Origin of the sequence: Inquilinus ginsengisoli, assembly GCF_031453975.1 — a bacterium.
GTDB lineage: Bacteria > Pseudomonadota > Alphaproteobacteria > DSM-16000 > Inquilinaceae > Inquilinus > Inquilinus ginsengisoli_A.
The window spans coordinates 563,898-676,929 of sequence record NZ_JAVDPW010000002.1; the positions used below are offsets into that span (position 1 = coordinate 563,898).

Annotated in this window: 104 protein-coding genes (2 of these 104 only partly in view); 38 read left to right on the forward strand and 66 right to left on the reverse strand. The window is 69.6% G+C overall.

What is annotated here, in order from left to right; translation table 11 throughout:
- On the forward strand, nt 1-374 hold the 3' portion of the coding sequence (locus tag E9232_RS06475; RefSeq protein WP_309792815.1) for a hypothetical protein. The gene continues 184 nt to the left of window position 1, outside the view; only the last 374 of its 558 coding nucleotides appear in the window; its start codon lies beyond the left edge, outside the window; the stop codon is at nt 372-374.
- A gap of 6 nt (nt 375-380) precedes the next feature.
- On the opposite strand, the gene E9232_RS06480 is transcribed toward E9232_RS06475, so the two are convergent.
- Both E9232_RS06480 and E9232_RS06485 read right to left on the reverse strand, forming a co-directional pair.
- Complete coding sequence (locus E9232_RS06480) at nt 381-1,079, reverse strand: alpha/beta fold hydrolase (RefSeq protein ID WP_309792816.1); 699 nt, start codon at nt 1,077-1,079, stop codon at nt 381-383.
- Nucleotides 1,076-1,618 carry an isochorismatase family protein gene (locus tag E9232_RS06485; RefSeq protein ID WP_309792817.1) on the reverse strand — a complete coding sequence of 181 codons (543 nt, stop codon included), beginning with the start codon at nt 1,616-1,618 and terminating at the stop codon, nt 1,076-1,078. Before E9232_RS06485 ends, E9232_RS06480 begins: the two co-directional genes overlap by 4 nt.
- A 170-nt stretch (nt 1,619-1,788) precedes the next feature.
- On the opposite strand from E9232_RS06485, the gene E9232_RS06490 reads away from it, so the two are divergent.
- Both E9232_RS06490 and E9232_RS06495 read left to right on the forward strand, forming a co-directional pair.
- Nucleotides 1,789-3,498: a DEAD/DEAH box helicase gene (locus E9232_RS06490; RefSeq protein WP_309792818.1), complete on the forward strand. Its 1,710-nt coding sequence runs from the start codon at nt 1,789-1,791 to the stop codon at nt 3,496-3,498.
- Between the two features lie 86 nt (nt 3,499-3,584).
- Nucleotides 3,585-5,948 carry an LPS-assembly protein LptD gene (locus tag E9232_RS06495; RefSeq protein WP_309792819.1) on the forward strand — a complete coding sequence of 788 codons (2,364 nt, stop codon included), beginning with the start codon at nt 3,585-3,587 and terminating at the stop codon, nt 5,946-5,948.
- 19 nt (nt 5,949-5,967) lie between these two features.
- On the opposite strand, the gene E9232_RS06500 is transcribed toward E9232_RS06495, so the two are convergent.
- The 5 genes from E9232_RS06500 to E9232_RS06520 all read right to left on the reverse strand — a co-directional run bounded on the left by E9232_RS06500 (nt 5,968) and on the right by E9232_RS06520 (nt 10,918).
- Nucleotides 5,968-6,912 (reverse strand): DUF6925 family protein, encoded by a 945-nt coding sequence (locus E9232_RS06500; protein WP_309792820.1) that lies wholly within the window; start codon nt 6,910-6,912, stop codon nt 5,968-5,970.
- The gene (locus E9232_RS06505; protein ID WP_309792821.1) at nt 6,912-7,700 is read right to left on the reverse strand and encodes an ABC transporter ATP-binding protein; all 789 of its coding nucleotides are present in this window, start codon (nt 7,698-7,700) and stop codon (nt 6,912-6,914) included. The genes E9232_RS06500 and E9232_RS06505 overlap by 1 nt, the downstream gene beginning before the upstream one ends.
- Complete coding sequence (locus E9232_RS06510) at nt 7,700-8,713, reverse strand: FecCD family ABC transporter permease (protein WP_309792822.1); 1,014 nt, start codon at nt 8,711-8,713, stop codon at nt 7,700-7,702. The genes E9232_RS06505 and E9232_RS06510 overlap by 1 nt, the downstream gene beginning before the upstream one ends.
- A gap of 253 nt (nt 8,714-8,966) precedes the next feature.
- The gene (locus tag E9232_RS06515; RefSeq protein WP_309792824.1) at nt 8,967-9,806 is read right to left on the reverse strand and encodes an ABC transporter substrate-binding protein; all 840 of its coding nucleotides are present in this window, start codon (nt 9,804-9,806) and stop codon (nt 8,967-8,969) included.
- Nucleotides 9,807-9,853: 47 nt separating this feature from the next.
- Entirely contained in the window at nt 9,854-10,918 is a 1,065-nt protein-coding gene (locus E9232_RS06520; protein ID WP_309792825.1) for a LysR family transcriptional regulator, read from the reverse strand.
- 82 nt (nt 10,919-11,000) lie between these two features.
- On the opposite strand from E9232_RS06520, the gene E9232_RS06525 reads away from it, so the two are divergent.
- Nucleotides 11,001-11,624 (forward strand): FMN-dependent NADH-azoreductase, encoded by a 624-nt coding sequence (locus tag E9232_RS06525; RefSeq protein WP_309792827.1) that lies wholly within the window; start codon nt 11,001-11,003, stop codon nt 11,622-11,624.
- 152 nt (nt 11,625-11,776) lie between these two features.
- Here the strand turns inward: E9232_RS06525 and E9232_RS06530 are convergent, their stop codons facing one another.
- Nucleotides 11,777-13,270, reverse strand: a complete 1,494-nt coding sequence (locus E9232_RS06530; RefSeq protein WP_374710598.1) for a CoA-acylating methylmalonate-semialdehyde dehydrogenase — start codon at nt 13,268-13,270, stop codon at nt 11,777-11,779.
- Between the two features lie 199 nt (nt 13,271-13,469).
- Between E9232_RS06530 and E9232_RS06535 the strand changes: the two genes are divergently transcribed.
- Nucleotides 13,470-14,195, forward strand: a complete 726-nt coding sequence (locus E9232_RS06535; protein ID WP_309792828.1) for a hypothetical protein — start codon at nt 13,470-13,472, stop codon at nt 14,193-14,195.
- A gap of 11 nt (nt 14,196-14,206) precedes the next feature.
- On the opposite strand, the gene E9232_RS06540 is transcribed toward E9232_RS06535, so the two are convergent.
- On the reverse strand, nt 14,207-15,454 hold the full coding sequence (locus tag E9232_RS06540) for an acyl-CoA dehydrogenase family protein (RefSeq protein ID WP_309792829.1): 1,248 nt from the start codon (nt 15,452-15,454) through the stop codon (nt 14,207-14,209).
- 127 nt (nt 15,455-15,581) lie between these two features.
- On the opposite strand from E9232_RS06540, the gene E9232_RS06545 reads away from it, so the two are divergent.
- A complete protein-coding gene (locus E9232_RS06545) occupies nt 15,582-16,718 on the forward strand; it encodes a D-alanine--D-alanine ligase family protein (RefSeq protein ID WP_309792830.1) in 1,137 nt (378 codons plus the stop codon).
- A gap of 323 nt (nt 16,719-17,041) precedes the next feature.
- Here E9232_RS06545 and E9232_RS06550 read toward each other — a convergent pair whose 3' ends face one another.
- The 8 genes from E9232_RS06550 to E9232_RS06585 all read right to left on the reverse strand — a co-directional run bounded on the left by E9232_RS06550 (nt 17,042) and on the right by E9232_RS06585 (nt 28,793).
- The gene (locus E9232_RS06550) at nt 17,042-18,070 is read right to left on the reverse strand and encodes a hypothetical protein (protein ID WP_309792831.1); all 1,029 of its coding nucleotides are present in this window, start codon (nt 18,068-18,070) and stop codon (nt 17,042-17,044) included.
- Nucleotides 18,071-18,079: 9 nt separating this feature from the next.
- Entirely contained in the window at nt 18,080-19,084 is a 1,005-nt protein-coding gene (locus E9232_RS06555) for a COG1470 family protein (RefSeq protein WP_309792832.1), read from the reverse strand.
- Nucleotides 19,085-19,179: 95 nt separating this feature from the next.
- Nucleotides 19,180-19,344 carry a hypothetical protein gene (locus tag E9232_RS06560; protein ID WP_309792834.1) on the reverse strand — a complete coding sequence of 55 codons (165 nt, stop codon included), beginning with the start codon at nt 19,342-19,344 and terminating at the stop codon, nt 19,180-19,182.
- A gap of 776 nt (nt 19,345-20,120) precedes the next feature.
- Nucleotides 20,121-20,327: a YnbE family lipoprotein gene (locus E9232_RS06565; protein WP_309792836.1), complete on the reverse strand. Its 207-nt coding sequence runs from the start codon at nt 20,325-20,327 to the stop codon at nt 20,121-20,123.
- 37 nt (nt 20,328-20,364) lie between these two features.
- Entirely contained in the window at nt 20,365-23,472 is a 3,108-nt protein-coding gene (locus E9232_RS06570; protein WP_309792838.1) for an intermembrane phospholipid transport protein YdbH family protein, read from the reverse strand.
- Nucleotides 23,473-23,739: 267 nt separating this feature from the next.
- Nucleotides 23,740-26,262, reverse strand: a complete 2,523-nt coding sequence (locus tag E9232_RS06575; protein WP_309792839.1) for a cation:proton antiporter — start codon at nt 26,260-26,262, stop codon at nt 23,740-23,742.
- 117 nt (nt 26,263-26,379) lie between these two features.
- Complete coding sequence (gene pdxY, locus E9232_RS06580; protein WP_309792842.1) at nt 26,380-27,237, reverse strand: pyridoxal kinase PdxY; 858 nt, start codon at nt 27,235-27,237, stop codon at nt 26,380-26,382.
- A gap of 173 nt (nt 27,238-27,410) precedes the next feature.
- Entirely contained in the window at nt 27,411-28,793 is a 1,383-nt protein-coding gene (locus tag E9232_RS06585; protein ID WP_309792844.1) for an aminotransferase-like domain-containing protein, read from the reverse strand.
- Nucleotides 28,794-29,225: 432 nt separating this feature from the next.
- Between E9232_RS06585 and E9232_RS06590 the strand changes: the two genes are divergently transcribed.
- Nucleotides 29,226-30,242 carry a nucleotide kinase domain-containing protein gene (locus E9232_RS06590; protein ID WP_309792846.1) on the forward strand — a complete coding sequence of 339 codons (1,017 nt, stop codon included), beginning with the start codon at nt 29,226-29,228 and terminating at the stop codon, nt 30,240-30,242.
- Nucleotides 30,243-30,261: 19 nt separating this feature from the next.
- On the opposite strand, the gene E9232_RS06595 is transcribed toward E9232_RS06590, so the two are convergent.
- The 4 genes from E9232_RS06595 to E9232_RS06605 form a co-directional block, all read right to left on the reverse strand.
- A complete protein-coding gene (locus E9232_RS06595; RefSeq protein WP_309792848.1) occupies nt 30,262-31,932 on the reverse strand; it encodes a MazG C-terminal domain-containing protein in 1,671 nt (556 codons plus the stop codon).
- A 106-nt stretch (nt 31,933-32,038) separates the two neighbouring features.
- Nucleotides 32,039-32,638, reverse strand: a complete 600-nt coding sequence (locus E9232_RS35790) for an Nmad2 family putative nucleotide modification protein (protein ID WP_374710599.1) — start codon at nt 32,636-32,638, stop codon at nt 32,039-32,041.
- A gap of 6 nt (nt 32,639-32,644) precedes the next feature.
- On the reverse strand, nt 32,645-33,109 hold the full coding sequence (locus E9232_RS06600; protein WP_309792850.1) for a hypothetical protein: 465 nt from the start codon (nt 33,107-33,109) through the stop codon (nt 32,645-32,647).
- A gap of 367 nt (nt 33,110-33,476) precedes the next feature.
- Complete coding sequence (locus E9232_RS06605) at nt 33,477-34,271, reverse strand: SDR family NAD(P)-dependent oxidoreductase (RefSeq protein ID WP_309792851.1); 795 nt, start codon at nt 34,269-34,271, stop codon at nt 33,477-33,479.
- Between the two features lie 268 nt (nt 34,272-34,539).
- Between E9232_RS06605 and E9232_RS06610 the strand changes: the two genes are divergently transcribed.
- Nucleotides 34,540-35,376, forward strand: coding sequence for a hypothetical protein (locus E9232_RS06610; protein WP_309792853.1), 837 nt, complete (start codon nt 34,540-34,542; stop codon nt 35,374-35,376).
- A gap of 268 nt (nt 35,377-35,644) precedes the next feature.
- Here the strand turns inward: E9232_RS06610 and E9232_RS06615 are convergent, their stop codons facing one another.
- Nucleotides 35,645-36,676, reverse strand: a complete 1,032-nt coding sequence (locus E9232_RS06615; RefSeq protein WP_309792855.1) for an MBL fold metallo-hydrolase — start codon at nt 36,674-36,676, stop codon at nt 35,645-35,647.
- 97 nt (nt 36,677-36,773) lie between these two features.
- Nucleotides 36,774-37,247, reverse strand: a complete 474-nt coding sequence (locus E9232_RS06620) for a VOC family protein (protein WP_309792858.1) — start codon at nt 37,245-37,247, stop codon at nt 36,774-36,776.
- A 244-nt stretch (nt 37,248-37,491) separates the two neighbouring features.
- Here E9232_RS06620 and E9232_RS06625 point away from each other — a divergent pair, with 244 nt between their 5' ends.
- A complete protein-coding gene (locus E9232_RS06625; RefSeq protein WP_309792860.1) occupies nt 37,492-39,009 on the forward strand; it encodes an aromatic amino acid lyase in 1,518 nt (505 codons plus the stop codon).
- Here E9232_RS06625 and hutC read toward each other — a convergent pair.
- Nucleotides 38,978-39,718 carry a histidine utilization transcriptional repressor HutC gene (gene hutC, locus E9232_RS06630; RefSeq protein ID WP_309792862.1) on the reverse strand — a complete coding sequence of 247 codons (741 nt, stop codon included), beginning with the start codon at nt 39,716-39,718 and terminating at the stop codon, nt 38,978-38,980. The genes E9232_RS06625 and hutC overlap by 32 nt on opposite strands.
- Before the next feature lie 161 nt (nt 39,719-39,879).
- On the opposite strand from hutC, the gene hutU reads away from it, so the two are divergent.
- The 8 genes from hutU to sdhA all read left to right on the forward strand — a co-directional run bounded on the left by hutU (nt 39,880) and on the right by sdhA (nt 49,432).
- Nucleotides 39,880-41,520, forward strand: a complete 1,641-nt coding sequence (gene hutU / locus E9232_RS06635; RefSeq protein ID WP_309793160.1) for a urocanate hydratase — start codon at nt 39,880-39,882, stop codon at nt 41,518-41,520.
- A complete protein-coding gene (locus E9232_RS06640) occupies nt 41,513-42,148 on the forward strand; it encodes a pyridoxamine 5'-phosphate oxidase family protein (RefSeq protein ID WP_309792864.1) in 636 nt (211 codons plus the stop codon). The genes hutU and E9232_RS06640 overlap by 8 nt, the downstream gene beginning before the upstream one ends.
- Nucleotide 42,149: 1 nt before the next feature.
- Entirely contained in the window at nt 42,150-43,694 is a 1,545-nt protein-coding gene (gene hutH, locus E9232_RS06645; protein ID WP_309792866.1) for a histidine ammonia-lyase, read from the forward strand.
- On the forward strand, nt 43,694-44,482 hold the full coding sequence (hutG, locus tag E9232_RS06650; protein WP_309792868.1) for an N-formylglutamate deformylase: 789 nt from the start codon (nt 43,694-43,696) through the stop codon (nt 44,480-44,482). Before hutH ends, hutG begins: the two co-directional genes overlap by 1 nt.
- The gene (locus E9232_RS06655) at nt 44,479-45,324 is read left to right on the forward strand and encodes an aminoglycoside phosphotransferase family protein (protein ID WP_309792870.1); all 846 of its coding nucleotides are present in this window, start codon (nt 44,479-44,481) and stop codon (nt 45,322-45,324) included. The genes hutG and E9232_RS06655 overlap by 4 nt, the downstream gene beginning before the upstream one ends.
- An 87-nt stretch (nt 45,325-45,411) precedes the next feature.
- On the forward strand, nt 45,412-46,323 hold the full coding sequence (locus E9232_RS06660) for a LysR family transcriptional regulator (protein WP_309792871.1): 912 nt from the start codon (nt 45,412-45,414) through the stop codon (nt 46,321-46,323).
- Between the two features lie 65 nt (nt 46,324-46,388).
- The gene (locus E9232_RS06665; protein WP_309792873.1) at nt 46,389-47,639 is read left to right on the forward strand and encodes a YbfB/YjiJ family MFS transporter; all 1,251 of its coding nucleotides are present in this window, start codon (nt 46,389-46,391) and stop codon (nt 47,637-47,639) included.
- Nucleotides 47,636-49,432, forward strand: a complete 1,797-nt coding sequence (gene sdhA / locus E9232_RS06670; RefSeq protein WP_309792875.1) for a succinate dehydrogenase flavoprotein subunit — start codon at nt 47,636-47,638, stop codon at nt 49,430-49,432. The genes E9232_RS06665 and sdhA overlap by 4 nt, the downstream gene beginning before the upstream one ends.
- Here sdhA and E9232_RS06675 read toward each other — a convergent pair.
- Both E9232_RS06675 and fahA read right to left on the reverse strand, forming a co-directional pair.
- Nucleotides 49,429-50,202 (reverse strand): cyclase family protein, encoded by a 774-nt coding sequence (locus E9232_RS06675; RefSeq protein ID WP_309792878.1) that lies wholly within the window; start codon nt 50,200-50,202, stop codon nt 49,429-49,431. The genes sdhA and E9232_RS06675 overlap by 4 nt on opposite strands.
- Nucleotides 50,203-50,223: 21 nt before the next feature.
- Nucleotides 50,224-51,525 (reverse strand): fumarylacetoacetase, encoded by a 1,302-nt coding sequence (gene fahA / locus E9232_RS06680; protein ID WP_309792881.1) that lies wholly within the window; start codon nt 51,523-51,525, stop codon nt 50,224-50,226.
- A gap of 241 nt (nt 51,526-51,766) precedes the next feature.
- Here fahA and E9232_RS06685 point away from each other — a divergent pair, with 241 nt between their 5' ends.
- Nucleotides 51,767-51,940 carry a DUF2218 domain-containing protein gene (locus E9232_RS06685; protein WP_309793163.1) on the forward strand — a complete coding sequence of 58 codons (174 nt, stop codon included), beginning with the start codon at nt 51,767-51,769 and terminating at the stop codon, nt 51,938-51,940.
- A 174-nt stretch (nt 51,941-52,114) separates the two neighbouring features.
- On the opposite strand, the gene E9232_RS06690 is transcribed toward E9232_RS06685, so the two are convergent.
- Nucleotides 52,115-53,422 carry a hypothetical protein gene (locus tag E9232_RS06690; RefSeq protein ID WP_309792883.1) on the reverse strand — a complete coding sequence of 436 codons (1,308 nt, stop codon included), beginning with the start codon at nt 53,420-53,422 and terminating at the stop codon, nt 52,115-52,117.
- 174 nt (nt 53,423-53,596) lie between these two features.
- Between E9232_RS06690 and trmFO the strand changes: the two genes are divergently transcribed.
- Entirely contained in the window at nt 53,597-54,976 is a 1,380-nt protein-coding gene (gene trmFO, locus E9232_RS06695; protein WP_309792885.1) for a methylenetetrahydrofolate--tRNA-(uracil(54)-C(5))-methyltransferase (FADH(2)-oxidizing) TrmFO, read from the forward strand.
- Nucleotides 54,977-55,016: 40 nt separating this feature from the next.
- Here trmFO and E9232_RS06700 read toward each other — a convergent pair whose 3' ends face one another.
- A complete protein-coding gene (locus tag E9232_RS06700; RefSeq protein ID WP_309792887.1) occupies nt 55,017-55,865 on the reverse strand; it encodes a phytoene/squalene synthase family protein in 849 nt (282 codons plus the stop codon).
- A gap of 162 nt (nt 55,866-56,027) precedes the next feature.
- Between E9232_RS06700 and E9232_RS06705 the strand changes: the two genes are divergently transcribed.
- Nucleotides 56,028-57,269 (forward strand): flavin-dependent oxidoreductase, encoded by a 1,242-nt coding sequence (locus tag E9232_RS06705; RefSeq protein ID WP_309792889.1) that lies wholly within the window; start codon nt 56,028-56,030, stop codon nt 57,267-57,269.
- Here E9232_RS06705 and E9232_RS06710 read toward each other — a convergent pair.
- The 3 genes from E9232_RS06710 to yajC all read right to left on the reverse strand — a co-directional run bounded on the left by E9232_RS06710 (nt 57,244) and on the right by yajC (nt 58,610).
- Complete coding sequence (locus tag E9232_RS06710) at nt 57,244-57,693, reverse strand: cupin domain-containing protein (RefSeq protein WP_309792890.1); 450 nt, start codon at nt 57,691-57,693, stop codon at nt 57,244-57,246. The genes E9232_RS06705 and E9232_RS06710 overlap by 26 nt on opposite strands.
- Before the next feature lie 78 nt (nt 57,694-57,771).
- The gene (locus tag E9232_RS06715; RefSeq protein ID WP_309792892.1) at nt 57,772-58,149 is read right to left on the reverse strand and encodes an Mth938-like domain-containing protein; all 378 of its coding nucleotides are present in this window, start codon (nt 58,147-58,149) and stop codon (nt 57,772-57,774) included.
- Between the two features lie 20 nt (nt 58,150-58,169).
- On the reverse strand, nt 58,170-58,610 hold the full coding sequence (gene yajC / locus E9232_RS06720; RefSeq protein ID WP_309792894.1) for a preprotein translocase subunit YajC: 441 nt from the start codon (nt 58,608-58,610) through the stop codon (nt 58,170-58,172).
- 159 nt (nt 58,611-58,769) lie between these two features.
- Here yajC and E9232_RS06725 point away from each other — a divergent pair, with 159 nt between their 5' ends.
- On the forward strand, nt 58,770-59,642 hold the full coding sequence (locus E9232_RS06725; protein ID WP_309792896.1) for an ATP-binding protein: 873 nt from the start codon (nt 58,770-58,772) through the stop codon (nt 59,640-59,642).
- A 23-nt stretch (nt 59,643-59,665) separates the two neighbouring features.
- On the opposite strand, the gene E9232_RS06730 is transcribed toward E9232_RS06725, so the two are convergent.
- The 5 genes from E9232_RS06730 to E9232_RS06750 form a co-directional block, all read right to left on the reverse strand.
- Nucleotides 59,666-60,529, reverse strand: a complete 864-nt coding sequence (locus E9232_RS06730) for a peptidoglycan DD-metalloendopeptidase family protein (protein ID WP_445351981.1) — start codon at nt 60,527-60,529, stop codon at nt 59,666-59,668.
- A 101-nt stretch (nt 60,530-60,630) separates the two neighbouring features.
- Nucleotides 60,631-61,302 (reverse strand): protein-L-isoaspartate(D-aspartate) O-methyltransferase, encoded by a 672-nt coding sequence (locus tag E9232_RS06735; protein WP_309792900.1) that lies wholly within the window; start codon nt 61,300-61,302, stop codon nt 60,631-60,633.
- A gap of 237 nt (nt 61,303-61,539) precedes the next feature.
- Nucleotides 61,540-62,298, reverse strand: a complete 759-nt coding sequence (surE, locus tag E9232_RS06740; protein WP_309792902.1) for a 5'/3'-nucleotidase SurE — start codon at nt 62,296-62,298, stop codon at nt 61,540-61,542.
- Nucleotides 62,299-62,300: 2 nt separating this feature from the next.
- A complete protein-coding gene (serS, locus tag E9232_RS06745; RefSeq protein WP_309792903.1) occupies nt 62,301-63,575 on the reverse strand; it encodes a serine--tRNA ligase in 1,275 nt (424 codons plus the stop codon).
- A gap of 370 nt (nt 63,576-63,945) precedes the next feature.
- Nucleotides 63,946-64,626 carry a hypothetical protein gene (locus tag E9232_RS06750; protein WP_309792905.1) on the reverse strand — a complete coding sequence of 227 codons (681 nt, stop codon included), beginning with the start codon at nt 64,624-64,626 and terminating at the stop codon, nt 63,946-63,948.
- Nucleotides 64,627-65,028: 402 nt separating this feature from the next.
- On the opposite strand from E9232_RS06750, the gene E9232_RS06755 reads away from it, so the two are divergent.
- Nucleotides 65,029-66,705, forward strand: coding sequence for an ABC1 kinase family protein (locus E9232_RS06755; RefSeq protein ID WP_309792907.1), 1,677 nt, complete (start codon nt 65,029-65,031; stop codon nt 66,703-66,705).
- Nucleotides 66,706-67,221: 516 nt separating this feature from the next.
- On the opposite strand, the gene E9232_RS06760 is transcribed toward E9232_RS06755, so the two are convergent.
- Nucleotides 67,222-67,875, reverse strand: coding sequence for a sugar O-acetyltransferase (locus E9232_RS06760; RefSeq protein ID WP_309792910.1), 654 nt, complete (start codon nt 67,873-67,875; stop codon nt 67,222-67,224).
- 46 nt (nt 67,876-67,921) lie between these two features.
- Here E9232_RS06760 and E9232_RS06765 point away from each other — a divergent pair, with 46 nt between their 5' ends.
- A complete protein-coding gene (locus tag E9232_RS06765) occupies nt 67,922-68,278 on the forward strand; it encodes a GFA family protein (RefSeq protein WP_309792912.1) in 357 nt (118 codons plus the stop codon).
- Between the two features lie 141 nt (nt 68,279-68,419).
- On the opposite strand, the gene tatC is transcribed toward E9232_RS06765, so the two are convergent.
- The 8 genes from tatC to E9232_RS06805 form a co-directional block, all read right to left on the reverse strand.
- Entirely contained in the window at nt 68,420-69,253 is an 834-nt protein-coding gene (gene tatC / locus E9232_RS06770) for a twin-arginine translocase subunit TatC (protein WP_309792914.1), read from the reverse strand.
- A gap of 4 nt (nt 69,254-69,257) precedes the next feature.
- Nucleotides 69,258-69,785, reverse strand: coding sequence for a Sec-independent protein translocase protein TatB (gene tatB, locus E9232_RS06775; protein ID WP_309792917.1), 528 nt, complete (start codon nt 69,783-69,785; stop codon nt 69,258-69,260).
- Between the two features lie 182 nt (nt 69,786-69,967).
- Nucleotides 69,968-70,165, reverse strand: a complete 198-nt coding sequence (locus E9232_RS06780) for a twin-arginine translocase TatA/TatE family subunit (RefSeq protein ID WP_374710600.1) — start codon at nt 70,163-70,165, stop codon at nt 69,968-69,970.
- A gap of 188 nt (nt 70,166-70,353) precedes the next feature.
- Entirely contained in the window at nt 70,354-70,959 is a 606-nt protein-coding gene (gene scpB / locus E9232_RS06785) for an SMC-Scp complex subunit ScpB (protein ID WP_309792920.1), read from the reverse strand.
- Entirely contained in the window at nt 70,956-71,762 is an 807-nt protein-coding gene (locus tag E9232_RS06790; RefSeq protein WP_309792922.1) for a segregation and condensation protein A, read from the reverse strand. The genes scpB and E9232_RS06790 overlap by 4 nt, the downstream gene beginning before the upstream one ends.
- A 43-nt stretch (nt 71,763-71,805) precedes the next feature.
- On the reverse strand, nt 71,806-72,825 hold the full coding sequence (gene nagZ / locus E9232_RS06795; protein ID WP_309792924.1) for a beta-N-acetylhexosaminidase: 1,020 nt from the start codon (nt 72,823-72,825) through the stop codon (nt 71,806-71,808).
- Nucleotides 72,826-72,841: 16 nt separating this feature from the next.
- Nucleotides 72,842-73,888: an SPOR domain-containing protein gene (locus tag E9232_RS06800; RefSeq protein WP_309792925.1), complete on the reverse strand. Its 1,047-nt coding sequence runs from the start codon at nt 73,886-73,888 to the stop codon at nt 72,842-72,844.
- Between the two features lie 305 nt (nt 73,889-74,193).
- Nucleotides 74,194-75,381, reverse strand: coding sequence for a deoxyguanosinetriphosphate triphosphohydrolase (locus tag E9232_RS06805; RefSeq protein WP_309792927.1), 1,188 nt, complete (start codon nt 75,379-75,381; stop codon nt 74,194-74,196).
- A gap of 100 nt (nt 75,382-75,481) precedes the next feature.
- Here E9232_RS06805 and erpA point away from each other — a divergent pair, with 100 nt between their 5' ends.
- The 4 genes from erpA to E9232_RS06825 all read left to right on the forward strand — a co-directional run bounded on the left by erpA (nt 75,482) and on the right by E9232_RS06825 (nt 81,592).
- Nucleotides 75,482-75,823 carry an iron-sulfur cluster insertion protein ErpA gene (erpA, locus tag E9232_RS06810; RefSeq protein ID WP_309792930.1) on the forward strand — a complete coding sequence of 114 codons (342 nt, stop codon included), beginning with the start codon at nt 75,482-75,484 and terminating at the stop codon, nt 75,821-75,823.
- Nucleotides 75,824-75,935: 112 nt separating this feature from the next.
- Nucleotides 75,936-76,706, forward strand: a complete 771-nt coding sequence (gene xth / locus E9232_RS06815; protein WP_309792931.1) for an exodeoxyribonuclease III — start codon at nt 75,936-75,938, stop codon at nt 76,704-76,706.
- A gap of 142 nt (nt 76,707-76,848) precedes the next feature.
- The gene (locus tag E9232_RS06820) at nt 76,849-78,984 is read left to right on the forward strand and encodes a putative bifunctional diguanylate cyclase/phosphodiesterase (RefSeq protein WP_309792933.1); all 2,136 of its coding nucleotides are present in this window, start codon (nt 76,849-76,851) and stop codon (nt 78,982-78,984) included.
- An 82-nt stretch (nt 78,985-79,066) separates the two neighbouring features.
- Nucleotides 79,067-81,592: a hybrid sensor histidine kinase/response regulator gene (locus tag E9232_RS06825; protein WP_309792935.1), complete on the forward strand. Its 2,526-nt coding sequence runs from the start codon at nt 79,067-79,069 to the stop codon at nt 81,590-81,592.
- A 95-nt stretch (nt 81,593-81,687) separates the two neighbouring features.
- Here E9232_RS06825 and E9232_RS06830 read toward each other — a convergent pair whose 3' ends face one another.
- Nucleotides 81,688-82,656 carry a crotonase/enoyl-CoA hydratase family protein gene (locus E9232_RS06830; RefSeq protein ID WP_309792937.1) on the reverse strand — a complete coding sequence of 323 codons (969 nt, stop codon included), beginning with the start codon at nt 82,654-82,656 and terminating at the stop codon, nt 81,688-81,690.
- 520 nt (nt 82,657-83,176) lie between these two features.
- On the opposite strand from E9232_RS06830, the gene E9232_RS06835 reads away from it, so the two are divergent.
- Nucleotides 83,177-83,794: a LysE family translocator gene (locus E9232_RS06835; protein ID WP_309792938.1), complete on the forward strand. Its 618-nt coding sequence runs from the start codon at nt 83,177-83,179 to the stop codon at nt 83,792-83,794.
- 18 nt (nt 83,795-83,812) lie between these two features.
- Here E9232_RS06835 and E9232_RS06840 read toward each other — a convergent pair whose 3' ends face one another.
- Nucleotides 83,813-84,694, reverse strand: a complete 882-nt coding sequence (locus tag E9232_RS06840; RefSeq protein ID WP_309792940.1) for a LysR substrate-binding domain-containing protein — start codon at nt 84,692-84,694, stop codon at nt 83,813-83,815.
- 103 nt (nt 84,695-84,797) lie between these two features.
- Between E9232_RS06840 and E9232_RS06845 the strand changes: the two genes are divergently transcribed.
- Nucleotides 84,798-85,811, forward strand: a complete 1,014-nt coding sequence (locus E9232_RS06845) for a zinc-binding alcohol dehydrogenase family protein (protein ID WP_309792942.1) — start codon at nt 84,798-84,800, stop codon at nt 85,809-85,811.
- Between the two features lie 4 nt (nt 85,812-85,815).
- Here the strand turns inward: E9232_RS06845 and E9232_RS06850 are convergent, their stop codons facing one another.
- Nucleotides 85,816-87,078 (reverse strand): transglycosylase SLT domain-containing protein, encoded by a 1,263-nt coding sequence (locus tag E9232_RS06850; protein WP_309792943.1) that lies wholly within the window; start codon nt 87,076-87,078, stop codon nt 85,816-85,818.
- Nucleotides 87,079-87,307: 229 nt separating this feature from the next.
- On the opposite strand from E9232_RS06850, the gene E9232_RS06855 reads away from it, so the two are divergent.
- Complete coding sequence (locus tag E9232_RS06855; protein ID WP_309792946.1) at nt 87,308-87,880, forward strand: TIGR00645 family protein; 573 nt, start codon at nt 87,308-87,310, stop codon at nt 87,878-87,880.
- Nucleotides 87,877-88,440 (forward strand): GNAT family N-acetyltransferase, encoded by a 564-nt coding sequence (locus E9232_RS06860; protein WP_309792949.1) that lies wholly within the window; start codon nt 87,877-87,879, stop codon nt 88,438-88,440. Before E9232_RS06855 ends, E9232_RS06860 begins: the two co-directional genes overlap by 4 nt.
- Nucleotides 88,441-88,599: 159 nt before the next feature.
- Here the strand turns inward: E9232_RS06860 and E9232_RS06865 are convergent, their stop codons facing one another.
- Together E9232_RS06865 and E9232_RS06870 are read right to left on the reverse strand one after the other, a co-directional pair.
- The gene (locus tag E9232_RS06865) at nt 88,600-89,127 is read right to left on the reverse strand and encodes a DUF5943 domain-containing protein (protein ID WP_309792951.1); all 528 of its coding nucleotides are present in this window, start codon (nt 89,125-89,127) and stop codon (nt 88,600-88,602) included.
- Between the two features lie 2 nt (nt 89,128-89,129).
- Complete coding sequence (locus tag E9232_RS06870) at nt 89,130-90,410, reverse strand: metal-dependent hydrolase family protein (protein ID WP_309792953.1); 1,281 nt, start codon at nt 90,408-90,410, stop codon at nt 89,130-89,132.
- A 255-nt stretch (nt 90,411-90,665) separates the two neighbouring features.
- On the opposite strand from E9232_RS06870, the gene E9232_RS06875 reads away from it, so the two are divergent.
- A complete protein-coding gene (locus E9232_RS06875) occupies nt 90,666-91,367 on the forward strand; it encodes a GntR family transcriptional regulator (RefSeq protein ID WP_309792954.1) in 702 nt (233 codons plus the stop codon).
- A gap of 159 nt (nt 91,368-91,526) precedes the next feature.
- Here E9232_RS06875 and E9232_RS06880 read toward each other — a convergent pair whose 3' ends face one another.
- The 8 genes from E9232_RS06880 to E9232_RS06915 form a co-directional block, all read right to left on the reverse strand.
- Nucleotides 91,527-92,648: a M20 family metallopeptidase gene (locus E9232_RS06880; RefSeq protein ID WP_309792955.1), complete on the reverse strand. Its 1,122-nt coding sequence runs from the start codon at nt 92,646-92,648 to the stop codon at nt 91,527-91,529.
- Between the two features lie 183 nt (nt 92,649-92,831).
- A complete protein-coding gene (locus E9232_RS06885) occupies nt 92,832-93,863 on the reverse strand; it encodes an extracellular solute-binding protein (RefSeq protein WP_309792956.1) in 1,032 nt (343 codons plus the stop codon).
- A 31-nt stretch (nt 93,864-93,894) separates the two neighbouring features.
- Nucleotides 93,895-94,764, reverse strand: a complete 870-nt coding sequence (locus E9232_RS06890) for an ABC transporter permease (RefSeq protein ID WP_309792957.1) — start codon at nt 94,762-94,764, stop codon at nt 93,895-93,897.
- Entirely contained in the window at nt 94,761-95,636 is an 876-nt protein-coding gene (locus E9232_RS06895) for an ABC transporter permease (RefSeq protein ID WP_309792958.1), read from the reverse strand. The genes E9232_RS06890 and E9232_RS06895 overlap by 4 nt, the downstream gene beginning before the upstream one ends.
- 12 nt (nt 95,637-95,648) lie before the next feature.
- The gene (locus tag E9232_RS06900; RefSeq protein ID WP_309792959.1) at nt 95,649-96,650 is read right to left on the reverse strand and encodes an ABC transporter ATP-binding protein; all 1,002 of its coding nucleotides are present in this window, start codon (nt 96,648-96,650) and stop codon (nt 95,649-95,651) included.
- 41 nt (nt 96,651-96,691) lie between these two features.
- Nucleotides 96,692-97,579, reverse strand: a complete 888-nt coding sequence (locus E9232_RS06905) for a fumarylacetoacetate hydrolase family protein (RefSeq protein WP_309792960.1) — start codon at nt 97,577-97,579, stop codon at nt 96,692-96,694.
- Nucleotides 97,580-97,700: 121 nt separating this feature from the next.
- Nucleotides 97,701-98,255: a TetR/AcrR family transcriptional regulator gene (locus tag E9232_RS06910; RefSeq protein ID WP_309792962.1), complete on the reverse strand. Its 555-nt coding sequence runs from the start codon at nt 98,253-98,255 to the stop codon at nt 97,701-97,703.
- Between the two features lie 4 nt (nt 98,256-98,259).
- Nucleotides 98,260-98,733: a nuclear transport factor 2 family protein gene (locus E9232_RS06915; protein WP_309792963.1), complete on the reverse strand. Its 474-nt coding sequence runs from the start codon at nt 98,731-98,733 to the stop codon at nt 98,260-98,262.
- A gap of 247 nt (nt 98,734-98,980) precedes the next feature.
- Here E9232_RS06915 and E9232_RS06920 point away from each other — a divergent pair, with 247 nt between their 5' ends.
- Nucleotides 98,981-99,487, forward strand: a complete 507-nt coding sequence (locus tag E9232_RS06920; protein WP_309792964.1) for a DUF1993 domain-containing protein — start codon at nt 98,981-98,983, stop codon at nt 99,485-99,487.
- 120 nt (nt 99,488-99,607) lie between these two features.
- Here the strand turns inward: E9232_RS06920 and E9232_RS06925 are convergent, their stop codons facing one another.
- The 5 genes from E9232_RS06925 to E9232_RS06945 are packed head-to-tail and all read right to left on the reverse strand — an operon-like array spanning nt 99,608 to nt 105,028.
- Nucleotides 99,608-100,399, reverse strand: a complete 792-nt coding sequence (locus E9232_RS06925; protein WP_309792965.1) for an SDR family NAD(P)-dependent oxidoreductase — start codon at nt 100,397-100,399, stop codon at nt 99,608-99,610.
- A 29-nt stretch (nt 100,400-100,428) separates the two neighbouring features.
- The gene (locus E9232_RS06930) at nt 100,429-101,379 is read right to left on the reverse strand and encodes an ABC transporter permease (RefSeq protein ID WP_309792966.1); all 951 of its coding nucleotides are present in this window, start codon (nt 101,377-101,379) and stop codon (nt 100,429-100,431) included.
- Complete coding sequence (locus tag E9232_RS06935; RefSeq protein WP_309792967.1) at nt 101,376-102,878, reverse strand: sugar ABC transporter ATP-binding protein; 1,503 nt, start codon at nt 102,876-102,878, stop codon at nt 101,376-101,378. Before E9232_RS06935 ends, E9232_RS06930 begins: the two co-directional genes overlap by 4 nt.
- A 4-nt stretch (nt 102,879-102,882) precedes the next feature.
- Nucleotides 102,883-103,923, reverse strand: a complete 1,041-nt coding sequence (locus E9232_RS06940; RefSeq protein ID WP_309792968.1) for an ABC transporter permease — start codon at nt 103,921-103,923, stop codon at nt 102,883-102,885.
- Nucleotides 103,924-103,933: 10 nt separating this feature from the next.
- Entirely contained in the window at nt 103,934-105,028 is a 1,095-nt protein-coding gene (locus E9232_RS06945) for a sugar ABC transporter substrate-binding protein (protein WP_309792969.1), read from the reverse strand.
- Nucleotides 105,029-105,188: 160 nt separating this feature from the next.
- Between E9232_RS06945 and E9232_RS06950 the strand changes: the two genes are divergently transcribed.
- From E9232_RS06950 to E9232_RS06960, 3 genes are all read left to right on the forward strand, one after another.
- On the forward strand, nt 105,189-106,220 hold the full coding sequence (locus E9232_RS06950; protein WP_309792970.1) for an NAD(P)-dependent alcohol dehydrogenase: 1,032 nt from the start codon (nt 105,189-105,191) through the stop codon (nt 106,218-106,220).
- Nucleotides 106,221-106,257: 37 nt separating this feature from the next.
- Nucleotides 106,258-107,274 (forward strand): LacI family DNA-binding transcriptional regulator, encoded by a 1,017-nt coding sequence (locus E9232_RS06955; RefSeq protein WP_309792971.1) that lies wholly within the window; start codon nt 106,258-106,260, stop codon nt 107,272-107,274.
- A 64-nt stretch (nt 107,275-107,338) separates the two neighbouring features.
- Nucleotides 107,339-108,148 carry a DUF72 domain-containing protein gene (locus E9232_RS06960; protein WP_309792972.1) on the forward strand — a complete coding sequence of 270 codons (810 nt, stop codon included), beginning with the start codon at nt 107,339-107,341 and terminating at the stop codon, nt 108,146-108,148.
- Between the two features lie 6 nt (nt 108,149-108,154).
- Here the strand turns inward: E9232_RS06960 and E9232_RS06965 are convergent, their stop codons facing one another.
- Genes E9232_RS06965 through E9232_RS06975 form a run of 3 tightly spaced genes read right to left on the reverse strand, consistent with a single transcriptional unit; the run spans nt 108,155 to nt 110,667 of the window.
- Nucleotides 108,155-109,042, reverse strand: a complete 888-nt coding sequence (locus tag E9232_RS06965; RefSeq protein WP_309792973.1) for an SIS domain-containing protein — start codon at nt 109,040-109,042, stop codon at nt 108,155-108,157.
- Between the two features lie 35 nt (nt 109,043-109,077).
- On the reverse strand, nt 109,078-110,028 hold the full coding sequence (locus tag E9232_RS06970; protein WP_309792975.1) for a shikimate dehydrogenase family protein: 951 nt from the start codon (nt 110,026-110,028) through the stop codon (nt 109,078-109,080).
- 3 nt (nt 110,029-110,031) lie between these two features.
- Complete coding sequence (locus E9232_RS06975; protein ID WP_309792977.1) at nt 110,032-110,667, reverse strand: glucose-6-phosphate isomerase; 636 nt, start codon at nt 110,665-110,667, stop codon at nt 110,032-110,034.
- 189 nt (nt 110,668-110,856) lie between these two features.
- Here E9232_RS06975 and E9232_RS06980 point away from each other — a divergent pair, with 189 nt between their 5' ends.
- Nucleotides 110,857-111,822: a substrate-binding domain-containing protein gene (locus tag E9232_RS06980; RefSeq protein ID WP_309792978.1), complete on the forward strand. Its 966-nt coding sequence runs from the start codon at nt 110,857-110,859 to the stop codon at nt 111,820-111,822.
- Between the two features lie 175 nt (nt 111,823-111,997).
- Nucleotides 111,998-113,032: the 5' portion of a sugar ABC transporter ATP-binding protein gene (locus E9232_RS06985; RefSeq protein WP_309792979.1), read on the forward strand. 471 nt of this gene lie beyond the right edge of the window; 1,035 of the gene's 1,506 nt are visible here — the first part of the coding sequence; its start codon is at nt 111,998-112,000; the stop codon falls past the right edge of the window.

A 113,032-nucleotide genomic window follows, 5' to 3' on the forward strand; every position in this document is an offset into this window, starting at 1 on the left:
GCTTCGAGCAGCTGGTGGCGCAGATCATGACCGGCACCTATGTCGGCCCGCGCACCCGCTTCACCCCGACCCCGGGGCCGACCGAGAACCGCGACTATTTCGTCTCGGTGGTGTTCAACGCCCAGCCGGCGGTCAACCCGTTCGACCTGTGCGACCGCAAGACCTGGACCACGGCCCCGGCCATGCGGCCGATCCTCGTTCGCGCCGCCTTCTGCGTCGCCGGCCGCGAGGCGTCGGCGGTGACCGGCTTCCTCGACCAGTCCAGCGGGCCGGACGATCCCGCCTTCATCAACCTGATCAGCCACCTCACCATCGAGCTGTTCCCCTACACCCCGCCGCCCCTGTTCGGACGGATCGGCGGGTTCCCCGACTGAGCGGCCTCACAACAGCCCGAGCCATGACGCCAGCGCGGCATTGACCGCGTCGGGCCGCTCCATCGGCGACAGGTGGCCGCTGTCCTCGACCACGACCAGCTCCGCCCCGGGGATCAGCCCCGCCATCTCCTCCGACAGCGGCAGCGGCGTCAGCGCATCCTGCCGGCCGCACGCCACCAAAGTGGGGCAGTCGATCCGCATCAGGTCCGGCCGGCTGTCGGGACGCCCGAGGATCGCCGTCTGCTGCCGCAGGAAGGCGTCCCGGCCGATCCGGCCGGCCATCGCCATCACCCGCCCGGTCAGGATCGGATCCGCCAGCCGGTCGGGATGCAGCAGGGTCGGCAGCAGCCGCGGCGTCACCCCCTTGAACCGGCCGGTCCGGGCCAGCGCCAGCAGGGCGCGGCGGCGGCGGGTCTGCTCCTCGCTGTCCGGCCGGGCCGAAGTGTCGAGCAGCGCCAGCCCCGCCACCCGTCCCGGCGCCTGGCGCATGATCTCCAGCGCGACATAACCGCCCATCGAGAGACCTGCGAGGGCGAAGCGCTGCGGCGCATCCGCCAGCACCGCCCGGGCCAACGCGGCCACGGTGTCGGCGCCGGCGATGTTGGCGACCACCACCGGCCGGTCGGCCGAGACGATCGCCAGCTGTGCCGCCCACAGATCCGCATCGCAGAGCAGGCCAGGCACGAACACGACCGGCAGGGTCATCGCAGGAAGGCGCTCACCGTCCGGAACTCGTCGGTCCCGGCCTGGCCGAGCCATTCGAAGCAGGCCATTTCCGCCGTCACCAGCTCGATCCCGCCCTGGACCAGGCGCAGCTCCGCCACCGCGGTGCTGCGCGGCGCCCGCGACGTCGTCGCGTCGATCGCCACCACCGCGCGGAAACCGGCGTCGTGCAGGTCGAAGGCGCTCTGCAGCACGCAGACATGGCTCTCCAGCCCGCACAGCACCACGGTGCGGCGGCCGATGCCTTCGAGGTGGTCGAGCAGGGCCGGTTCGCCGACGGCGGAGAAGCGCACCTTCGGTACAACCGGCGCATCCGGCGCCAGCGCCACCAGCTCCGGCAGGGTCGGCCCCAGTCCTTTCGGGTACTGTTCGGCGAACAGCACCGGCACGCCGAGCGCCGCCGCGCTGCGGATCAGGGTCTCGATCGCCTTCCGTGCCGTCGCGAAATCATGCATCGCCGACACCAGCTTCTCCTGCACGTCGACCACCAGGAGAACGCTGTCTTCCCGATCGAGCAGCATTCGTCACGTCTCCCACTTCTTCATCGTCAAACCGCGCGACTCGCGCCCCGCTAGGGTGAGCCATGCCCGGCTGTCTCGATAGTTTCAATTGACTTGACGGGTGGTTTTCCCATCTAAAGGGCATGCGGCGGGCCGCTCGGCGCGCCCCCATTAGTAAAGATTCCTGTACGATGCTCTTTTCGGATCTTGGGCTGAAGCCCGAAATCCTGCGTGCCGTGGACGATGTCGGCTACACCACCCCGACCCCGATCCAGGCCCAGGCCATACCTTATGTGTTGATGGGCCGCGACGTCCTCGGCATCGCCCAGACCGGCACCGGCAAGACCGCCGGCTTCACCCTGCCGATGCTGGAGATCCTTGCCTCCGGCCGGGCGCGGGCGCGCATGCCGCGCTCGCTGATCCTGGAGCCGACTCGCGAGCTCGCCGCCCAGGTGGCCGAGAATTTCGAGCTGTACGGCAAGTACGAGAAGCTGTCCTACGCCCTGCTGATCGGCGGCGAGAGCTTCGAGGACCAGATCAAGAAGCTGGACCGCGGCGTCGACGTGCTGATCGCGACCCCGGGCCGGATGCTCGACCTGTTCGAGCGCGGCAAGGTGCTGCTGGCCGACGTCAAGATCCTGGTGATCGACGAAGCCGACCGCATGCTCGACATGGGCTTCATCCCCGACATCGAGCGCATCGTCGGCCTGCTGCCGCCGCTGCGGCAGACCCTGTTCTTCTCGGCCACCATGCCGCCGGAGATCCGGCGCCTGTCCGAGGCCTTCCTGAGCAATCCGAAGCAGATCTCGGTGGCGCCGCCGGCGACCACCGGCGAGCTGCTTGAGCAGCACATCGTGGTGGTCGAGGCCGACGACAAGCGCAAGGCGCTGCGCCACCTGCTGCGGGCCGAGGACGTCAAGAGCGCCTTCGTGTTCTGCAACCGCAAGCGCGATGTGTCGGTGGTGTTCAAGTCGCTGCAGAGCCATGGCTTCAACGCCGGGCAGATGCATGGCGACCTGGTGCAATCGGTGCGCAACGAGACGCTGGACCGGTTCAAGCGCGGCGACATCACCACGCTGGTCTGCAGCGACGTCGCCGCCCGCGGCATCGACGTCAGCGACATCGGTCATGTCTTCAACTTCGACGTGCCGATCCACGCCGACGACTATGTCCACCGCGTCGGCCGCACCGGCCGTGCCGGCAAGACCGGCAAGGCCTATTCGATCGCGACGCCCGAGGACGGCCGCTTCGTCAAGGCGATCGAGAGCCTGATCAAGAAGCAGATCCCGGTCCTGGTGCTGCCGGAGATCGGGTTGGAAGGCTTCCTGTCCGACGACGAGATCAAGCAGCGCGGCAAGGCGCGCCGGCGCGGCGAGCGCCCGGAGGCGCCCAAGCGCAGGACCCGCGACTCGGCCGCCGCCGAGCCGCGCCGCACGGAAGAGCCTCAGGTGGTTGCCGAGGAGGCCAGCGCCGCCCCGGTGGTCGAGGATCGGCCGCGTCGCGGCAGGCCCCGTCCCGCCCCCCGCCAGGCCGCTCCGCGTCAGGCCGATGCCCGCCAGACCGACTCGCGTCCGGCGGACTCGCGGCACGACGAGCCGCGCCAGGCGGAGCCCGCTGCGGTCGCGTCCCACCGCAGTGAAGGCCACCGCAGCGAGGGCCATCGCGACGAGGCACCGCGCAGCGAGGCCCGTCGCCACGACGACCGTCCGCGGCCAGCGCAGGACCGCCCCCGCCGTGACGATCGCAACGAGGATCGGGGCCGCGACCGGCGCCATTCCTCGCGCGAGGATCGCGACGACACACCGGTGCTCGGGCTGGGCGACCACGTCCCGGCCTTCCTGCTGCGGCCGGTTCCGCAGCGCAAGCGCACCGCCGCCGAGGTCACCGAAACCGCCGCTTGATCGGTCCCTGCCGCGACGCACGTTGACTTCGCCCCTTCGCATTCGGCACAAGGGGCGACGGCTCGTGTCGGAGCGTGGAAGCGGCAGTGAAACGAATCAATCGGTTATCGTCATTTCTCAGCGCCGTTTCCGTTCTCGCCGTTCTGACGGCGGTCGGTGCGTCGGCCCAGGAACAGCAGCCCCCCGCCGCTCCGGGGGCTCCCGAGCCGCCGGCGCCTGAGCAGAAACCGGCCGCCCCCGCGGGGGAGCCGCCGGTCGTCATCGCCGACGAGCTGATCTACGACCAGACGCTGGGTCTCGTGACCGCGCGCGGCAAGGTCGAGATCAACCAGAACAACCAGATCCTCCGCGCCGATCAGGTCACCTACAACCAGAAGACCCAGATCGTCGCGGCCAGCGGCCATGTCGCCCTGGTCCAGCCCGGGGGCGAGGTCATGCTGGGCGACTATGCCGAGCTGACCGACGACATGAAGGACGGCTTCATCCAGCAGGTGTCGCTGATCCTGTCCGACAACTCGCGGATGATCGGCAACAGCGCGGTGCGCGAGCGCGGCGAGATCACCACCATCGACCGCGCCCTCTATTCGCCCTGCAACCTGTGCAAGGACGACCCGACGGCACCGCCGCTGTGGCAGATCCGCGCCATCCGGGTGACCAGCGACGCGGTGTCGAAGGACATCATCTTCCACGACGCCTTCATCGACCTGTTCGGCGTCCCGCTGTTCTACTCGCCGTACTTCTCGATGCCCGACCCGTCGGTCGACCGCCGCCAGGGCTTCCTGTTCCCGAGCTTCGGCTCGACCTCCGACGTCGGGCCGTTCTTCGGCCTGCAGTATTATTTCGACATCTCGCCGGACCAGGACGCCACGGTGGGCGCCACGCTGACCCGCGATTCCGGCACGCTGTTCACCGGCGAGTACCGCAAGCGCTTCGACAAGGGCCTCATCACCCTCAACGGCAGCATCAACCAGAGCGGCTACAGCAAGATCCTGAACGACAATTCAGGACCCAACGGCAGCAACCTCGACTTCCGGTCGCAGCAGCTGCGCTGGCACTTCTTCGGCACGGCGGCCTACGACTTCGACCAGAACTGGCGGTTCGGCGTCAACGTCAACCGCACGTCTGATCGCACCTATATCGACAACTTCAACATCTCCGGCGCGGATATCCTGCAGAGCCGGGCTTTTGCCGAAGGCTTCTACGGCCTGAACTATATCGGGGTCGAGGCGCTGGACTGGCAGGACCTGCGCACGCCCGGCACCGGCGTCGGCAGCAAGGGCTTCTCGCCCACCATCCTGCCCTCGGTCACCGCGAACTACGTCAGCGAACCCAACACCATCCTCGGCGGCCAATGGTTCGCCAACGCCAGCGCCGTCAGCCTGCTGCGCGACTTCGATGCTGTGACCAGCGACCCCAACCGCGGCATCGACACCCGGCGCCTGTCCACCCAGGCCGGCTGGCAGCGGGAGTTCTACAGCGACAGCGGCATCGTGCTGTCGGCACGGACCTATCTGCGGGCCGACGTCTACCAGTCGGACGACGTGCCGGACGGCACCCTGGTGGTGAATGGCGGGCCCGACGAGGTCCTGACCAAGAACGGCGTCGCCGCCACCCGGCTGTTCCCGGTCGCGACGGCGACCGCGCGCTATCCCTTCGTCGGGCAGCTCGGCTCCTACCAGCAGATGCTGGAGCCGATCGTCAGCCTCAGCGTCGCGCCGCATGTCAGCAACGGCGACAAGATCCCGAACAACGACAGCTCGGACATCGAGTTCGACGAGATCAACCTGTTCAGCGAAAGCCGCTTCCCGGGCCTCGACCGGGTCGAGGGCGGCCAGCACGTCTCCTACGGCTTCCGCTACGGGCTGTACGGGGTCGACGGCACCTCCGCGACCTTCTTCCTGGGCCAAAGCTATCGCTTCGAGACCGATGACGATTTCCCGGAGAGCTCCGGCCTGCGCGACCAGCTGTCCGACTATGTCGGCCGCGTGACCGTGCATCCCGGGCCCTACCTGAACCTCGACTGGCGCTTCCGGCTGGACAAGGACAACTTCTACAGCCGCCGGCAATACGTCCAGGCCACCACCACCGGACCCGACTGGCTGAACCTCAACGTCAACTACAGCCTGCTCGACGACAAGGGCGAGGACGACGAGGGCAACAGCTTCAACCAGCAGCAGCTGGGGGCCGGCGCCAAGGCCCAGATCACGGATTTCTGGTCGCTCTCCACCGGCATGACCTACGACATCGAGAACATGCGGCCGTTCCGCTACAATCTCGGCGCCCAGTACATGGATGAGTGCTTCACCTTCGGCGTCAACGTGCAGCGCCAGTTCACCACCGCCGAGGACCAGAAGGAGGGCTATTCCTTCTTCCTGACGCTGAACCTGAAGAATCTGGGCGAGGTGCCGCTGAAGTTCAGCGCCGACCAGAGCCGCACGCCGGGCACCTGATAAGGCTCGGGCGCCTGACTTAGAGGCTGGCCAGGGCCCGGGTCTGGCATCGCGCGACCCGGCCGACGGCCCGGTCGGCGCGGCTGTCCAGCGCCGGCAGCCCCTGGCCGACGCCCAGCGCGGCCATGACCTCGTCCTTCAGCGCCACCGCATGCGGATCGCCGAACTCCCGCCAAACGGCCTGGAACGCGTCGTGGCGCCCTCGGTCGAAGGGCTGGCTGCGCCCCATTGCATCGCGGGCGGGGTGCGGCGGGAACAGATGGGCGCAGGGCACCCAGCCCGCCGGGATCGGTGCTGTCGCCGCATGGGTGCGGCCGCTCGCCAGCAGCTTCGGCAGCACATGGGTGTGCGGCCCCTCCGGGCTGCGGCCGTCGGCCGGCGGCACCGGCTGGTAGACCTCGATGCGCCCCAGCCGCGCCTGGAACACGCGGTGCGGACCGGCGGCGATCAGCGCGCCCGTCAGCGAATTGCCGGGCGCGAACAGCGACTGCCCGCATCCCGCCCGCAGCTGCGCCAGCAGGGCCGGATCGGCGCTGCGCACACAGATGTCGGCCTGCAGCATGCCGAGGCCGAGGTCGAACAGGATTGCCTCGCGATCCCCCGGTCGCAGTGCCGCTTCGTCGGGCCCGAGTTCGGTGACCACCGATCGCCGGTTCATCGCCGCCTGCGCCGCCTCCAGGCACAGCGCCACCGCATGGCTCCAGCGATCGTCCTCCACCGCGGTCTCGTAGGCGACAGGGCGCAGCCCGGCGATCCAGTCGATCCGCATCGCGCCGAGATCGGTGACGACGGCGACGCCGCCGGCATCGGCCGTCACTGCCACCGGTTCCCCCGGCGTACGCAGGAACTCGGCGATCGCACCGAAGCCCCCCAGGCTCCAGCCGGTGTCGGCCTCTGCCACCTGCTCCCGGATCAGGCGCCGCACCGCCTCCGGCCCCGGCTCCGGCTGACGCTCGATCGCCATCACCCCTCCCCCTTCGGCCCAATGCGGGACCACGGCAGGACGTAGCCGACGCCGTCCCGCTGGCCGCGCTGCACCTCCACCGCATAGGCCCGGCGCAGATGGTCGTCGGTCAGCACCGCCTCGGGCGGGCCGTCGGCCAGGATCCGTCCATCCTGCAGCAGCACCAGCCGGTCGCAGAAGCGGCCGGCCAGCGGCAGGTCGTGCAGCACCGCCAGGATGCCGGTGCCCGCCCGCGCCCGGCCCTGCAGCAGCTCCATGATCTGCAGCTGGTGGAACGGGTCCAGCGCCGCCACCGGCTCGTCCGCGAACAGCATCGGCGCCTCGACCGCCAGCGCCCGGGCGAACAGCACCCGCATCCGCTCCCCCGCCGACAGTTGGCCGGCGGTGCGCAGCCGGAGATGCGCGGCGTCGGCGGCGTCCAGCGCCCGGGCCACCGCGTCGCGGTCGGCCGCGGACAGCCCGCCCAGGCCCCGGCGATGTGGCAGCCGCCCCAGCGCGACCAGATGATCGACCCGCAGCGGCCAGTTCACCTCGCCGCCCTGCATCAGTACCGACAGGCCGCGCGCCAGGGCGTCGCCGCCGAGTTGCCGCGCCGACCGGCCATCATAGCGGACCGCGCCGGCATCCGGCGCCAGCAGGTTGGCCAGGATGCGCAGCAGCGTGGTCTTGCCGGCGCCGTTCGGGCCGATCAGCCCGACCAGCTCGCCCGGCACCAAAGCGAGGTCGACCCCGGCGAGGACCGGCCGGCCGCCCAGGGCGATGCGGAGTCCGATGGCGTCGATCCGCATCACGGGCTCCGCCGCAGCCGCCAGATCAGGCTGAACAGGAACGGCGCGCCGATGATCGCGGTGACGACGCCCAGCTTCAGCTCCGGCTGCACCCGGACCAGCCGCAGCCCGATATCGGCCAGGAGGATCAGCACCGCGCCGCCGAGGCCGCTGACCAGCAGCAGGCGCCCCGGCCGGTGCCCGACCAACGGCCGCAGCAGATGCGGCACCACCAGCCCGACGAAGCCGATCGCGCCGGTCACCGCCACGGCGCTGCCGACCGCCAGCGCGGTGCCCAGGATCAGCTGCAGCCGCAGCCGGCCGAGGCCGAAGCCGAGGCTGGCCGCCGTGTCCTCGCCCAGGGTCAGCGCGTCGAGGGCGCGGCCGCCAGCCAGGATCAGGCCCCAGCCCAGCAGCATCGGCGGCAGCACCAGCCAGACATGGACCATGCTGCGGTCGGCCAGCGACCCCATCAGCCAGAACACGATCTCCAGCGCCGCATAGGGGTTGGGCGACAGGTTGAGGGCCAGCGCGGTCAGGGCGCCGGCGGCGCTGCCGATGGCGACGCCGGCCAGGATCAGGGTCATGGTGCCGGCGCCGCGCCGGACCAGGCCGAACAGCAGCAGCGTCGCCAGCGCCGCCCCGGCGATGCCGCCCAGCGGCAGGGCCAGCGCGAAGCTGCCGGCGAGGCCGGAGTAGAATACCAGCACCGCGCCCAGCGCCGCCGCGGCCGACACGCCGATCACCCCCGGCTCGGCCAGCGGGTTGCGCAGCAGTCCCTGCATCGCCGCGCCGCTGAGGCCGAGGCTGAAGCCGACCAGCAGGCCGAGCAGCGCCCGCGGCAGCCGCAGCTCGACCAGCACCAGCGCCGGCAGGGTCTGGCGGCCCGCCAGGACGTCGCCCAGCGCCGCGGACAGGTCGAAGGGGGTGTAGCCGGTGGCGACCGACCACGCCAGGCAGGCGAGTGCGGCCAGGGCGAGCCCGGCGACCAGCAGGGTGTGGGAGGGGATGGCGGAGTTGACTCCAGCGGTCATCCTTCCTCCGCCGAAAACAGGCCATTGGACGCCCAAACGCATTGCCTCTCCCGCCTGGCGCCCCTTCTTGTCCCCCCTCCCCTTGCGGGAGGGGGATAGGGGGAGGGGTCTGCGCGCATCGGCGCGCGAACGGGTCGGATCGCACTCGACCGCGAAGCCGGGGGCAGCAGACCTGCATCGGTTCTGAGTGGAGAAAACCCCCTCCCCCTACCCCCCTCCCGCAGGGGGAGGGGGGACTTGGAAAATCGCTCTCTCACGGCCCCGCCCCCTCCGCCTGGCGAGCCGCGGCGGCGATCAGGGCAGCAGCGTCCGCCACCTCGGGCCCGGCGCAGGTCCACAGCCGCGACGGCACCCGGACCAGCCGGAGATCCGGCAGGGCCGCCAGGATCGGGTGGTCCAGCAGGGCTTCGCCCAGGGACGGGTCGCGGTTCTCCGCCTGGTTCAGGATCAGCAGCCGCACCCCGGCCAGGGCCACGGTCTCGAGCGGGATCTGGCCGTAATTCTCCAGCCCCTGCTCAGCGGCGAGGTTGCGGGCGCCGGCCCGGGCCAGGATCTCGTCGACCAATGAGCCGCGGCCGGCGGTGAAGCCGTTCGGCCGCAGCACCACCGCCAGCGGATGCGACGCCGGCGGCCGGATCGCCGCCAGCCGGGCATCCATCGCCGCGACCATGCCCTCGCCCCGCTCCACCTGCCCCAGCGCCGCCGCCACCCGGCGGGTCTGGGCGCGGATGCCGTCGATGGTGTCGGGCACATCGAGCTCCAGGATCGGCAGGCCCAGCCGGCGCAGCAGCGCCACCGTGGTCCGGGCGGTGAAGGCGCCGACCACGACCAGGTCGGGCCTGAGGGCCGCGACCTCCTCCGCCAGGCCGTGGTTGACCGGCACCGTCGCCGCCTCGGCCGCCACCACGGAATTGTCAGGGTTGCGCGCCAGCCAGGTCACCGACTGCACGTCGGCGCGGTCGGCCAGGCGCAGCACCAGCGCATCGGCGCACAGGTTGAGCGAGACGATCCGCTGCGGCTTCGCCGCCGCCGGGATGGCGGCGAGACCGATGGCCAGGAGGAGCAGGAGGCCTGTCGTCGTCGGGCGGGGCATCGGATCAGGGGCTGACCTTCAGGGCCGAGGGACCCGGCGCGGCCACGCTAGTGGGGCGCCGCCCGGGCCGTCAACATCATCGCGTCCAGGCCGAGCGCGACCGCATTGGCGCCGGAATCGGCATAGGGCGGAAGCACGTCCTCGGCCGGCAGCTCGCTGTCGCAGATCGCCACCATCCGCGGGACCCAGCGGACGACATGGTCGACCAGCGCTCGCACCGCCGGCACCAGGCCGCGGCGGGAGGCGAACACCGCCTGCACCTCCCCCTCCGGCACCCGCCAGTCGAGCAGGATGTGCTCCAGCTGCCCGGCCTGGATCGCCGGGCGGCAGATGTAGTCCGGCAGCAGCGCCGCGCCGAGCCCGTCGACCGCGGCCTGGCGCAGGGTGAACATGTCGTCGGTCGCCAGCCGCGGCACATGCGGCACCGACTGGGTGCCGCCATCGGCATCAGCCAGGGTCCAGCTGTGGCGGCCGTCGGCGCGATGCAGGTCGAGCGTGCCGAGCCCGATCAAATCCACCGGCTCCAGCGGCCGGCCCAGCCGGTCGAGCAGCGCCGGCGCGGCCACCACCACGCCGCGGGTCTGGGACAGCACCCGGACGACGACGTCGGAGGGTTCGGTCGGCGGCCGGCGGACGCGGAAGGCCAGGTCGACCCGCTCCTCGATCACGTCGACCCGGCGGCCGGTCAGTTCCATGGCGATGCGCACCGCCGGATGGGCGGCCAGGAAGCTGTTGATCAGCGGCGCGATCATGGTCTGGGCCAGGATGTGCGGGCAGGTGATCCGGATCAGCCCGCTCGGCTCCGACCGCGCCTGGGCCACCGCCTGCTCCGCCGCCTCGGCCTCGGCCAGCATGGTCTCGCAACGGCGCAGGAAGCTCTCGCCGACATCGGTCAGCGACAGCCGGCGGGTCGAGCGCTGCAGCAACCGGACGCCGAGCTGGTCCTCCAGCCCGGCGATGCGGCGGCTGAGCCGCGACTTGGGCAGGCCCAGCGCCCGGCCGGCGGCGGTGAAGCCGCCCAGCTGCGCCACCTTGGCGAAGAGGCGGAGGTCGTTCAGGTCCAGCATCGCGCTCACCGCAGCCACATTGTGATCACCGATGGAACGATCCATCACGAATTTCGGGGCTACAGACTGATTGGCATCACTCGTAAATGCAATGTCGATGTCATCTGTAACACCGAGGGGCTACCCCATGAAGATCCTGCACATCGATTCCAGCGTGCTCGGCGACGCCTCGGTGTCCCGCCAACTGACCAAGGCGACCGTCGACGGCTGGCGCGCCCGCTATCCCCAGGCCGAGCTGGTGTATCGCGATCTCGACGCCGCCCCGCCGGAGCACCTGTCGGGCGAGCGCGCCGCCGTGGTGAAGTTCGGCAAGGATGCCGACCTGACGGGGCCCCAGGCCGAGGAGCGGGTGCTGGTCGACGCCATCGTCGGGGAGTTCCTGTCGGCCGACGTCGTGGTGATCGGCGCGCCGATGTACAATTTCTCGGTGCCGACCCAGCTGAAGGCCTGGATCGACCGGTTGGCGCAGGCGGGGCGCACTTTCCGCTACACCGAGAAGGGCCCGATCGGCCTGGCCGGCGGCCGCAAGGTCGTCATCGTCTCCTCGCGCGGCGGCGTCTACACCGCAGGTCTCGAGGCCCTGGACCATCAGGAGGCCTATCTGCGCACCATCCTCGGCTTCCTCGGCGTCACCGAGATCGACTTCGTCCGCGCCGAGGGCCTGGCGATGGGCCCGGAGCACCGCGACCGCGCCGTGGCCGAGGCGCATCTGCAGGCCAAGGCCTCGTCGGGCCTGGTCGAAGCCGCCTGATAGTCAATTTTTGCTGTCATTGCCCGGCTTGACCGGGCAATCCAGGGGCCGTCGAGAGCCGCTCTAGCTGCCCCTGGATGCCACGGTCAAGCCGTGGCATGACAATCGGAAATTGGGAGGTGAGCTTTAGGCTCACCTCCCATCATCACCGTTCAGCGCATCACCGGCATGGTGAACTCGGCCCCGCCCTTGATCCCCGTCGGCCAGCGCTCGGTCACCGTCTTCAGCTTGGTGTAGAAGCGCACGCCGTCATTGCCGTACATGCCGAGATCGCCGAAGGCCGACCGCTTCCAGCCGCCGAAGGTGTGGAATGCCATCGGCACCGGGATCGGCACGTTGACGCCGACCATGCCGACATTGCAGTTGCTGACGAAGGTCCGCGCCGCGTCGCCGTCGCGGGTGAAGATCGCGGTGCCGTTGCCGTATTCGTGGTCGTTGACCAGGCCCAGCGCGGTCTTGAAGTCCGGCGCGCGGACCACGGACAGCACCGGCCCGAAGATCTCTTCCTTGTAGATCCGCATGTTCGGCTCGACATGGTCGAACAGGCAGCCGCCGACGAAATAGCCGCCCTCATAGCCCTGCAGCTTCAGGCCGCGGCCGTCGACCAGCAGCTTGGCGCCCTCCTGGACGCCGATGTCGACATAGCCACGCACCTTGTCGTAGTGCTGCTTGGTGACCAGCGGCCCCATCTCGGCATCCGGATCGGTGCCCGGCGCCACCTTCAGCGCCCGCACCTTGGGCACCAGCTTCTCGACCAGCCGGTCGCCGACGTCACCGACCGCGACCGCCACCGACACCGCCATGCAGCGCTCGCCGGCCGAGCCGTAGCCGGCCCCCATCAGCGCGTCGACCGCCTTGTCGAGGTCGGCGTCCGGCATCACCACCATGTGGTTCTTGGCGCCGCACAGCGCCTGCACCCGCTTCCCGTGGGCGGCCGCGGTCGAATAGATGTACTCGCCGATCGCAGTCGACCCGACGAAGCTGACGGCGGCGACGCGCGGGTCGGTCAGCAGCGAATCGACCGCGACCTTGTCGCCATGCAGCACGTTCAGCACGCCCGGAGGCGCGCCCGCCTCGAGCAGCTTGGCGGCCAGCCAGTTGGCGGCGGACGGGTCCTTCTCCGACGGCTTCAGCACGAAGGTGTTGCCGCAGGCGATGGCGATGGAGAACATCCACAGCGGCACCATCACCGGGAAGTTGAACGGCGTGATGCCGGCGCAGACCCCGACCGGCTGGCGGATCGAGAAGCTGTCGATCTCGCGCCCGACATTCTCGGAGAATTCGCCCTTCAGCAGATGCGGGATGCCGCAGGCGAACTCCACCACCTCCAACCCGCGCTGGATCGAGCCCTTGGCGTCGGACAGGACCTTGCCGTGCTCGGCGGTGACGATCTGCGCCAGCTCCTCGACGTTCTCCTCGATCAGCTGCTTGAACCTGAACATCACGCGGGCGCGGATCACCGTCGGCGTCGCCGCCCAGCCGGGCAGCGCCTTCTGGGCCGAGGCGATGGCGGCATCGGCATCCTCGGTCGAGGCGAAGTCGACACGGCCCGAGACCTCGCCGGTCGCCGGGTTGAACACGTCGCCGCCGCGGCCGCTGCGGCCGGGCGCGGCCTTGCCGTCGATGAAATGATGGATCGAACCCACGCTGCGCTCCTCCAGAACAAAAATTCTATAGCACCGACCGCTTGGAACGGGCCGATTGTAGCGCGGCGGCCCGGCCGGGAAAAGCGGACCGAATCGCCGTGATCGCACCGACAGGCTTGGCGGCCGGGGTGCCCGTGTCGTAACTGTCGGCCCATGCTACGGCGGCGGCGCCCGCCGGCAAAGGGTTAGGATTGGGTGCATGGGTCTCGGTCTCTATGATCCGGAGCGTCGCTACCGCCGGCGCGTCTGGGGCACGATCATCCGCGTGTTCTTCTCGATCACCGTGCTGCTGGTGGCGGCGGGCTTCGCCTACCAGATCGGCGTCGAGCGGACCAAGGGGCAGATCGCGACGCTGCAGGGCCAGGTCACCAGCCTGTCCCAGGCCAAAAGCGGGCTGGAGCAGGAGCGCATCCAGCTGCAGGCCGCGGCCCAGACGGCGCAGATCCAGTACCGCGAGCTGATGGCCCGATTCGAGCGCGAGGTGCCGACCGGCACCTATCGCGAGCTGGCCGACAAGGTCTCGCAGCGGCTGCATGACGGGCTCGACCCGCAGCGCCTGGCCTTCTACATCGACCAGGCGGCCCCGCCGCGCGACTGCAAGGCGGGCGAGAGCAAGCGCTTCATCCTGCCGACCCAGAACGCCGTCGGCTCGAACGGCTCGGTCGCCTTCGCCAACAACACCATCGCCGTGACCGGCCGCGGCGAGGGCACGGTCGACGACGCCGGCAAGGCGCAGGCCTGGTACGACCCGGCCAAGTCGGTGACCGTCAACTTCCGCGGCATCGACGGCAAACAGGCCACCGCCACCGGTGTCCTGCCGCTGTTCCAGACCATGGTGGTCGGCGAGAAGGAGTATCGCTTCAGCCTGGTCGAGGCCGAGCGCAGCTTCGTCCGCGTCACCAGCGAAGTCTGCGCCTTCCCGTAAGAGACTGCCGTTTAGTGAACCTTGGCCCGGTCCAGCAGCAGCTTGCCGGCGCCGACATACTGGCGCTGCTGCACCGTGGCGTGCTGGGCCGCGGTGTGCAGGTCGCGCATCCGGCGCTGCAGCGGCGAAGTGTCGTAGACCGCGGCGCCGCCGGCCAGGGTGTAGCAGGCATCGGCGGCGCGGACGGCGGTGGTGACGATCCACACCCCGGTCTGGACACCCTGGGCGTAGAGCGCGTCGTCCTTCAGCGTGCCCGCCTGGGCGTGGCGCCAATGGCTTTCGGCCTGGGCCATCAGCACCGGCCGCAGCGCCCGGACATCGGCCGCGACCCGGCCGAGCTCGGCCTGGAACAGCTCCGAATCCCGCATCGGCGCCGGCGCCCGCAGCTGCTGCCGCCCGGTGCCGGCCAGCTCCACCAGCTCGGCCAGGACACCCTCGGCCATGCCGGTGCTGAAGGCGCCGTGGAACAGCGCCAGGAGATGCGGCACGGCCTGGTACAGCGGCCCCGGCTGGCACGCCCTGCCGTCGGGAAAGTCGAAGACGTTCGCGTCCGGCACCAGCGTGTCGGTCAGCGCGATGTGGTGGCTGCCGGTGCCCTTGAGCCCGGCGACGTCCCAGGTGTCCTCGATCTGCCACTCCCGCGCCGGCATCACCACGCCGCGGATCAGCGGCGGGCCGGCCTCGCCGGCGGGCCCGGGAAGCGGCTTGCCGCCCCGGGTCACGACGCACAGCCCGAGCATCCAGTCGGCATGCTGGCAGCCGCTGGCGAAGGGCCAGCGCCCGGTCACCCGATAGCCGCCCGGCGCCACCTCGGCCTTGCCGAGCGGCGCGATGGTACCGGCGCAGATCGTGTCCGGCCCATCGCGATAGATCCGCTCATAGGTCGTGCGCGGCAGCTGGGGCAGGAACACGGCGGAGGCGCTGCCGATCATCGCGGTCCAGCCGACCGAACCGTCGATCCGGCTGAGCGCGGCGAGGGCCTCCAGCGCCTGCGGCAGCGTCAGCTCCAGCCCGCCATGGCTGCGCGGCGCGAACATGCGGAAGACGCCGATCGACCGCAGCGTGTCGACCACGTCGAGCGGCATCCGGCGCGCGGCCTCGAATTCCGCCGCCCGCGCGGCGAGGGCCGGGGCCAGGCCGCGGATGTCGGCGAGCAGCCGCGCGGCCGCGTCGGCCTGCGCCTCGGCCGGAGATCCTGCCGTCCCGCCGCCTTGCGCGTCGATGGTCGAGATGTCCCGAACCGAGGTCTGGGGCTGCATGGCCCTCTCCCAAGCTGTTGCAGCCCGAACCCTGCGGCGCCCGGGTTGCCGCAGCATGACGGATTCCGGGAATGAGGTTACGGTTGCAGCCTGCCCCGGCCGCCCGCCGCCACCCTGTGAGCCGCCCATGCCGCCCTCCCCGCTCCGCCGCGTCGTCATCGCCTATGAGCCCGAGGCCGCCTGCCGGGCGCGGCTGACGGCGGCCGGCTTCGATGCCGGCATCGCCGCGGAGATCGCCTGCTACCTGGCCCAGGCGACCGACCTCGCCGCCATCCGGCCGGAGATCGCCGCGGCGCTCGGCGAGGCCGGGCTGGACGCCGTCTTCGTCGAGCTCGACGGGCTGGTCGACGCGCTGCCGGACCTGATGGCGCGGCGGCACGACACCATCCTGTGGTGCCAGACCGACGGCATCGCCTATTACCGCGGCAGCGCCGCGCCCGCCTTGGCCCGGCTGGCCGGCATCCGCAGCTATGGCAGCCCGCCGCAGGCCCAGCATCTGTGCCAGGACAAGTTCAAATGCACCGCCCTGGCGGCGGCGGCCGGCCTGCCGGTGCCGCCCACCGCCCTGGCCGAGGGCGACAGGGTGATCGCCGGCGGCGCGGTGCTGGAGGGGCCGGGGCCGTTCTTCGTCAAGCCCAACACGCTGGGCGCCAAGATCGGCATCTTCGGCGATTCCACGGCCGCGGATGCCGCCGGCGCCCTGCGCCTGGCCGCGCGCCTGCACCACCGCTACCGCGACCGGGCGGTGATCCAGCCCTTCATCCCCGGCCACGACCTGCGAGTCAGCTTCATGGATGTCGGCCGCCCCTTGGCCCCGTCGCTCGGCATCGCCCGGCTGCTGAAGGACCCGGACAGCGAGACCGGCGGCGCCTTCATGACCATGCGCGACAATGCCAGCCTGTCGGGCAGCCGCGACACCGAGGGTGCCGAAACCGGCTTCGGCACCGGCCAGGACCGCGCCTTCGTGCCGAAGCTGTCGGACCTGCGCGCCGAGGCCCGGTCGAACCCGGGTGCCGCCGCGACCGTCGCGGCGATCGAGGCCATGGTGCCGCGGCTGGCCGCACTGTTCGGCCTGCGCGACTATTTCTCGGTCGACATCCGGATGGCCGAGGACGGAGCGCTGCAGATCCTGGAGTTCGAGACCTGCCCGGCGGTGACGATCTACGACTTCCAGGCCTATCTGCGCGACGCCCACGGCCTGCCGCTCGGCCCCGCCCTCGCCCGCTCCCTGACCCTGGCGCATGGCCGGCCGCCGGATGTGTGATGCGGCGCCAGGGGTCCGCTATGGCGATCGCCCTCGCGCCGCAGGGGCGAAATCCGGCAGCTCTGGCGCCTTTCGACCGAGGCTGTGTAAAAACCCGATTGCTGAGCACTGTCGCGCAATCCTCTATCGGGAGGGGACGCCGAAGGATCGCAAAAGATTCTGGACAGCGCCCTAATCGGTAGCAGAATTGCTCACCGGAGATGTGGCCTGGCGTTTGCACACGGCCTGTCCCCCATTGCCGACATCCAAGGGCCTTTAAGGCTCCCCTGAAGCGGATACCCCCTTCGGCCCGGCGAGCCTCGAAACCGGTGGTGACACGATTCTCATGGGATGAAGACTTTCGAGCATCCATCGATCGCGGGATGGACAACCCAGTTCTGAGCGGGGTCGTCGCGATTGCCGTTGGTCTGCGCGATCGTCGCGTTATTGAGCATGTCGCACCAGAACTTGACCGCGGCCTTCACCCGGTCGGGGGTGTCAAGGCCCAGTCCCATGCCGATGTCGGCCGGCCAGGGATCTTCGAAATTCAGGCCGCGCAAGATGACCTGGCAATCATGCACGGCATGCATCTCGTTCCAACCGACATGGAGTGAATCGTAGATCCAGTCGCCCTTGACGATCACAAGGTCACCGCGGTTGATCTCGCCCTTGTTGTGATCGACGTCGGACGGTGAGCCGACGTCCAGCGGGTTGAAATAGCTGGCGATCTCGCCGAGACCCAACAGCGCGGCGAGAATCCAGAGGATGGTCGCGATGATGTACCCGATCGGGCCGGCGGCCAGCAGCAGCACCAGCGCTGCGATCAGAATCGCCAATGTCAGATTGGCCCAGATCAGCATGTTGCGGATGCCGCTGCCTTCGAATTCGCAGTGCAGCATCTTCATGTGGTTGAGATCCGAGCCGTTCTGCCCGTAGTGAAGACCGATCTGCAGGATTGCCGGCTGCTCGGCGACCAGATCGCCGAGCGGGCCATCCCAGAACTCCTGCTTGGGCCGTGCAATGTCGGTCGGGCCCCCGGCCAGAAAAATGTTGATTGTGTAGTCGTCGTCACCGGCCTTGGTCAGATCGGGCGGATGATTGTGACCCTCGACGAGACCGATGGCGCAGACCACGCCGCCCAGGCAGATCAGCCGGTCATAGAGCCACCAGAGAAGAAAAATGATCAGCGCGATGAAGAGCGCGATCAGGATCGGCAGCGTGTAGATGAGAGAAGAACCCCCCGGCACCGCATAGGCAGCGATGAAAGCCGCGGCGATCAGCCCTAGAATGCCCAAGAGATAGGTATAGCCAACAACAGTGGCACCCACGAAATTGATCGGCTGGACGCAGGATGTGTATTGGCGATATGCCATGACGTCCCCCTAGCTCTTGGTGACCTTGAGTGTCACACCGCCGGCATAGACGCCATCTGACAGGGCGTTCACGTTGAACGGCTTTTCGCCTGTGAAGCCGGTGCGCGGTGTGATCTCGACCGCGACCTGGACTTCCTGGCCGGGCGCGAGCTGCGGGGCCGGCGGCTGGATGTCGACTGCCCATCCGGGCGGCACTGGGAAGAGCGCGCGGTTGTGGCGCACCCTGATGCGGCGCAGGCGCTCCGGAAATGTGCCGCGGTCCTCCGGGCCGATCGCGGCCTTGCAGGCCTCCGGATCGGGAATGGCATAGGTGTCAACCTCGAAGGCGTAGCTTCGCGGTTTCGCGGAATCATTGCGCAGGCCGAAGGCGAACTGGGCCGGCGAATGGGCAGCAACAACGTCGAGATTGTTTTGCCCGAGATTGTTCGCCGGATTGGCGTCGTCGACCCATTCTAGCAAGACCTGCAGGCAATAATGCCCCGCCGTCGGCGGCGTCCTCCAGGGCATGCGTGCGTCGGCCGGAGCACCGGCACCGCCCTTGACGCCGAGATTGACGAAGGTCGTGCCGATCGCGGTCGAGACGGTCGCGATGCCAAAGGACAGATAGGAGAAAATCACCTTCAGCCCGACGCAGGGCGCCTCATAGGAATTGTTCCAGATCGTCGCGCCGATCTCATAGTCGGTATCGGGCAGGAGATCGTTTTCCGGTACGATGACGCCGCCGCGGCGAAGGACGATGTCGGGGTTGTCCCAGGTGACCGGCAGGCCGAGGCTCAGGAGATACTGCTGCGAATAGATACAGGGATCGGGGCGGTGGAAGGAGGGATGATCGACCTCGCAGGGGTCCTTGCCTGCCGCCTCCTGCTCCGAATGGGGGAGCTTCAGCCGGGCGCACAGAGCCCTGATCACCGCGATCAGGCGCTTGAGCAGATCGATGCCGTCGACCGCCCACCGATAGGTGAGGACCTGCAGCAGATGGAGCACGATCCTCAGGATGAACTTGACGTGGTTCATGCCGCAGCACTCCCGTCGCCGGGCCGGTGGCGCTCGATCTCCGCTTCAACGTCAGGAGGCGCCCACTTTTCGCCCAGCGGTCATATATCGTCCGCTCACCGGCCTCGCTTATTCCGCGTCGGGGCCGCGCTGCGCCCTCTCCATCGGGACCATGCGACGAAGGCGCCGTAGGCGACGAACGGGATCAGCAGAATCGCCGCCTCGAGAGAACCCGATCCGCCGTCCGGGGAGACGCCGAAGATACGTTCGATGAAATCCATGTCGAAATGTCCTTCCCCTCGGCACCGGCGAACGAAGGGCACCCGTCAACCGCACCGCAACTGCCCGCGAAGCGCCGGGCAGGATGGAGACCGGCCAACGACAGTTGGCGATCAAAAGCTGCGATCAGCCCGCAGCCACAACGCATGCCAATTTCGACGGGGCGAACGATAACGCTAAAGCCCGCCGCTTGAGGAGGGCAATATCGGACGCCGATTAGCAGTAAAAATGCCAAGGGATACATGTTACCACAGCGAGCCTGCACAATTAAGCCCGAATCAGCCGCAATCGCCCAAAGGTGCTAGGCCGAGGTCGAGTGAGCGGGCTCTTCGACAAATGTCTCGACCCCGCTGGCGGCGGAAGCCGATGGCGACGAACTCAACGCAGCAGCGGGGAGCCGAGTTAGATGACCGGTTTTGGGAGGCTCTGGCTCGCTAGGTCGGCCAGAAAGAGCCCAATCTAGCCAGTTCGGCCAACATCCGGTTTAGTGAAGCCGCAGCTATGGCCGGATATGGCGGATTCCGTTGAAAAAGTCGGAACGCCTATTCTGCGAGCAACAAAGAGGCCGAGATCGAGCTTCGGATAAACCAAAGGATACCCAGCATCGATCTGATCGGCAGCAATCTTGCTCGAATTTGCGCCTCAAGTACTCGTTGGGGACTTTTTCAACGATATCCGCCGCTTGCGGACATCGGCCGAGGCGACGCCGCGCACCTCCCAAGTCCGCTTTCCACCCACAGGTGACGATCTCAACGGTGGGGCCGCTCGGACTTTGCCTCTAGGGTGCCGCCGGGTTCTTACCGACCACCTTCTGCAGGTCGCGATCGACCTGGACCTTGACCTGCTGGTCGACCCGGACGTTCAGGTTGATCTCGATCGGCTTGTCCGGCGCCTCGACCCGGATCACCGGCGAACAGCCGCCGAGCAGCCCGGCGAGGCAGAGGCCGGCGCGGACGGCGCGGCCCGTTCGGGATCGGTCGGTCATCGGTGTCGGGCCTTTCCCGTTCGGCATGTCGGCTTCGTCAGCATGGCGCGGCCGTGCGGCGCCCCAGCCGCTGCGCATAATAGTCCCGGACGCGGTCGCCGATCTGCGCCAGGGCCATGGTCTGCCGGGCGATGACGTAGAGCGCGCCCGACAGGTCGACATTCAGCGCGATCGGGAAGCCGCCATAGAGGTCGGGGTTGGACCCGCGCACCGCCAGCCGCACCCGCGCCTCGCCGTCGCTGCGGCCGTCCAGCGTCGCCCGCAGCGACTGGTACTGGAAGTTCTGCAGCGCCGTCATCAGCGTGTCCATGCCCGGCTCGGACGCCGCGGCCTTGATCGCCTCGGGCGCCGACTGGGCGCCGTAGCGGATCTCGCCCGGGCCGCGGGTCGCCAGCACCCCGCCCTCGACCACCACGGCGCCGCGGTCGAGGCGAAACGGCACGGTGCCGTCGATCGTGCCGGTGGCGGCGACGTCGCCGATCCCGGCCGCGGCCACGGCCCGGGCCAGGTCGAGGCCCTCGATCCGCAGCACCGAAAGCGCGCGGCGCCCCGGGCCGCGGTCGATCCGGATCTTCGCCCCGGTCCAGTCCAGCGCCACCTGCCGCAGGTCGATGCCGCCGGCCTGGCTCCAGCCGAAGCGGGCGTCGATGCCGGACACGGGCGGCGTCTTGTCGTCGATGACGAAGCGCCCGACCGTCATCCGCTGCCCCGCCGGCAGCCGCAGCGGCGTGAGCTGGTCGAGCCGCAGGTCGGCGGATGCGCCCTCCGCCCGGCCCCAGGGGGTGCGGAAGGCAACGTTGCGCAGCTGCAGGCCGATCAGGGTCCCGGCGCCCTCGCCCCAGGCGATGCGCCCGTCGCCGGCCAGCCGCCCGTCGACGCAGGTGAGCGGCGCCGCGGCCAGGGCGGGGATCACGTCGCGCGGCTGCAGCCCGCGCTTGCGGAAGCGGATCGGGTCGAGATGCAGGTCGAGCCCACCGGCGCCGGTCGCCAGATCGTGCTGGCCGGTGGCCGTGGCCCGCGCCCGCCCCTGCAGGTCGGCGATATCGGCCTCGACCGAGAGGATGTTGGTGACGGAGTCGAACCGGGTGTGGGCGGTGGCCGACAGCGGCGCCACCGGGTTGCCGTCGATCGACAGTTGCCGGGCGGTGAGGTGGGCGTCGGCCGGCGCGTCGGCACCGGGATCGAGGGCGATGTCGGCATCCACCCCCTGCACCGTCAGCCCCGCCCCCGGCAGCGCCAGCTGCCCGTCCTGGGCGGTGATGCGGTAGGTGCCCACGGGCTGCACCGGCACGATGGCGAGGCTGGGCGTGGTCGCGACCAGCCGTGTCGCCGACGCCCCGCCGCCGATCGACAGGTCCAGCGCCACCGCCGGCATGGTGCCGCGCAGCAGCGGCGGGAGGTCGGAGGCGAGGTCGGTCTCGAGCAGCGGCAGGTCGCCATCCGGGCACAGCTGGGCGGCGGTGGGTTCGGCCAGGCGCAGCCGCGGGGTGAAGTCCTGGGCCGGGATGTCGACGCCCAGGCAGCCTTCCGGCCGCACGGTGACGCGGTTGTCGACCGAATCGACCCGCATGGTGCCATGCGCCGTGGCGTTGCCGCCGGCCTTGCCGGGCAGGCCGATGGTCGAGCTGCCGGAGAGCTTCGCGGTCCAGCCGTCATCGGTGGTCTCGCCCGACACCGTCATCGGGCCGGGATCGACGGTCAGGCCGATCGCTTCGAACGGGTCGAGGTCCAGCACCGCCTCCGGCACCCGCACCCTGGCCTGGCCGGCATCGTTGAGGCCCAGCTCGGCATCGACCGAGCCCGAGACGTCGAAGCCGGCGACATTGCCTTTGGTGGCGCCGGCCAGCCGCGTCCACCAGGTGTCGCCGACGCGGCTGAACACCAGGCGCTGCGGCCCGCCGTCGCCGGGCAGCCAGTCGAGATCGACCGACAGCTTGCCGGCGGCGAAGCGGCCGACCACCTTCCAGGGCCGGTTGCCGGCCAGGGTCAGCTTGCCGCCCGCCAGGTCGATATCGGCGTTGACCTGCCCGGTCTGCAGCACCACCCCGCTGCCGACCCGGACCCCGTCGGTCGACAGGCGGATGAAGCCGTCGGCCAGCATCCGCGGCAGCTCGTCGATGCTGGGCAGGCCGGGCGTCCGCACCGTCACCCAGGCGTTGAGGTTGGCCTTGCCGGTGACGCCGCCCTCGAAGCCCAAAGCGGGCGCCACCGCCGCCAGGTCGTTGGCGGCGACCTGCAGCGCCAGGTCGGTGCCCTCGCCCTGCCGCGCGCTCTGCAGCTGCAGGCCGATGGTGCCCTTCTCGTCGCCGATCTTGGCGGCGACGTTCAGCTGCTCGACACGCTGCAGCGAGCCGTTGCCCTGCAGGCCGAAATCATGCAGCCGGGACGTGCCGCGCTCGACCTCCGCCACCGTCAGCGCGCCCTCGATCTTGCCGCTGGTGTCGCGCTCGCCGCCATAGGCGATCCAGCCGCTGACGCCGTCGAGCGACAGCTGGTCCGAGCGGAACACCGCCTGTTCCAGCTGGACGCCGCCCCAGACCTGGCCCTTGGGGGTGTTGGTCAGGTCGAAATGGGCGCTGGCGGTGCCGCCGGCGCCGGCGGGCGTCAGCCGGCCCTTCCACACCAGCCGGCCCAGCTCGTTGACCTCGCCCTCGGCCTCGACCGGGGTGCGGATGGTGCCGTAGGGCGTGTCGAGCACGATCATGCTGTCGGTGACCGAGATCGACTGGAACGGGATCTCGATGTCCTGGCCGCCGCCGGTCGACGGCCGGGTCAGCACCTCCATCCGCGGCAGGGCCAGCGCGCCGGAGCGGTCGATGCCGATGCGGATCGAGACCCCGGACAGGGCGATCGAGCCGAGATGGCCGCTGCGGATCAGGGTCCAGGGGTTAAAGCCGAGCGAGATGCGGTCGATCTTGATCTGCCCGTCCGCCAGGGCGATGCCGCCGATCTCGGCCGAGCCGATGTTGAGGTCGGACACGGTGAGGCGGTCGACCGGGATGCCTTCGGCCCGCAGCCGGGCGATGGCCTCGCCCTGCACCCAGCCCGGCAGCACCGCCCGCGCGCCGACGGCCAGCACCACCAGAAATCCCAGGAGGCCGAGAAGGCCGATCGTCCAGCGACGATTGGGGAGAAGGCGCGGCATAATGGTCAGTCTAGCCGACGCCGGCGGCCGCTGGAACCGCGCGGCGACAAGGGGTTCGGAACGGGCGCGGCGGCGTCATGCGCCAGGAACGCCGGGGCGGCGTCCCGGTTCCCTTCCTGTCCGCCCCGAGATCGTTCGGAAACATGGCGGCGTGAGTCGGCTGGCGGTGGTTCCGAGAACCGGCGCGCAGCGGACATGGTCGTCCGTGAGCACCGGAAGCGCAGGAACCGCCGTCAGACGGCCGCGCCGGCGCGTTTCCGGACGGTCTCAGACCGGCTCCTCCTCGCCGACGGCCGAGATGCTGCGCCCCGGCTCGGCGCTGCGGGCCCGGGCCACGGCGCTGATGGTGCGGCGCAGGTCGGGATGGGCGCTGGCCAGCTCCTGCAGGTCGCGGGCGTTCAGCACCAGGAGCTTGCAGAAGGCGATGGCGGTGACCGAGGCGGTGCGGCGGCCGCTGATCAGCACCGCCATCTCGCCGAAGAAGTCGCCGCGGCCGAGCCGGAACTTGCGCCCGCCGCGCCCGATCTCCACCGCGCCGGAGGAGATGAAGTACATGGTGTCGCCGCGGTCGCCGGCGTTGATGATGGTCTCGCCCGGCACCGCGAACAGCGGCTTCAGCAGCTTGCAGATCTGGGCGATGCGCTCCTCGCCCAGGCCCTGGAAGAACGGCAGCCGCTGCACCAGCGCCTCGGTGCTGAGGCCGAGGTCGAGCGCCGGCCGGCGCTGCAACGTGTCGTTGAGGCGGCTGACGTCGCGCTGCAGGTCCTCGTAGATCTCGCCGCTGATGAACTGCTGGTTGCGCAGCTCGTCGTATTCGGCCGATTCCAGGCGCAGCGCCGCCCAGCGCAGGAAGCGCTCGGACATCGCCCGCTCGTAGTCGGGATATTGCAGCCGCAGCGCGTCGATCGCGGCGACGCAGCCGTCCAGCCGGGTGGTCAGCACCGCGTCGAGCGACTGCCAGACCTCGGCGCCCAGCAGCCGCCGCAGCTCGGCCTCGGCGTGGCGCTTCAGCATCTCGATCATCATCCGCGCGACCTTCAGCATCTCCAGCCGGTCGGCGATGCGGCCCGCCAGCGGGCCCTGCCAGCCGGTGTAGCGCTGCAGCAGCATGGTGACGCGGAAGTTGGTGCTGAAATCGATGTTGCGGGTGGACGCCGCGAGGTAGCCGGCGCGGCCGTCGGTCATCGCCGCGTCGTGCAGCCGCCCGACCTGGGCCAGCAGGTCGACCGTGGTGCGGCGCGACATCAGCTTCTGGTCGAAATGCTCGACCACCAGGTCGCGCTCGCGGTTGGCCAGGGCCATCAGCCCGACCCGCTCGCGCTCGACCGGGTCGAGCATGAAGGGCCGGCTGGCGAGGCCGCTGAGGCGGCTGCGATAGGCCTCGGCGGCCTCCTTGGCCAGCTCCGGCGCCAGGTGCTGCTCCTCGGCGATCTCCTCGATCCGCTCGGCGATGCCCTCGCGCGCCTGGTGCAGGGCGCGGTCGCGCAGCGCGACCTCGGTCGGGCTCAGGGCGTTGAGGCCCACGGCGCGCATCACCAGCCGCAGCGTGGTGGCGTTGACCAGCAGCGTCCACAGCACGAAGCCGGTGGCCAGCACCTCGACGAAATGGGTCGCCTCGGGGCCGAGCTGCGGGTTCTCGCTGACCGCCAGGGCCAGCGCCAGGGTGACGGCGCCGCGCAGCCCGCCCCACAGGATCACCAGCCGGTAGGGCCCGCTGACCGGCTGGGAGATCTTGAGCGCGGTCAGCAGCGGCAGCAGCCCCCACAGCACCACCGCCCGCGCCGCGAAGGCGGCGACGATCAGCACCAGCAGCAGCAGCCCGTCCTCGACCGTGGTGTCGCGCAGGAAGTCGGGCACCAGCATGGTGGCGAAGACGAAGATCAGGGCGGCGGCGCCGAAGCCGAGCAGCTTCCACACCTTCTCCAGCCCCTCCCAGCCCTCGGCCGAGATCCGCACCCGGCCGGTCGACCCCACCACCAGCGCCACCGTCACCACCGCGACCACGCCGGAGACGTGCAGGTAGCGCTCGGCGACGACATAGGCAATGTAGGGCAGCGCCAGGGTGACGGTGACCTCGGCCAGCGGGAAGCGGTTGAGCGGCCGCATCGCCGCGAAGGCGACCCGGCTGGCGATGAAGCCGAACACGCCGCCGCCGATGAAGAAGCGCAGGAACAGCAGCGCCGCGCCGCCGACATCGGCCTCGGCATCGGCCGCCGCGCCGGCGGTCAGCAGCCCGACCAGCACGATGTAGAGGGTGATGGCGGCGGCGTCGTTCAGCAGGCTCTCGCCCTCGACCAGGATGGTCAGGCGGCGCGGCGCCCCGGCGTCGCGGAAGATGCCGATCACCGCCGCCGGGTCGGTGGTGGCGACGATGGCGCCCAGCAGCAGGCACAGGATCAGGCTCTGCGACGAGGCGCCCCACAGCGCCAGCCCGACCACCAGGCTGCAGACCAGCACCGCGACCACGGCCAGCGTCAGGATCGGCGCGAGGTCGTCCATCATCCGCCGCACATCCATGCCCAGGCCCGCCTCGAACAGCAGGATCGGCAGGAAGATGTACAGGATGGCCTCGGACGAGATCTCGGTCCCGATCAGGCCGTGCGCCATCTCGGTCAGCGGGCCGCCGCTGCCGATCACGCCGGAGACGGTGCCGATGGCGCCGATGGCGATGCCGAGCCCGGCGATCAGGACAGGGTGCGGCAGCGACAGCCGCGCGGCCAGCGGCTGCAGCAGCGCCACCAGCACCAGGACCACGGAGATGGCCAGCACGGCCAGAGCGATATCGGGCATCGGTTCCCATCGGCAGAGTCCGGACGCCCCCCGTCCGGCCCGCCGATACTACACGAGCCGGCGGGCCTGTCGCTCTCTTCGGAGAGGTCGCCCCCCTACCCCGCCACCGCCGGCGGGCTAGCCCGCCACCTGCCGCACCGCGAACCGCTCCGGCGGGTTGGCGATGGCGTCCTGGGCGGCGACGATCTGGATCTCGCGCTTGCCGGCCCGGTGGGTCTCCTCCATCACCGCGAACACGGTCGCGGCGGTGCGGCCCAGCGCCGTGGCCGGGCTGCCGCTGCGCAGCCAATGCGCCAGGAACAGCGCCGCGGTGATGTCGCCCGAGCCGTTGACGTCGAGCGGCAGCCGCGGCGTCGCCACGATCCAGGCCCCGTCCGGCGCCACCGCCAGCATCTCGATGGCGTCGGCCGGCGCGTCGCTGCGGGTCAGGCTGGTGACCAGCACGATCTTCGGCCCGGTCGCCTGCACCGCGCGGGCGGCGGCCAGCGCGTCGTCCAGGGTGGCGATCGGGCCGCCGGCCAGGAACTCCAGCTCGAACTGGTTGGGGGTGACGATGTCGGCCCGCGGCACCGCCTGGTCGCGCATGAACTCCGGCAGGCCGGGGCGGACGAAGAAGCCGCGCCCGACATCGCCCAGCACCGGGTCGCAGCAATAGACCGCCCGGGGGTTGGCCGTCTTGACCTTGGCCACGGCGTCGAGCACGACATGGCCCAGCGACACGTCGCCCATATAGCCCGACAGCACCGCGTCGCAGCCCGGCAGCACGCCGCGCTCCTCGACCCCGCGCAGCACCTCGGCGATCTGGTCGGCCGGCAGCACCGGGCCGCGGAAGCTGCCATAGCCGGTGTGGTTGCTGAAATGCACGGTCAGCACCGGCCAGACATCGATCCCCAGCCGCTGCAGCGGGAACACCGCGGCGCTGTTGCCGACATGGCCATAGGCGACGGAGGACTGGATCGACAGGATGGCGGTCACGGGGCGTCTTTCTGTTCGGGCGTAGGTTCGATCGAAAGGGCGGAAAACCACCCCGTTTTTGTCATTGCCCGGCTCGACCGGGCAATCCAGGGGCCGCGGAGAACGGTTCTGGCCGCCCCTGGATGCCACGGTCAAGCCGTGGCATGACAATGACAAACACGCATGCCGGCACCCTATGCGGCCGCCAGGCTCATATCCGGATCGCTCCTCAGCAGCGCCACCAGCGCCCGCAACCCGCGGTCGAGCTCGTCGACATCGGCGGTGGCGGTCAGGGTGATGCGCATGGCGTGCGGCGTCTCGGCCCGGCCCGGCACGAACAGCTCGGTCGAGGTCATGGCCAGGCCGCGCGGCCGCGCCGCCGCCACCACATCCTGCGCCCGCCACGGCTCCGGCAGCTCCAGCCAGATGTGGAAGCAGCCGGGCTTGGTGTGCCACACCAGCCCCTCCAGCGCCCGCGCCGCCACCGCCTGGCGCGCCTTGGTCTCGCGCCTGATGCGGTCGGCCAGCACGTCGCAGGTGCCGTCCTCGATCCAGTCGGCCACGATCTGCGCCATGACAGGCGGCGCCATCCAGTTGGTGGCCCGGGCGGCGGAGCTGAAGCGCCCGATGCGGTCGGACGGCATGGCGGCGAAGCCGATGCGCAGCGACGGCGCCATGCTCTTCGACGCCGCGGTGATGTAGATGCTGCGCTCGGGCGCGAAGCTGGCCAGGGCCGGCGGCGGGTCCTCGGCGACATAGCCGTAGATGTCGTCCTCGATGATGGTGATGCCGAGCTCGCGGCACACCTCGGCGATCGCCCGCCGCCGCTCGGTCGACATCGTCTTGGTGGTGGGGTTGTGCATGGTCGGCGTGGTGTAGAGCAGCCGCGCGCCGGACGCCCGGCCCACCGCCTCCAGCGCCTCGGGGATCATGCCCTCCTCGTCCATCGCCACCGCGCGCAGCGACAGCCGCAGCAGGCTGGCGAGCGCGCGCACGCCGGACCAGGTCAGCTCCTCCACCAGGATCGGGTCGCCGGGGTCGCTGAACGCCATCAGCGCCGCGGTGATGGCGTGCTCGGCGCCGCTGGTGACCAGCACGCGCTCGGGCCCGACCTCGACGCCGCGGCGGCGGATCCACTTGGCCCCGGCGGCGCGGTGCTCCCACCGCCCGGTGTGGGCCTGGTAGTTGATCAGCTCGGCGAGGGCGTTGCTGTCGGCCACCCGGCGCATCGCCTTGGCGAATTCGTCGACGATGACATGGGCGGGCGGCCGGTTGACGCCGAGCTCGATGGTCTGCGGCCCGCCGACGGCGGGCATGTCGAGCGTGGCCTGGGACCGGGCGCCGGCCTTGACGAAGCTGCCGCGCCCGACCTCGCCGGCCACCAGCCCGCGGCGCTCGGCCTCGGCATAGGCGCGGCTGACGGTGCCGACGGTGACGCCGAGCCGCCAGGCGAGGTCGCGATGGGTGGGCAGGCGCTCGCCGACCTTCAGCCGGCCGGCATAGACGTCCTCGGCGATGGCGTCGGCGATGCGCAGGTATTTCGGCCCCGAGCGGTCGACCAGCGACGGCATCCACATGGCAGGGCCCTTCCCGATTGCGCCCGGATTGTATCGATCCGCATCACAGCACGATCGGGACAATCAGGCCAGGAAGGACCGGATGCAGGGGCGGCATGGCTGGATTGTCAGGGTGCAGAGAGGGCACCGGGTGGTTTGTGACCGAAGAGCTCGACGAGGAAAAGAAACCGGTCCAAAGGCCAGTTCAATTCCGGCTATAAGAGCCCCAGTGGGCAGGTGGCCTACATTGTAGCTCGAGTTTCGGCAGGAATTGATCTTTGGCCACGCCTTCACCGCCGCAACCGCGTGGACCAAGAGCGATCGGCAGAGCGACTAGTGGGGAAGCTGCCTTGCCGACCGATTTAACGGCGGACATGACCCCGACATCCGCCACGGTCATGATCATCTGATCGATTTCTGGAATCTCTCACCTCGCACATTCTAGGGGCTCGCATGATCACTCCTCTCGCTCCCACCGAAGTGTTCGACAGTTATTGGCGCTTCGCGGCCGAGCGTCTGGCGATCTATTATCGGCGCTTGGTTGACCCCGTCGGACCATGGACCGACAACCCAATCCTTCGCGATTACCGATTCACCAATGCTTTTCGTGCTGCGGATCGAGTCAGCCAATACCTAATCCGGGAGGTACAATACCGCGAGGACCGCTCGCAAGCTCCAGCAGAAATCTTCTTCCGGACGATATTGTTCAAGCTTTTCAACCGAATAGATACGTGGGCTTTGCTTGAGAAAGAACTTGGCCCGTTGAGCTGGCAAAACGCTCGCTTCGAGGCGATTTCAAACGTCCTCGACAACGTCATAGGAGCGGGCCAGCGCGTGTACTCAGCCGCGTACATCATGCCTTCTCCGGCGTTTGGGCACCAGCGCAAGCACTCTAACCATCTTGCCATGCTCTCTAGTATGATGAGGGATGGCTTGCCAGCCCGGCTCGCAGGAGCACGAAGCTTCGACGCAGCGTATGGGATGATTTTAAATTACCCTGGCCTCGGTCCATTTCTCGCATTTCAATATGCCATTGATCTCAACTACTCAAATTTACTTAACTTTAGTGAATCTGAATTTGTTGTAGCCGGCCCTGGCGCGCTAGACGGCATCGCAAAATGCTTCACGAACGCTAGATCACTCGATCCCGCACATGTCATATATGAGATAGCAGAGCGTCAGGATGATGAGTTCCGCCGGCTTGGGCTTCAGTTCGGAGGCTTGTTTGGCCGGCGGCTGCAACCCATCGACTGCCAAAACCTCTTCTGTGAAATATCAAAGTATGCCCGTGTCGCACATCCTGACGTGAGTGGCTTGTCTGGACGGACGAGGATAAAACAGCGCTATAGCGCAACTAATGCTACGGTTCCCGCATCACCGTACTTTCCGCCAAAGTGGAATCTCAAAGTACTTCCGATGAAGGTAAGACCAGTGGTGCGGTCGGAACCAGCACAACTGTCTCTGCTATGATATCTATGCGAGGCAGCTGCTAGCCATCTGCGATAGCGATCGCGGTACAGTACCATTGCCCCGCGTTCGCAGGCATGGTCGTGGTGCGAAAGCCTACGACGTTGCGATCCCACATTGCGCGCTGCACTGGCCCTGACGCCCTGACGCAGATCCCTTTGCCCTCGATCTCCTGGACGTGTAGCGCCTCTAAATCGCGCTCGTCTGGCTGACGAATACCCAACGCATCAAGGATGGCAAGCTTCTGGGCCGCCACGCGCGCCTCACCATCCTTGCCGACGCCCGCGCCTTTGGCATCGGCCATTTTGCACTGAAAGCGCTGGTCGCGTCCGAACATGTCAGCATCGAGACATGCTGAGCCAAGGCCGGCGACTTTGCCGTTGAGATCGATGTAAACCTCGGGCCTGAAGTCGATTGACCGGGCCTCAAGATCGACGATTACCGTGCCTTGCCCCTCGCAGCGCAGTCTGTGGAAGATGTCATAGCCAGCAAGGATGGCCTCCTCCCATTCCCAGTAGCGATTTTTTTCCACCTCAAGGTCGGCCACGAAATTGCGGATAAACTTTAGGAATCTGAATGTGATCTCCACAGAACTCGGGAAAAGGCGCACTGGCCCACCAGTCGAGGTTCCGCCGCGCAATTCCGCGAGTCGTTCGCCCTCCGAGTGAATGACCTTGATCACGGCCTCTTCAACGATCTTTGCGCGAGCGCCGTCCTCCACCTCATCGGTCTGCGGTTTCAATTTGCGCTTCCGGCCTAGTAGAGCCCGCAACACTGGCGACCAGCCGAGCTTTGCTGCGTTCGCCAGATGCATGATGTCATGGAATCGGTAGCCATCATCATCGTACGAATTATCTGTAAGATCATCGCCGAGGCGGCGCCCATCCATGTACATGCGCGAGCGACCCTTTGCGACGGTGACGAAGCCGACTTCGAAGCGACGCGGGAGTTGTTGCGACGGAGGACAGTCGATGTCGTGGAGCGGCGTGGGGTGTCTTCGATCTAGCCTGAAAGAGACCTTGTCCATATTATGCTGGGCAACATCGCTGAGCTTGAGTTGATAGACGCTAGCCAGCGCCGAGACGTGCCAAGCGATTTCACCGAGAATGTCGTTGATCGGCCGATCAACGACGGCTTGATTGAGTTCTTTTTCAATGGCAGGCAGCTTACGTCGGAAAAGCTGTGCGCTTAGCTGCCAGAGCACAGCCAAGCAGACCTCCACAAGGGTTCTATCTTTAGTACGGGCGGTAAGGAAGGCGGCAGTTTGGTAGTCCTCAAACTCCATAAGCTTCGTTCTCTTCGGGAAGCTCTCCGCTGCACTAAGGAAATCATCTCGTTTTGACGGCTCGAGAATGAAGCGAATACGCTCGGCACGTTCATCGGCGGCACTAATCTCTTTCTTCAGATTAGCAATATCGTGCGTAAAGATGTTTACCGGCTTCTTGGTATTTTCAATACGCGCGAGAGAAAAGCAGTACCAAACTACATCGCCCAGTTCCTCGATGATCTCCTCGTTTGCAGCATTCCATGTTTCTATGCCCCCTTCGCCAAGGAATCGCTTCTTGATGGCCGCAACAACAGAGCCGAGCTCGGCGGCGAGACCGTAGGTCGCTATGTCCAGGCGTTCGTCATGTGGCTTACCTTTAGAGTGATCACTGTCGTGGACAAAATTGTCATAAATGGATACGAGCATATTATTCTCCGGTACCTCTTAGATATATTTATATAATAATCTTGATAACATAAGGATTTTCTATATAGCCACTGTGGTATATATTATATTTTTATAAGTATAATTATTACCAATTTAATGGACGACCAAGATAGCCGCGATATGGCAACCCTGAGAACCAGTTTTCTACCTCACTTATAAAATCATCTGAAAATCTAGACCGGTGACTTCGTCTAGATGGATAGAGATCATCTCCATTAAATTCTCGAAGATAATCCGGAATGGGTATCGCATTTCGGCCGAAATAAGCGAAATCTTCACTCCAGAGAACGTTGTCCGATCCCGTATCTCTTATAAGATTTTGCTCATTTAGGGTACCGTCAGCGAAACTATGATGGGATCTCACCTGATTCCAGTATCCGTCGACATTGTGGTGATAGATATTGTCGCCGTATGCGCGTCGACGGCTGCCCTTAAAGAATGGCCGCTTCGTCACGAAGCGAGGATCATCCCAGTACTCTTGGAAGGTACACTTCCCAGAGACGCGCAGAACGCAGATGACATGTCCAGCAAGCCCGTTCCCTGTGCTTCCGCACCCGACAACAATGTCGCCGGGCATCGCCGATGTTCGTACTTGAGGTTTACATGTGGCGAGCGTGCACACCCCATAGAACGGGTTCGGCGCAAAGCCGTAGTCCCGGACTATTTTGTAGGAGAAAATCCGCACGACCGCCTACTGGCAACGGATGTGCTTGATTGGACGATCAACCACGGGAGAGCGATCGGGGCGCTCCCAGACATCGGTCCCGCAGACCGCGTCGTCGAAGCGGTCGCTGCCCTCTCGAATCATGGAGCCTGCATGGTCATCCAAGTTCTGTGGGTAACCGATGCGGTCCCCGGACACGATACCAACAATGCGCTTCCCCAGATTGTTGGCTAGACCGGCAGCGTCATCAAGAACGCCATCGTTGGCCTCAGCCTCAGGCAGGAGGAACACGCAAAGATCCGATTTGGAGATGCATTCGATTAATTCAGCAGGCAGGTCACTGCCCCCCGATTGCGCCGCCAAGGCATCATCGAGTTCCGCTTCCACCTCGCAAACTGAATATCCATTCTGCTCTAGACGAGTCCGGACGGCGGCACGACGGCCCTCCGTGGCCTTAACGAAAATAAGGCAAGCACGCTTCTGATCAGACAATTTCATCCCCCTTCAAATCAGAATAAAATTTCAATTTTTCCGAAATTACTGCAACCTTACTCGCAAAATCGGACTTATTGCAAGTGAGAGGCTAGCTCGCGCACTTCCCGCTCCTGGGATCGGCTCGAACCCGAGCCACGCTGCTCCCGTCAGCCTCGCACACCCGAGACCGCACCGCCCCCGCCATGGCCTCGGTCCATCTGAAGGTGCTGATGCAGGCCGGCTTCGGCCGCCGGCGCCGCGGCGGCGTGCGGGCCGCGGCACCCGCCCGCGACGCGGAGCCCCTGACGGCGCCGCGATGCGGCGCGAACTCGGCACCCGGCGACCGACCGGCGCCGCCACCGCAAACCTCTACACATAGCTCCCTTCAGCTCAGCAGCTGCCCGCCGTCGACCACGATCGTCTGGCCCGTCACCCAGCTCGCCAGGTCGCTCGCCAGGAACAGCGCGACCTTGGCGATCTCCTCCGGCGTCCCGAACCGCCCCCAGGGGATGTGGTCGAGCGTGCGCTGGTAGAGCTGGGGGTCGGAATTCCTGCGCCTCTCCCACCCGCCGCCCGGGAACTCGATCGAGCCGGGCGCGATGGCGTTCACCCGGATGCGCTTCGGCGCCAGCGCCAGCCCCTGGCCCATCGTGTAGTTGACCAGCGCCGCCTTGACCGCGGCGTAGGGCAGCGTCCGCGGCACCGCGCTGAGGCCGGAGATCGACGAGATGTTGATGATGGCGCCGCCCCCCGCCACCAGGCTCGCCTGCTCCAGGCCCGACTGCTCCAGGCCCGCCTTCTCGAGGAACGGGATGGCCGCCCGGGTGGCGCGCACCGTCGCCATCAGGTCGACATTGACGCTGGCGAGCCAGCCGGCCTCGTCATCCGTCGAGCCGAGGCCCGACGCGTTGTTGACCAGGATGTCGATGCCGCCGAGCGCACCGGCGGCCGCCGTCACGAAGCGCTCGGCGGCCGTGGCCTCGCCGAGGTCGCAGGCCATGGCGAAGACCGCCCCGCCCTGCCGCTTCAGCTCGGCCTCGACCGCCGCGAGGCCCGGCGCGCCCCGGGCGCAGACCGCGACATCGGCGCCCTCCGCCGCAAAGGCCAGGGCGATCGACCGGCCGATGCCGCGGCTGCCGCCCGCCACCACGACCCTCCGGCCCTTGAACGAGATCTGCATGGCATGGCTCCGCGCTTGGATTCGGGTGCCTCAGCCTACGCTCCGGCGCCGGCCGGGGCACGGGGTTCCGGCATGGCGGGAGTCGCCTCCGCGCGCCCCCTTCTTCGTCATTGCGAGGAGGCGAAGCCGACGAAGCAATCCATGGTCCCGCATGAACGGCCCGATGGATTGCTTCGCTGCGCTCGCAATGACGACGAGGGAGAGGCGAGGCAAACCGTAAACAATTTGTTCATTGCGATAACGGATCGGTTTGTTCATGATATGTTCCATGCATGAGCCGCACTCCGTCACCGCAGGCGCCGAAGCCGCCCCAGCCGATCCCGACCGGGATCGGGCGGAGCGGGGTGCGCAGAAGCTCGACCGGCTGGCCGAGATGGCGATGGAGCAGGCGGAGATCATGCACCAGGCCCTGCTGGCCGCCGCCAAGGCCGATGACGCCGCCAAGGCCAGGGAGTTCGGGCTGGCCTTCGACCGCGCCGCCCGCGGCGTGCGCCGCGCGGTGGCGCTGCAGGCCCAGCTTGCCCGCCAGCGCCGCGAGGCGGCCGACAAGGCGGCCGCCGCCAGCCGTGCCCGGGCCGAGGACAAGACCAGGCGCCGCCACCAGGTAGCCCGCGCCGTCGTCTGCTCGCTCGCCGACGACCGCGGGCCGGACACCGAGCAGGCCAAGGCCTCGGTGGCCGGGCTGTGGGAACGGCTGGTCGACGACCCCGAGATCGATGCCGGCCTCGCCTTGGCCGAGCACCCGCTGGAGGAGATCGTCTTCCACCTGTGCCGCGACATGGGCATCCACCCCGACCCGGCCTGGCTGGACCCGGGGTATTCCGGCGCCGACTGGGAATCCTACCGGCTGCTGAAGCAGGAGGATCGCGGCGCGGAGGATCGCGGCGCGGAGGATCCGCCCGACCCGGCCGGCCCGTGCTATTGGCCCCAGGAGGGCGAGGCCGCCGGCCGCTACTGGTACCTCAAGCCGTCCGCGAAGGCGCCGGGCGTCGTCGCCGGCTGGCACGACATCGAGACCCAGGAACGCCTCGACCGCCCGCCCTGGGAGCTGCCGGGCGGCCCCGCCCCACCGGTCCGGAAGCCGCCGGACCCGGACAGCAGCTGAGGGGGCGGCATGGCCTGCCCACCCGCCCGCTCGACCGCAGCTTTCCTTGTTCCCCCTCCCCTTGCGGGAGGGGGTAGGGGGAGGGGGCTGCGCGCGTCCGCGCGCCGATGGTGCTTCCGGCATCCGATCCTGAGAGGGCCGGATCAGGCTGCGCCAACCCCCTCCCCCTACCCCCTCCCGCAGGGGGAGGGGGACTCAGACAATCTGGTCCCGCGCCCTCACCCCGGGGAGAGGGCGAAGCCCTCTTCCCCTCCCGACCTCCCTGCCCTTACCGCCCCACGAACCGCCACACGCCGTCCGCGCCGGTCTCGCGGACGATCTCGCCCGCCGCGACCAGGCGGTTGAGATGGGCCGAGGCCTCGCCCACCGCGAACATCATCTGCTGCCGGTCCAGCGCGCGGTGGAACATCGCCGCCATCAGCTCCGCCACGGTCGACGGCTTGCGGCACAGCTCCCGCGTCAGGGCCAGCCGCTCGGCATGATGCGCCGCCAGCCAGTCGATCCGCTGATGCAGCCCGAAGAACGGGATGCCGTGCGACGGCAGCACCAGCGTCTCCGCCGGCAGCTGCCGCAGCCCGGAGAGGCTGCGAAGGAAATCGGCCAGGGGGTCGGCCTCGGGCTCGGACGGCCAGACCGAGACGTTGGGGCTGATCTTCGGTAGCACCTGGTCGGCCGAGATCAGGATGCCGCGCCGGGCGCTGTACAGGCAGGCCATCTCGGCGGAATGGCCCTCGCCCACCATCACCCGCCAGGGGTCGCCGCCGATGGGGAAGCTGCCGCCGTCGCGGATGCGGTGGGCGGCGACCGGGATCGGCGACACGCCGCGGCGGTAGACGTTGCCGCGCGCCTCCACCATCTCCACCGCCTCCTGCGGCAGGCCGGCGGCGCGGTAGAAGGCGGCGTGGGCGGCCGACACCTCCGGCCGGTCGTCCGACCAGGTGGCGCGGGCCGTGGCGTATTCCGCCAGGGTCATCACCAGGGGCGCTGTGAAGCGCTCGCACAGCCAGCCGGCCAGGCCGATGTGGTCGGGGTGCATGTGGGTGACCAGCACCCGGCGGATCGGCTTGTCCGCCAGCGGGCCGGCGATCAGCCCGTCCCAGATCTCGCGCGACGCGGCGTTGCCGATGCCGGCGTCGACCAGGGTCCAGCCGCCGTCATCGTCCTGGAGGAGCCAGAGGTTGACGTGGTTCAGCGCCATCGGCAGCGGGAAGCGCAGCCACAGCAGGCCGGGGGCGACCTCGACCGGCACGCCGGGCTCCGGCGCGGTCGGGTGGGGATAGGTGAGAGGGGTGGGTTCCATGGCCGGCAGCATCGCCGCCCGGCCCGGCGCCGCCAAGCGAATGTTGCGGGGGGCGGCCGCGAACCGGGCCGGCCTGGCGCCCCCCGGGGTGGGACCGTCAGCCGCGGCGCGCGGCCTCGATCGCGGCGACGTCGATCTTGCCCATCTGCATCATCGCCTCGAAGGCGCGCCGGGCTTCATCGCCGCCGGCCGCCATCGCCTCCATCAGCACGCGCGGCGTGATCTGCCAGAAGATGCCCCATTTGTCCCGGCACCAGCCGCACACATTCTCCGTGCCGCCATTGCCGACGATGGCGTTCCAGTACCGATCCGTCTCTTCCTGGGTCTCGGTGGAGATCTGGAACGAGAAGGCCTCGCTGTGCTTGGGCGTGGGACCGCCGTTGAGGCCGACGCAGGCGACGCCGGCCACCGTGAACTCCACCAGCAGCACGTCGCCCTTCTTGCCGGAGGGGTAGTCGCTGGGGGAGCGGTGGACGCGACCGACCGCGCTGTCGGGAAAGGTCTCCGCGTAGAAGCGGGCCGCAGCCTCGGCGTCCTTGTCGTACCAGACGCAGATCGTGTTCTTGGCCATGATGCAGTCCTTTCGCTTTGAAGCCGGTTTCCGGCCCTCTCTCCCCATTCCCTGTCGTCCCGGGCGAGGGCCTTCCCCCCAAGAACGAACGGGCGGCCCCCGTTCCGACATCCCGTCGCGAAGTTTTTTGCACGGGCGCGACAGGGCCCTGTCGCCGGCGAGACAGCCGACGACGTTCGGCTGTCGGCGTAACGGCCCGCCCTGCCCTATTGATCCGCGCAGGATCACACCGAGCTCCACGACGATGACCCATATGCCCGCGGCCGACACGGCCTTCCTGACCCTCGACGGCGACAGCCTCGGCATCGCGGCGCTGGCCCGCTTCGCCGCCGGCGCCACCCGGCTGGCCCTGTCCGACGCCGCCTGGACGCGGATCGGCGAGGCCCGCGCCGTGGTCGACCGCATCGTCGAGGCCGGGGTGCCGGCCTATGGCATCACCACCGGCTTCGGGTCGCAGAAGGACTTCGCCCTCGACCCGCGGCGCGAGGCCGACTTCAATGTTCGCGTGCTGACCGGCCACGCCACCCGCGCCCCCGGCGGCAAGGTGCCGGCCCACACCGCCCGCGCCGCGCTGGCGGTGCTGCTGAACGGCTACGCCCGCGGCTGGTCCGGCGTGCGCCCGGCGCTGTGCGAGGCCCAGCTCGGCCGCGCCAATGCCGGGGCGGCGCCGGATGTGCGCTACGGCAGCTCGGTCGGGGCCTCGGACATCGTCGCGCTGTCGCAGCTGGCGCTGCCGCTGGTCGGCCGCGGCTCCGACGGGCCCGGGCTTGACGGCCACATCATGCCGCCGCCGCTGGACGGGCTGGCGGCGAAGGAGGCGATGTCGCTGCTCAACAGCAACGCCCTGACCCTCGCCGCCGGGGCGCTGGCCCTGGCCGAGGCGCAGCGGCTGCTCGACGCGCTCGACCTCGCCGCGGCGCTGTCGCTGGAGGGCTTCCGCGGCAATCCCGGCGCCTGGTCGGCGGTGGTCGAGGACGCCCATCCCCAGCCCGGCCACGCCGCCTCCGGCCGCGCCCTGCGCCGGCTGCTGCAGGACAGCGTGCTGTGGCAGCCCGGCGCGCCGCGGCTGCTGCAGGACCCCTTGAGCCTGCGCTGCGCGCCGCAGATCAACGGTGCCGCCCGCGCCACCCTGGCCTGGGCCTGGAGCGTGTGGGAGCGCGAGCTGAACGCGGTCGCCGACAACCCGCTGGTCGATCGTGGCACCGGCGCCGTGGTCTCGCATGGCAGCATGGAGACGACGCTGCTGGCGCTGTCGCTCGACGCGCTGCGCCTGGCCGTCGCCAAGGCCGTCGAGGCCTCGGGCGAACGGGTGCACAAGCTGCAATGGCCGTCCTTCAGCGGCCTGCCGGCCGGGCTGGCGGCCGAAGGCGGGGCCAGCGGCGGGGTGCAGTTCCTCAATCTCGGCCACATCGCCGCGGCCAAGGGCGCCGCCGTCCGCATCGCCGCCCAGCCGGTGGCGCTGCACTATCGCGGCCAGGTCTGCGACGGGGTCGAGGATGTCGGCGGCATGGCGCCCTTCGCGGTCGAGGAGGCCGAGCGCCAGCTCGACGCCGCCTGGTCGGCCGTGGCGGTCGAGGCGGCGGTGGCGGTGTGGGCGATCGCCCGCCGCGACCTGCCGGTCGACGGGCTCGGCCGGGGCCTGCGCGATCCCTGGCGCGCGCTGCGCCCGCTGCTGCCGATCGGCCGCGAGGGCGAGGCCCCGTTCGACCTCGCCCCGATCGAAGGCTGGCTCAGGGGCTGGGAGATGCCGGCCGGCTGGTGAAGCGCCCGCCGATGCGGTAGCGCGAGCCGGGAAACAGCAGCCGGGCGACGCTGACCAGGCGGCCGGACGACCAGGTGCGGCGATGGATCAGCAGGCAGGGCTCGTGCCGGCCGATCTTCAGGTGCTCGCGCTCCCACGGCTCGGCCAGCACCGCCTCGACCACATGCTCGCCATCCGGCATCGGCGCCGCCTGCATCAGATAGTCATGCGGCGTGATCCGGGTAAAGTCCTGCGCCAGGTAGTGCGGCGCCGAGTCGAGCCGCACCAGCCGGTCTTCCAGCAGGATCGGCACGTGGTCCTCGTGATGGATCAGGATCGAATGGGCGATGGCGGTGCCCTCGGGCACCTCCAGCCGCGCCGCCGTCTCCGCCGTCGCCGATTCCGGCCGCAGCAGCATCACCGCGGCGCTGTGGGCGTGGCCGCGGGCGCGGACATCGTCGGCGATGCTGCGGATCTCCATCAGCGGCGCCTCGGGCTTGGCCCCGGCGACGAAGGTGCCGACGCCCTGCACCCGCACCAGCACCCCGGCCTCGGTCAGCTCGCGCAGCGCCCGGTGGATCGTCATCCGGCTGATGCCGAGCGACTTCACCAGCTCGTTCTCCGACGGCAGGCGCCCGTTCTCCAGCCATTCCCCGGCCTCGATCGCACGCAGGATCATCGCCTTGACCTTGCGGTACAGCGGCAGCGGCTCGTCGAGCAGCACGGTCATCGCGGGGCGTCCATCATGGTCTTCCGAGGCTCTTGTCGTCCTCGCACAGCTTGTATATACAACCCTATACCAATCGAGCGCCATTGCCAATTCAACAGGGAGGCCTTGCCGTGACCACCACCGCCAACCGCCGCGTCATCCGGGCGCCGCACGGGACGGAGATGAGCTGCCGCACCTGGCAGGCCGAGGCCGCCCTGCGCATGCTGATGAACAATCTCGACCCCGACGTGGCCGAGAACCCGGACGAGCTGGTGGTCTATGGCGGCATCGGCAAGGCGGCCCGCAACTGGGCGTCCTACGACACCATCGTCCGCAGCCTGAAGGACCTCGCCCCGGACGAGACCCTGCTGGTCCAGTCCGGCAAGCCGGTCGGCATCTTCCGCACCCACACCGACGCGCCGCGGGTGCTGATCGCCAATTCCAACCTGGTGCCGCACTGGGCGACCTGGGAGCATTTCCGCGAACTCGACGCCAAGGGCCTGATGATGTACGGCCAGATGACGGCCGGCTCCTGGATCTATATCGGCAGCCAGGGCATCGTCCAGGGCACCTACGAGACCTTCGCCGAGGTCGGCCGCCAGCATTTCGACGGCAACCTGAAGGGCCGCTGGGTGCTGACCGGCGGGCTGGGCGGCATGGGCGGGGCGCAGCCGCTGGCCGCGACCATGGCCGGCGCGTCGATGATCGCGGTCGAATGCCAGGCCAGCCGGATCGAGCGCCGCCTGGCCACCCGCTATGTCGACCGCAAGGCCGAGACGCTGGACGAGGCGATGGCGATCGTGAACGAGGCGAAGGCCCAGGGCCGCGCCGTGTCGGTCGGCCTTCTGGGCAACGCCGCCGAGATCTTTCCGGAGATCGCGCGCCGCGCGAAAAACGACCCGGCCTGGCGCCCGGACGTGGTGACCGACCAGACCTCGGCGCATGACCCGCTGAACGGCTACCTGCCGGCGGGCTGGACCTGGGCCGAGGCGGAATCCCGCCGCCTGACCGATGCCGAGGGCGTGGTGCGCGCGGCCAAGGAGAGCATGGCGGCGCATGTCCGGGCGATGCTGGAGTTCCATGCCATGGGCATCCCGACGCTGGACTACGGCAACAACATCCGCCAGATGGCCCAGGATGTCGGGGTCGACAACGCCTTCGACTTCCCCGGCTTCGTCCCGGCCTATATCCGCCCGCTGTTCTGCCGCGGCATCGGCCCGTTCCGCTGGGCCGCCCTGTCCGGCGACCCGGAGGACATCTACAAGACCGACCAGAAGGTGAAGGAGGTGATCCCCGACGACGCCCACCTGCACAACTGGCTGGACATGGCGCGCGAGCGCATCGCCTTCCAGGGCCTGCCGGCGCGGATCTGCTGGGTCGGCCTGGGCCAGCGGCACCGGCTGGGCCTCGCCTTCAACGAGATGGTGGCGAAGGGTGAGCTGAAGGCGCCGATCGTGATCGGCCGCGACCACCTGGACAGCGGCTCGGTCGCCAGCCCGAACCGCGAGACCGAGGCGATGCAGGACGGGTCCGACGCCGTGTCCGACTGGCCGCTGCTGAACGCCCTCTTGAACACCGCCTCGGGCGCCACCTGGGTCAGCCTGCACCATGGCGGCGGCGTCGGCATGGGCTACAGCCAGCATGCCGGCATGGTGATCGTCGCCGACGGTACCGCCGACGCGGCCCGCCGGCTGGAGCGGGTGTTGACCAACGATCCGGGAACCGGCGTCATGCGGCATGCCGATGCGGGCTACGACATCGCCCGCGACTGTGCCCGGGAACAGGGCATGAAGCTGCCGATGCTGGAGGACACGCATGGATGACGGAGCCGCTCACGACGCCCTGACCCTCCAGGACCAGGCCGACCTCCGCGGTCGCTACCCCGAGCCGAGCGATCTGGTCCGGAACAAGATCCTGGACCGGATCGACCCGCACGCCCGCGCCTTCATCGGCCTGTCGCCCTTCCTGGTCATCGCCACGGCCGGGGCGAATGGCGGCGCCGACGCCTCGCCCCGCGGCGATGCGCCCGGCTTCGTCGCGGTGGTCGACCGCAAGACCCTGCTGATCCCCGACCGGCGCGGCAACAACCTGTGCGACAGCCTCTCCAACGTGCTGGAGAATCCGAAGGTCGGGCTGGTGTTCTTCGTGCCGGGCGTCAACGAGACGCTGCGGGTCAATGGCGGCGCCGTGATCACCAGCGATCCGGCGCTGCTGGAGCCAATGGCGGTGGACGGCAAGGTCCCAACCTCCGCCCTCAAGGTCACGGTGGACGAACTGTATTTCCATTGCGGCAAGGCGCTGATCCGGTCCCGGCTGTGGGATCCGGCGGTGCAGATCGAACGCCGCAGCTTCCCGACCCTGGGCAAGATCCTCGCCGACCAGATCAAGGGACTGGATTCGGACGAGGTCCAGACCGGGCTCGAAACCTCCTACCGGGACAGGCTGTACTGACATGGCCGATATCATCTTCACCGCCGGCAGGCTGACGCTGCCCCAGCTTCGCGCCATCGCCCGCGGCGACGGCGCCGTCCGGCTCGATCCCGCCTGCCGGGACGGGGTCGAGGCCGGCGCCGCCACGGTCGCCGCGATCGTCGCCGAGAACCGCACCGCCTACGGCATCAACACCGGCTTCGGCAAGCTGGCCCAGACCCGGATCCCGACCGACCGGCTGGAGCAGCTGCAGACCAACCTGGTGCTGTCGCATGCGGTCGGCACCGGCCCGCTGCTGGACGATGCCGTGGTCCGGCTGATCCTGGCGCTCAAGCTCAACGGACTCGCCCGCGGCCGGTCCGGCGTGCGCTGGGCGGTGATCGAGGCGCTGCAGGCGCTGCTCGACGCCGGCGCCTATCCCTGCATCCCGGCCAAGGGTTCGGTCGGCGCCTCCGGCGACCTCGCGCCCCTCGCCCACATGTCCGCAGCACTGCTCGGCGAAGGCGAGGTCCGGCTCAAGGGCAAGCGCTGGCCCGCGGCCGACGCGCTGCGCCAGATCGGGCTGAAGCCGCTGACCCTGGCGCCGAAGGAGGGCCTGGCTCTGCTGAACGGCACCCAGGTCTCGACCGCGCTGGCCCTGTTCGGCCTGTTCGCGGCGGAAGAGGTGTTCGCCGCCGGCCTGGTCGCCGGCGCCATGTCGGTCGACGCCGCCCGCGCCTCCGACGCGCCGTTCGATGCCCGCATCCACGAATGGCGCGGCCAGCCGGGCCAGATCGAGGTGGCGGCGACGCTGCGCGGCCTGCTCGACCACAGTGCCATCCGCGCCTCGCATGTCGAGAATGACGACCGGGTGCAGGATCCCTACTCCCTGCGCTGCCAGCCCCAGGTGATGGGCGCCTGCCTCGACCAGATCCGCCACGCCGCCAAGGTGCTGGAGATCGAGGCCAACGCCGTGTCCGACAACCCGCTGGTGTTCCCGGAGACCGGCGACGTCATCTCCGGCGGCAACTTCCACGCCGAGCCGGTGGCCTTCGCCGCCGACAACCTGGCCCTGGCGATCGCCGAGATCGGCGCCATGTCGGAACGGCGGATCGCGCTCTTGACCGACAGCAACCTGTCCGGCCTGCCGCCCTTCCTGGTGTCCGACCCCGGCGTCAATTCCGGCTTCATGATCGCCCATGTCACCGCCGCGGCGCTGGCGAGCGAGAACAAGAGCCTGGCGCATCCGAGCTCAGTCGACAGCCTGCCGACCTCGGCCAACCAGGAAGACCATGTGTCGATGGCGACCCATGCCGCCCGGCGCCTGGGCGACATGGCCGAGAACACCGCCGTGATCGTCGGCGTCGAGCTGCTGGCCGCGGCGCAGGGCATCGACTTCCACCGCCCGCTGCGCAGCGCCGAGCGGATCGAGGCGGCGGTCGCCGTGATCCGGGCCAAGGTGCGGAAATGGGACGAGGACCGCTTCTTCGCCCCCGACATCGAGGCGGCGAAGCGGCTGGTCCAGGCCGGCACCTTCCTGGCCGACGCCGCCGGGCTGCTGCCGAGCACCGCGAAGAGGGCCGCGTGATGGATGCGTTCCGCCTGCACCAGGGCACCGCGCCCCTGCTGTTGAGCATTCCCCATGTCGGCACCGGGGTCCCGGATGCGATCCGGGCGAGGTTCACGCCGGAAGGCCAGCTGCTGCGCGACACCGACTGGCATCTCGACCGGCTATACGGCTTCGCCGAAGGGCTGGGCGTCAGCATCATCCAGGCGGTGCAATCGCGCTATGTCGTCGACCTGAACCGCCCGACGGACGACCAGAGCCTGTATCCCGGCCAGGCCACCACCGGCCTGTGCTCGACCATCAATTTCGACGGAAGGCCGCTCTACCAGCCCGGCGCGGAGCCGGATGCGGCCGACATCGCCCAGCGGATCGAGACGGTGTGGAAGCCGTATCACGCCGCCCTGGCGGCGGAGCTGGAGCGGATCAAGGCGCAGCATGGCTACGCCCTGCTGTATGACGCGCATTCGATCCGGTCGCGGGTGCCGCGGCTGTTCGACGGGCTGCTGCCCGACCTCAATCTCGGCAGCAACGCCGGCGCCTCGGCGGCCCCGGCGCTGAAGGACCGCATCGCGGAGATCTGCCGCACGGCCGAGGGCTTCACCCATGTGGTCGACGGCCGGTTCAAGGGCGGCATCATCACCCGCCATTACGGCCAGCCGCAGCAGGGCGTCCACGCCCTGCAGATGGAGCTGGCCGAGCGCCACTACATGGATGAGGACCCGCCCTTCACCTATCAGGCGGAGCGCGCCAAGCCGCTGCAGGCGGTGCTGCGCCGGGTACTGGAGGCGATGCTGGCCTGGAAACCATGACCAGCGCGATGACACCGGTCGAGCTGTGGCTCGACCGGTGGGATCTGGAGGCCGATGGCGAGGCGGTGGAGCGCAACGGCGCCCATGTCGCCTTCGTCCGCCGCGGCCTGTACCGCGCCGTGCTGAAGGTGCTGAAGCCCGGCAGCGACGAGGCCTTGGCCACGGCGATGCTGGCGCATTACCGCGGCCGCAGCGCCGTGCGGGTGCTGGGCCATGAGCACAACGCCGTGCTGCTGGAACGCGCCTTGCCGGGCACGGAGCTGACCGGGACCGTGCTGGCCGGCCGGGACGACGAGGCCGTGCGCATCCTGTGCCGGGTGATCGCAGACCTGCACCAGGACGACCCGCCGCCCGGCCCGTGGCCGACGGTGGAGGATTGGGGCCAGGCCTTCGCCCGCTATCGCGCCGGTGAGCCGAACACCGAAGTGCCAACCGACTTGCTGGACCGGGCCGAGGCGGAGTTCATGGACCTCTGCGCCACCCAGGGCCGGCGCTTCCTGCTGCATGGCGACCTGCACCACGAGAACGTGCTGGACGGCGGCGACCGCGGCTGGCTGGTGATCGATCCCAAGGGCGTGATCGGCGAACTGGCCTATGAGACCGGCGCCAGCCTGCGCAACCCGGGCGAGGCCCGCGACCTCTACAACGATCCGCGCACCATCGCGGCGCGGGCACGGATCTTCGCCGCGACGCTCGGCCTGCCCGAGGACCGCATCCTGCGCTGGGCCTTCGCCCAGGCGGTGCTGTCCGCCCTGTGGCATGTCGAGGACGAGAACGACGACGAGGATGTCGCGGCGGCGATCGAGACCGCCGCGGCAATGCGGAGCCTGCTGCCGGGCTGATCCGGCAGCCCGGCTGCGTAGCGAGTCTTTGCTTGCCAGGGGGTGCCACCCGATATGCATGCTGTCGGGGCTGGCCGGAGGCGCATCGTGAACGACAAGGATCTGAGGATCTTCGAGGCCGTCGCCCGCACCGGCGGCATCGGCCGCGCCGCCACGGAACTGCACACCGTCCAGTCGAATGTCACGGCGCGGCTGCGGCAGCTGGAGGAGGAGCTGGGCGTCGCCCTGTTCGACCGCCACAGCCGCGGCGTCACCCTGACCGCGGCCGGCCGGCGCCTGCGCCCCTTCGCGGTGCAGATCGCCGATCTGATCCGCCAGGCCAAACGGGCGGCGCAGGATGACGGCACTCCGCGCGGGCCGCTGTCGATCGGCAGCATGGAGACCACGGCGGGGCTGCGGCTGCCGGAGGTGCTGGCCGCCTATACCCAGGCCTATCCCCAGGTCGACCTGTCGCTGACCACCGGCACCACGCCCTGGCTGACCCGGGCGGTGATCGCGCGCGAACTGGACGGCGCCTTCGTCGCCGGCCCGGTCGACCACCCCGAGCTTACGGCGGAGACGGTGTTCGCCGAGGAGATGGCGATCGTCGCCGCGCCGGGGATCGAAAGCCTCGACGACCTCGGGTCCATGCCCGACCTCAGGATCGTCGCCTTCCGGTCCGACTGCTCCTACCGCCAGCGGCTGGAAAGCATCCTGGCGGCGCAGGGCATCGTCAAGGTCCGGGTGATCGAGATCGGCACGCTGGACGGCATCATCGGCTGCGTCGCCGCCGGCATGGGCATCTCGCTGCTGCCCAAGGGTGTGGTCACCCAGGCGCTGCGCGACCGCCGCATCCGCGCCTTCTCGCCACCGGCCTGGACCGAGCGGGTCGACACCGTCTTCATCAGGCGCGCCGACGCCCACCCGTCCAGCGCCCTGTCCGCCTTCCTGCAGATCGCCCGGCCCTCCCCGGCCGTCCGGCTGGGGGAGCCGCTGGCGCTGGCCCGAAGCCATCGCTGATCGTGATGGCTTTTCATCTGAACTGATCGCTACCGCCGGTGAGGCAGCGCGCCTAGCTTAGGGGCATGCACACCGCGATCGACAGCCGCCGCCCCCATGGCCGGGGCCGCCATCATCCGCAGCCGGCCGGGCCGGTCTGGCGCTTCGCCACGGCGGGGCTGTGCGCCTCGCTGGTCGGGCTGGGGCTTGCGCGCTTCGCGTACACGCCGCTGATCCCGGCGCTGATCGCGGCGGAATGGTTCAGCCCGTCCGACGTGGTCTATCTCGGCGCGGCGAACCTGGCCGGCTACCTCGCCGGCGCCCTGCTGGCGCGGCCGATCGCGGCCCGGACCGGGGCGGTGCCGGCTCTGCGCGGCACCATGGTGCTGGCGACGCTGTCCTGCCTCGCCTGCTCCGTCCCGGTCGCCTTCCTCTGGTTCTTCGCCTGGCGCTTCCTGGCGGGGTTGAGCGGCGGCGTGATCATGGTGCTCGCCGCCTCGACCGTGCTGCCGCACACCGCCCCGGGCAAGCGCGGCATCGTCGGCGGCATGATCTTCGCCGGGGTCGGCCTGGGCATCGCCGCCTCGGGCACGCTGGTGCCGCTGCTGCTGCAGCAGGGCCTGCGCGAAAGCTGGTACGGGCTGGCCGCGCTGTCCGCCGTGCTGACCCTGGTCAGCTGGGCGGCCTGGCCGAAGACCGATGCGGCCGCGGCTGCTCCAGCCCCGTCGCATGGCCCCGGCCGCGCCCGGCATTCCATCGCCATCCCGGCGCTGATGCTGGAATACGGCCTGAACGCCGTCGCCCTGGTGCCGCATATGGTCTTCGTCGTCGACTTCGTGGCGCGCGGCCTGGGCCAGGGCGTCGCCGTCGGCTCCGCCTACTGGGTGCTGTACGGGCTGGGCGCCATCGTCGGGCCACTGCTGGCCGGGCACATGGCGGACCGCGCCGGCTTCGGCCCGGCGCTGCGGGTGTCGTTCCTGATCGAGGCGGTCGCGGCGTCGCTGCCGGCCTTCAGCAGCGAACCGGCGGTGCTGATCGTGTCCTGCATCATCATCGGCGGCTTCACCCCCGGCATCGTGCCGCTGGTGCTGGGCCGCATCCATGAGCTGATCCCGCATGGCGCCGAGGCGCAGCGGGCGGCCTGGGGCCGGGCCACCACCAGCTTCGCCCTGTTCCAGGCCATGGCCGCCTACGGCCTGTCCTATCTGTTCAACCACACCGGCGGGGACTACCGGCTGCTGTTCGTGGTCGGCGGCACCGCCGTCACCCTGGCCCTGGCGATCGACCTGATCCTGTCGCTGGCGACCAGGGCCAAGCCTTCGGGAGCATCGTCATGACCCAGGCCTACACCATCATCGACCACAGCCACGACGTGGTCATCGTCGGCGCCGGCGGCGCCGGGATGCGCGCCGCGCTGGGCATGGCGGCGTCGGGGCTGAAGACCGCCTGCGTCACCAAGGTGTTCCCCACCCGCAGCCACACCGTCGCGGCCCAGGGCGGCATGGCGGCATCGCTGGGCAACATGGGCGACGGCGATAACTGGCGCTTCCATATGTACGACACGGTCAAGGGCTCCGACTGGCTCGGTGACCAGGACGCCATCGAATACATGTGCCGCGAGGCGGCGCCGGCGGTGCTGGAGCTGGAGCAGTTCGGCGTGCCGTTCTCGCGCACCGAGGACGGCCGGATCTACCAGCGCCCCTTCGGCGGCCAGACGCTGGACTACGGCAAGCAGATGGCGCGGCGGACCTGCGCCGCGGCCGACCGCACCGGCCACGCCATCCTGCACACGCTGTACCAGCAGTGCCTGGCCCACCGCACCGAGTTCTTCGTCGAATACGTCGCGCTCGACCTCTTGATGGACGAGGACGGCGCCTGCCGCGGCCTCTTGGCCTGGAATGTCGAGGACGGCACGCTGCACCGCTTCCGCGCCCACCGCACGGTGCTGGCGACCGGCGGCTACGGCCGGGTCTACTTCTCCTGCACCGCGGCGCACAGCTGCACCGGCGACGGCAACGCCATGGCCCTGCGCGCCGGCCTGCCGCTGGAGGACATGGAGTTCACCCAGTTCCACCCGACCGGCATCTACGGCTCCGGCTGCCTGATCACCGAGGGGTCGCGCGGCGAGGGCGGCTATCTCACCAACAGCGAAGGCGAGCGCTTCATGGAGCGCTATGCCCCGACTGCGCGCGACTTGGCCGGCCGCGACGTGGTCTGCCGCTCGATGACCATCGAGATCAACGAGGGGCGCGGCTGCGGCCCGCAGAAGGACCACATCCTGCTGCATCTCGAGCATCTCGGCGCCGAGGTGCTGCACCAGCGGCTGCCCGGCATCAGCGAGACCGCGAAGATCTTCGCCGGGGTCGATGTGACGCGCGAGCCGATCCCGGTGCTGCCGACCGTGCACTACAACATGGGCGGGGTGCCGACCAACCGGCATGGCGAAGCCACCACGATCCGCGACGGCGACCCCGAGGCCGTGGTCCGCGGGCTGATGGCGATCGGCGAAGCGGCCTGCGTCTCGGTGCACGGCGCCAACCGGCTGGGGTCGAACTCGCTGCTCGACATCATCGTGTTCGGCCGGGCGGCGGCGCACCGGGCGGTCGACACGCTGCGGCCGGGCGAGAGCCACGCGCCCCTGCCGGCGGCGGCGACCGACAAGGCGATCGCCCGGCTGGACCGGGTGCGCTGGGCCAAGGGCGGCAGCAGCGCCGGCGACATCCGGCTGGCGATGCAACGCATCATGCAGCGGCACTGCGCCGTGTTCCGCGACGGCCCCTTGATGGAAGAGGGCCTGGGCAAGCTGAACGAGGTCACCGGCCCGATGCGGTCCGACCTCGGCCTGGCCGACCGGTCGATGGTGTTCAACACCGACCTGGCCGAGGCGCTGGAGCTGGACAACATGCTGCAGCAGGCGACGGTCAGCCTGCATTCCGCCATCGGCCGCACCGAAAGCCGCGGCGCCCACGCCCGGGAGGACTTCCCAAAGCGGGACGACGCGGCCTGGCTGAAGCACACGCTGGCTTGGCTGGATGAGGACGGGCAGGTCCGCCTGGACTATCGCCCGGTGCACATGCAGCCGCTGTCCAACGAGGTCGCGTCGATCCCGCCGAAGGAACGAGTTTACTAATCCGGCAGGATCGCCACCGCCCGGGTCCAGCCGGCCGAGGCGGCGCGGATCTTCACCGGGAAGCAGCTGACGGTGAAGCCCTTGGACGGCAGCGCCTCGAGATTGTGCAGCTTCTCCAGGTGGCAGTAACCGATGTCGCGGCCGGCCTTGTGGCCTTCCCAGATCAGGCTGGCGTCGCCGGTCTCCTTGAAGCGTCTGGCCGTGTGGCTGAACGGCGCGTCCCAGCTCCAGCCATCGGTGCCGACCAGGCGGACGCCCTGGTTCAGCATGTGCAGCGTGGCGTCGCGGCCCATGCCGCAGCCGCTGTCGACATAGTCGGCCTCGCCGTAGCGGGCGCCGGCCCGGGTGTTGACCAGCACGATCTCGAGCGGCTTGAGGGTGTGGCCAATCCGCGCCAGCTCCGCGTCGATCTCGGCCGGGGTGACGATATGGCCGTCGGCCAGGTGCCGGAAGTCCAGCTTGATGCCGGGCTGGAAGCACCATTCCAGCGGCACCTCGTCGATGGTGATGGCGCGTTTGCCGCCATCCATCGTCGGGTGGTAGTGCCAGGGCGCATCGAGATGGGTGCCGTTGTGGGTCGAGATCGCGACCCTCTCCTCCGCCCAGCCCATGCCGTCGGGCAGTTGCTCCGGCTTCAGCCCCGGGAACACGAAGGCGATCTCGCGCGCCGTCTCCTCATGGGCGCGGTAGGTGATCGAGACCTTCTGGAACGGCGGGTCGGCCGGAACGTCGTTCTCCAGCGGGATCGAGATGTCGATGAGCTTGGGCATGGTCCGGTCTCGGGTTTCGGATCAGGGAACGATGGTGCCGGTGCAGGCGCCGAAGCCGATCGGCACGAAGCCGTCGCGCCGGCACCGGGCGGTGAAGGTGACCTCGTCGCCGTCGGCGAGGAAGCCGCGCTGCTCGCCGTTCGGCAGCGTCACCGGCTCGCGCCCGCCCATGGTCAGCTCCAGCAGGCTGCTGAGCTGCGCCCGGGTCGGGCCGGAGATGGTGCCGGTGCCCAGCAGGTCCCCCGGCAGCAGATTGCAACCGCCGGAGCTGTGATGCGCCACCATCTGCGCCGGCGTCCAGTACAGGTACTGGGCGTTGGAGGTGATGATGACGGTCGGCCCCTGTCCCTCCGCCCGCATCCGGGCGGTGGACAGCCACACCGTCAGCTCGACATCCAGCCCGCCCGCTTCCTGGTCGGCGCCATCAAGCAGATGGTCGAGCGGCGCCGGGTCGCCCTCCGGCCGCACCATGGCCGGCACGCGGAACGGCCGCAGCGCGTCTGATGTGACCACCCAGGGAGAGACCGTGGTGCTGAAGCTCTTGCTCAGGAACGGCCCCAGCGGGACCATCTCCCAGCGCTGGATGTCGCGCGCCGACCAGTCGTTCAGCAGGCAGAAGCCGACGATCCGCTCGCCCGCCTCGGCCACCGGGATCGGGTCGCCGAGGTCGTTGCCGGGGCCGATGTAGAAGCCCATCTCCAGCTCGAGGTCCAGCAACTGCGACGGGCCGAAGCCCGGCCGCCCGTCACCGCCGCTGCGCGGCGCGCGCTGGCCCTGCGGTCGCCGCACCTCGCTGCCGCTGGCGCGGACCGAGGAGGCGCGGCCGTGATAGGCGATCGGCACCCATTTGTAGTTGGACGGCAGCGGATTGTCCGGCGCCAGCAGGGCGCCGGCGGCACGGGCGTGATGGATGCCGGCGAAGAAGTCGGTGTAGTTCCGCACCTCGGTCGGCAGGTGCAGCCGGCAGGCGGCGCCATCGTGCAGCAGTTCGGGCCGCGGCGGCGCCGCCGCGTCGAGCAGCGCCACCACCTGCCGGCGCAGTTCGGTGCGGACAGAGGCCGGCAGCGCGAACAGAGCATTCAGCGCCCCACCCTGCGCGGCCTCGGCGCCCTCGGCCGCGGCGCCGATCAGCAGCCCGGCGGCATGGGCGGCGCCGACATCCAGGATGCTGTCGCCGATGGCGATGCCGAAGCGCGGCGCCCGGCCGGCCGGGCTGAAGACGCCGAAGGGCAGGTTCTGGATCGGGAAATCGGCCCCGTCCCGGTTGGCGGTGGCGACCCAGCTGCGGCGCCGGGGATCGTGCGTCTCGTCACAAGCTGTCATCGCGAAACCTTGTTTGCGCCATCAGAGCACGGCTTGGATGCCGGTGCCCCGGGGATCGGGCCGATGCGGCATCGTGTCCGCCGCATTCGGCCGCAGCGCATCGCCAGCGATAGATCGGGCGGCTGTCGGACCTGATCCGGTTCCTGACTGGCTTCTGCGCCCTGGCCGCAAGGACACGATAGCCGGCGCTATTGGGAACGGCTCGCAGTCGTCCCACCTGTGATCCATCGAAAAGGGCCAGATCACCTTCGAGATGGGCACCGCGCCCCTCGCCGCCCCCCCGGACACGCTGGTCCTGCGCGGCGATTCACCGGATATGGTCGGCCTGACCCGGCTGGAGGGCGTCATGGCCTCCCACCTCGTGCGCTTCGCCCTCCGTGAGGAGCGGAAGATCGACTGGACGTCGGCCGGCTGAGGCCAACGGCGGCCGGACCTCCGCCCTGTTTGTCATGTCACGGCTTGCCCTCGGATCAAGTCCAAGGATGGCATCCAGGGGCGGCCGCAGCGGTCTTCGTGGCCCCTGGATTGCCCGGTCAAGCCGGGCAATGACACCTTATGATGTCAGACTTCGGCCCAAACCAAGCCGCCCTCACTTCCCGCGGCAATCGTCCACATCGGTGCCGGCGGCGCACAGGCCGGTGCCTTTGCCCGGCTCGTCGCAATCACCGTCCTTGGTGAAGGGGCAAGCGGCCGGAGTTGCCGCCCCGGCGCCGCTGCCCTGAGTGCTGTTGCCGGGGGCGGGGCTGCCGCCGGCCGCCGCGCAATCCGCGGTGTCCGTGCCGGCGCTGCACAGCCCGGTGCCCTTGCCCGGCTCGTCGCATTCGCCGTCATGGGCGAACTCACAAGAATCGGCCGGTCCCGACCAGGTCTTCTCGCCGGCCGGAGGGGCGGCCGGCGGAGCCGGCGTGGCTGGGGTCGGGGACACCGCGCCCGCCCGGCAGTCGGTCACGTCGGTGTTCGGGGCGCATAGGCCGGTGCCGCCATCCGGATCGTCGCATTCATGGTCCTTGGCGAACTGGCAGCTGTCGTCACCGCTGGCCGCGGGCGGAGCGGGAACCGCCGGGGTCTGGCCAGCGGGATGCGCCTTGCAGTCGGTCGCGTCGGTGCCCGCGGTGCAGGCGCCCGAGCCGATGCCGGGTTCGTCGCACTCACCGTCCTTGGCGAAGGGGCAGCTGTCGTTGCTGGCGCCCGAGGGCGGCGTCGGCGAGGCCGGCACCGGCAGGTCGCCGCGCTTGGCCTTGCAATCGGTGGTGTCGGTCCCGGCGTTGCAGGCCCCCGAGCCGATGCCCGGCTCGTCGCATTCGCCGTCCCGGGCGAAGGGGCAGCCGTCGGCGGCATCGGGCGGCGGGGCGGATTGCTGCGGCGCGACCGGCGCTGGCGGCTGGGTCGGGACGGCGCCCTGCTTGGCCTTGCAGTCGGTGGTGTCGGTGCCCGCGGCGCAGGCGCCGGAGCCGATCACGGGCTCGTCGCAGTCATGATCCTTGGCGAAGGGGCAGCTGTCGTCGCCCGGCCCGGTGGCCGGGGCTGTCGTCTGGGCCGGCGCAGTCTGCGGAGTCTGGACCGGAACGGGCGGTGCCGCGGCGGCGGCGCAATCCGCCGTGTCGGTGCCGGCGGCGCAGTGGCCGGAGCCCTTGCCCGGCTCGTCGCAGCGATGGTCGAAGGCGAAGCGGCAGGAATTCGCGGGGTCAGCCGCGGCACCCGGCCGGCAATCGGCGCTGTCGGTGCCGGCGGCGCAGGTGCCGTTGGTCTCGTCGCATTCGCCGTCATTGGCGAAGATGCAGGAGTTGTTGGTGCCGGCGGCCGGGGTTTGCTGCGCCGCGGCGGGTGCCGCATGCAGCTGAAGGCCCAGGGCCAGGACCGGCAGCGCCGTCCACAGCCATCCCCGCGTCGAAGCCATGCGATGGTCCCCTTCCCTTCGGCCGCGTCGTTCCGCGCACCGCCATAGATACATGCAGGAGAATGGCATGACAAAGGCGGCCGATCCCTCACCGCGCCCGTTGCCTGGCCCGTTGCCTGAATGGAACGATCGGGCGTATCAATCCGCCCTCCGCAGAAAGATGGTTCCCCGAGCATGACCACCCCCACGCCCGCCCCCGTCCATGTCATCGGCGCCGGCCTCGCCGGCAGCGAGGCGACCTGGCAGCTGGTGTCGGCCGGCGTGCCCGTGGTGCTGCACGAGATGCGGCCAGTGCGCGGCACCGAGGCACACCAGACCGACGGCTTTGCCGAGCTGGTCTGCTCCAACTCCTTCCGCTCCGACGACGCGATGTACAACGCCGTCGGCCTGCTGCATGAGGAGATGCGGCGCTGCGGGTCGCTGATCCTGCGCCATGCCGATGCTCACAAGGTGCCGGCCGGCGGCGCGCTGGCGGTCGACCGCGACGGCTTCTCCGCCGCCGTGACCGCCGAGCTGGCAAGCCACCCGCTGGTGACGGTCGAGCGCGGCGAGGTCGCCGGCCTGCCGCCCGAGGCCTGGGACAGCGTCATCGTCGCCACCGGCCCTCTCACCTCCCCGGCCCTGGCCGAGGCGGTGCGCGGCCTGACCGGCGAGGCCGAACTGGCCTTCTTCGACGCCATCGCCCCGATCATCCACCGCGAATCGATCGACTTCGACACCGCCTGGTTCCAGTCGCGCTACGACAAGCCCGGCCCCGGCGGCACCGGCAAGGACTACATCAACTGCCCGATGTCGAAGGAGGAGTATGAGGCCTTCATCGCCGAGCTGCTGGCAGCGCCCAAGACCGAGTTCAAGGACTGGGAAAAGGACACGCCGTATTTCGACGGCTGCCTGCCGGTCGAGGTGATGGCGGAACGCGGGGCGGAGACGCTGCGCTTCGGCCCGATGAAGCCGGTCGGGCTGACCAACCCGCACAGCGAGCGCCGGCCCTGGGCCGTGGTGCAGCTGCGCCAGGACAACGCGCTGGGCACGCTGTTCAACATGGTCGGCTTCCAGACCAAGATGAAATACGCCGAGCAGGTGCGGGTGTTCCGCATGATCCCGGGCCTGCAGAACGCCGAGTTCGCGCGGCTGGGCGGGCTGCACCGCAACACCTTCCTGAACAGCCCGCGGGTGCTGGACCCGACGCTGCGGCTGAAGGCGCTGCCGCGCCTGCGCTTCGCCGGGCAGATCACCGGCGTCGAAGGCTATGTCGAAAGCGCCGCGATCGGCCTGCTGGCCGGCCGCATGGCCGCGGCGGAGCGGCTGGGCCAGGCCATCGTCCAGCCGCCGGCGACCACCGCGCTGGGCGCCCTGGTCGGCCACATCACCGGCGGCGGCGTAGCCGACACCTTCCAGCCGATGAACGTCAATTTCGGCCTGTTCCCGCCGCCGGAGGTGCCGGAGCGCCAGCCCGGCCAGAAGAAGGTCAAGGGCCGTGACCGCAAGACCCTCTATGCCGAGCGGGCGCTGGCCGATCTCGACCTGTGGCTGGGGCGGCGCGAGGCGGCGTGACCCGCAGGTTGGGTTCGCTTGGCGAACCCAACCCACTCGTTCAGTAGCGCCCGAGAACGGCGCCGCGCACCAGATCGGCCTGGCGCAGCGGCGGCGGCTCCTGCACCAGGGCGGCGAAGACGTTATGGTCGGCCCGGCGCAGCCGGCGCAGATAGCCGTCGGCGAGGCGGGCGGACAGCAGCGCCGGCACCGCCGCCCGCGGCACCCCGCGCCGCAGCGCCCGCGCCTCGGCCAGGCGTGAAGCGGCGGCATCCGCCACCTGCGCCACGGCCCGCTGCAGGCCCTCATGCGGCTTCATCTCGAACAGCAGGCCGCGCTCGACCCCGGCGGCCGCGACGATGTCCTCCGGCAGGTACAGCCGCTTCTGCCGGGCGTGGAACGGGATCGCCCGCATCAGCCCGACCAGGGCCCAGGCGGTGCCGATCTTGACCGCCGCTTCGTGTGCGGCGCCGTCGCGGATGCCCAGCACCTCGAGATGCAGGCGCAGCAGCGGCCCGGCGGTGTCGGCGGCGTAGCGTTCGAGATCGGCCAGCACCGCCGGCGGCTCGTCCTCCAGGTCGCGCTCGCGGGCCTCGATCACGGTCTCGAAATGGCTCCGGCTGAGCTGATGCGCCGCCACCGCGGGCGCCAGCTCGTCCAACACCTCGTGCCGCCGCGGCCGCGCGTCATAGATCTCGCCTATGGCGTCGCGCCACCATTGCAGCCGGATCTGGCCCAGCAGCGGCTGGCTGACCACCTCGCGCGTCTTCGCCACCTCGATGTTGAAGGCGTAGAGCGCGAACAGCGCCGCGCGCCGCGGCGCGGGCGTGAACAGGCAGGTCAGGTAGCGGTCATGGTCGAGCCGGCGAACCTGCTCGCCATTCTGTCCCAGAAGATCTGATGTCGGCATGGCCGCCCCTATATGCCCCGTCGCCGCGCGGACCGCCACCGGTGATGGGCCTGCGGCCGCGGGGCGCTTGCCAGGGAACGCTTCAAGCCTAAACTATCTGCCGGACCACACATCGCGGCGGGCCGGGCCCGCCCCCACCTTCAGGGAAAGGACCGGGGACCGATGAAGGCGATCATCGTCGGCGGCGGCGTCGGCGGGCTGGTGACGGCGCTGATGCTGCAGGCGCGCGGGCTGGACTGCGCGGTGTTCGAGCAGGCGAGCGAGAGCCGCGAGATCGGCGTCGGCATCAACACCCTGCCGCATGCCATCCAGGAGCTCGCCGGGCTGGGGCTGCTCGACCGGCTCGACGCCATCGCCATCCGCACCCGCGAGCTGCTGTACTGCAACCGCTTCGGCCAGGTGATCTGGCGCGAGCCGCGCGGCCTGGACGCCGGCTTCGCCGTGCCGCAGTTCTCGATCCATCGTGGCCGGCTGCATGGCGCCCTGCACCAGGCGGCCCGCGAGCGGCTGGGCGGCGAGATCCATAACGGCCGTCGGCTGGCCGGTTTCGAGCAGGACGAAGACGGGGTCGTCGCCCATTTCGTCGACCGCCACGGCGCTCCGGCAGGATCGGTGCGCGGCGACCTACTGGTCGGCGCCGACGGCATTCATTCCACGGTGCGTGGCGCGCTGTATCCCGGCGAGGGTCCGCCACGCTGGAACGGCATGATGATCTGGCGCGGCGCCAGGGACTGGCCGGCCTATATGGACGGGCGGACCATGATCGTCGCCGGCGGCATGCAGGCGAAGGCCGTGCTGTACCCCATCGCACCGGGCGAGACACCGGAGACGCGGCTGACCAACTGGGCGGTCTGCGTCCGGCTGGGCGACGGCAGCACGCCGCCGCCGCGCCGCGAGGACTGGTCGCGGCCGGGACAGCTGGCCGAGGTGCTGCCCCATGCCGCCCGCTTCGCGCTGCCCGAGGCCGACATCTCGGCGATCGTCGCGGCGACGCCGGAGTTCTGGGAATACCCGATGTGCGACCGCGACCCGCTGCCGCGCTGGCGCCATGGCCGGGTGACGCTGCTGGGCGACGCGGCGCATCCGATGTACCCGGTCGGGTCGAACGGCGCGTCGCAGGCCATCCTCGACGCCCGCGCCCTGGCCGATGCCCTCGCCGAGACCGGGGACGTCGCGGCGGCGCTGGACCGCTACGAGCAGGATCGCCGGCCGAAGACCGCCGAGATCGTCCGCCTCAACCGGGTCGGCGGGCCGGAGGGCGTGATCGATGCCGTCGAGCAGCTGGCGCCCGACGGCTTCAGCGACATCGACGCCGTCCTGCCGCATGACCAGCGCCAGGCGATCGTCCGCGGCTACGCCTCGGTCGCCGGCTTCGTCGCTAAGCCGGCGGCGGCAGGAAGTTGACGTCGTAGCGGGCGGCCAGCGCCACCACCGCCTCGGGCGTCTGCTGCGGCAGGTCGTGGATGGCCTGGAACAGCTCGACCAGCCGGCCGGTCGGCGCCACCCAGAATAGCGACTTGGCGATGGCGCCGCTGTTGTTGAAGATGCCGTGCGGAATGCCCTTGGGCAGGCGCACGAGGTCGCCGACGGCGGCGCTGGCGTCGACGCCGTCGAGCCAGAAGTCGAGCCGGCCCTCGAGGATGTACAGGAACTCGTCCTGCAGCGGATGGATGTGCGGCGGCACGAAGGTGCCGACCCCGAAGGTGGCGTGCCAGGCGAAGCTGTCTACGGAGATCTGCTTGGGCACATAGGTCTGGCCCAGGATCGACCAGGAGATGCCGTCGATCCCGTCCGCGGCCCCGGTGATGCCCGCCGTCATTGGCTTCATGTCACGCCTCCCTGCTGCTGTCTGCTGCTCGCTTCAAGTGTAGACAAGCGGCCGGGTTAAACAACTCCGGGGGCGAAGTCAGACCGGGATCAGCGCCGCGGCGACGCGCCGGCCTTCCGAGATCAGGACGTTGAAGGTGCGGCAGGCGGCGCCGGTGTCCATCGCGTCCATGCCGATCCCGGCTTCGCGGATCTGCCGCCGCAGCGCCGAGGGCAGCAGCACCATGCGCGGGCCGCAGCCGATCAGCAGCACCTCGACCGGCGGGTCGATCCGCCGCACCGGGTCGAGATGGGCCAGCGTGAGGTCCTCGATCCGCTCGGGCGACCAGGGCTCCTGGCTCTCGGGCCACACCAGCATCGGGCCGTGGAACAGCCCGCCGGAAATGCGGAAGCCGCCGGCCGGATAGCCGTCGATCATCCGCCGCCCGGGCGGGATGACGGAGGAGATCTCGACCATCCCGCTCCGCCCCGCTCAGATCACTTGCGCGACAGGAAGCGGCCGAACCCCTTCGGCTTCTCGGCCTCGACCGGCGCGTTGGCGGCCGGCGGCGTGCTGTCGTCATCCGCATCCGTGCTCTTGGACCCGCCGTTCTTCGCCGGCTCGGTGCGGGCCAGGATGGTGGTGACGGTGCTGCGGATCACCTTGACCCGGACATTCTCGGCGATCTCGACGGTCAGCTCGTCGTCGGCGACCTTTGTCACCAAGCCCACGATGCCGCCGCCGGTGACGACACGGTCGCCGCGGCGCACGGAGCCGAGCATGTCGCGATGCTCCTTCGCCCGCTTCTGCTGCGGCCGGATGAGCAGGAAGTAGAACACCACGAAGATGAGGACGAGCGGCGCAAACTGCACAAGCATGCCGGCGCCGCCGGATGCACCGGCCCCAGCCGCCTGGGCATAGGCCTCGGAAATCAACATCACTCGCTCCACCTTTATAGACGCGCGCGACTATAGCGGCCAGGGCTACGGTTGCAACGGAATCCGGTCTCCACGGCTGCGGCAATCATGTCCGGCGGGATTGATCTCGGCGGGACCGATCGATAGCGTCGGCAGGCCCGGAGCGAAGGAGTATGACCGTTGGCCGACCTCGATGCGACCTATCTGCATCACCTGACCCGCATCGCCGAGGCGCTGGAGCGGCTGTCGCCGCCGGTCCCGGCGCCGACCGACCTGGCCAGCGCCGACGCCTTCACCTGGGACGCCGACCGGCACCGGCTGCAGCCGGTGCCGGCGGTCAGCCGGGTCGAGCTGCGCCTGCTGCAGGGCATCATGCTGCAGCGCGACCAGCTGCTGGAGAACACCCGCCGCTTCGCCCGCGGGCTGCCGGCCAACAACGCCCTGCTGTGGGGATCCCGCGGCATGGGCAAGAGCTCGCTGGTCAAGTCGGTGCATGCGGCGGTGAACGGCGAGGCCGGCGGCATCCTGGCGCTGGTCGAGATCCATCGCGAGGACATCGGCTCGCTGCCCCGGCTGCTGCAGCTGCTGCGCGCCTCCACCCGCCGCTTCATCCTGTTCTGCGACGACCTGTCCTTCGACGGCCAGGACGCCAGCTACAAGTCGCTGAAGGCGATCCTGGAGGGCGGCATCGAGGGCCGGCCGGAGAATGTGGTGTTCTACGCCACCTCGAACCGCCGCCATATCCTGGCGCGCGAGATGATCGAGAACGAGCGGTCGACCGCGATCATCGCCGGCGAGGCGGTGGAGGAGAAGGTGTCGCTGTCCGACCGCTTCGGCCTGTGGCTCGGCTTCCACGGCTGCAACCAGGACACCTATCTCGAGATGGTGCAGGGCTACGCCGCCGCCTTCGGCCTTGAGGTCGACCCGGACACGATGCGGGCCGAGGCGCTGGAGTGGACCATCACCCGCGGCTCGCGCTCCGGCCGCGTCGCCTGGCAGTACATCCAGGACCTCGCCGGCCGGCTGGGCCAGAGGCTGGACGCCGCCGGATAGGCGGGGGCGACCAGCCACTCGGCTCAGCCCGGCGGCAGGTACTTGGTGGGGTCGACCGGCGAGCTGTTCTTGCGCACCTCGAAATGCAGCTGCGGCTGGTCGACCGCGCCGGTCTGGCCGACCGTGCCGATGGTCTGGCCCGCCGAAACGGAATCGCCCTTTTTCACCGACAGCGACGCGGCATGGGCATAGGCGGTGACCAGCCCGTCGCCATGCTGGATCAGCACCAGGTTGCCGTAGCCGCGCAGCTCGTTGCCGGCATAGGCCACGGTGCCGGCGCCGGCCGCCTTGATCGGGGTGCCGGCGGCGGCGGCGATGTTGATGCCCTGGTTCGGCTTGCCGGCGAGCGGCGCGTTGTAGCCGGCGATCAGCGAGCCGTGGACCGGCCAGGCGAAATGGCTGGCCGCGCTGGCGGTGCGCGCCGGGGGCTGGGTCACCGCCGGCGCCGCCACCACGGGCGGCGTCACGACGGCGGGGCTGGCCGGCTTGGGCACGATCGACAGCGGCCCGGTCGGCGTCGGGGTGGCGACACCCGGCACGGCGGGCGGCACGGTGCCGGGCACCGGCGGCGGGACCACGCCCGGCTGCACCGGCGCCGCGGCGCCGCCCGGCGGCGGCAGGCGCTGGACCGAAAGGCCGTTGGCGCCGGGCGTCACCGTCGCGGTGCCCAGCGGGGTGCCACCCATCGGCGTGATCGAGGTCGGCCCGGTGGCGGTGATGCCGCCGGAATTGGGCAGCGTGATGGTCGGCGCCGCCCCCGGCAGGGCGCCGGGCGCACCGGGCAGGCGCAGCGTCTGGCCGGTCTGCAGGGCGTAGGGCGGCTGCAGCCCGTTCAGCGCGATCAGCTGCGGCATCGACACGTCGTAGCGGCGGACGATCGACAGCACGTCGTCGCCCGGCTGGACCTGGGCGGTCGCCGGGCGCTGCGCCAGGTCATCCGCGCTGGGCGGCGCGTTGCAGGCCGAGAGGCCCGCTACCGCGAGGCCCGTCAGTAGGATTGACCGGAACCGCCATCCTCCCCGTCGGGAAGGTCCGGCAGCAACGGCACGAAGCGAACTGGCCACAGATCCTCCCGCTCCAACCCGGTCTCGGTGCGCGTGAAGCGGACCAAGCGCTGGTTCCGCTTCTCGTCACCCATGGGAATCACGATTATACCACCGATCGCGAGCTGGTCCGTCAGCGCGTGGGGCGGCAGGTCGCCGCGATGGGCGGCGGTCACGATGATGCGCTCGAACGGGGCCTGTTCCGGCCAGCCCTTCATGCCGTCGCCCCAGCGCGCGGTGATGTTGCTGATGCGCATGCTCGCGATCCGCCCCAGCGCCAGGTCGAGCAGCGGCTTGTGCCGCTCGATGGTGTAGAGGCGGCGGCAGATCCGGGCCAGCACCGCGGCCTGGTAGCCGGAGCCGGTGCCGATCTCCAACACCTTGTGCCGGTCGGTGACCGCCAGCGCCTGGGTCATCAGCCCGACCACCATGGGCTGGCTGATGGTCTGGCCATGGCCGATCGGCAGGGCGATGTCCTCATAGGCCTGGTCGAGGAAGGCGTCGGGCACGAACGCCTCGCGCGGCACCCGCTCGATGGCGCCGAGCACGCGATGGTCCGAGATCCCCGACCGGCGCAGGGTCATCAAGAGCCGGATCAGCCGCGGCTCGGCGATCATGGACGGGATCCGGTCCAGGAGGACCGCTCCATGTCCTTGTCCCCCCTCCCCTTGCGGGAGGGGGTCAGGGGGAGGGGTCTGCGCGCGTCCGCGCGCGAATGGGCTGTCGCATCGGCAGGATTTCGGTCGAGCGCCGGCTGGGGCGGAGAGAACCCCCTCCCCCTACCCCCCTCCCGCGGGGGGAGGGGGGACTCGGTGTTTTCGGCCAAACGGAGCCAAGCCATGCGGCAGCCGCCCCTACTGAGCGAACGCGCCGCGGAGAGACTGGATCGCCGCGGCGTGGTTGAGGTCGAGATGCAGCGGCGTCACCGTGATGTGGCCCTCGCGCAGGGCGGCCACGTCGGTCTCGTCGCCCTGCACCGCCTCCTCGGTCCGGCTGGTGCCGATCCAGAAATAGGTGCGGCCGCGCGGGTCGATGCGCTCCTCCAGCACGTCGCCGATCTTGCGGATGCCGTGCGGCACCACGGCGACGCCCTTGACCGCGTCCGGGTCCACCGCCGGGAAGTTGATGTTGACCAGCACATGCTTGGGCCAGGTCGCGGCGATCGCCTTGCGCGCGACCTCGGCGCCCCATTTCGCCGCCGTCTCCCAGTCCGGCCGCCTTCCGTCGGCGAATTGCTGGCTGAAGGCGATGGCGCGGATGCCCAGCAGCGTCGCCTCCATCGCCGCGGCGATGGTGCCGGAATAGGTCACGTCCTCGGCGATGTTGCGGCCGTGGTTGACGCCCGACATCACCAGGTCCGGCCGCTTGTCCTTCATCACCTTGTTGACCGCCAGCAGCACGCAGTCGGTCGGCGTGCCGTCGACCGCGAAGCGCTTCTCCTCGATCTGCCGCAGCCGCAGCGGCCGGTGGATGGTCAGGGAATGGCTGACGGCGGACTGCTCGGTCTCCGGCGCGCAGACCCAGACGTCGTCGGTCAGCTCCCGCGCGATCTTTTCGAGCACCGAGAAGCCGGTGGAGTTGATGCCGTCGTCATTGGCCAGGAGGATGCGCATCGTCAGCCCTTCGCTTCCAGGATCTCGAGCCCGCCCATATAGGGGCGCAGCACCTCCGGCACCTCGACCGAGCCATCCTGGCGCTGATAGGTCTCCAGCACCGCGACCAGGGCCCGGCCGACCGCCACGCCCGACCCGTTCAGCGTGTGCAGGAACCGCGTCCCCTTCTCTCCCGCCGCCTTGAACCGGGCCTGCATCCGCCGGGCCTGGAACTCGCCGGTGTTCGAGCAGGACGAGATCTCGCGATAGCGCCCCTGCCCCGGCAGCCAGACCTCGATGTCGTAGGTCTTGCGGGCGGTGAAGCCCATGTCGCCGGAGCATAGCACGATGGTGCGGAACGCCAGGCCGAGGCGCTTCAGCACGGTCTCGGCGCAGTCGGTCATGCGCTCATGCTCCAGCGCCGACTGCTCCGGCGTGGTGATGCTGACCAGCTCGACCTTGCTGAACTGGTGCTGGCGGATCATGCCGCGGGTGTCGCGCCCGGCCGACCCGGCCTCGGAGCGGAAGCTCGGGGTCAGCGCGGTGAAGCGCAGCGGCAGGGTCTCCTGCTCCAGGATCTCGCCGGCCACCAGGTTGGTCAGCGGCACCTCGGCGGTCGGGATCAGCCAGTGGCCGCTGGTGGTGCGGAACAGGTCCTCGGCGAATTTGGGCAGCTGGCCGGTGCCGAACACCGCCTCATCGCGCACCATCAGCGGCGGCGCGATCTCGGTGTAGCCGTGTTCGGTGGTGTGCAGGTCGATCATGAACTGGCCGATGGCGCGTTCCAGCCGGGCCAGCGGCCCGCGCAGCACCACGAACCTGGCGCCGGACAGCTTGGCCGCGGCGGCGAAATCCATCAGCCCCATGCCCTCGCCGAGGTCGACATGGTCGCGGGCCGAGTTCAGCCGGCGCGGCTCGCCGGTGCGCCGGATCTCGACATTGGCGCTCTCGTCCGGCCCGTCGGGCACATCGTCGTCGGGGATGTTCGGCAGCACGGCCAGGCGCTCGGCCAGCGCCGCCTCGGCGTCGCGGTCGGCCTGCTCCAGCTCGCCCATCCGGGTCTTGATCGACGCGACCTCGTCGATCAGCGCCTGGGCGTCGCCGCCCTTCTGCTTGACCCCGCCGATCTCCTTCGACGCCACGTTGCGTCGGGTCTGCAGCGTCTGCAGCTCGGTGGTGATCTGGCGGCGGCGTTCGTCCAGCGACAGCAGTTCGGCGGCGACCGGCGACAGACCCCGCCGAGCCATTCCCTTGTCGAAGGCCTCGGGATGCTCTCGGATGAATCGGATGTCGTGCATCGCGCGCTCGATCTGCAGGGTCGGGAATCGTGGGCTGTTTATAGGAGGTGGGCCGCCAGGACGCAAACGGCCTGGGCCCCGGAGCCGAGCGATTCCGCCGGCCCGCGTCACCTCTCCCGCTTGCGGGAGAGGTCGGGTTCGCGCAGCGAGACCGGGTGAGGGCGGGCACCGGCGGAGGGAAAGAGCCCTCACCGCCCGTGAGGCTTTTCCACATTCCTAACCCCGTCATTGCGAGCGCAGCGAAGCAATCCATCGGGCCGTTTGGGCGGGCCCATGGATGGATTCGTCGGCTTCGCCTCCTCGCAATGACGGAGAACGGGCGGAAGAGGCGACAGTCCCGGTGGGAATCGGAAGCGAATCCACCACCGCCTCAACTGCTGTTCGGCGGCTTGCGGGCTGGTCGGCCGGCCTCTTCCGCATCTGCGGAGGGCTCGGGCGCTTCGGGGGGCGGATCGGTGAGCGGCTCGTCCAGCGGCTCGGCCGCCTCGGCTTCGACGACGACGTCGTCCCAGCCCTGCGGCAGCCGACCGGGCTCGCGGCCGAGGCGGCGGCAAATGCGCCGCACGATCTCGTCGATCGGCAGGGTGTCGAGCTCGACGTCCAGGACCTCGGTCTCGGTCAGGCTCTCCCGCGGTTCGGCGACCGGGCGCTCGGCGCCCTTGGAACCATCCCCGGCCGGCCGCTCCGGCCCCAACGCCTCGGCCACGGCGCGGGCGACCTGCGCCCGCCGCCGCTGCCGGCGCTCCTGGATCTCGACGGCGGCTTTCTCCGCCGCGTCCTTGCGGGTCCGGTAGGCCTCGCGGATGCGCTCGGTCATGGCGATGGTCAGGCGCACGGCGCGGGCGATGCGGGCCTGCGCCAGCGCGAAGTCGATCACGGGCGGCTCGAACCGGTTCCCGGCCACGATGTGCTGGCCCTCGAGCCGGCGGGCGGTGCGCATGTCGATGTCGACCAGTTCGCGCAGGGTGCCCAGCGCCCACACCGTCCACTCGCGGTCGGGGTCGACCGGCGGGGTCTCGGCAGGGGCGGCGTCGATCGGCGCGTTGTCCATGGAACATATCATGAACATTTGAGACCGCTTGCGCAATGAACAAAGTGTTTACGGCCGGCGGCGACGCGGCCTCTCCTCCATCGTCATTGCGAGGAGGCGAAGCAATCCATGCCAGGCGGCGCCATTCCCCCAATGTGTCATGCCACGGCTTGACCGTGGCATCCAGGGGCGGCCAAAGCGGCTCTCGGTGGCCCCTGGATTGCCCGGTCAAGCCGGGCAATGACATTAAAAGTTGAAGCCTGCGCCCCATACCTCGCGGTAACGGTGGTGGGCTGGCGAGGCCGCCCCTCCCCCCGCCGCGGCCATTCGCGGCTGGCCTGGGAACCTTGTCCCGGCTACGACGGTTCCGGTGCGTCTTCGATCCACGGCCGGCCCGGCCGCACGCCCAACCGAGGCATGACCATGCAGGTGTTCCCGACCGCCTTCGTCGTGGCCCGCGACCTGAAGCGGCTGCAGCAGATCGTCACCATCCTGCTGCGCTTCGGCTTCGGCGACCTGGTGCGGCGGCTGGGCCTGCACCGGCTGCTGAAGCAGGCCGGGCTGGCGGCGGAGCCCGCCGCCGGGTCGGCCGCGTCGGAGGAGGAGAGCCCGGCCCGGCTGCGCCTGGCGATCGAGGCGCTGGGGCCGACCTTCATCAAGCTCGGCCAGATCCTGGCAACGCGCAGCGACCTGCTGGCGCCGGAGTGGATCGCCGAGCTGGAGAAGCTGCACAGCCGGGTCCCGCCCCTGCCCTACGAGGCGCTGGCGCCGCTGGTCGAGGCTGCGCTGGGCGGCGCGCCCGACACCCTCTTCGCCCGCTTCGACCGGGCGCCGCTGGCCTCGGGCTCGATCGCCCAGGTCCATCGCGCCGCACTGCTGGATGGCACCGAGGTGGTGGTGAAGATCCGCCGCCCCGGCCTGCGGCCGATGGTGGAGGCCGATCTGCGCCTGCTGGCCCATGCCACCAAGCTGGCGGAATCCGAGCTGCCGGAGCTGCGGCGCTATCGCCCCGAGGCGATCACCCGCCACCTCGCCACCGCCATCGGCGAGGAGCTGGACCTGGCCAATGAGGGCCGCAACGCCGAGCAGATCGCCGGCCAGTTCGAGGACCGGCCGGACATCGTGATCCCGGGCATCCACTGGGACTGGACCAGCGAGGAGGTGCTGGTGCAGGACTTCGTCGACGGCATCCCGCCCAGCGACGAGCCGGCGCTGGCCGCTGCCGGGCTGGACCGCCGGCGGCTGGCGGCGCGCAGTTCGAACGCCTTCCTGCAGATGATGCTGATCGACGGCGTGTTCCACGCCGACCCGCATCCCGGCAACGTGCTGTGCCTGGCGGATGACCGCATCGCCTATCTCGATTTCGGCACGGTCGGCCGGCTGTCGGCGCGGCGGCGCGACCAGCTGGTGACGCTGATGGCGGCGATCGTCGGCGGCAGCGCCGCTGGCCTGCGCGAGGTGCTGCTGGACTGGGCGGGGCAGCCGGACGTCGACGCCCGGCCGCTGGAGGAGGCCGCCGAGGCCTTCCTGGCCAAGCACACCCGCGGCGCGCTGGGCCAGCTGAAGCTGGGCCTGGCGCTGGCCGATTTCGTGGCCCTGATGCGCGACCACGATTTGGCCCTGCCGCCCGACCTCGCTTTGGTGTTGAAGGCGCTGATGACCGCCGAGGGCGTGGTGCGCCGGCTGGACCCGGATTTCGACGTGGTGCGCGAGGTCGAGCCGGTGGTGCGGCGCGCCCTGACCGCGCGCTACGCCCCGGACGCCCTGCTGCAGCGCGCCGGCACCGCGTTCCTGGAGCTGCACGCGCTGGCCGGCGACGTGCCGGGCATCCTGCGCCGGGTGCTGCGGCGGCTGGAGAAGGGCAGCATCAAGGCCCAGATCGAGATCGGCCGGATCGACCGCTTCGGCCGCAGCATCGAGCGCGGGGCGACGCGGATCGCCATCGCCATCGTCACCGCGGCCTTTGTGGTCGGGCTGGCGCCGATCCTGGCCGATGCCGGGCCGCGCCTGCTCGGCATCCCGGTCTTCGCCCTGCTGGGCGGCCTGATCGTCCTGGCCGGCATCGCCTGGCTGGTGCTGAGCGGCCGGCGGCGGGGCTAGGCGGACGGCGTGGAAAGGTCAGATCAGGCTGTCGTCATCATCGGTCGGGTTCGAGCCGAAGCGGTCACTGTGAGGAGTCTCGGCTAGGGCGTTTAACTATGGTTGACGGCATACCAGATGAAAACAGTGTAGGCACTGCCCAACGACAAAGCATAAATCGTTGCCCTAACGAAAGCCTGAAGCTTCCAGTCTACGAATAGCTTTACCATAAGAAATAACAGCGGATAAATTTGAGGGGCAACGAAAAGGAGCCTTGCTGCGATATGCCTTACCTCGGCCGTATCGTTTGGCCAACTCACTGAAACTGAATTAAAGCCACCCACTTCAAAATATATGAAGAACCAAATATATATCATTGAATGGAGAAATAAAAACATCGCAACCGATGGTTCTATTTCACTTTCATCGGGCGTTTGATCCATGATTACCGAATCCACTTTGCCTTCTTATAGCAATGGTAGAGTGCCTGAACACCCCATGACAAGGTCCGCAAACCGCCCCCCTGCGGCCCTGTCCTCACTCGGCGATCGAGCGAATGACCCGCGCCGGATTGCCTCCGACCAGGCTGTTCGGGGGCACGTCCCGGGTGACCACCGAACCCGCCGCGACGACCGCGTTCTCCCCGATCGTCACCCCGCCGATGACGATCGCGCCGGCCGCGATCCAGACATTCCTACCGATTACGATCGGCTTCGCGACCACGCTGGCGCGCCGTTGGGACGGTTCGATCGGGTGGCCGGAGGTGATGAGGCTGACATTCGGCCCGATCATCACATCGTCGCCGATGTCGAGCCCGCCGAGGTCGTAGAAGGTGCAGTTCTGATTGACGAAGACATTGCGCCCGACACGGGTGTCCAGGCCGCCGGTGGCATAGAATGGCGGGATCAGCATAAAGCCGTCATCCACCGTCCTGCCGATGAGATCGCTGAACAGGGCCCGGACCTGATCGGCGTCGCTGAAGGCCAGGCGGTTGAGGGCGGCGGTGATCGCCATCGCCCGCTTGACCTCCGCCGTCATCGCCGTCGATTCCGGGGTTCGCCGCGGAATGATCCTGGCGCGATCGTCATTCACCATGCGTTGTCGTCCTTCCGGCGCGCCGAGAGTCGCGGAGTATAGCCATAGGGTGGAAGGGTCGGAATCGGCCCCTTGCGGACGCTTGAAATCCGCCACACCGTCTCCGGATCAGGGCTGCGAGGCCTGCTCAGGGAGGACGCCCATGATCGAAGCCTCATGCCACTGCGGCGCCGTCCGCCTGGAGATCGATGCCGCCCCGGCCGAGGTGACGGATTGCAACTGCTCGATCTGCCGGCGCTATGGCGTCCTGTGGGCCTATTACGCGCCGAGGCAGGTCCGCCGCATGCCGGGCGGCAGGACCGACATCTACATGTGGGACGACCGGTCGCTGGAGTTCCACCGCTGCGCCGTCTGCGGCTGCGTCACCCATTGGGCCGCGGTCGACCCGGCCCGCGACAGGATGGGCGTCAACGCCCGGCTGATGGACCCGGCGGTGCTGGCCCGCGCCCGGCTGCGGCGCCTGGATGGCGCGGTCACCGAGCGCTACGTCGACGAGTGATGCGAGGCTCCCCGGCCTTCTCTCTTTAGTCATTGCCCGGCTTGACCGGGCAATCCAGGGGCCACCGGGAGCCGCTCTAGCCGCCCCTGGATGCCACGGTCAAGCCGTGGAATGACAATAAGGAGGGTAGGCGCCGCGCCCCTAAGCCGGCGTCTCCGGGTCGTCGGCGCGGGCGTCTTCGGCGTCGGCTTCGGCCTGGCGCTTGGCGCGGGTGCGCTCGATCCGGCCGCCGATGAAGATCGCGATCTCGTAGAGCAGCAGCATCGGCACCGCGAGGCTGATCTGGCTGATCGCGTCCGGCGGGGTCAGGACCGCGGCGACGATGAAGACGATGACGATGGCGTAGCGGCGCTTGGCCTTCAGCGTGGCGACGCTGAGGATGCCGACGCGCACCAGCAGCGTCAGCAGCACCGGCAGCTGGAAGGCGATGCCGAAGGCCAGCAAGAGCCGCATGACGATGTCGAGATATTCCCCGACCCGGCCCTCGAACCGGATGTCCAGGCCGCCATCGGGCTGGGCGCCCAGGATCTGGAAGGACAGGAAGAACTTCCAGGCCAGCGGGAAGACGAGGTAGTACACCACTACCCCGCCCAGCACGAACATCACCGGGCTGAACAGCAGGAACGGCAGGAACGCGTTGCGCTCGTTGCGGTACAGCCCCGGCGCGATGAACAGCCACAGCTGGCTGGCGATGATCGGGAAGGCCAGGCAGATGCCGCCCCACAGGCCGATCTTGATGTAGGTAAAGAACACCTCGGTCAGGCCGGTGTACTGCAGCGACCGGGCGGACCCCGGCGGCAGCGCGTTGGCCAGCGGCTGGGTCAGGAAGATGTAGATCGTGTCGGCAAAGTGGTAGCACACCAGGAAGCCGACCAGCGTGGACACCACCGCGTAGATCAGCCGGGTGCGCAGCTCCAGCAGATGGTCCATCAAGGGCATCTGCTTGTCTTCGATCTCCTTGTCGGACGTCGCCATCGGATCAGCTCGTGCGGTCGGGCAAGGATTGGGCGGGCGAAGACGGAGGCGGCACCGCCGGCTCCACCACGGCGGGCGTTGGGATCGGGTGGGCCAGGGCGTCGGCGTGGGCTTCCGGCTCGGCGGGCTTCGGGCCCTCCACCGGCTGCGGCTCGGCCGATGCCTGGCCGTTGGTCGAGCCAGGACCCGGCGCGGCCTTGTCGGTCTGGGCCAGCGGGGTGGTCAGTTCCGCCGGCGGCTCGAGCGCCTTGCGGATGTCCTTCACCGGGTCCAGCACCGAATTGACGTGCTCGGCCATCTGGCCGCGGATGTCGAGTTGCTTGCCGGCGTCCTGGACGGTCTTGCGCACCTCTTCCAGCTCAGCCTGGCGCACGATGTCGTCGACATGGCGCTGGAAGTCGCTGGTGATGCGGCGGGCATGCCGCGTCCATTTGCCGAGCTGGTACAGCGCGCGCGGCAAGTCCTTCGGGCCGAGCACCACGAGTGCCACGACCACGATGATCATTAGCTCCGACCAGTCGAAACCGAACATCACATCCGTCCATCACGCCCCGCCGCCGGAATGGGGCGCGGTTCCGGGCCTGGTGGTCCGGCCCTGGCGGAGTGTACCCATCCCCCAAGGCCGGACAAACCACAAGCTTTCAAGTGCGGATCCCCGCCGATCAAGCGCCGGGGTGCCGGGCGCCGGACTGCCGGCCGCCGGATCCGCCGGGACTACTGGCGATCGACCGTCGACCGGTTCTGGTTCCCGGTGGTGTCGCCGTCGACGCGCGGCAGCACGTCCGGCTGCCCTTCGGCGGTCCCGCCGGTCTTGGGATCGTCCTGCAGACCCGACTTGAAGTTCTTGATACCCTTGGCCAGGTCGCCCATCGCCCGCGGCAGCCGGTTCCCGAAGATCAACAGGACGACCACCAGAACGATCAACCAATGCCAAATACTCAAACCGCCCATAAACTTTCCTCCAGCCCCAAGGCGGGCGGATCATCGCAGAAAGGTTCCGCCACCGCAATGCCGGGGGACGAGGCGAATCGGCGCAGAAATCCTACGGTTTGATGGCAGCCGGACGGGGCGTCGTGCCCCACCCTGCCCGCCCCGCCGGGCTAGTCGCGGTCGTCCCCGGCCGGCTCCGGCTCGCTGTCCTCCGACAGGCTGCCGCCGGGCAGCACGGTCATGGCCGGGCGGGCGTCGAGCAGGCCGGAGGCCTTGAGGTCGTCCAGCCCGGGCAGGTCGGCGATGCCGGCGAGGCCGAAATGGTCGAGGAAGGCCGGGGTGGTCACCCAGGTCAGCGGCCGCCCCGGCGCCTGGCGGCGCTTGCCCGGCGCGATCCACCCGGCCTCGAGCAGCGTGTCCAGCGTGCCCTTGCTGGTCGCGACGGCACGCACCGCCTCGATCTCCGGCCGCGTCACCGGCTGGTGGTAGGCGATGATCGCCAGGGTCTCCAGCGCCGCCCGCGACATGCGGCGGACGACATGGCCGGCGTCGCGGATCAGCGGCGCGAGGTCGAGCGCGGTGCGGAAGGCCCAGCCGCCGGCCACCGGCATCAGGGTGACGCCCCGCCCCTGGTACTGCGCCGCCAGGGTGTCGATCAGCTCCGGCACGTCGGCGCCCTCGGGCAGGCGCTCGGCGATGGCGGCCTCGGTCAGCGGGGTCGGCGAGGCGAACAGCAGCGCCTCGACCAGGCGCAGGGCTTGGCTCGGTTCGGTCATTCTTCCGGGACCTGGCCTTCCAGGGGCTGGGATTTGAGCCAGATCGGGCCGAACAGCCCGTCCTGGCGGATCGCCAGGCGGCCGGACTTGGCCAGTTCCAGCGTGGCGACGAAGGTGGCGGCCAGCGCCGAGCGGCGGACCAGCGGGCTGCCGGTCATCGGCGGCAGGAATGCGGCCAGGGTGGTCCAGTTGGGGAAGCGGCCGAGCATGGCCACCAGCCGCTCCAGCGCCTGTTCCGGCGAATGCAGCTCCGACGCCTCGATCCGCAGGCCGCCCTCGGCCGCCGCCTTGGCGCGGTGGTGGTCGGCATAGGCCTTGAGCAGGTCGTACAGCGACACCGCCCAGACCGAGGTCACCATCGGCTCGTCATCCTCGGCGGCGCCGCGGGCGAACCGGTCGTGGCCGAGCTGCGGCCGGGCCATCAGCCCCAGCCCGGCCTCGCGCATCGCGTTCAGGCGGCGCAGCTGGAAGGCCAGCGCCTCGGCCAGCTCCGCCCCGCTCGGCTCGTCGTCGCCCGGCGGCACCGGCAGCAGCAGGCGCGACTTGAGATAGGCCAGCCAGGCCGCCATCACCAGGTAATGGGCCGCGAGCTCCAGCGACAGGCGCCGGGCGTGTTCGACGAAGGCGAGGTACTGGTTGGCCAGCGCCAGGATCGAGATCTGGGTCAGGTCGACCTTCTGCTCGCGCGCCTGTTCGAGCAGCAGGTCGATCGGCCCTTCATAGGATTCGAATTTGAGAATGAAGGCGGCATCGTCCCGGTCCGTCACCGGCGGCGTCTCGACCTTCGACCAGTCTTCCAGCATGGGCGAAGTGTCGCTGGCCGGGCCTGCCGGCGCAACCCGGATCTCAGGCAGAAGGAAGACGCCCCAGCGCCTCGCCGACCAGATCGAGATAATCGGCCACCGGGCGGTCGCTGGCCGGCCGCCGCAGCGCCTCGGCCCGGGCGATCCGGGCCGCGGCCTGGGGGCCGATCGCCAGCACCACCGCCGCGATCGCCCGCATCTCCGCCAGGTCGCCGTTGCAGTGCAAGGCGAGGTCGCAGCCCGCCGCCAGCGCCCGCCGCGCCCGCTCCGGCAGCGGCCCGGCCAGGGCGCCCATCGACAGGTCGTCGCTGCACAGCACGCCGTCGAAGCCGATGCGGCCGCGCACCGCGTCGCGGATCGCGGTCGGCGACTGGGTCACCGGATGGTCCGGGTCGAGCGCGGTGAAGACGAGGTGCCCGGTCATGCCCCAGGGCAGGTCGGCCAGCGCCCGGAACGGCGCGAAATCGGTGCGCTCCAACGTGTCGAGATCGGCCTCGACCAGCGGCAGGGCGACATGGCTGTCGACCCGCGACCGGCCGTGGCCGGGCAGGTGCTTGATCACCGGCATGGCGCCGCCGTCGAGGAAGCCCTCCGCCGCGGCGCGGCCCAGCCGGGCGACCAGGCCGGGGTCGCCCGAGAAGGCGCGGTCGCCGACCACGGTGCGGTCGGCCCCCGGCAGGTCGAGGTCGAGCACCGGCGCCGCGACCACGTCGATGCCGGCGGCGCCGACGGTCAGGGCGATCGCGGTGGCGTTGGCCCGCACCGCCGCCTCGGCCGCGGCCGGGTCGATCGCGGCCAGGGCGCCGAATCGGCCGGCCGCCGGAAAGGCCGGCCAATGCGGCGGCCGCAGCCGGGCCACCCGTCCGCCCTCCTGGTCGATCATCACGGGCGCGGCGCGGCCGACCGCGTCGCGCAGGTCGGCGACCAGCGTCGCCAACTGGGCCGGCGTGTCGCAGTTGCGGCGGAACAAGATGAAGCCGAGCGGGTCGGAGTCGCGGAAGAAGCCGCGCTCCTCGGCGCTCAGGACGGTGCCGGCGCAGCCGAATAGGATCGCCTTGGACATGGGTCGGAAACCGGGATCAGCGGGGAACGACGAGGCAGCCGGTCTTCTCGCTGGCCAGCGCCTCGCACAGCCGCGTCGCCGCGGCCTGGTCGAGCGGCACGGCCTGGACGCGGTAGCCCAGCCGGGCCGAGGCCGAGACCTGGGGCGCCGCCAGCTGCAGCGCGCCGAACAGCGCGGGGAAGCGGCGCTGGAACCGAGCCCATTCCGCCTGCGCCTCTTCCGGCGTGGCGACGGCCGCGATCTGGGCCGCGAAGCTGCCGCCGGGCACGGCGACGATGTTGGGCAGCGCTGGTGCCGCGACGGGAGTCGCCGGCGTCGCCAGGGCGGCGACCTGCATCGGCGCGCCCTGGTCCGGATCGATCCAGCCCTGGGCCCCGCCGCCCTGCCCGTTCAGCAGCGCGGCGATCGGGTCGGCGGCGGCCGGTGCGGCTGCAGGGGCCGCCGCCGGCGCCTGGGCCGCAACATCGGGAGCGGCAGGGGCCGGAGCGGCCGCCGGCGCTTCGGCCGGGGCCGGCTGGGCCGCGACAGGGTCGACGACCGGCGCCGGGGCCGCGACCGGCCCGGCGGCCTCGCCCGGCCGCGCCAGCAGGATCTCGAGCACGCCGGCCCCGGCAGACGCCGCGGGCAGCGGCAGGCGCCAGCCGCGCTGGTCGGCGGCGCCGACCGCGGGCCGCGGGATCGGCTGTTCCGGCGGCGGCAGCACGCTGGCGACGGTCAGCGGCGCCTGCTTGCGGCCGAGGTCCTGCAGCACCAGGCGGTCCTGGTTGGGGATGTCGATGCCGCCCGGCTGTTCCGGCCGGGTGCGGAATTCGGTGCGGTCGGCGCGGATGATCGGCACCCCGCCTTCGAGCGTGACCGTGGTGTTGGTGGTGTAGGAGGAGATCAGGATTCCGGCGAACAGGATGACCACGACCAGGACGAAGCCCACCGTGGCGATGCGGCCCCAGGGCAGTGTCGCCTGGACCGGCCGGAGCTGGACCGTGGCGGTGGCCGGCAGAGCATGGGGTGCTTCCTGCCAGGTTCCGTCCGGTCCGAGTCGGATCTGCGTGGCGGTGTCGACCATCCCCTTCCCCTCAACTGATTCGGAATCTTAGTCCGAATCGGAGAAACGGGCGATAAGAATTTGATTCAATGCTGAAATAAGGTTGGAGACGGCTCCGGAAACCGCCTTTCCCGTCTCTCAGCCCTCATTGCCGGTCCCACGGGGTCGGTCGAGCCAACCTTTTGTTTTCCTTTTGTTTCCATCAACAAGCCCTCCCCTCATTGTCATTGCCCGGCTCGACCGGGCAATCCAGGGGCCACCGAGAACCGCTCTGGCCGCCCCTGGATGCCACAGTCGAGCCGTGGCATGACCAAAGCGAGGGTCCCTCAAACCGGCCGGTCCAGGGCGAACAGGCGCTGGTGCTCGAGCAGGGCGAAGCGGTCGGTCATGCCGGCGATGTAGTCGGCCACCACCCGGGCCTGGCCGGCGGCGCTGGCGGCCTCGGCCTGGCGGCGCCAGTCGGTCGGCAGCGTGTTGGGCTCGGCCATGAACAGGGCGAACAGGTCGCGCACCACCCGCCGCGCCTTGCTGGTCTCGCGGTTGACCAGATAGTGCCGGTAGACCTCGCGGAACATGAAGCCGCGCAGGACCTGGAGATCCGCCGCCACCGCGTCGGAGAAGGCGATTACCGCCTCCGGCGCCGCCCGCACCGCCTCGACCGAGGCCGGGCCCTGCGCCGTCAGCCGCCGCCGCGATTCCGCCAGCAGGTCGGTGACCATCTGGTCGATCACCCGGCGCACCGTCTCATGGATCAGCCGGCGCCGCGGCAGGCCGGGATGGCGGCCTTCGACCTCGGCCAGCACCGGCCCGACCAGCGGCAGCGGCCGCAGCGCGTCGAGGTCGAGCAGCCCGGCCCGCAGCGCGTCGTCGATGTCGTGGTTGGTGTAGGCGATGTCGTCGGCCAGCGCCGCCACCTGCGCCTCCGGCCCCGGCTGGGAGCCGAGGTCGAGGTCCCAGACCGCGCGGAACCCGTCGATCGTGGTCGGCAGCACCGCCCCGGGCAGCAGCGGCAGCAGCGGGCCGTTGTGCTTGACCACCCCCTCCAGCGCCTCCCAGCTCAGGTTGAGCCCGTCGAAATCGGCGTAGCGCTGCTCCAGCGCCGTCAGGATGCGCAGGGTCTGGTCGTTGTGGTAGAAGCCGCCATGCCCGGCCATCGCCGTGTGCAGCGCATCCTCCCCGGCATGGCCGAAGGGGGTGTGGCCGAGGTCATGGGCCAGCGCCACCGCCTCGCCGAGATCCTCGTCGAGCTCCAGCGCCCGGCAGATGGTGCGGGCGATCTGCGCCACCTCCAGCGTGTGGGTCAGTCGGGTTCGGTAATAGTCGCCCTCGTGGTAGATGAAGACCTGGGTCTTGTACTGCAGCTTGCGGAAGGCCGAGGAGTGGACGATGCGGTCGCGGTCGCGCTGGAACGGCGAGCGCATGCCGCTTTCCGGCTCGGGGTGCAGCCGGCCGCGGCTGCGGTCCGGACGTGAGGCATAGGCGGCGGTCATCGGGCCGAAGGCTAGTCGTGCCATGCGGGGCTGTCCATCGCGGCGGGTGCTTTGCATCCGGCCCCCGGCACCCTACATTGGGGGGGACCGGTTTCGACCGCCCGTTAGATCTGTGGAACACGCCATGCCCGACGATGGCCGCATCCTGAGCCTGACCGACAGCGCCGCCCGGCGGATTGCCGAGCTGCGCAAGGCCGAGCACAACGACGCTTTGATGCTGCGCATCGCGGTGTCCGGCGGCGGCTGCTCCGGCTTCCAGTACGGCTTCAGCTTCGACGACACGGTCAAGGGCGACGACCTGACCTTCCAGCGCAACGACGTCACCGTCGTGGTCGACGACATGTCGCTGGACTTGCTGGCCGGCGCCGAGATCGATTACGTCGAGGAGCTGATCGGCGCGTCCTTCCAGGTGAAGAACCCGAACGCCAGCTCCTCTTGCGGCTGCGGCACTTCCTTCGCACTCTGAGCCGCCGCGCCCGACGGAGTCGCGGCCGGCCTCGGCTTGCGAAGGAGTTCCCATGCGCCCCACCCTGCCCGCCTTGCGCCTGACGTCGATTCCCCGGGCGGAGGGCTGAGGCATGCGGATCGCGACCTGGAACGTCAATTCGGTCAAGGCCCGGCTGCCCAATGTGCTGGACTGGCTGCGCACCGCCGACCCCGACGTCGCGGTGCTGCAGGAGATCAAATGCGAGACCGACGGGTTCCCCCGCTTCGAGTTCGAGGCGCTGGGCTACAACCTGCTGATCCATGGCCAGAAGAGCTACAACGGCGTGGCCCTGCTGGCCAAGGCGCCGATCGAGGACCCGCTGACCGGCCTGCCCGGGGATAACGCCGACGTCCAGGCCCGCTATGTCGAGGCCACGGTGCGGGGCGTGCGGGTCGGCGGCCTGTACCTGCCCAACGGCAATCCCGTCGCCACCGAGAAATATCCCTACAAGCTGGGCTGGATGGACCGGCTGCGCGCCCGCGCCGAGACCCTGCTGGCCGCCGGCCAGCCCTTCGTCATGGGCGGCGACTTCAACGTCATCCCGGAGGAGCGCGACGCCGCCGACCCGGCCGCCTGGGTCGGCGACGCGCTGTTCCTGATCGAGACCCGGCGGCGCTTCCGGGCGCTGCTCAACCTTGGCCTGACCGATTCCTGGCGGGCGCTGAACCCGACCGCGATCGGCTACAGCTTCTGGGACTACCAGAACCGGGCCTGGCAGGCCGACAACGGCATCCGCATCGACCACCTCCTGTCCAGCCCGGAGATCGCCGACCGGCTCGACGCCTGCATCATCGACCGCGAGCCCCGCGGCCGCGACAAGGCTTCGGACCACACCCCTGTCATCGTGACCCTGGCGGAGTAGACGAAGCCTCCGGATCCCCTTATCCGCCAAGAGTTCGTCGTACGAATCCCCTCATGGTGGCGCGGGAAGCCTGCCTATACTGCGGACGGGCTTTTCCGCCCCGCCTTCCTGCAAGGCCGCCCGAGGGAGTGCATAAGCAAGAATGTCGCTTGTCGTCATCTTGGATGACCGGCCCACCAACCGGAACATCTTCTCCAAGCTCGCGGCCTCCCTCGAAAGCCAGGTCACGGTGCACGCATTCGGCGACCCGCTGGACGCGCTTGACTGGCTGACCGACCACACCCCCGACCTGGTGATCGCCGACTACAAGATGCCGCATCTCGACGGCGCCGAATTCACCCGGCGGCTGCGCGGCAAGCCGCATGTCGCCGACGTGCCGGTCATCGTCATCACCGCCTATGACGACCGCAGCTTCCGGCTGCGCGCGCTGGAGGCCGGCGCCACCGACTTCCTGCAGAGCCCGGTCGATCACCACGAATTCGTGACCCGGGCCCGCAACCTGCTGCGGCTGCGCCGCCAGCAGCAGCGCATCAAGCGCCGCGCCGCCACGCTGGAGCGCGAGCTGGAGCGCACCCGGCGGACCCAGGAAGAGGTGCTGCGCAACAGCCGCGAGGCCCTGGCGCAGGTCATCGACACCCTGCCGGCGATGATCAGCGCCGCCGACCGCGACGGCCGCTGCGTCTTCGTCAACGCCTACCAGGCCGCGATCAGCGGCTCGACCCCCGCCGCGCTGGTCGGCGAGGACATCGTCGCCGTGTTCGGGTCGGAGCGCGGCAAGCGCAGCCGCCAGCTCGACGAACTGGTCTTCGCCTCGGGCGAGCCGCTGCCGAGCTTCGAGGAGGTGGTCGAGCGCAGCGGCGTGCGCCAGGTGTTCCTGACCAGCAAGGCGCCGCTGCGCGACCCGTCGAACCAGGTGGTCAGCGTGCTGACCACGGCGCTGGACATCTCCGACCGCAAGCTGGCCGAGGAGCATCTGCACCATCTCGCCAACCACGATGCGCTGACCGACCTGCCCAACCGCGTGCACCTGCTGAACCGGATCCGCCAGGTCATGGCCCGCGGGCCGGGAACCACCTTCGCGCTGCATTTCCTGGACCTCGACCGCTTCAAGTCGATCAACGACGCGCTGGGGCATCATTTCGGCGACCAGATCCTGCAGGAGGTGGCGCGACGCCTGAGTTCGGCGGCACGGCCGGGTGACGTCGTCGCCCGGCTGGGCGGCGACGAGTTCGCCGTGCTGCAGACCGACCTGACCGGCGGCGACGATGCGGCCGCGGTGGCGGCGCGGCTGCTGGAGGAGATCGCCCGGCCCTATCTGCGCAACGACAGCACCGTCGCCCTGACCGCCAGCATCGGCATCACGCTGCACCCCCAGGACGGCGACGACCCGGACCAGCTGTTCCGCAACGCCGACCTGGCGATGTACCGGGCCAAGGCGGACGGCCCGAGCGAGTACCGCTTCTTCGCGTCCGAGCTGAACGCTGCCCTGCAGGATGCGGTGGTGCTCGAATCCGACCTCCGCGCCGCGGTCGAGAGCGAGCAGTTCGTGCTGCACTACCAGCCGCAGATCGACCTGCACACCGGCAAGATCGTCGGCGCGGAGGCGCTGATGCGCTGGCAGCACCCGACCCGCGGGCTGCTGCTGCCCGGCCAGTTCCTGCAGCTGGCGGAGGAAAGCGGCCTGATCATCGCCATGAACACCTGGGCGCTGCGCGAGGCGTGCGTCCAGGCCGTGGCCTGGGGGCAGGAAGGGCTGTCCCTGCGCGTCGGGGTCAATCTGACCTCGCTGCAGTTCCGTAAACAGGATATCTGCCAGCTGATCCGCCAGACCCTCGACGACACCGGGCTGCCCGCGTCGGGGCTGGAGCTGGAGCTGACCGAGGGCGTGCTGATGCAGAACGCGGAATCCGCGGCGACGAAGATCCTGGAGCTGCGCGGCCTGGGCGTGCGCTTCGCCATCGACGATTTCGGCACCGGCTACTCCTCGCTCAGCTACCTCAAATCCTTCCCGGTCCACCGCCTCAAGATCGACCGCAGCTTCATCCGCAATCTCGAGACCAGCCCCGGCGATGCCGCGATCGTCCGCGCCATCACCAATCTCGGCCATGACCTCGGCCTGGACGTGACGGCGGAAGGGGTAGAAACTAAAGAGCAATTGAAGACCATCCGCCTGGAGGGATGCGACGAGGTCCAGGGATTTTACTTCGCGCGGCCGATGCCGGACGACCAGCTGCGGGAGTTTGTACGGTGCTGGCCGGCCGATGGGCGCGGCTTGTGATTGATCATTTCGAGTCAGGAGGATCAGTACAGGCTCCGCACAACGGCGTGATCTTGCCGGCAGGCCGGAGTCCTTGCCACCGATGACGGACGAGAAACGACAGCCCGAACCGAGATCCTTCGTTGCCCGGATGGCGCGGCGCCTGAAGACGCGCCCCGACAGCGAGCATGAGATGCGGCTCAACGGGCTGTGCTTCGCGACCGCGATCCTGGTCTATTTCCTGTCCACGGGCGGCTACAACCCCGACGCGATCCTGGTACTGGCGGCCTATGTCTCGCTGAACTTCGCGATCCTGGGCCACATCCTGGTCCATCCCGGAATCTGCCGGCCGCGCCGCATCATCGCCCTGCTCGGCGACTTCATCGCCATGTTCTTCGAGATGCAGATCGGCGGCGAGACCACGGCGATCCTGTTCCCGATCTACCTCTGGGTGATCTTCGGCAACGGCTTCCGCTTCGGCCTGCAGTTCCTGGCCCTCGCCACCGCCACCGGCGTCATGTCCTTCGGCGCGGCGGTCGCGACGACGCCGTTCTGGACCGGCCATATGAGCCTGTCGGCCGGCCTGCTGGGCGGCATGGTGCTGCTGCCGCTCTACGCCGCGACGCTGATCCGCAAGCTGTCGATGGCCAAGCGCCAGGCCGAGGAGGCCAACCAGGCCAAGAGCCTGTTCCTGGCCAGCGTCAGCCATGAGCTGCGGACCCCGCTGACCGCCATCATCGGCATGGGATCGGTGCTGCAGGACACCGACCTCGACCCCGATCAGCGCGAGATGACCGGGACGGTGGTGGCGGCGGGGCAGAGGCTGCTGGCGCTGATCAACGACATCCTCGACTTCTCCCGGATCGAGGCCGGTCAGATGCCGGTCCCGTCGGGCGATTTCGACCTGCCGTCGCTGCTGGCGGAAATGCGGTCGATGGTCCTGACCCAGGCCCAGTCGAAGGGGCTGGACCTCACCACCCATGTCGGCCCCGGCGTGCCGGTGCGGCTGAGCGGCAGCGAACGCCATCTCAAGGACGTGCTGCTGAACCTCGCCGGCAACGCCGTCAAGTTCACCGAGGCCGGCGGCGTCCTGATCGACGTCGCCCTGGACCAGGATCTGGGCGGCCGCCTGAGGCTGCGCTTCGCGGTGTCGGACACCGGCATCGGCATCTCGCCGGAGGCGGCTCCCTATATCTTCGACAGCTTCCGCCAGGCGGACGCCACCATCATGGACCGGTTCGGCGGCACCGGCCTGGGCCTGGCGATCAGCAAGCGGCTGGTCGGCCTGATGGGCGGCGAGATCGGCGTCGACAGCACCCCCGGTGCCGGCAGCGTCTTCTGGTTCACGGTCGAGCTCGGCCGGGCGGCGGAGGTCGAGAACCAGCCGGCCGTCGAGGCGGTGCCCGTCCTGCTGGTCTCGCCGGATCCGGCGCGGCTGGAGCGGCTGGCCCGGCTGCTCGACCCGGTGGCGGCGACCGTCGCCGCCTTCGACAGCCTGGCGGCCGCGCTTGCCCACGCCCCGCCGCAATCCCCCGATATGATGACGGCTGCCTTGATCGTCGACCGCCAGGTCGTGCCCGACGATCCCAGCCGCCGCACGGAGCTTCTGGCCATGTTGCGATCCTCGCCGACCCTGCGTCCGATCCTGCTGGACGACCGGCGTGCCGAGGCGGCGGCCCTGCCGCGGGTGCTGAAGGAAACCTTCGCCACCAGTATCCCGCTCGATGCGGACCGAGAGAGCGTCGTCGTCGCCCTGCGCATCGTCGCGACCGGTCGACGGCCCGCCGGCCGCGAGGCCGACGAAGCCGGCGGCCGCGAAGCCACCGCCGGGCGCCGGCTGCAGGTCCTGGTCGCCGACGACAACCGCATGAACCAGAAGGTGCTGCGCGAGATCCTGGTGCGGGCCGGCCACGAGGTCCGGCTGGTCGCCAATGGCGAGGAGGCGCTCGACGCGCTCGACGAGGCCGATTTCGATCTCGTGCTGATGGACATCAACATGCCGGTCATGAACGGCATCGAGGCGACCAAGCTGTATCGCTTCACGGCGCTGGACCGGCCGCATGTCCCGATCGTGGCGCTGACCGCGGACGCCACCGCCGGCGTCGCCGCACGCTGCGCCGAGGCCGGCATGGACGCCTGCCTGACCAAGCCGATCGAGCCCGAGACGCTGTTCGCCGCGATCGACGACATCCTCGGCGGCAACACCCCGATGGCGCGGCGGCGGGTGCTGCCCGACAATGTCAGGGCGCTGCCGCAGTCCAGCCCGGCTTCGGTGGATATGCGGGTGCTCGACCGGCTGGAGCTGCTGGGCGGATCCGATTTCCTGATCGAGCTGATCGATGACTTCCTGACCGATGTCGAGACCATCGCGGACGAGTTGCGCACCGCGGCACAGAAGGCCGATTCCCTGCAGTTCCGAGGCAGCGCGCACGCCCTGCGCAGTGCCGCGGCCAATATCGGCGCCGCCGGCCTGGCTACGCTGTGTGTCGAGTGGCAGGGCATCGGCACCGCCGAGCTGATCGCGCGCCGGGACGGCCATGTCCGGAAGCTCGAGGCGGAGCTCGAACGCCTGCGGCCGGCCCTGCTGCGGCGCCGCAACGCCGCCGCCCGGTCGGCCCAGAACGCCTGACCTCAATCAAAACGGCTGATCTCAAACAGACGAGGAGGCGACGGGTTTCCCCCGACCCGTCGCCTCAGCTGCCCCTTGGGCCCCACGGCCCGACGTCACTCTGCCGCGATCGGCACCACCGTGGCCCTCCGCCGGTCCTGCGCCGCGGTCAGCCGCCCCATCTTGCGGAGATCCGCCTCGCCCAGGCCGAGGCAGGCCTCGACCCAGATGTCGACCACGTCGCGCAGCTCGTCGAGCGGGATCGGGTTGACCCGCCGGCGCGCCTGGTACAGCGCACGGTGCGCATTGTGCTTGCGCCCGTGCTCGGCCACGTATTCGCGCACCGTCTCGGCGCCCTTGCCGTCTTCGGCCAGGACGTCGACCACCCCGATCTCGTGCAGCTCCTCGGCGGTGTAGATGCGGCCGCTGGTGATCATCTTCTCGGTCGCGATCGCGCCGATGCGCCGCGACAGGAAGCTGTAGGCGCCCATGCCGGGGAACAGGTTGAACAGGATTTCCGGCAGGCCCATCTTGGCGCTGCGCTCGGCCACGATCATGTCGAGCGACAGGGCGCATTCGAAGCCGCCGCCCAGCGCGTCGCCCTGGACCAGCGCCATGGTGACGACCGGCGTGTCGAAGGCGATGTGGTTGCGGTGGATCGCCTCGATCGCGATATGCGCGTAGCGCCGCAGCGCCGCGCGGTTGCGATCCCGGATCTTGTCGGCGAACAGGCCCAGGTCGCCGCCCAGGCTGTAGATGCCCGGCAGGCCGGAGGCGAAGACGAAGTAGCGGACCGGCGCGTCCTCGTCCGACCGCTCCGCGAACATGCGCTGGATCGAACGCTGCATGTCGCTGATGTCGTTCAGCAGATCGGGGGTGAAACTCGGCCGCCCCTGGGGCTGCATGTAGCACCAATAGGTCTTGTCGGCGGGATCGAGCTCGACGACAAGATTGCGGTAATGACTGCGGGAAACCTCGATGTGTGCCGGTTCTCTTGCCCCCGCGTTGCCGGCCGAGCGTGCCCGATGGGAAGCAAAATGGGCCGGAAGCTGATGAGTCGCGGGGTTACCGATGTAAGGGGACATGTCCTACTCCTTCGATTGATGCCGACCGCTTTGGTCCAGATCGTCGTACGAATGGGGGCTTCTTCCGCGGTGCGGTGCGTCATTGTGTGCATTTCCGCATTTCTTGACTACCCGCGATCAATTAGCGAATTATTACCTAGTAATTTCAAATTCATTTGAAACAATATTTATTGAAATCTTCATATCATTGTATATCTCCAAATCGGAGTTTAATTATTTAAAATTAATCTCATATCGAATCGAGTCCACCTCAAGGACGACGTCAGTCGTCCTTTTGGGGAGGGGCCACGATTTGGGTGAAGGCGCCGTCGCGCGCCTAAGACTTCCTGCCTAGGGGCGGCAGGGCGGCCGCAGCACTCGTTGCGGCCGCCCCTTTAAAGTCGGCACAGACATTTGAGGGGCGCCGCAGAGCCGGTCCGACAGCGTCATATCGGGCCTGCAGCCGCCACGGGGTCCTGCGCTTGACGCCGACGGCGCGCGCGAACAGGGTTTGCCTGCCCTCGTCCCGCCGGAGCGCGCCATGAGCCTCGAATCCCTGTTCGCCTTCACGATCGCCCTCGCCATCGCGGCCGCCCTGCCCGGCCCCGGCATCGTCGGGATCGTCGCCCGCTCGCTCGGCTTCGGCTTCCGGGCCGCGCTGTTCATGGTGTTCGGCCTGATCCTGGGCGACCTGACCTTCCTGATGGCGTCGCTGTTCGGCCTGGCGCTGCTGGCGCAGCAGCTGGGCGAGCTGTTCCTGGTGGTCAAGCTGGCCGGCGCCGCCTACCTGCTCTACCTCGGCTGGAAGCTGTGGCGCGCCCCGGCCAAGCCGGTCGGCGCCGAGGCCGCGACCGGCCTGCGCGAACCGCCGCTGCGCAGCCTGCTCTCGGGCCTGCTGCTGACGCTGGGCAACCCCAAGACCATGGTGTTCTACCTCGCCATCCTGCCGACGGTGATCGACACCCATGGCGTCACCCTGCTGGCGGCGGCGGAGCTGGCGGCCGTGGGGGTGGTGGTGCTGCTGGCGGTGCTGAGCGTCTATGCCGCCGCGGCGGCGCGGGCCCGGCGCTTCTTCACCAGCAGCCGGGCGATGCGCCGGCTCAACCGCAGCACCGGCGTGATCATGATCGGCGCCGCAGCCGGCGTCGCGGCGAGCTGAGGCCCGGACAACCGGCTGTCAGGCCGCCTGGCGGACCGGCGGCAGCTGTCGCAGGCTGTCCTCGATGAAGCCGACCAGCGACGCCTTGATCTCGCGCCGGCCGGTGCCTTCGCCGAACACCGCGAGCTCGACCTCGCCCAGGTCGGGGAAGCCCATGGCCGGCGTCAGCCGCTCGACATCCTCCGGCAGCGCGGTCTCGACCGTGACGGCGATGCCCAGCCCGGCCCGGGCCGCGGCGATCACCCCCATCACGCTCTCGCTGGTGTAGAGCACCCGCCAGGCCTGCCCCTGCGCCTTCAGCGCCTCCAGCGTGCGGCTGCGGAACACGCAGGGCGGCGGCAGGGCGCAGAGCGGGATCGGCGCGCCCGGCACCAGCTCCAGCCCCGGCGCGCGCAGCCAGGCCAGCCTTTCGCGATGGATCACCCGGCCGCGGGTCACGCCGTCGTCGCGCTTGGCGATGACGAGGTCGAGCTCGTGCCGGTCGAAGGCCTCGATCAGTCCGCTGCTCATGCCGACCCGGACCTCGATATGGACGCGCGGGAACACCCGGGCGAAGCGCGACAGCACGCCGGGCAGGTGCTGCGGCACGAAGTACTCGGCGATGCCGAGGCGGATCTCGCCCTCCGCCCCCGGCTCGGCGAAGCGCTGCACCGTCTCGTCGTTCAGCTCCAGCAGCCGGCGTGCATAGCCGAGCAGCAGTTCCCCGTCGCGGGTCAGCGCCAGCGACCGGCTGGTGCGCTCGAACAGCTGCCGGCCCAGCAGGGCCTCCAGCCGCTTGATCTTGACGCTGACGGCGGATTGGGTGCGGCCCAGCTTCGCGCCGGCCGCGGTGAAGCCGCCGGCATCGACGATGGCGGCGAAGGCGCGGAGCGCGTCGAGGTCGAGATCGGATGTGGCCATATCATCCATATGAAAACACGATCGCAAAAATCTCAACTATTCATTTCTACGATCGATCCCGCCGCCTCATCTTGAGCCGCGAACCCTTCGGGAGACGAGAATCATGAAAGCCATCGGTTACGTCGACAGCCTTCCGATCGAGGATGAGCGGTCGCTGTACGAATTCGAGACCCCGGTGCCGACACCCGGCCCGCACGACCTGCTGGTTAGGATCGAAGCGGTGTCGGTTAACCCGGTCGACACCAAGGTTCGGGTCCGCCGCGCCGGCACCGCCGAGGCGCCGGTGATCCTGGGCTGGGACGCCGCCGGCACCGTGGCCGCGGTCGGCAACGCCGTCACCCGGTTCCGGCCGGGCGACACAGTCTATTACGCCGGCGACCTGACCCGCCCCGGCACCAATGCCGAATACGGGCTGGTCGACGAGCGCATCGCCGGCCGCAAGCCCGAGAGCCTGTCCTTCGCCCAGGCCGCCGCCCTGCCGCTGACCGCGATCACCGCCTGGGAGGCGCTGTTCGACCGCTTCCGCCTGCCGGTGGGCAAGGCCCCGACCGACGACGCGATCCTGATCGTCGGCGCCGCCGGCGGCGTCGGGTCGATCGCGGTGCAACTGGCCCGCCGCCTGACCAACCTGACCGTGATCGGCACCGCCTCGCGCCCCGAGAGCCAGAAATGGGTCGCCGAACTGGGCGCCCATGCCGTGATCGACCACACCAAGCCGCTGTCGGAGGAGCTGGCGCGGATCGGCCGGCCGCAGGTGCGCTACGTCCTGTCGCTGACTCACACCGACCGGCACTGGGACCAGATCGCGGCGTCGCTGGCGCCGCAGGGCGAGATCTGCTTCATCGACGACCCCGGGGCGCTCGACATCATGAAGATCAAGGGCAAGGCCGGGGCGGTGCACATCGAGTTCATGTTCGCCCGCTCGATGCACCAGACGCCGGACATGGTCCAGCAGCACAAGCTGCTGACCGAGGTTGCCGGCCTGGTCGATGCCGGGCTGGTCAAGACCACGCTGGGCGAGGTGGTCGGCCCGATCACCGCCGCCAACCTCCGCCGCGCCCACGCCCTGGTCGAAGGCGGCCGCACCGTCGGCAAGCTGGTGCTGGCCGGGTTCTGAGCGGCTACTTCCCCGGCGCCGAGGGCACGTACCAGCCGCTGGGCAGCCCGCTGGCCTGGCGCCGGACCGGCGCCGGGCCGGCGGGCGCCGCCGGGGCGGACCGCGCCACCCGGGTCGGGGCGACCGTCACCGCCGCGGCGGTCGGCGCAGGCCGGATCTGGGCCCGCTGGACCTGCGGCTGCACCGCCGCGCGCGGCACCACCGGCACCGGGGCCGGCCGCTCGGGCGCCGAGGCGGCCATGGCCAGCAGCACGTCGTCGACCGGCGCGACCTCCTGCCGGTCCGGGATCGGCGCCATCCGCACCGGGGCGGGCGCCACGCGATCGGGGATCGGCTGCATCGTCACCACCGGACGGGTGGGCGGCGGCGGCGCCCGGTCGGGGATCGGCTGCATCGCCACCACCACCGGGCGGGACACCGGGATCTGCTGCGCCGGGATCGGTTGGCCGGAGCGGCCGGCGATGGCGGCGTCGACCCGTGCCCGGGTCTGCTGCTCGGCCGGCGACAGGCGGTCCGGAATCGGCTGCATCGCCACCACCACCGGCGCCGCCGGGATCGGCTGGCCGGTGCGGCCGGCGATCGCGGCCTCGACCCGCGCCCGGGTCTGCTGCTCCTCCGGCGACAGGCGGTCGGGGATCGGCTGCATCGCCATCACCACCGGCGCGCCCGACGGGGCGGGCACCCCGGTGCGCTGCTGGATCTGCTGCTCGGCATACTGGGTCATCCGGTCGGGCCGGCCGGATCCCGGTTCGATGCCGGCGATCTGGGTGCCGACGATGTCCATGTAGCGCCGGGTCTCGGGCGGCAGGCTGCGCCCGTTCTCGACATATTGCCGGTAGCGGCCGGGCCCGGCGTTGTAGGCGCCGAGGAAGCCGGGCGACCCGTACATCTCGTACAGCTCGCGGATATAGGCGGTCCCCGCCATGATGTTGTTCTCGGGGTCGTAGGGGTCGCTGCCCAGCCCGTGCTTCTCGCGCAGCTCCTCATAGGTCGCCGGCATCACCTGCATCAGGCCCTGGGCGCCGGCCGAGCTGGTGATCGGCTGGCCGCCCTTCCAGGTGGCCTGGCCGGCGCTCTCGATCCGCATCACCTCGCGGATCCATTCCGGCGGCACGTTGAAGCGCTTCGACGCCTTCTGGATCTGCGGTTCCCAATAGGCGATGTTGCCGCCCGACGGCCGCGGCTTTTCCGACGAACAGGCGCCGATCAGCCCGGCGACGAGAGCCAGTGCCGCCGCCGTCCGCAGCCACGTTCCCCTACCGGCCATGATGGCCCCCTCCACGCTTCCCCGGGCGATGCCAAACGCCCGAACTTACATCGTGATCTCAATGATCATCCACAAGGCATTCAAACGTATCATGTTTGTCGAAAGAATGGCAGCCCCGACGAATCGAGGAGCCGCCGGGCTTTCCGGCAATCCCTGGCGAAATCCCCCTCCGGCAAATCCGGCGGCGCCTGTATAAGGGCCCTCCCGACCATCGCTACCGGAGCCGGCCATGTCGCAGGACCGCGAGACCCTCCCCGCCCCGGCACGGCAGAAGCTGCGGCCGCTTCCCGCCGTGATCTTCGGGTCCCGCTGGCTGCAGCTGCCGCTGTATCTCGGCCTGATCGTCGCCCAGGCGGTCTATGTCTTTCTGTTCCTGAAGGAGCTGTGGCACCTCGTCATCCACGCCGTCGACTTCAACGAGCAGCAGATCATGCTGGTGGTGCTGGGCCTGATCGACGTGGTGATGATCTCGAACCTGCTGATGATGGTCATCGTCGGCGGCTACGAGACCTTCGTCTCGCGCCTCAAGCTGGGCGGCCACCCCGACCAGCCGGAATGGCTCGACCACGTCAACGCCAGCATCCTGAAGGTCAAGCTGGCCATGGCGATCATCGGCATCTCGTCGATCCACCTGCTGCGCACCTTCATCGAGGCGGGCAATGTCGGGTCGCCGGACAAGACCAACTACACCGAGACCGGGATCATCCTGCAGACGGTGATCCACACCGTGTTCATCCTGTCGGCGATCGGCATCGCCTTCATCGACCGCATCACCCAGCCGCTGCCCGACAAGGCGCATTGAGCCCGCCGCCCGGCATCGCCGCCCTGGCGGAGACGACTTTGGCTGCGGGGGAATTGCGGCTGGAACCGCTACGGCCCGACCATGCCGCGGTGCTGTTCGACGGCTTCGCCGACCCCGGCCTCTACCGCTTCATCCCGCAGGAGCCGCCGGCCGATGCCGCGACGCTGCGCGCCCGGTGCGAGCGGCTTGCCGCGCGGCAGTCGCCGGCCGGCGACCAGGCGTGGCTGAACTGGGCGATCCGGATCGGGCCGGAGGGCGGCTATGCCGGGCTGGTCGAGGTGACGGTCGGCAGCGCCGGCGCGGCCGACATCGCCTATTTCGTGTTCGCCGGCTGCCAGGGCCGCGGCATCGGCCGGCGGGCGGTGGCCGCGGTGGTCGACGCGCTGGCGGCGATCCCCGGGATCACCGCGATCGGCGCGTCGATCGACACCCGCAACGCCGCCTCCATGGCCCTGGTCGCGGCCCTCGGCTTCGAGCGCACGGGCTTTCTCCAGGACGCCGACCACTTCAAGGGCGCCGCCAGCGACGAGATCCGATTCCAGCTGCCGCTGAAGCGCTGAGAGACCGTTTGGAAACACTACTGGCGCGGCCGTCTGACGGCGGCTTCTCCGCTTCCGGTGCTCACGGACTCAAACGTCCGCTGCGCTCCGGTTCTCGAAGCCGCCGCCAGCCAACTCACGCCAGCGCATTTCCAAACGGTCTCTGAGGGCAGGGCCGCTTCAGCCCTTGCGGACGCCGAACTCGAAGCGACAGTGGTCATGGCCCATGGCGGCGCACTGCGTCTCCTCGCACTCGATCGCGGCGCCGGCGCCGGCGGCGCCGAGCAGGTGGCGCAAGGCCCCGGTCATGAAGCCTTCGAACATGTAGCAGACCGGCCGCCCCGCCCCCGGTCCGTATTCCAGCGCGAAGATCGAGGAGGACAGGGCGATGCGGCCCTGCCCCGCCGCGGCGTCCAGCGCCTCGATCTCGAACCGGCCCCAGCCGCGCTGCGACAGCCGCTGGAAGTAGCGGCGGACCGTCTGCTCTGGGTCCAGCCCCAGGCTGCGGGCCTGGACCGCGCACCAGTGCACGGCCGAGGCATCGGTGGCGTCGCGCAGGATCGCGCGGTAGGGCTCGATGCCCATCGCCGCCTCCACCGCCCGGTGGTTGTTCACCAGGAAGTGGCGCGGCAGGTACACCATCGGCAGGTCGTCGGTGCGCCAGATTCCGGTGTCGGGATCGACGTCGATCGGGATCTCGGGCGTCATTGTCAGGCGGCGACCGCGCCCTGGGATGCGCTCAGCACCGCGGACTGGTCCTTGTACAGCGCGCCGTCCTTCATGATCACGAGCAGGTTCTTCTCGTGCACCATGATGTCCAGGTCCTGCAGCGGGTCGCCGTCGACCAGCAGCAGGTCGGCGATGTAGCCGTCCTTGACCTCGCCCAGTTCGCCCTTCAGCCCCATCACCTCGCCGCCGTAGCGGGTGCCGCACACCAGCGCCTCGCTCGGGCTGTAGCCCAGCAGGTCGACGAAATGCTTGAGGTCGCGGGCATTCTGGCCCTGCGGCGACTGGGCGAAGCCGTAATCGCCGCCGATCAGCGCCTTGACCCCGCGCTTGCGCAGCTCGGTGTAGACCGTGCGGCTGGTGTCTAGCACCCGCTGCATGCCGATGCTGATGGCGAATTCGCGGGTGAAGCCGAACGGCTCGCCCTCGTACAGCGTGCCGTAGATGATGCCGATGGCCGGGCCGACGAAGACCTTGTGCTTCACCGATTCCAGCATGTCGAGGGCTTCCTCATCCGCGGATTCGCAATGGTAGATTACGTCGACGCCGCAGCGCACCGCGCGCTTCACCGATTCCGCGGCGCGGGCGTGGCAGTTGATCTTCTTGCCGAAGTCGCGCGCCACCGCGACCGCCATGCGGACCTCGTCCTCGCGCATCACGGTGGCGCCGCCGCCGGCCTTGGGGCCGAGATCGTCGCCCGAGATGTTGATCTTGATGTTGTCGACGCCCTCGCGGCAGCACAGCCGCACGGCGCGGGCGATCTCCTCCGGCCCGTCGGCGATCATGCCGAAGCTCTCATAGTACATGTGCTGCTTGCGCTCGTCGCCGAGGCCGCCGGTGACCGTGATCTCCGGGCTGCCGGCGCGGATGCGGGGCCCCGGCAGGCGGCCGGCCTCGATCTCGTTGCGGATCACCACGTCCAGCCGCAGCTTCGAGGTGGCGGCGCTGTAGCAGCTGGTGAAGCCGTGATCGAGCAGCGTCTTGGCGTTGCGCATGGTCAGCAGGACATGCTCTTCCGGCGGGATGTTGCCGAGGTCGCTGTCGTTGACGGCGCCGCCGAAGGAGATGTGGGCGTGGCCCTCGACCAGCCCGGGCATCAGCGTGCGGCCATGGCAGTCGATCACCTGGGCGCCGTCGGCCGCCAGCTGGCCGGGGGTGCGGGCGACGGTGCGGATGCGCGTGCCTTCGACCAGGACATCGGCCGGATAGGCCTCGGCCCCGCTGCCGTCCCAGACCATGGCGTTCCGGAAAATGACCCTGTTCATCGCGGCTCCCCTGTCCTTCTGGATCTGGCCCGGTTGCCCGACCCCGCCGCAGATCCGGACGGACGCGGGTCGCGCGAGCGGTGGATCGCCCGGTCCGCCGGGCCATCCCTGTCGTCTTGGCAGCACTGTGCGATATGGGTATATATAGGTCAACAAATAATATATTTTATTGACCAGCGTCGATCCGGCTTCGATAATCCAGGCTGACGCCGTCCAACCAGCGGCCCGAACCGGCTGTCCAACGACAAAGGCATCATGGCCCGAGACCCCACGCTCAATCGGACCCAAGGCGCTTACGAGGCCCTGCGCGCGGACCTGCTGTCCTGCCGCATCCTTCCCGGCAGCCGCCTGAAGATCCAGGAGCTGTGCGCCACCTTCGCGGTCAGCCTGGGCGCCATCCGCGAGGCGCTGTCGCGGCTGACCTCGGAAGGCCTGGTGGTGGCCGAACCGCAGCGCGGCTTCCGGGCGGCGCCGATCTCGGCGGCGGACCTGCAGGACCTGACCCTGGCCCGGATCGAGCTGGAGACGCTGTGCCTGCGGCACGCCATCCGCCTCGGCGACGTCGACTGGGAGGCGCGGCTGGTGGCGGCGACCCACCGGCTGGCGCGCACGCCGGAGCGCGACCCCGGCGACCCCGCGCGGACCAACGAGGACTGGGCCGAGGCCCATGCCGCCTTCCACCACGCTTTGGTCGAGGGCTGCGACAGCCCGTGGCTGCTGCGCCTGCGCGGCCAGCTCTACGACCAGAGCGAGCGCTACCGCCGGATCTCGGTGCCGCTGACCCGCAGCACCCGGAACATCGAGCAGGAGCACCAGCGCATCGTGCAGGCGACGCTGGACCGCGATGTGGAGGCGGCGACCGCCCTGCTGGCCGCCCATCTCCAGGCCACCGCCACCATCCTGCTCTCCGCCGCCTCGAGCGACGAGCTGCGGATGGTGGAGGAAGTGGAGGGGTAGAGAGGGCTGCCCGAGCCGGCCCGCCTCCCCCAAACACCGTCATTGCGAGCGCAGCGAAGCAATCCATCGGGCAGCCCGTACTGTGCGATGGATTGCTTCGTCGGCTTCGCCTCCTCGCAATGACGAAGGGGGGAGAGGTGACGGGCGTCGGGTTGCCGCCTACAGCCCCATCCACCGCCGTCCGATCTCGGTGTAGAGGCCGACCGCGGCGTCGATGGCCGGCACCAGGCAGTATTCGTCGGTCTTGTGCGCCATGGTCGGCTCGCCCGGGCCCAGGATCAGCACCGGGATGCCGCCCATGGCCGGCGCCAGCACCGAGGCGTCGGTGAAGAACGCCGCCCCCGCCGGGTCGATGCGCTGGCCGATGGCCCGCTCGCACAGGTCGAACACGCCGCTGATCCATTCGTCCTGCGGGCTGGTGGCAACAGCGCCGACATCGACGATGCGCGACAGCTCGACCCCCTCGCCCAGCACCGCCTCGACCTCGCGGCAGATCGCGTCGTTCGACTGGCCGGGGATGGTGCGGATATCGACCTGGATCTCGGCCCGGTCGGGCACCGAGTTGACGTTGAGGCCGCCGGCGAAGGTGCCGACATTGATCGACGGGCCGCCGAGATGGATGTGGCGCGGCGTGTCGAAGGCGTGCTCGGCCAGGCGCAGCACGCCCCGCGCCGCCTTGTAGACCGCGTTGACCCCCTGCTCCGGCATCGAGCCATGGGCGGTGACGCCGTGGAACGCCGCCCGCAGCCACAGCGCGCCGCGATGGCCGATCAGCGGCAGGTTGGCGGTGGGTTCGCCGACCACCAGGGCACCGGCCTGGGGCAGCGCCCCGGCCACGCCGGCGAGGTGGCGGGCGCCGTCACAACCCGTCTCCTCCCCCGCCGTCAGCACCAGGGACAGCCCGGCGCGCCGGCCCGGCAGGCTCGCCAGGCCGATCGCGGCGACCACCATGGCGGCGACGCCGGCCTTCATGTCGCTGGACCCGCGGCCATAGACCCGGTCGCCGTCGATCTCGGCGGCGAAGGGATCCCGGGTCCACGGCGCGGCGCCCAGCGGCACGGTGTCGAGATGGCCGGTGAAGCACAGCGGCGCGCCCTCGCCCGGCAGGCTGGCGACCAGGTTGGTGCGGCCCCTGGCCAAATCGTGGCGGGCGACGGCGAAACCCGCCGCCTCCAGCAGCCCCGCCGCCAGCTCGGCACAGGGCTGCTCCCCGCCCGGCGGGTTGATCGAACGCCGGCGGATCAGCTCGCGCGTCAGCTCGACGGCGGGGGATGTGCTCATGGTCCAGACCTCATCAGCGGGCAGGCGCCCAGCATCAACCACGGGCGCCCCACCCCACTCCCCCACTCTGTCATTGCCCGGCTTGACCGGGCAATCCAGGGGCCACCAAGAGCCGCTCTGGCCGCCCCTCGATGCCACGGTCGAGCCGTGGCATGACAATGGGAGAAAGCAGGCGCGACCAGCCTATTGTCTGAGCTTGGTCCAGATCCGGTCGTAGGCCCGCGTCGCCTTTTCCGGGCAGGCCGGGGCGAAGGTGATCTTCAAATCCTTCGGCGGGTTGAACTCCGGCGACGAGCCGAGCTCGGCCGACAGCAGCGTGTTGGCCCCGACCACGGCGTTCTGGTAGCCGGAGAAGCTGGACTGCAGGGCGATGTTCTCGGGCGCCATCAGGAAGTTCAGGAAGGCCTTGGCGTTGTCGAGGTCCGGCGCGCCCTTGGGCACCGCGACGTTGTCCATCCAGCCGACCACGCCCTCCTTGGGGTAGACGTACTTCACCGTCGCCTTCTGCTGGCGCGTCGCCTCGGCCTTGCCCGACCATTGCTGGTGCATCGCGGTCTCGCCCGAGACCTGGCGCTCGACCGTGCCGTCGGAGTTGTAGACCTTGACGAAGGGCTTCTGCGCCTCGAGCAGGGCGTCCAGCGCCTTCAGGTCGGTCGAATCCGTGTTGCATTGCGACTTGCCGAGATAGACCAGCGCCAGCGACATCACCTCGCTGGGCGACCCGAACATGCCGATCTTGCCCTGCAGCTCCGCCGGCGGCTCGAACAGCGTCTTCAGGCTGTCGAGCGGGCCCTTGTAGACCGCGGTGTCGACGGAATAGGAGGTGGTGCCCCACACCCAGGGCACGCTGTACCTGGCGTCCGGGTCCCAGCTGCGCCTCTGCCACGCCGGGTCGAGATTCCTAAAGTTGGGCATGGCGGCGACGTCGACCGGCTCGAACAGCCCTTGGCTCACGAAGATCGGCACGAAGTCGTTGCTGACCACGATCAGGTCGTAGCCCGAGGCGCCGGAGGTCAGCTTGGCCAGGGCGGTCTCGTTGGAATCATAGGTGTCGATCGAGACCTTGATGCCGGTCTCCTTCTCGAACTTCGCGATCAGCTCGGGCGAGGTGTAGTCGGTCCAGTTGTAGAGGTGCAGCTCGCCCGCCGCCTGCGCCGCAGCGGGCAGCGCCAGCGCCAAAGCGGCGCCGGTCATCAGCAAGGCCCAGTTCTTCATCATTGTTCTCCCTGTTTGATCGAATCCCTCGTCAGCCCGCGCGCCGGTTGCGGCGCCCGAGCAGCAGCGCCACGCCGACGAAGACCAGCGACACGGCGAGCAGGATGGTGGAGATGGCGTTGACCTCCGGGGTCACGCCCAGGCGCATCATGCCGTAGACATAGACCGGCAGCGTGGTCGACCCGGCGCTGGACACCATCATGCTGATCAGGAAGTCGTCGAGCGACACCACGAAAGCCATGATCGCGCCGGAGGCGATGGCCGGCGCCAGCAGCGGCAGGGTGATGCGGCGGAACAGCTGCCATTCGTCGGCATAGAGGTCGCGCCCCGCCTCCTCCAGCGCATGGCCCATCTCGCGCAGCCGGGCCTGCACCGGCAGCAGGGCGAAGGGGATGCAGAACACGGTGTGGGCGATCATCAGGTTGATCAGCCCGTTGTGCATGCCGATCGACGAGAAGAACACCAGCGTGGCGATGGCGACGATGATCTCGGGCACCACCAGCGGCATGGCGATCAGCATGGTGACGAAGCCGCGCCCGACGAAGCGGGTGCCGCGCTCCAGCGCCAGGGCGCCGGTGACGGCGATGACGGTCGAGGCGATGGTGGCGACCACGGCGATGACCAGGCTGTTCAAGGCCGCGTTCCGGATGTCGTCGTTGTGGGCGATCTTGACGAACCAGCGCAGGCTGAAGCCCTGCCAGACCGTGATCATCTGGCTGCTGTTGAAGGCGTAGACCACCAGGATCAGCAGCGGCGCGTAGAGGAAGGCGACCATCAGGGCGGTGTAGGACCCCAGGCCCGGCGTACGCCGCCAGTCGAAGGGCCGCGGGCCGGACCGTCGCGTGGTGGAAGCCGGCCGCCCGGCCGACGCATCGGGCAGCGAAGACGGGGTCACGCTCATGGCCTCAGCTCCCGCATCCGGGTCTTCCGCGCCTGCAGCATCAGCACCAGCAGAATGACGACGGTGATGGCCGTGGCCAGCGCCGCGCCGAACGGCCAGTTGCGCGACGAGGTGAACTGCATCTGGATCAGGCTGCCGATCAGCAGCGTCTTGCCGCCGCCCAGCAGGTCGGGGGCGAGGAAGGAGCCCAGCGCCGGGGCGAAGACCAGCGTCGCCCCGACCATGGCGCCGGGCCGGGCCAGCGGCCAGACGATGCGGCGGAACACCGCCCGGCGGTTGGCGTAGAGGTCGTAGGCGGCCTCGATCAGCCGCGGGTCCAGCCGCTCCAGCGTCGAATAGATCGGCAGCACCATGAAGGGCAGGAAGGTGTAGACGAGGCCCAGCAGGATGGCGCCGTCATTGTACAGCAGCGGCAGGGGCGCATCGGTGACGCCGAGGCCGCGCAGCAGCTGGTTGGCCACGCCCTCGTCGCGCAGGATCAGGATCCAGCAATAGGTGCGGATCAGCGTGTTGATCCAGAACGGCAGGGTGACGACGAACAGCAGCACCCGCCGCCGCGCCTCGCTCTGGCACACCACGTACCAGGCGATCGGCAGGGCCAGCGCCAGGCAGATCGCGGTGGTGGCGACGGCCAGCCACAGCGAGCGCAGGATGATGACGATGTAATCGGCCGAGAACACCAGCGTGTCGTCGAAGTCGCGCTGGTACAGGAACTGGATGTAGGCGTCGAAGGTGGCCGGCCCGGTCACGCCGCCATAGGCGCCGGCGGTCATGAAGGAATAGGCCACGGCGATGGCCATCGGGATCAGCATGAAGATGCCGATCACCAGGCCGGACGGAGCGATCAGGAGCAGCGTGCGCTTGAGCGACATCGGCGTGTCCGGTCAGTGCAGCAATTCGCGCTCGGCGTCGGCCGCCCAGTCGACGACCACGGAGTCGCCCCTGGAGAAGCCGTCCTCGTCGCCGCGGATGCGGGCCCGGATCGGGCCGTGCCCGGCGAGCTCGATCTCATACAGCGTGTCGAGGCCGAGGAAGGTCACCGCCGCCACCCGGCCCTTGGCGCGCCCGGAGGGGCGGCCGTAGCCGGCGCCGAGCACCACCCGCTCGGGCCGCACCGCGATGGTGAGCTCGGACCGGCGGCCCAGCACCGGGCCGGGGATCAGGTTGGCCTCGCCGATGAAGTCGGCGACGAAGCGGCAGGACGGGTCGTGGTAGATCTCGGCCGGCCGGCCTACCTGCAGCATGCTGCCGTCATGCAGCACCGCGATCCGGTCGGACATCGCCAGCGCCTCCTCCTGGTCATGGGTGACCAGGACGAAGGTGATGCCGGTCTCGCGCTGCAGGCGCTTGAGCTCGCCCTGCATCTCCTTGCGCAGCTTGAGGTCCAGCGCCGACAGCGGCTCGTCGAGCAGCAGGACGCTGGGCTTCGGCACCAGGGCGCGGGCCAGGGCCACCCGCTGCTGCTGGCCGCCCGACAGCTGGGCTGGCCGGCGGTTGGCGAAGCCGCCGAGCCGCACCATCTCCAGCGCCGCCGCGACCTGGGCCGCGATCTCCTGCGCCGGGCGGCCCAGCATGCGCAGGCCGAAGGCCACGTTCTCGCCCACCGTCATGTGCGGGAACAGCGCGTAGCTCTGGAACACCGTGTTCACCGGCCGCTTCTGCGGCGGCAGGGCGGCGACGTCCACCCCGTCGATGCGGATCATGCCGGTGGTCGGCATCTCGAAGCCGCCGATCAGCCGCAGCAGCGTGGTCTTGCCGCAGCCGGACGGGCCCAGCAGGGTGAAGAACTCATTGTCGCCGATCGTCAGGTCGACCGTCTTCAGCGCGGTGACGGTGCCGATGTCCTTGCTGACGAAACTCTTGGAAACCCTTTGCACCTCGATCATCGCGCGCTGCTGCTCCCTGGTTTCCCTAACGGATGGTCGCGTCAGGCCGCCTGGCGGCCGGCGATCGGTTCTTCCGCCTCGATCGGGTTGCGCAGCAGGCCGACGCGCTCGAGCTCGACCTCGCAGACGTCGCCGGGCTTCATGAACAGCTGGGGCTTGCGCGCCATGCCGACGCCGGCCGGGGTGCCGCTGACGATGATGTCGCCGGGCGACAGGGTCAGCGCCTCGGTGACGAAGGCGATGATGGTGGCGACGTCGAAGATCATGTCGTCGGTGGAGGCGGTCTGCACCACCTGGCCGTTCAGCCGGGTCTGCAGCCGCAGCCCCTTGCCGCCCGGCGGCAGTTCGTCGGCGGTGACGAAGACCGGGCCGAAGGCGCCGGTGGAGTCGAAATTCTTGCCCAGGGTCCATTGCGGCCCCTTGGACTGGTAGTCGCGCACCGACGCCTCGTTGAACACGGAGTAGCCGATGACGTGGTCGAGCGCCGATTCCTTGGTGATGTGGCGGCCGCCCTTGCCGATCACGGCGACCATCTCGCCCTCGTAATCCAGCTGCTCCGACAGCACCGGGCGCAGGATCGCGGCGCCATGGCCGATCAGGGTCGAGGCGAAGCGGGTGAAGATGGTCGGGAAGGCCGGCGGCTGGAAGCCGCTTTCGAGCGAATGATCGACGTAGTTCAGGCCGACGCAGATGATCTTGCCCGGCGCCGGCAGCGGCGGCAGCACGGTGACCGCGTCGAGATCGACGGCGCGGCCCTGCCGCAACAGGCCTGCCCCCGCCGAACGCAGGGCGCCGGGACCTTCGGCGATCAGCGCCGACAGGGGGCCCGGATAGGCCGGGTCATCCGACGGGCAGCCGAGGAAACCGCCGTCCGGCGCGGCCACGGCCAGCCCGTCCACACCCCGATCGCGATAGGCGACAAACCGCATTCCAGCCCCCGTCTGCCATGACCGGCGTTCAGCTCCGCCGGCTCTGGTTCAGACGGTATGGCCAGAAAGTATAATTGTCAAAATAATATATTATCTTGGTGAAAAGCGGATGCTTTGCTCCTCACGCCAGCAGCCGGGCCTCGATCCGCGCCAGCGAGCGCCGGAACGCGTCGGCGTCGTCGAGGGCGCGCGCCAGCACCAGGGCGCCCTGGATCGCCGCCACCGCCTCCTCCGCCCGGTCGCGCGCCACCGCGTCGTCCCGCCCCGCTCGGACCAGGGCCTGGGCCAGCGCCTCGATCCAGGCGGCGAAATAGCTCCGGATGGCGGCAGAGAAGCGATCGCGGACGTCGCCGAGGGCGAAGACGCCGACCAGGCAGACCCGGCCGCCCGAGCGGAAATAGGCGCCGACCGACCGGATCATCTCCGGCATGGCACGCTGCGGGTCGTCCTCCCGCAGCGGCCGGAAGACATGCTGCCCGAACCAGCCATCGATCTCGGCCAGCACGGCGGCCGCCATCTCTTCCTTCCCACCGGGAAAGAAGTGATAGAGGCTGCCCTTGCCCAGGCCGGTGCGCTGCCCGATCAGCGCCAAGCTGGCGCCCTCGAAGCCGTGCTCGCGGAACACCTCAGACAAGGCGGGCAGCACATCGGCGCGCTCGGTGACGGTCCGCGGCATCGCGTCAGAGGCCGAGGTCGCTCAGGCTGGGATGGTCGTCCGGCCGCGGCTTGGACGCGTCCCAATGGAACTTCCGCTCCGACTCCGTGATCGGACGGTCGTTGATCGAGGCATGGCGGGCGCGCATCAGCCCGTGTTCGTCGAACTCCCAGTTCTCGTTGCCATAGGCGCGGAACCAGTTGCCGGAATCGTCGCGGAATTCATAGGCGAAGCGGACGGCGATGCGGTTGCCCTCGAAGGCCCACAGCTCCTTGATCAGGCGGTAGTCCAGTTCGCGCGCCCATTTGCGGGTGAGGAACTCGACGATCGCCGGGCGGCCCTGCAGGAACTCGGCCCGGTTCCGCCAGCGGCTGTCCTCGGTGTAGGCCAGGGCGACCCGCTGGGGGTCGCGCGTGTTCCAGCCATTCTCGGCGCCGCGGACCTTGAGGATCGCGGTTTCGCGGGTGAAAGGCGGCAGCGGCGGACGGTCGGCGGACATGGCAGGCTCCTGTCTGGAAAGCATTCTCTGTACCGAATGGAACAGATTGTACTGAACGGTAAAAATAGGAAGCCCGCTCGTCAAGTGAAACCCTGGAGACCGGCTTGACGCGAAAGATGACGGCCGTCATTAATCACCGTGCCGCCGCCGAGACGCCCGGCTGATGACGGCAGTCCCGCCCCACTCCGCGTCCTTCGGGCGCAGGGCCGCGGGACCGGCTCTCGGCTTCCAATATCGGAGCACTCCCTTGCCCCTGTCCCTGCACGAGATCTCGATCGCGCTGATGATTCCGAAGCTGCGGATGCTGTCGACGCTGCTGGAGAAGGCCGTCGCCCATGCCGAGGCGGAGCGGGTCGACCCGGCCACCCTGGTCGAGGCCAGGCTGGCGCCCGACATGTACCCGCTGTCCGGCCAGATCCAGGCCGCCAGCGACGCCGCCAAATCCTGCGCCGCCCGCCTGGCTGGGCAGACGCCGCCGAGCTTCCCCGACACCGAGAAGACCTTCCCGGAGCTGCAGGAGCGCATCGCCAAGACCATCGCCTATATCGAAAGCGTCGGGCCGGCGCAGATCGACGGCCGCGAGGACGCGACCGTCACCATCCCCAGCCGCAATGGCGACCGCACCTTCACCGGCCGCGCCTATGTGCTGAACATGGCCCTGCCGAACTTCTTCTTCCACGTCACCACCGCCTACGACCTGCTGCGCCAGGCCGGGGTGCAGATCGGCAAGCGCGACTATCTGGCGGTGTCGTAACACCACTCCCTCTCCGTCATTGCGAGGGGGCGAAGCCGACGAAGCAATCCATGGCGCCGCTCTTCCGGCACGATGGATTGCTTCGCTGCGCTCGCAATGACGATGGTTTGAAAGGGTCTCCTACAGCGTCTTCAGCATCCCGCCATCGACGAAATAGGTCGACCCGACGCTGTAGCTGGCCTTGTCGGAGCACAGGAAGACGAAGAAGTTCGCCAGCTCCTGCGGCGTGCCGAAGCGCTTGATGGTGGCGTGCTCGTCGGCGACGCCCTGCAGATAGCCTTCCCAGTCGCCGCCGGTGTCGGCGGTCAGCTGCTTGGCGGTCTTGATCCAGTCGGGCGTCAGGATCAGCCCGGGATTGACGCAGTTCACCCGGATGTTGTCCTTCACCACCTCGCTGGCGAGGGTCTTGGAGAACATCATCAGCGCCGATTTGGTGACGTTGTAGATCGGCTCGTACCACAGCGGCTGCACCGCGCAGATCGAGGCGTTGTGCAGGATCACCCCGCCGCCGCGCCGCTTCATGCCGGGCACCAGGCCGCGGGCCAGCCGCACCGCCGCCATGACATGCAGGTCCCAGTAGGATTGCCACTTCTCATCCGGCGCCTCCAGGATCGTCTCGTTCGATCCGGTGCCGGCGTTGTTGATCAGGATGTCGGCGCCGCCGAAGCCCTGCTCCACCGCCGCGATCAGCGCCGCCGTGCCCTCAGGCGTCCCGACGTCACAGGCCACCGCCAGGGTCCTGACGCCGTGGCGCGACGCCAGCGATGCGGCCTCGGCCTCCAGCCGGTCGGCCTGGCGCGCCGCCAGCACGATATGGGCGCCTTCGGCCGCCAGCCCGTCGGCGACCGCAAGGCCGATGCCGATGCTGGCGCCGGTGACGACGGCGACCTTGCCGGTCAATCCGAGATCCATGGTGTTGTTCCCCCTGTGTCCCTTGCGGGCTATTTGGCGATCAGGATCTTGCCGCGATCCAGGGTGATGGCGACGGCAAGGATGAGGACGGAGCCGAACACCACCTGCTGGGCGAAGATGTTGACGCCGAGGAAGGTCATGCCGATGCGCACGACCGAGACGGTCAGCGCCCCGACCAGGGTGCGGCCGATGCCGCCGACGCCGCCGGTGATGGCGGTGCCGCCGACCAGCACCGCCGAGATCGCCGGCAGCAGCAGCTGGTTGGCGACGGTCGGCGACCCGCTGGCCAGCCGGGCCGCCAGCAGGATGCCGGCCAGCGCGGCGAAGGCGCCGGACAGCATGAAGGCCAGGATCTTCTGGCGGTTGACGCGGATCCCGGCCGCCCAGGCGGCCGGCTCGCCCGCGCCGATCGCCAGGCTGTAGCGGCCGAAGCGGCTGTAGCGCTGGAGATAGATGCCGAAAGCCAGCGCCAGGACGCCGACGCCGATGATGTTGGGCACGCCGAGGCTGGTGCCGGTGATCCAGTCCAAGAGGCCCCGCACCTCGGCGGCGATGGCGATGTTGCGGGCATCGGAGATGTAGAGGGCGACGCCGCCGACCACGCCGCCGGTGGCCAGGGTGGCGATGAAGGACGGCACCCGCAGCCGGACATGGACGAAGCCGCTGACCAGCCCGGCCGCGGCCCCGGCCAGCAGCGCCACGGCGAAGGCGCCGACGCCGATCCGCGGCAGCAGCAGCGCGACGATGACGGTGCTGAGCGAGGCGACCGACGGGATGCTGAGGTCGATGCTGCCGAGCAGGATGACGAAGGTCACGCCGGCCGCCAGGGTGAACAGGGTGGTGGTGTCGGCCAGCACCACCAGCAGCGTGTCGGGCGAACCGAAGCCCGGCTCCACCACCGCGATGGCCACCACCAGCAGCAGCAGGAACAGGGCCGGCGCCGCGCTGCGCAGGACGGCGGGATCGAGCAGGCGGGTCATACCATGTGTCCGATCAGGTCGACCTGGGCGGGCTTGCGGCCGGGTGCTGCGCCCATCCGGGCGGTGATCGTCCCGTCGCGCATCGCCAGCACGGTGTGGCTGAGGCCGATGGTCTCCTCCAGCGTGTCGGCGATCAGGATCACCGACACACCGTCGCGGCACAGCGCCCGGATCAGGCGGAACACCTCCTCCTTGGCGCCGACATCGATGCCGCGGGTGGGGTGGTCGAGGATCAGGATCCGCGACTCCGCCGTCAGCCACTTCGCCAGCACCACCTTCTGCTGGTTGCCGCCGCTGAGCGACAAGCAGGCCGCATCCGGCCCGGCGGCGCGGATCGCCAGCCGCTTGGTCCAGTCCTCGGCCAGGCTGCGCTCGCGGCGGCGGCTCAGGCCGATCGGGCCTTCCGCCGCCTCCAGCCGCGCCAGGGTCATGTTGGTGGCGACCGACAGCATCATCACCAGCCCTTCGACCCGGCGCTCGCTGGGGATGAAGCCGATGCCATGCTCGACCGCGTCGGCGGGGGAGCGGAAGCGCACCGCCTTGCCCGCGACCTCGAGCGTGCCCGCGGTCGGCTGGACGAAGCCGAAGAAGCTGCGCACCAGATCCTCACGCCCCGAGCCGATGACGCCGGCGATGCCCAGCACCTCGCCGCGATGGAGAGTCAGGTCGATGTCGCGGTAGCGGCCTTCGCAGCACAGGCCCTTGGCCTGCAGCACGATCTCGGACTGCGCTGGGTGCTGCTCGGATTCGCGGTAGTATTCGGCGTGGACCTCGCGGCCGACCATGATCCGGTGCAGGGTCGGCGTGTCGGCATCCGCCACCGGCATCTCGGCGACCACGCCGCCATCCTTCATGACGTAGATGCGGTCGCTGATCTCCAGCACCTCGTCCAGCCGGTGCGACACGAAGACGAAGCTGGCCCGGCTCTTCAGCGTGCGGACGCGGTCGAACAGCAGGTCGATCTCGGCCTGCTCCAGCACCGAGGTCGGCTCGTCCAGCAGGATCACCAGGTCGCCCTCGACCCGGTCCTCCAGCGCCAGCGCCTTGGCCAGCTCGACCATCTGCCGCGCCGCGAAGCTGAGGTCCTGCGCCCGGGTCGCCGGGTCGATGTCGAGGCCGACCTTCTCCAGCTGCCGTCGGGCCGCGGCGTTCAGGCGCTTCCAGTTGACCAGGCCGAAGCGGATGAACTCCTGCTCCTGGCCCAGGAAGATGTTCTCCGCCACCGACAGGTTCAGCAGCAGCGACTGCTCCTGGAACACCATGACGATGCCGCGGGCATTGGCCTGCCGGGGATCGCCCAGATGCAGCACCTCGCCGTCGCGCCGCAGTTCGCCGCTGGTCGGCTGCTGCACGCCGGCCAGGATGCGCATCAGCGTCGACTTGCCGGCGCCGTTCTCGCCGACCAGCCCGACCACCTCGTTCGGCCGGATCTCGACGTCGACGCCCTTCAGCGCCTGGACGCTGCCGAAAGATTTCTGGATGCCGACCGCTTGCAGCATGGCGTCACTTCACGATGCGAAGCTGCGACCGGTCGAGCGACAGCGCGACCGCGGCGATGATCATCAGGCCCTGGGCGGCCTGCTGCAGATAGGGCGGGATGCCGAGCAGCACCATGCCGTTGGCCAGCACCGACACGATCAGGATGCCGACCAGGGCGTTCAGCACGCCGCCCTGCCCGCCCATCAGCGAGGTGCCGCCGACCACGATGGCGGTGATGGTGGTGAACAGCCGGCCGGTGCCGATCTCGGCATTGGCCAGGCCCAGCTGCGCCGCCGCCAGTACGCTGGCCAGGCCGTAGAAGGTGCCGGCCAGGGCGAAGGCGATGACCTTGGTGCGCCGGATCGGCACGCCCGACAGCGCCGCCAGGTCCTCGCCGCCGCCGATGGCGTAGACATGGCGGCCGAAGCGGGTGTGGTTCTGGATCACCCAGGCGACGCCCAGCGCCGCCAGCGCGATCCACACCGACAGCGGCATCCCGGCCAGCCGGGTCAGGGCCAGGGCCCGGATGTCGGGGTCGAGGATCCGGACCGAACCGCCGCCGAGCAGGATGGTGGCGGTGCCGAGCCCGATGAACCAGCTGCCGATGGTGGCCATGAAGGACGGGATCTTCAGCCCGACATGCAGCGCGCCGTTGAGCAGCCCCATGGCGGTGCCGGTGGCCACGGCGATCGGCACCGCGAGCAGGCCGAAGCCGGCGCCGCCCCCGGCATCGTTGGAGACCAGCAGCGTCAGCACGATCGCCGCCACTGCCATCATGCCCTCGATCGACAGGTCGATGCTGCCGAGCAGGATGATGAAGGTGGCGCCCAGGGTCAGCACCAGCGGGATCGAGGCGGCGGCGGCCACCCGGGTGAAGTTGCCGGTGCTGAGGAAGTTCGGGTTGGCCAGGCCGAGCAGCAGGCACAGCACGACCAGGACGATCAGCGGGGCCGCCAGGCGCAGCCGGCGCTCCAGCTTCGGCCGGCGGATGGTGGCCCGCGGCGGCCCTGCCGGGGCCGCCGCCGATGCGATCGGGGCCGATGCTATCGGGGACTGTACGGTCACGACTCAGCCGTCAGCCCGGCCGGACCTGGCCGGTGACCCGGCCCCAGAGGTCGTTGTAGTCGATCTTCGGCTCGGCCTCGATGTTGGACTTGTAGAAGGCGTCGACATTGTCCTTCGTCACCACGATGCCGGTGCCGTAGAACTCGCGGTGCTCCTTCGGCTCCTTGGCCGGGTCGAACTTGCCGAGCGACGCCGCATAGGGGATCGCCAGGCCCATGCTGCCCTGCCAGTACGGGTCGGACGACACGGTGGCGGCGAATTCGCCGCTGCGCACGCCCTCGACCGCCGCCTTGATGCCGTCGATGCCGGTGACCGGCACCTTGCCGGCCAGGCCTTCGGCCCGCAGCGCCTCGAGCGCGCCGACGCCCATGTCGTCATTGGCGGCCCACACGCCCTTGATGTCGTCGCCGAAGCGGGTCAGCCAGGCGGCGACCACGTCATAGGCCTTGGTCGACTGCCAGTCGGCGACCTGGAAATCCAGCAGCTTCACGTCGGGATGGGCCGCGATCACCTTGTCCAGCCCGGCCTTGCGGGCGATCGCCACGGTGTTCGACAGGATGCCGCCGAGCGCGACAATGCCGCCCTTGCCGCCGATCGACTTGACCAGCGCCTCGCCGGTCTCGCCGCCGTAGCGCTCGCCGTCGAAGGTGACGAAGGCAGTGTAATAGGGGTTGTGGTCCCAGGGATGCAGATCCTCGGGCTTGTTCCACTGCGACATCACGAAGACCTTGGCCGCGGCGCAGGCCTCGACGATCGGCCGGGCGTCGGCCGAATCGTTCGGGTCGAGGTTCAGCACCATGTTGCCGCCGGTCTTGGCCAGGATCGCCCGGATGTCGGCCAGGCCCTTCTCGCTGTCGCCTTCGGTGACCAGCGTGACCAATTCGAGGCCCACGGCCTTGGCGTAGGTCTCTGCGCCCTGCTTCCAGGCGGCGTGATAGGGATTCGAGAGCGATCGGATCGAGGTGACCAGCGTCGGCTTGTCGGCGGCGAAGCCGCGACGCACGAAACCAGCGGGGGCCGCGAGGCCGACGCCGAGGGCCGCCGCGCCTTTGAGGGCGCCGCGCCGGGTCAGGGTCATGCCGAAGGGGTTGCGCCCATCTTTCATGTCGTCTCTCCCTGAAGAATGTTTTTACGTTGACTAGCTATGCACCAGTAATGACTAGCTATGCATTGACAGTTTCCGCCGTCAACCGGAAAAATGTCGTACCTATGGAGATCGCTGGATTCGGGCCGCGGAGCGCCCGGTGGCAAGGGAGGAGACGACGATGCGTGCCTTGGTCCTGGAGCGCCAGAGGGAACTGTCGCTGCGTGAGATCGACCTGCCCCAGACCCTCGGTCCGGGCGATGTCCGGATCAAGATCGACACCGTCGGCGTCTGCGGCAGCGACGTGCATTACTACACCCACGGCCGAATCGGCCCCTTCGTGGTCAACGCGCCGATGGTGCTGGGCCATGAGGCCGCCGGCACGGTGGTCGAACTCGGCGCCGGCGTCACCAGCCTCGCGGTCGGCGACCGCGTGTGCATGGAGCCGGGCATCCCCGACCTGTCCTCCAAGGCCTCCAAGCTCGGCCTCTACAATGTCGACCCCAGCGTCGTGTTCTGGGCGACGCCGCCGGTGCATGGCTGCCTGACGCCGCAGGTGGTCCATCCCGCGGCCTTCACCTTCAAGCTGCCGGACAATGTCTCCTTCGCCGAGGGCGCGATGGTCGAGCCCTTCGCCGTCGGCCTGCAGGCGGCGGTGAAGGCCAGGATCCAGCCGGGCGATGTTGCCGTGGTGATCGGCGCCGGGCCGATCGGCATCATGGCCGCCATCGCCGCGCTGGCCGGCGGCTGCAGCCGGGTGCTGATCTCCGACCTCTTGCCCGAGAAGCTGGCGATCGCCGAGCGCTATCCCGGCATCACCGGCGTCAACATCCGCGAGCGCAAGCTGGCCGACGCCATCGCCGAGGCCACCGACGGCTGGGGCGCCGATGTGGTGCTGGAGGCCAGCGGCAGCCCGCGGGCCTATCCCGGGATGTTCGACCTGGTGCGGCCGGGCGGCTGCGTCGTGCTGATCGGCATGCCGGTCGAGCCCGTCGCCTTCGACGTGGTGGCGGCCGCGGCCAAGGAGGTGCGGATCGAGACCGTGTTCCGCTACGCCAACGTGTTCGACCGTGCCGTCGCCATGATCGCGTCGGGCAAGGTCGACCTCAAGCCGCTGATCTCGCACACCTACGGCTTCGAGGACAGCATCGCCGCCTTCGAACGCGCGGCGGAGGGGCGGCCGGCGGATGTGAAGCTGCAGATTAAGCTTTGATGGCAGCGCCCACGTCCCTGCCCCGCCTCATGCCACGATGAATCGCCTGAAGAAATACGCGTCCTCCACCGACGTCGCCCGGCTGGCCGGGGTCTCGCAATCCGCGGTGTCGCGGACCTACAAGCCGGGCGCCAGCGTGTCGGAGGAGACCCGGGCGAAGGTGCTGGCGGCGGCGCAGCAGCTGGACTACCGGCCCAGCATGATCCCGCGGATCATGCTGACCCACCGGTCCAACCTGGTCGCGATCGTCATCGGCGGGATGTACAATCCGTTCTACTCGGTGGTGCTGGAGCAGTTCACCATCCGGCTGCAGGCGGCCGGATGGCAGGTGCTGCTGCTGCATGTCGACAGCGGCCATTCCTTCGACGCGGTGATCCCGCGGCTGGCCAGCTACCGGGTCGACGCCATCGTCAGCGCGCTGGCGGTGCTGGCGCCGGAATCCGCCGCCGAGCTGGCGCGGTTCCGCATCCCGACCATCTCGTTCAACACGCCGGTGAAGAACGAGTGGCTGTCCTCGGTGTGCTGTGACAACTGGGGGGCGGCGCGGACGGCCGTCGACCTGTTCCTGGCGCGCGGCGCCCGGTCCTTCGGCTACATCGCCGGCCCGGCCGGCAGCCCGGCCAATGAGGAGCGGCTGGGCGGCTTCCGCGAGCGGCTGCGCGAGCTCGGCCACCCCGACCCCATCGTGATCGGTGGGCATTTCCGCTACGAGGGCGGCTACGCCTCGGCGCTGCAGATGTGCCGCGGGCCGGACCGGCCGGACGCGATCTTCTGCGCCAACGACCTGGTGGCGATCGGCGCCATCGACGCCCTGCGCAAGGAGCTGCGGCTCGACGTGCCCGGCGACGTCATGATCGCCGGCTTCGACGACATCCCGGCCGCCGGCTATGCCGGCTACGACCTCACCACCTTCGTCCATGACGGCAAGCGCATGGTCGATGAATCGCTGAAGATCCTGGCGGCGGCGACCGCCTCCCCGCCCGAGCCGCACGAGGCCCGGATCGTGGTGCCGGCGATCCTGATCGAACGCGGCACCACGGCGCCCAGACCGTAGCGCTGCCGCTTGATTCTGCGTTCGCCATATGTTCCGATGCAGCGAACCAGATCGGGAGGGCGCCATGCCGTCGAAGCAAGCATCGGGAATCCGCGTCGGCATCGGCGGCTGGACCTTCGAACCCTGGCGCGGGACCTTCTACCCCGAGGGGCTGGCCCAGAAGCGCGAGCTGGAATACGCCGGCCAGCACCTGACCTCGATCGAGGTCAACGGCACCTATTACGGCTCGCAGAAGCCCGCGAGCTTCGCCAAATGGCGCGAGGAGACGCCCGAAGGCTTCGTGTTCTCGCTCAAGGGCACCCGCTTCACCACCAACCGCCGGGTGCTGGCCGAGGCCGGCGAGTCGATCGAGCGCTTCGTCACCAGCGGCCTCTTGGAGCTGAAGGAGAAGCTGGGCCCGATCAACTGGCAGTTCCTGCCGACCAAGCAGTTCGACCCCACGGATTTCGAGGCGTTCCTGAAGCTGCTGCCGCACAGCGTCGAGGGCCATGCCCTGCGCCACGTCGTCGAGGTCCGGCACGACAGCTTCAAGGTGCCGGAGTTCATCGACCTGCTGCGGGCCTACAAGGTGGCGGTGGTGCTGACCGACAAGGACGACTTCCCGCACATTCACGACGTCACGGCGCCCTTCGTCTACGCCCGGCTGCAGAAGGCGTCGGAGACGATCGAGACCGGCTATGCCCCCAAGGCGCTGGACCAGTGGGCCGCGCGGGCGAAGGAATGGGCCGGCGGCGGCGCGCCGAAGGACCTGGAGCCGGTCGGCAAGGCCGAGGCCAAGCCGCCGAAATCGCGCGACGTCTTCATCTACATGATCAACGGCTTCAAGCCCAAGGCCCCGGCCGCGGCGATGGAACTGATCAAACGGCTGGGGTGAGCGCCGTCAGATCCGCTCGGTGAACCGCAGCTCGTTCAGCCGCCGCTTCATGGTCTGGAAGCGCTGGAAATGGGCGTCGTTGCGGCGCAGGGCCACGGCGGTCGACAGGATGTCGATCACCACCAGCGCGGCGATGCGCGAGATCGTTGGCGTGTAGATGTTGGTGTTGTCGAGCGTCTCGGCCACCAGCGCCACGTCGCAATAGGTCACCAGCGGCGAATCCGTGCCGGTCAGGGCGATCACCTTGGCCCCGTTCTCGCGCGCCGTCCGCGCCACCTCGATGATCGACCGGGTCTTGCCGGTGTTGGAGATCACCACCGCGACATCGCCCGGCTGCATCATCGATGCCGCCATGATCTGCTGGTGGGAATCGAGCTCGGCCGAGCAGGGCACGCCGAACAGCGGGAACTTCTGCTGGGCGTCGCGCGCCACGATGCCGGAGGCGCCGAAGCCGAAGAAGGCGATCGACCGCGCCGCCTCCAGCACCTCGATCGCCCGCTCGATCGCGGCCTTGTCGAGATGGTGCCGCGCCCAGTCCAGGCTGGAGATGGTGTAGTCGAAGATCTTGTCGACCACGGTGCCCGGCGTGTCGGTGCCGAGCAGCACGGAATGGGTCGCCGGCAGGCCGAGCGCCACGCTGTGGGCCAGCCGCAGCTTGAACTCCTGGTAGCCGGTGCAGCCCACCGCGACGCAGAAGCGGATCACCGTGGGCTGGCTGACATCGGCCAGCTGCGCCATCTCCGCCACCGTGGCGTTGAGCACGCCGGCCGGGTTGGCCAGCACCGCATCGGCGACCTTCCGGTCGGATTTGCGCAGCTCCGGCCGCAGCGTCCGCACCACCTCGAGGATGTTGTGCGCGGCGGTCCGCGTGGCCTCCGGCGTGTCTGTCGGCATGCGTCCCCGTCCTGTCGGCCCCAGTGAAACCCACCCTACCCTTTCGAGGCTGCGGCGGCGATCCGCGAGAGATCGTCGAATTGCGGCCCGGCGGTGGCGATCGGGATGTGGAAGACCTCCGATATCACCTGGGTCCAGCCATGGATGAAGTAGGTCCAGCCATCCTCGATGGTCAGGTCGCGCGCCGCCTCCTGCCGCCGGGCCTGGTCCAGGAACACCAGGTCGCCACGGTAGTTCAGGTCCCACACCAGGCCGCCCGAGGGGAAGCGCACGGCGTCGGTCAGCGGTGACCCCGGCGCGTCCTTGCCCAGGCCGGTGGCGTTGATCACCAGCGATCCCGGCTTCAGCCCCGCGACCACCGCATCGTTGTCGGCGGGGGCCGGCGCCAGCACATAGTCGACCGGCACCTCGGCCCCCATCTCGCCATGGATGCGCCGGATCTCGTCCAGCCGGGCCGGGCTGCGGTTCGAGACGATGATCCGCGACGGCCGGTCGGCGCCGCGCCCGGACTGCATCATGTGCCAGGTCAGGGCGATGGTGGAGCCGCCGGCGCCGATCGAGAACAGCTCCGCCCCCGTCCGTGCGAAATGCCGCTCGGGGATGAAGGCGTCGAGCGCGAGGCCGGATGAGATCGGATCCTTGGCATGGCAGACCAGCCGGCCGCCGGCCTTCGAGATGCAGCTGGTCTCGCCCATCAGCGCCGCATGCGGGTCGATCACGTCGAACAGGTCGCGACAGGCCTCGAACAGGTCGATCTTGTGCGTCGTCACCAGCGCGCCCAGCGACATCGGGTCGTCGCGGATGAAGGTCACGGCCTCGCGATAGGCGGCCGGGTCGGCGTGCAGCGGAAAGTCGATGCCCTGGATCACGGCGTCCAGCCCCAGCGCCTGCGCCCAGGCCGGGAACACGGTCATGATCGAGCTTTTGCCGGTGGTGACGCCGATGAAGTACAGCGTCGGCCGGGTCGCGGGCGGATAGGCGGCCATGACTCAGCCCCCCTGCGACGCGGCGGCGAACAGGGCGTCGAGCTGCGCCTGCGGCCGCGGCCGGTAGTCGGGGTTGTCGACCGCGACCCAGCCGCCGGCGCCGTCGTCGAGGATGCGCTGCCGCATGCCCCCGGCCCGCTCGATGATGCCGTAATCCTGGCCGGCATCGGCGGGGTAGCAGAAGGTCATCACCAGCTCGGTGTCGCCGGTGTTGACCGAGCGGTGGATCCAGTAGGGCGGCACGTAGCAGAGGATGCGCGGCGCGATCTCGACGATGCGGATCTCGCCGGCGGGGGATTCCAGCAGCATCAGGCCGCGCCCCGCCTCGCCGGTGTAGATCTCCGGCCGGTCGGCCTTGGCGTGGATGTGCCCGCGGGTGAGGAAGTATTCCCGCCCGATCCGGCCCGGTACCATGCGGGTGACGCCGAAGATCAGGTCGCCGGAAGCGGCCGAGGGCCGGTGGTCCTGCACCTCATAGACGATCCGGTCGCCGGACTGCGCCACCGCCGCCGCATAGGCCGCCGCGTCGCCGTAGAGGCCGGCGAGGTCGGCCAGGGTCTTGATGTAGCGCCCGGTCGCCCCCGACAGCGACCCGTCGGTCGCGCCGACGACGCATCTCGCCGGCTCGCGCAACTGCATGGTTTACTCCGATTTCGTAGCAAAACTACGGACACGGAATGAATGAGCCAACTCCGGCGCTGTTTCAAGTGCCGATCTGGGCGATTGAGGCGGATGGACGCTTCAGAATCGGATTGACCATCGATCCATTCGGTACTTTAACTACGGAACCGGGTCGGCACAGGCCCGAAGACCAAAGGGAGGATCCGGATGTTCAAGACCGTGTTGACGGGGTGCCTGGCGACGACCGCCCTCCTGATCGGCACCGCCCAGGCGGCGGATTGCATGGTCGGCATCTCGATGAAGACGCTGAACGCGCCCTATTTCGCGGCGCAGGAGGCCGCGGCCAAGGACCAGGCCGCCAAGGCCGGCTGCCAGGTGGCCACCGCCGACGCCCAGAACGACATGGGCAAGCAGATCGGCGACGTCGAGGACATGGTGTCCAAGGGCGTCAACCTGCTGATCATCAACGCGGCCGACCCGCAGGGGCTGGTCCCCGCCATCAACGCCGCGGCCGCGGCCGGGGTGAAGGTGGTGGCGATCGACAGCACGGTCGACCCCAAGGCCAAGTTCATCACCCTGATCCAGTCCTCGAACGACCAGAACGGCTTCCAGGTCGGCCAGTGGCTGGCGCAGGCCACCCCGGGCAAGGCGCTGAAGATCGCCCTGATCTCCGGCGACAAGGGCAATGTCGTGGGGCAGGAGCGCCGGCTGGGCGTGTTCCGCGGCCTGGTCGAGGGCCAACTGGTCCATGACGGCAAGGTCGGCTTCACCGTGGTCGGCCAGGGCTGGGGCGGCTGGACGCATGAGGGCGGGCTGAAGGCGATGGAGGACCTGCTGGTCGCGCACCCCGACATCAACGTGGTGCTGGGCGAGAACGATTCGATGGTGCTGGGCGCCCGCAAGGCGCTGGAGGCCGCGGGCAAGCTGAACGACGTGCTGCTGGTCGCCGCCGCCGACGGGCAGAAGGAGGCGCTGCAGCTGATCCAGGAGGGCCAGTACGGCGCCACCGGGCTGAACGACCCGGCCCTGATCGCGCGCACCGCGGTCGATGTCGGCCTGAAGGCGCTGGACGGGTCGCTGCCCGCCGACTTCCCGAAGGTCGACCTCACCACCCCCGACGCCATCACCAAGGACAACGTGGCCAAATACTACCGGCCCGACGCCGTGTTCTGAGGCCGCCGGCTCTTGGGGCGCGAACCCCCTCCCCCTACCCCCTCCCGCAGGGGGAGGGAGGACTCGAGTGTAGCGGGGAGGAAGAACGGTTCTCTCGACCCAAGCAATCCTTGTCCCCCCTCCCCTCGCGGGAGGGGGTTGTCGACGCCACGAGCGGCATGAGGAAAGGAGTGCCATGACCGACCTGGTCGACCTGCGCGCCATCACCAAGGCCTTCGGCGGCGTCCGCGCCCTGAACGGGGTCGACTTCGCGGTGCGCCCGGGCGAAGTGCATGCCCTGCTGGGCGAGAACGGCGCCGGCAAGTCGACGCTGATGCGGGTGCTGGGCGGCGAGATGCGGCCCGATTCCGGCGAGGTCAGGATCGACGGCCACCCGATCGTGTTCGGCGGCCCGCGCGAGGCGCTGGAGCGCGGCATCGCCGTGATCCACCAGGAGCTGGCGCTGGCGCCCGACCTGTCGGTGGCCGAGAACATCTTCCTGCGCGAGCTGCCCGGCGTGATCGGCTGGCGGACGCTGAACCGCCGCGCCCGCACCCTGATCGACCGGTTGGGCTTCGACATCGACCCGCGCCGCCTGGTCGGCGACCTCGCCGTCGCCCACCAGCAGGTGGTCGAGATCGCCAAGGCGCTGTCGCGCGACGTCAAGGTCATCGTCTTCGACGAGCCGACCGCGGTGCTGTCGACCCGCGACGCGGAGCGGCTGCACCGGATCATCGGCGACCTGCGCGGCGCCGGCGTCGGCATCGTCTACATCTCGCACCGGCTGGAGGAAGTGTTCGGCCTCGCCGACCGCATGACGGTGATGAAGGATGGCCGCACGGTCGGCACCGTGACGCCGCAGGAGGCCGGGATCGACGACGTCATCCGCATGATGGTCGGCCGCCCGCTGGCGGCGATGTTCGCGGACAAGGCGCAGCGCCGTCCGGGCGCGGAAGCGCTGCGGGTTGAGAACCTGAACGCCGGGCGGCGGGTGCGCGATATCAGCTTTTCTGTGCGGGCCGGTGAGATCCTGGGCCTCGGCGGCCTGGTCGGGTCCGGCCGCACCGAGGTGGCGCGCCTGATCTTCGGCGCCGACCGGCGCGACGGCGGCGAGATCTTCCGCAACGGCCGCAAGGTCGCCATCCGCAGCCCGCTGGACGCCGTCGGCGCCGGCATCGGGCTGGTGCCGGAGGACCGCAAGGGCCAGGGCGTGGTGCTGGGCATGTCGATC

Bases quoted from the DNA above. Each gene is read 5' to 3' on its own strand.
- E9232_RS06480 (WP_309792816.1), bottom strand. From the start codon at position 1,079: ATGACCCTGCCGGTCGTGTTCGTGCCTGGCCTGCTCTGCGATGCGGAT.
- E9232_RS06485 (WP_309792817.1), bottom strand. From the start codon at position 1,618: ATGCTGCTCGATCGGGAAGACAGCGTTCTCCTGGTGGTCGACGTGCAG.
- E9232_RS06490 (WP_309792818.1), top strand. From the start codon at position 1,789: ATGCTCTTTTCGGATCTTGGGCTGAAGCCCGAAATCCTGCGTGCCGTG.
- E9232_RS06500 (WP_309792820.1), bottom strand. From the start codon at position 6,912: ATGGCGATCGAGCGTCAGCCGGAGCCGGGGCCGGAGGCGGTGCGGCGC.
- E9232_RS06505 (WP_309792821.1), bottom strand. From the start codon at position 7,700: ATGCGGATCGACGCCATCGGACTCCGCATCGCCCTGGGCGGCCGGCCG.
- E9232_RS06510 (WP_309792822.1), bottom strand. From the start codon at position 8,713: ATGACCGCTGGAGTCAACTCCGCCATCCCCTCCCACACCCTGCTGGTC.
- E9232_RS06515 (WP_309792824.1), bottom strand. From the start codon at position 9,806: ATGCCCCGCCCGACGACGACAGGCCTCCTGCTCCTCCTGGCCATCGGT.
- E9232_RS06520 (WP_309792825.1), bottom strand. From the start codon at position 10,918: ATGGATCGTTCCATCGGTGATCACAATGTGGCTGCGGTGAGCGCGATG.
- E9232_RS06525 (WP_309792827.1), top strand. From the start codon at position 11,001: ATGAAGATCCTGCACATCGATTCCAGCGTGCTCGGCGACGCCTCGGTG.
- E9232_RS06535 (WP_309792828.1), top strand. From the start codon at position 13,470: ATGGGTCTCGGTCTCTATGATCCGGAGCGTCGCTACCGCCGGCGCGTC.
- E9232_RS06540 (WP_309792829.1), bottom strand. From the start codon at position 15,454: ATGCAGCCCCAGACCTCGGTTCGGGACATCTCGACCATCGACGCGCAA.
- E9232_RS06545 (WP_309792830.1), top strand. From the start codon at position 15,582: ATGCCGCCCTCCCCGCTCCGCCGCGTCGTCATCGCCTATGAGCCCGAG.
- E9232_RS06550 (WP_309792831.1), bottom strand. From the start codon at position 18,070: ATGGCATATCGCCAATACACATCCTGCGTCCAGCCGATCAATTTCGTG.
- E9232_RS06555 (WP_309792832.1), bottom strand. From the start codon at position 19,084: ATGAACCACGTCAAGTTCATCCTGAGGATCGTGCTCCATCTGCTGCAG.
- E9232_RS06560 (WP_309792834.1), bottom strand. From the start codon at position 19,344: ATGGATTTCATCGAACGTATCTTCGGCGTCTCCCCGGACGGCGGATCG.
- E9232_RS06565 (WP_309792836.1), bottom strand. From the start codon at position 20,327: ATGACCGACCGATCCCGAACGGGCCGCGCCGTCCGCGCCGGCCTCTGC.
- E9232_RS06570 (WP_309792838.1), bottom strand. From the start codon at position 23,472: ATGCCGCGCCTTCTCCCCAATCGTCGCTGGACGATCGGCCTTCTCGGC.
- E9232_RS06575 (WP_309792839.1), bottom strand. From the start codon at position 26,262: ATGCCCGATATCGCTCTGGCCGTGCTGGCCATCTCCGTGGTCCTGGTG.
- E9232_RS06585 (WP_309792844.1), bottom strand. From the start codon at position 28,793: ATGTGGATGCCGTCGCTGGTCGACCGCTCGGGGCCGAAATACCTGCGC.
- E9232_RS06590 (WP_309792846.1), top strand. From the start codon at position 29,226: ATGATCACTCCTCTCGCTCCCACCGAAGTGTTCGACAGTTATTGGCGC.
- E9232_RS06595 (WP_309792848.1), bottom strand. From the start codon at position 31,932: ATGCTCGTATCCATTTATGACAATTTTGTCCACGACAGTGATCACTCT.
- E9232_RS06605 (WP_309792851.1), bottom strand. From the start codon at position 34,271: ATGCAGATCTCGTTCAAGGGCCGGAGGGTCGTGGTGGCGGGCGGCAGC.
- E9232_RS06610 (WP_309792853.1), top strand. From the start codon at position 34,540: ATGCATGAGCCGCACTCCGTCACCGCAGGCGCCGAAGCCGCCCCAGCC.
- E9232_RS06615 (WP_309792855.1), bottom strand. From the start codon at position 36,676: ATGGAACCCACCCCTCTCACCTATCCCCACCCGACCGCGCCGGAGCCC.
- E9232_RS06620 (WP_309792858.1), bottom strand. From the start codon at position 37,247: ATGGCCAAGAACACGATCTGCGTCTGGTACGACAAGGACGCCGAGGCT.
- E9232_RS06625 (WP_309792860.1), top strand. From the start codon at position 37,492: ATGACCCATATGCCCGCGGCCGACACGGCCTTCCTGACCCTCGACGGC.
- hutC (WP_309792862.1), bottom strand. From the start codon at position 39,718: ATGACCGTGCTGCTCGACGAGCCGCTGCCGCTGTACCGCAAGGTCAAG.
- hutU (WP_309793160.1), top strand. From the start codon at position 39,880: ATGAGCTGCCGCACCTGGCAGGCCGAGGCCGCCCTGCGCATGCTGATG.
- E9232_RS06640 (WP_309792864.1), top strand. From the start codon at position 41,513: ATGGATGACGGAGCCGCTCACGACGCCCTGACCCTCCAGGACCAGGCC.
- hutH (WP_309792866.1), top strand. From the start codon at position 42,150: ATGGCCGATATCATCTTCACCGCCGGCAGGCTGACGCTGCCCCAGCTT.
- hutG (WP_309792868.1), top strand. From the start codon at position 43,694: ATGGATGCGTTCCGCCTGCACCAGGGCACCGCGCCCCTGCTGTTGAGC.
- E9232_RS06655 (WP_309792870.1), top strand. From the start codon at position 44,479: ATGACCAGCGCGATGACACCGGTCGAGCTGTGGCTCGACCGGTGGGAT.
- E9232_RS06665 (WP_309792873.1), top strand. From the start codon at position 46,389: ATGCACACCGCGATCGACAGCCGCCGCCCCCATGGCCGGGGCCGCCAT.
- sdhA (WP_309792875.1), top strand. From the start codon at position 47,636: ATGACCCAGGCCTACACCATCATCGACCACAGCCACGACGTGGTCATC.
- E9232_RS06675 (WP_309792878.1), bottom strand. From the start codon at position 50,202: ATGCCCAAGCTCATCGACATCTCGATCCCGCTGGAGAACGACGTTCCG.
- fahA (WP_309792881.1), bottom strand. From the start codon at position 51,525: ATGACAGCTTGTGACGAGACGCACGATCCCCGGCGCCGCAGCTGGGTC.
- E9232_RS06690 (WP_309792883.1), bottom strand. From the start codon at position 53,422: ATGGCTTCGACGCGGGGATGGCTGTGGACGGCGCTGCCGGTCCTGGCC.
- trmFO (WP_309792885.1), top strand. From the start codon at position 53,597: ATGACCACCCCCACGCCCGCCCCCGTCCATGTCATCGGCGCCGGCCTC.
- E9232_RS06700 (WP_309792887.1), bottom strand. From the start codon at position 55,865: ATGCCGACATCAGATCTTCTGGGACAGAATGGCGAGCAGGTTCGCCGG.
- E9232_RS06705 (WP_309792889.1), top strand. From the start codon at position 56,028: ATGAAGGCGATCATCGTCGGCGGCGGCGTCGGCGGGCTGGTGACGGCG.
- E9232_RS06710 (WP_309792890.1), bottom strand. From the start codon at position 57,693: ATGAAGCCAATGACGGCGGGCATCACCGGGGCCGCGGACGGGATCGAC.
- E9232_RS06715 (WP_309792892.1), bottom strand. From the start codon at position 58,149: ATGGTCGAGATCTCCTCCGTCATCCCGCCCGGGCGGCGGATGATCGAC.
- yajC (WP_309792894.1), bottom strand. From the start codon at position 58,610: ATGTTGATTTCCGAGGCCTATGCCCAGGCGGCTGGGGCCGGTGCATCC.
- E9232_RS06735 (WP_309792900.1), bottom strand. From the start codon at position 61,302: ATGATCGCCGAGCCGCGGCTGATCCGGCTCTTGATGACCCTGCGCCGG.
- surE (WP_309792902.1), bottom strand. From the start codon at position 62,298: ATGCGCATCCTCCTGGCCAATGACGACGGCATCAACTCCACCGGCTTC.
- serS (WP_309792903.1), bottom strand. From the start codon at position 63,575: ATGCACGACATCCGATTCATCCGAGAGCATCCCGAGGCCTTCGACAAG.
- E9232_RS06750 (WP_309792905.1), bottom strand. From the start codon at position 64,626: ATGGACAACGCGCCGATCGACGCCGCCCCTGCCGAGACCCCGCCGGTC.
- E9232_RS06755 (WP_309792907.1), top strand. From the start codon at position 65,029: ATGCAGGTGTTCCCGACCGCCTTCGTCGTGGCCCGCGACCTGAAGCGG.
- E9232_RS06765 (WP_309792912.1), top strand. From the start codon at position 67,922: ATGATCGAAGCCTCATGCCACTGCGGCGCCGTCCGCCTGGAGATCGAT.
- tatC (WP_309792914.1), bottom strand. From the start codon at position 69,253: ATGGCGACGTCCGACAAGGAGATCGAAGACAAGCAGATGCCCTTGATG.
- tatB (WP_309792917.1), bottom strand. From the start codon at position 69,785: ATGTTCGGTTTCGACTGGTCGGAGCTAATGATCATCGTGGTCGTGGCA.
- scpB (WP_309792920.1), bottom strand. From the start codon at position 70,959: ATGACCGAACCGAGCCAAGCCCTGCGCCTGGTCGAGGCGCTGCTGTTC.
- E9232_RS06790 (WP_309792922.1), bottom strand. From the start codon at position 71,762: ATGCTGGAAGACTGGTCGAAGGTCGAGACGCCGCCGGTGACGGACCGG.
- nagZ (WP_309792924.1), bottom strand. From the start codon at position 72,825: ATGTCCAAGGCGATCCTATTCGGCTGCGCCGGCACCGTCCTGAGCGCC.
- E9232_RS06800 (WP_309792925.1), bottom strand. From the start codon at position 73,888: ATGGTCGACACCGCCACGCAGATCCGACTCGGACCGGACGGAACCTGG.
- E9232_RS06805 (WP_309792927.1), bottom strand. From the start codon at position 75,381: ATGGCACGACTAGCCTTCGGCCCGATGACCGCCGCCTATGCCTCACGT.
- erpA (WP_309792930.1), top strand. From the start codon at position 75,482: ATGCCCGACGATGGCCGCATCCTGAGCCTGACCGACAGCGCCGCCCGG.
- xth (WP_309792931.1), top strand. From the start codon at position 75,936: ATGCGGATCGCGACCTGGAACGTCAATTCGGTCAAGGCCCGGCTGCCC.
- E9232_RS06820 (WP_309792933.1), top strand. From the start codon at position 76,849: ATGTCGCTTGTCGTCATCTTGGATGACCGGCCCACCAACCGGAACATC.
- E9232_RS06825 (WP_309792935.1), top strand. From the start codon at position 79,067: ATGACGGACGAGAAACGACAGCCCGAACCGAGATCCTTCGTTGCCCGG.
- E9232_RS06830 (WP_309792937.1), bottom strand. From the start codon at position 82,656: ATGTCCCCTTACATCGGTAACCCCGCGACTCATCAGCTTCCGGCCCAT.
- E9232_RS06835 (WP_309792938.1), top strand. From the start codon at position 83,177: ATGAGCCTCGAATCCCTGTTCGCCTTCACGATCGCCCTCGCCATCGCG.
- E9232_RS06840 (WP_309792940.1), bottom strand. From the start codon at position 84,694: ATGGCCACATCCGATCTCGACCTCGACGCGCTCCGCGCCTTCGCCGCC.
- E9232_RS06845 (WP_309792942.1), top strand. From the start codon at position 84,798: ATGAAAGCCATCGGTTACGTCGACAGCCTTCCGATCGAGGATGAGCGG.
- E9232_RS06850 (WP_309792943.1), bottom strand. From the start codon at position 87,078: ATGGCCGGTAGGGGAACGTGGCTGCGGACGGCGGCGGCACTGGCTCTC.
- E9232_RS06855 (WP_309792946.1), top strand. From the start codon at position 87,308: ATGTCGCAGGACCGCGAGACCCTCCCCGCCCCGGCACGGCAGAAGCTG.
- E9232_RS06865 (WP_309792951.1), bottom strand. From the start codon at position 89,127: ATGACGCCCGAGATCCCGATCGACGTCGATCCCGACACCGGAATCTGG.
- E9232_RS06870 (WP_309792953.1), bottom strand. From the start codon at position 90,410: ATGAACAGGGTCATTTTCCGGAACGCCATGGTCTGGGACGGCAGCGGG.
- E9232_RS06875 (WP_309792954.1), top strand. From the start codon at position 90,666: ATGGCCCGAGACCCCACGCTCAATCGGACCCAAGGCGCTTACGAGGCC.
- E9232_RS06880 (WP_309792955.1), bottom strand. From the start codon at position 92,648: ATGAGCACATCCCCCGCCGTCGAGCTGACGCGCGAGCTGATCCGCCGG.
- E9232_RS06885 (WP_309792956.1), bottom strand. From the start codon at position 93,863: ATGAAGAACTGGGCCTTGCTGATGACCGGCGCCGCTTTGGCGCTGGCG.
- E9232_RS06890 (WP_309792957.1), bottom strand. From the start codon at position 94,764: ATGAGCGTGACCCCGTCTTCGCTGCCCGATGCGTCGGCCGGGCGGCCG.
- E9232_RS06895 (WP_309792958.1), bottom strand. From the start codon at position 95,636: ATGTCGCTCAAGCGCACGCTGCTCCTGATCGCTCCGTCCGGCCTGGTG.
- E9232_RS06900 (WP_309792959.1), bottom strand. From the start codon at position 96,650: ATGATCGAGGTGCAAAGGGTTTCCAAGAGTTTCGTCAGCAAGGACATC.
- E9232_RS06905 (WP_309792960.1), bottom strand. From the start codon at position 97,579: ATGCGGTTTGTCGCCTATCGCGATCGGGGTGTGGACGGGCTGGCCGTG.
- E9232_RS06910 (WP_309792962.1), bottom strand. From the start codon at position 98,255: ATGCCGCGGACCGTCACCGAGCGCGCCGATGTGCTGCCCGCCTTGTCT.
- E9232_RS06915 (WP_309792963.1), bottom strand. From the start codon at position 98,733: ATGTCCGCCGACCGTCCGCCGCTGCCGCCTTTCACCCGCGAAACCGCG.
- E9232_RS06925 (WP_309792965.1), bottom strand. From the start codon at position 100,399: ATGGATCTCGGATTGACCGGCAAGGTCGCCGTCGTCACCGGCGCCAGC.
- E9232_RS06930 (WP_309792966.1), bottom strand. From the start codon at position 101,379: ATGACCCGCCTGCTCGATCCCGCCGTCCTGCGCAGCGCGGCGCCGGCC.
- E9232_RS06935 (WP_309792967.1), bottom strand. From the start codon at position 102,878: ATGCTGCAAGCGGTCGGCATCCAGAAATCTTTCGGCAGCGTCCAGGCG.
- E9232_RS06945 (WP_309792969.1), bottom strand. From the start codon at position 105,028: ATGAAAGATGGGCGCAACCCCTTCGGCATGACCCTGACCCGGCGCGGC.
- E9232_RS06950 (WP_309792970.1), top strand. From the start codon at position 105,189: ATGCGTGCCTTGGTCCTGGAGCGCCAGAGGGAACTGTCGCTGCGTGAG.
- E9232_RS06955 (WP_309792971.1), top strand. From the start codon at position 106,258: ATGAATCGCCTGAAGAAATACGCGTCCTCCACCGACGTCGCCCGGCTG.
- E9232_RS06960 (WP_309792972.1), top strand. From the start codon at position 107,339: ATGCCGTCGAAGCAAGCATCGGGAATCCGCGTCGGCATCGGCGGCTGG.
- E9232_RS06965 (WP_309792973.1), bottom strand. From the start codon at position 109,042: ATGCCGACAGACACGCCGGAGGCCACGCGGACCGCCGCGCACAACATC.
- E9232_RS06970 (WP_309792975.1), bottom strand. From the start codon at position 110,028: ATGGCCGCCTATCCGCCCGCGACCCGGCCGACGCTGTACTTCATCGGC.
- E9232_RS06975 (WP_309792977.1), bottom strand. From the start codon at position 110,667: ATGCAGTTGCGCGAGCCGGCGAGATGCGTCGTCGGCGCGACCGACGGG.
- E9232_RS06980 (WP_309792978.1), top strand. From the start codon at position 110,857: ATGTTCAAGACCGTGTTGACGGGGTGCCTGGCGACGACCGCCCTCCTG.